This is a genomic window from Streptomyces xiaopingdaonensis, from assembly GCF_000262345.1.
Taxonomy (GTDB): Bacteria; Actinomycetota; Actinomycetes; order Streptomycetales; family Streptomycetaceae; genus Streptomyces; species Streptomyces xiaopingdaonensis.
Genome location: NZ_AJTQ01000356.1, coordinates 1 through 84,126, shown reverse-complemented (window position 1 = coordinate 84,126; position 84,126 = coordinate 1). Strand labels below are relative to the sequence as shown.

At 72.1% G+C, this 84,126-nt stretch carries 81 protein-coding genes and 1 pseudogene; 49 read left to right on the top strand and 33 right to left on the bottom strand.

Translation table 11 applies throughout. The features are described from left to right. Positions 1-168: 168 nt before the first annotated feature. Complete coding sequence (locus tag UWG_RS32445) at positions 169-1,173, bottom strand: DUF2726 domain-containing protein (RefSeq protein ID WP_078495753.1); 1,005 nt, start codon at positions 1,171-1,173, stop codon at positions 169-171. 1,257 nt (positions 1,174-2,430) lie between these two features. Between UWG_RS32445 and UWG_RS33215 the strand changes: the two genes are divergently transcribed. Beyond that, complete coding sequence (locus UWG_RS33215; RefSeq protein ID WP_016910335.1) at positions 2,431-2,622, top strand: hypothetical protein; 192 nt, start codon at positions 2,431-2,433, stop codon at positions 2,620-2,622. Between the two features lie 181 nt (positions 2,623-2,803). On the opposite strand, the gene UWG_RS0127095 is transcribed toward UWG_RS33215, so the two are convergent. The 3 genes from UWG_RS0127095 to UWG_RS0127085 form a co-directional block, all read right to left on the bottom strand. Then, positions 2,804-3,388, bottom strand: coding sequence for a hypothetical protein (locus UWG_RS0127095; RefSeq protein ID WP_016910334.1), 585 nt, complete (start codon positions 3,386-3,388; stop codon positions 2,804-2,806). 421 nt (positions 3,389-3,809) lie between these two features. Further along, positions 3,810-4,325 carry a hypothetical protein gene (locus UWG_RS0127090; protein WP_016910333.1) on the bottom strand — a complete coding sequence of 172 codons (516 nt, stop codon included), beginning with the start codon at positions 4,323-4,325 and terminating at the stop codon, positions 3,810-3,812. Between the two features lie 121 nt (positions 4,326-4,446). Continuing rightward, positions 4,447-5,433, bottom strand: a complete 987-nt coding sequence (locus UWG_RS0127085) for an alcohol dehydrogenase catalytic domain-containing protein (RefSeq protein ID WP_016910332.1) — start codon at positions 5,431-5,433, stop codon at positions 4,447-4,449. A 110-nt stretch (positions 5,434-5,543) separates the two neighbouring features. On the opposite strand from UWG_RS0127085, the gene UWG_RS0127080 reads away from it, so the two are divergent. Continuing rightward, positions 5,544-6,215: a pentapeptide repeat-containing protein gene (locus tag UWG_RS0127080; protein WP_237720305.1), complete on the top strand. Its 672-nt coding sequence runs from the start codon at positions 5,544-5,546 to the stop codon at positions 6,213-6,215. A gap of 282 nt (positions 6,216-6,497) precedes the next feature. Here UWG_RS0127080 and UWG_RS0127075 read toward each other — a convergent pair whose 3' ends face one another. From UWG_RS0127075 to UWG_RS0127065, 3 genes are all read right to left on the bottom strand, one after another. Next, positions 6,498-6,788 (bottom strand): DUF2630 family protein, encoded by a 291-nt coding sequence (locus tag UWG_RS0127075; protein ID WP_016910330.1) that lies wholly within the window; start codon positions 6,786-6,788, stop codon positions 6,498-6,500. Positions 6,789-6,858: 70 nt separating this feature from the next. After that, positions 6,859-7,350 carry a hypothetical protein gene (locus UWG_RS0127070; protein ID WP_016910329.1) on the bottom strand — a complete coding sequence of 164 codons (492 nt, stop codon included), beginning with the start codon at positions 7,348-7,350 and terminating at the stop codon, positions 6,859-6,861. Between the two features lie 95 nt (positions 7,351-7,445). Beyond that, complete coding sequence (locus UWG_RS0127065; protein WP_016910328.1) at positions 7,446-8,021, bottom strand: TerD family protein; 576 nt, start codon at positions 8,019-8,021, stop codon at positions 7,446-7,448. A 215-nt stretch (positions 8,022-8,236) separates the two neighbouring features. Between UWG_RS0127065 and arfB the strand changes: the two genes are divergently transcribed. Further along, positions 8,237-8,671 carry an alternative ribosome rescue aminoacyl-tRNA hydrolase ArfB gene (gene arfB, locus UWG_RS0127060; RefSeq protein ID WP_029391810.1) on the top strand — a complete coding sequence of 145 codons (435 nt, stop codon included), beginning with the start codon at positions 8,237-8,239 and terminating at the stop codon, positions 8,669-8,671. A 13-nt stretch (positions 8,672-8,684) separates the two neighbouring features. Here arfB and UWG_RS0127055 read toward each other — a convergent pair whose 3' ends face one another. After that, entirely contained in the window at positions 8,685-9,269 is a 585-nt protein-coding gene (locus tag UWG_RS0127055) for a flavin reductase family protein (RefSeq protein WP_033196400.1), read from the bottom strand. A 338-nt stretch (positions 9,270-9,607) separates the two neighbouring features. On the opposite strand from UWG_RS0127055, the gene cdgB reads away from it, so the two are divergent. The 5 genes from cdgB to UWG_RS0127030 all read left to right on the top strand — a co-directional run bounded on the left by cdgB (position 9,608) and on the right by UWG_RS0127030 (position 14,721). Further along, on the top strand, positions 9,608-11,290 hold the full coding sequence (cdgB, locus tag UWG_RS0127050) for a diguanylate cyclase CdgB (protein WP_016910325.1): 1,683 nt from the start codon (positions 9,608-9,610) through the stop codon (positions 11,288-11,290). A 294-nt stretch (positions 11,291-11,584) separates the two neighbouring features. Continuing rightward, positions 11,585-12,505, top strand: coding sequence for a hypothetical protein (locus UWG_RS0127045; RefSeq protein ID WP_016910324.1), 921 nt, complete (start codon positions 11,585-11,587; stop codon positions 12,503-12,505). 54 nt (positions 12,506-12,559) lie between these two features. Then, positions 12,560-13,411: an adenosylcobinamide amidohydrolase gene (locus tag UWG_RS34165; protein WP_016910323.1), complete on the top strand. Its 852-nt coding sequence runs from the start codon at positions 12,560-12,562 to the stop codon at positions 13,409-13,411. A gap of 245 nt (positions 13,412-13,656) precedes the next feature. Then, entirely contained in the window at positions 13,657-14,109 is a 453-nt protein-coding gene (locus tag UWG_RS0127035; RefSeq protein WP_016910322.1) for an Asp23/Gls24 family envelope stress response protein, read from the top strand. 138 nt (positions 14,110-14,247) lie between these two features. Beyond that, positions 14,248-14,721, top strand: coding sequence for a cyclic nucleotide-binding domain-containing protein (locus UWG_RS0127030; protein WP_016910321.1), 474 nt, complete (start codon positions 14,248-14,250; stop codon positions 14,719-14,721). Between the two features lie 46 nt (positions 14,722-14,767). Here UWG_RS0127030 and UWG_RS0127025 read toward each other — a convergent pair whose 3' ends face one another. Together UWG_RS0127025 and UWG_RS0127020 are read right to left on the bottom strand one after the other, a co-directional pair. Then, positions 14,768-15,799, bottom strand: a complete 1,032-nt coding sequence (locus UWG_RS0127025) for a rod shape-determining protein (RefSeq protein ID WP_016910320.1) — start codon at positions 15,797-15,799, stop codon at positions 14,768-14,770. Between the two features lie 175 nt (positions 15,800-15,974). Then, on the bottom strand, positions 15,975-17,885 hold the full coding sequence (locus UWG_RS0127020; RefSeq protein WP_016910319.1) for an ABC transporter ATP-binding protein: 1,911 nt from the start codon (positions 17,883-17,885) through the stop codon (positions 15,975-15,977). A 444-nt stretch (positions 17,886-18,329) separates the two neighbouring features. Between UWG_RS0127020 and UWG_RS0127015 the strand changes: the two genes are divergently transcribed. Further along, complete coding sequence (locus UWG_RS0127015; protein ID WP_016910318.1) at positions 18,330-18,569, top strand: DUF397 domain-containing protein; 240 nt, start codon at positions 18,330-18,332, stop codon at positions 18,567-18,569. Positions 18,570-18,790: 221 nt separating this feature from the next. Here UWG_RS0127015 and UWG_RS0127010 read toward each other — a convergent pair whose 3' ends face one another. Further along, positions 18,791-19,387 carry an ATP-binding protein gene (locus UWG_RS0127010; protein ID WP_016910317.1) on the bottom strand — a complete coding sequence of 199 codons (597 nt, stop codon included), beginning with the start codon at positions 19,385-19,387 and terminating at the stop codon, positions 18,791-18,793. A gap of 341 nt (positions 19,388-19,728) precedes the next feature. On the opposite strand from UWG_RS0127010, the gene UWG_RS0127005 reads away from it, so the two are divergent. From UWG_RS0127005 to UWG_RS0126975, 7 genes are all read left to right on the top strand, one after another. Then, a complete protein-coding gene (locus tag UWG_RS0127005) occupies positions 19,729-20,568 on the top strand; it encodes a helix-turn-helix domain-containing protein (protein WP_016910316.1) in 840 nt (279 codons plus the stop codon). 202 nt (positions 20,569-20,770) lie between these two features. Next, positions 20,771-22,228, top strand: a complete 1,458-nt coding sequence (locus UWG_RS0127000; protein ID WP_016910315.1) for an aldehyde dehydrogenase family protein — start codon at positions 20,771-20,773, stop codon at positions 22,226-22,228. Between the two features lie 197 nt (positions 22,229-22,425). Further along, entirely contained in the window at positions 22,426-23,073 is a 648-nt protein-coding gene (locus tag UWG_RS0126995; RefSeq protein ID WP_016910314.1) for a PadR family transcriptional regulator, read from the top strand. A gap of 85 nt (positions 23,074-23,158) precedes the next feature. Next, the gene (locus UWG_RS31855) at positions 23,159-23,602 is read left to right on the top strand and encodes a hypothetical protein (RefSeq protein WP_016910313.1); all 444 of its coding nucleotides are present in this window, start codon (positions 23,159-23,161) and stop codon (positions 23,600-23,602) included. Between the two features lie 86 nt (positions 23,603-23,688). Further along, entirely contained in the window at positions 23,689-24,459 is a 771-nt protein-coding gene (locus tag UWG_RS0126985; RefSeq protein ID WP_016910312.1) for a MerR family transcriptional regulator, read from the top strand. A gap of 192 nt (positions 24,460-24,651) precedes the next feature. Next, positions 24,652-25,086: a hypothetical protein gene (locus tag UWG_RS0126980; RefSeq protein ID WP_016910311.1), complete on the top strand. Its 435-nt coding sequence runs from the start codon at positions 24,652-24,654 to the stop codon at positions 25,084-25,086. A 545-nt stretch (positions 25,087-25,631) separates the two neighbouring features. Beyond that, positions 25,632-27,275 carry a threonine/serine exporter family protein gene (locus tag UWG_RS0126975; RefSeq protein ID WP_016910310.1) on the top strand — a complete coding sequence of 548 codons (1,644 nt, stop codon included), beginning with the start codon at positions 25,632-25,634 and terminating at the stop codon, positions 27,273-27,275. A 91-nt stretch (positions 27,276-27,366) separates the two neighbouring features. Here the strand turns inward: UWG_RS0126975 and UWG_RS0126970 are convergent, their stop codons facing one another. Beyond that, a complete protein-coding gene (locus UWG_RS0126970; RefSeq protein WP_016910309.1) occupies positions 27,367-27,858 on the bottom strand; it encodes an inorganic diphosphatase in 492 nt (163 codons plus the stop codon). Between the two features lie 121 nt (positions 27,859-27,979). Between UWG_RS0126970 and dacB the strand changes: the two genes are divergently transcribed. The 6 genes from dacB (at position 27,980) to folE (ending at position 35,688) form a co-directional block, all read left to right on the top strand. Further along, a complete protein-coding gene (gene dacB, locus UWG_RS0126965) occupies positions 27,980-29,566 on the top strand; it encodes a D-alanyl-D-alanine carboxypeptidase/D-alanyl-D-alanine endopeptidase (RefSeq protein WP_237720304.1) in 1,587 nt (528 codons plus the stop codon). Between the two features lie 81 nt (positions 29,567-29,647). Continuing rightward, a complete protein-coding gene (locus tag UWG_RS0126960; RefSeq protein ID WP_016910307.1) occupies positions 29,648-30,778 on the top strand; it encodes a zinc-dependent metalloprotease in 1,131 nt (376 codons plus the stop codon). A gap of 198 nt (positions 30,779-30,976) precedes the next feature. Beyond that, complete coding sequence (tilS, locus tag UWG_RS0126955; protein ID WP_016910306.1) at positions 30,977-32,122, top strand: tRNA lysidine(34) synthetase TilS; 1,146 nt, start codon at positions 30,977-30,979, stop codon at positions 32,120-32,122. Between the two features lie 57 nt (positions 32,123-32,179). Beyond that, a complete protein-coding gene (gene hpt, locus UWG_RS0126950) occupies positions 32,180-32,719 on the top strand; it encodes a hypoxanthine phosphoribosyltransferase (RefSeq protein ID WP_033196403.1) in 540 nt (179 codons plus the stop codon). A 208-nt stretch (positions 32,720-32,927) separates the two neighbouring features. Beyond that, complete coding sequence (gene ftsH, locus UWG_RS0126945) at positions 32,928-34,952, top strand: ATP-dependent zinc metalloprotease FtsH (RefSeq protein WP_016910304.1); 2,025 nt, start codon at positions 32,928-32,930, stop codon at positions 34,950-34,952. Between the two features lie 130 nt (positions 34,953-35,082). Further along, positions 35,083-35,688 (top strand): GTP cyclohydrolase I FolE, encoded by a 606-nt coding sequence (folE, locus tag UWG_RS0126940; RefSeq protein ID WP_016910303.1) that lies wholly within the window; start codon positions 35,083-35,085, stop codon positions 35,686-35,688. A gap of 43 nt (positions 35,689-35,731) precedes the next feature. On the opposite strand, the gene UWG_RS0126935 is transcribed toward folE, so the two are convergent. The 7 genes from UWG_RS0126935 to UWG_RS0126905 all read right to left on the bottom strand — a co-directional run bounded on the left by UWG_RS0126935 (position 35,732) and on the right by UWG_RS0126905 (position 41,026). Continuing rightward, the gene (locus UWG_RS0126935; RefSeq protein ID WP_016910302.1) at positions 35,732-36,220 is read right to left on the bottom strand and encodes a DUF3180 domain-containing protein; all 489 of its coding nucleotides are present in this window, start codon (positions 36,218-36,220) and stop codon (positions 35,732-35,734) included. Positions 36,221-36,376: 156 nt separating this feature from the next. Continuing rightward, positions 36,377-36,973 carry a 2-amino-4-hydroxy-6-hydroxymethyldihydropteridine diphosphokinase gene (gene folK, locus UWG_RS0126930; protein ID WP_016910301.1) on the bottom strand — a complete coding sequence of 199 codons (597 nt, stop codon included), beginning with the start codon at positions 36,971-36,973 and terminating at the stop codon, positions 36,377-36,379. After that, on the bottom strand, positions 36,970-37,329 hold the full coding sequence (gene folB, locus UWG_RS0126925) for a dihydroneopterin aldolase (RefSeq protein WP_016910300.1): 360 nt from the start codon (positions 37,327-37,329) through the stop codon (positions 36,970-36,972). Before folB ends, folK begins: the two co-directional genes overlap by 4 nt. Positions 37,330-37,645: 316 nt before the next feature. Beyond that, positions 37,646-38,146 carry a nuclear transport factor 2 family protein gene (locus UWG_RS31190; protein ID WP_016910299.1) on the bottom strand — a complete coding sequence of 167 codons (501 nt, stop codon included), beginning with the start codon at positions 38,144-38,146 and terminating at the stop codon, positions 37,646-37,648. 30 nt (positions 38,147-38,176) lie between these two features. After that, the gene (folP, locus tag UWG_RS0126915; RefSeq protein WP_029391808.1) at positions 38,177-39,076 is read right to left on the bottom strand and encodes a dihydropteroate synthase; all 900 of its coding nucleotides are present in this window, start codon (positions 39,074-39,076) and stop codon (positions 38,177-38,179) included. A 46-nt stretch (positions 39,077-39,122) separates the two neighbouring features. Continuing rightward, a complete protein-coding gene (locus tag UWG_RS0126910; RefSeq protein ID WP_016910297.1) occupies positions 39,123-40,514 on the bottom strand; it encodes a PH domain-containing protein in 1,392 nt (463 codons plus the stop codon). Further along, positions 40,511-41,026 (bottom strand): PH domain-containing protein, encoded by a 516-nt coding sequence (locus tag UWG_RS0126905; protein WP_016910296.1) that lies wholly within the window; start codon positions 41,024-41,026, stop codon positions 40,511-40,513. Before UWG_RS0126905 ends, UWG_RS0126910 begins: the two co-directional genes overlap by 4 nt. 81 nt (positions 41,027-41,107) lie before the next feature. On the opposite strand from UWG_RS0126905, the gene UWG_RS0126900 reads away from it, so the two are divergent. Further along, entirely contained in the window at positions 41,108-42,262 is a 1,155-nt protein-coding gene (locus UWG_RS0126900) for an NADH-quinone oxidoreductase subunit D (protein WP_016910295.1), read from the top strand. A gap of 24 nt (positions 42,263-42,286) precedes the next feature. Here the strand turns inward: UWG_RS0126900 and UWG_RS31850 are convergent, their stop codons facing one another. The 4 genes from UWG_RS31850 to UWG_RS0126880 form a co-directional block, all read right to left on the bottom strand. Further along, the gene (locus tag UWG_RS31850) at positions 42,287-43,234 is read right to left on the bottom strand and encodes a hypothetical protein (protein WP_016910294.1); all 948 of its coding nucleotides are present in this window, start codon (positions 43,232-43,234) and stop codon (positions 42,287-42,289) included. A 94-nt stretch (positions 43,235-43,328) separates the two neighbouring features. Continuing rightward, positions 43,329-44,288 carry an ABC transporter substrate-binding protein gene (locus tag UWG_RS0126890; protein ID WP_016910293.1) on the bottom strand — a complete coding sequence of 320 codons (960 nt, stop codon included), beginning with the start codon at positions 44,286-44,288 and terminating at the stop codon, positions 43,329-43,331. A gap of 46 nt (positions 44,289-44,334) precedes the next feature. Next, positions 44,335-45,045: an ABC transporter permease gene (locus UWG_RS0126885; protein WP_016910292.1), complete on the bottom strand. Its 711-nt coding sequence runs from the start codon at positions 45,043-45,045 to the stop codon at positions 44,335-44,337. A gap of 3 nt (positions 45,046-45,048) precedes the next feature. After that, positions 45,049-45,774, bottom strand: coding sequence for an ABC transporter permease (locus UWG_RS0126880; RefSeq protein WP_016910291.1), 726 nt, complete (start codon positions 45,772-45,774; stop codon positions 45,049-45,051). A gap of 132 nt (positions 45,775-45,906) precedes the next feature. Between UWG_RS0126880 and UWG_RS0126875 the strand changes: the two genes are divergently transcribed. Further along, entirely contained in the window at positions 45,907-47,088 is a 1,182-nt protein-coding gene (locus UWG_RS0126875) for an ABC transporter ATP-binding protein (RefSeq protein WP_016910290.1), read from the top strand. Position 47,089: 1 nt separating this feature from the next. On the opposite strand, the gene UWG_RS0126870 is transcribed toward UWG_RS0126875, so the two are convergent. Next, positions 47,090-48,085: an SAM-dependent methyltransferase gene (locus tag UWG_RS0126870; protein WP_016910289.1), complete on the bottom strand. Its 996-nt coding sequence runs from the start codon at positions 48,083-48,085 to the stop codon at positions 47,090-47,092. A 103-nt stretch (positions 48,086-48,188) separates the two neighbouring features. Here UWG_RS0126870 and UWG_RS0126865 point away from each other — a divergent pair, with 103 nt between their 5' ends. Next, a complete protein-coding gene (locus UWG_RS0126865; protein ID WP_016910288.1) occupies positions 48,189-49,448 on the top strand; it encodes a sensor histidine kinase in 1,260 nt (419 codons plus the stop codon). Continuing rightward, positions 49,445-50,125: a response regulator gene (locus UWG_RS0126860; protein ID WP_016910287.1), complete on the top strand. Its 681-nt coding sequence runs from the start codon at positions 49,445-49,447 to the stop codon at positions 50,123-50,125. Before UWG_RS0126865 ends, UWG_RS0126860 begins: the two co-directional genes overlap by 4 nt. Positions 50,126-50,133: 8 nt before the next feature. Here the strand turns inward: UWG_RS0126860 and UWG_RS0126855 are convergent, their stop codons facing one another. Continuing rightward, positions 50,134-51,249 carry a DUF5937 family protein gene (locus UWG_RS0126855; RefSeq protein ID WP_016910286.1) on the bottom strand — a complete coding sequence of 372 codons (1,116 nt, stop codon included), beginning with the start codon at positions 51,247-51,249 and terminating at the stop codon, positions 50,134-50,136. Between the two features lie 140 nt (positions 51,250-51,389). On the opposite strand from UWG_RS0126855, the gene UWG_RS33210 reads away from it, so the two are divergent. Then, on the top strand, positions 51,390-51,545 hold the full coding sequence (locus tag UWG_RS33210; protein ID WP_157838604.1) for a hypothetical protein: 156 nt from the start codon (positions 51,390-51,392) through the stop codon (positions 51,543-51,545). Positions 51,546-51,724: 179 nt separating this feature from the next. Here the strand turns inward: UWG_RS33210 and UWG_RS0126850 are convergent, their stop codons facing one another. After that, positions 51,725-52,333: a TetR/AcrR family transcriptional regulator gene (locus tag UWG_RS0126850; RefSeq protein ID WP_016910285.1), complete on the bottom strand. Its 609-nt coding sequence runs from the start codon at positions 52,331-52,333 to the stop codon at positions 51,725-51,727. A gap of 115 nt (positions 52,334-52,448) precedes the next feature. Between UWG_RS0126850 and UWG_RS0126845 the strand changes: the two genes are divergently transcribed. Next, positions 52,449-53,414 carry an alpha/beta hydrolase family protein gene (locus UWG_RS0126845; RefSeq protein ID WP_016910284.1) on the top strand — a complete coding sequence of 322 codons (966 nt, stop codon included), beginning with the start codon at positions 52,449-52,451 and terminating at the stop codon, positions 53,412-53,414. Positions 53,415-53,804: 390 nt separating this feature from the next. On the opposite strand, the pseudogene UWG_RS34350 reads toward UWG_RS0126845, so the two are convergent. Further along, positions 53,805-54,131, bottom strand: a pseudogene (locus UWG_RS34350) (hypothetical protein); the annotation flags it as partial. A 381-nt stretch (positions 54,132-54,512) separates the two neighbouring features. Between UWG_RS34350 and UWG_RS0126840 the strand changes: the two are divergent. From UWG_RS0126840 to UWG_RS0126790, 11 genes are all read left to right on the top strand, one after another. Further along, positions 54,513-55,520, top strand: coding sequence for a Rossmann-like and DUF2520 domain-containing protein (locus UWG_RS0126840; protein WP_016910283.1), 1,008 nt, complete (start codon positions 54,513-54,515; stop codon positions 55,518-55,520). Beyond that, positions 55,517-56,398: a pantoate--beta-alanine ligase gene (gene panC / locus UWG_RS0126835; protein WP_029391805.1), complete on the top strand. Its 882-nt coding sequence runs from the start codon at positions 55,517-55,519 to the stop codon at positions 56,396-56,398. Before UWG_RS0126840 ends, panC begins: the two co-directional genes overlap by 4 nt. After that, positions 56,395-58,167, top strand: a complete 1,773-nt coding sequence (locus tag UWG_RS0126830; RefSeq protein WP_016910281.1) for an L-aspartate oxidase — start codon at positions 56,395-56,397, stop codon at positions 58,165-58,167. Before panC ends, UWG_RS0126830 begins: the two co-directional genes overlap by 4 nt. Further along, positions 58,164-59,225: a carboxylating nicotinate-nucleotide diphosphorylase gene (gene nadC / locus UWG_RS0126825; protein WP_016910280.1), complete on the top strand. Its 1,062-nt coding sequence runs from the start codon at positions 58,164-58,166 to the stop codon at positions 59,223-59,225. The genes UWG_RS0126830 and nadC overlap by 4 nt, the downstream gene beginning before the upstream one ends. 18 nt (positions 59,226-59,243) lie before the next feature. After that, positions 59,244-60,041: a type III pantothenate kinase gene (locus UWG_RS0126820; protein ID WP_016910279.1), complete on the top strand. Its 798-nt coding sequence runs from the start codon at positions 59,244-59,246 to the stop codon at positions 60,039-60,041. A gap of 132 nt (positions 60,042-60,173) precedes the next feature. Then, positions 60,174-61,010: a hypothetical protein gene (locus UWG_RS0126815; protein ID WP_016910278.1), complete on the top strand. Its 837-nt coding sequence runs from the start codon at positions 60,174-60,176 to the stop codon at positions 61,008-61,010. Between the two features lie 91 nt (positions 61,011-61,101). Next, complete coding sequence (locus UWG_RS0126810) at positions 61,102-61,290, top strand: hypothetical protein (RefSeq protein WP_016910277.1); 189 nt, start codon at positions 61,102-61,104, stop codon at positions 61,288-61,290. 128 nt (positions 61,291-61,418) lie between these two features. After that, the gene (locus UWG_RS0126805) at positions 61,419-61,928 is read left to right on the top strand and encodes a BlaI/MecI/CopY family transcriptional regulator (protein ID WP_016910276.1); all 510 of its coding nucleotides are present in this window, start codon (positions 61,419-61,421) and stop codon (positions 61,926-61,928) included. Between the two features lie 10 nt (positions 61,929-61,938). After that, a complete protein-coding gene (locus tag UWG_RS0126800) occupies positions 61,939-62,463 on the top strand; it encodes an amino-acid N-acetyltransferase (protein WP_033196399.1) in 525 nt (174 codons plus the stop codon). Positions 62,464-62,740: 277 nt separating this feature from the next. Continuing rightward, positions 62,741-63,070, top strand: a complete 330-nt coding sequence (locus UWG_RS0126795; RefSeq protein ID WP_016910274.1) for a histone-like nucleoid-structuring protein Lsr2 — start codon at positions 62,741-62,743, stop codon at positions 63,068-63,070. Positions 63,071-63,947: 877 nt separating this feature from the next. Further along, positions 63,948-66,473, top strand: coding sequence for an ATP-dependent Clp protease ATP-binding subunit (locus tag UWG_RS0126790; RefSeq protein ID WP_016910273.1), 2,526 nt, complete (start codon positions 63,948-63,950; stop codon positions 66,471-66,473). 103 nt (positions 66,474-66,576) lie between these two features. On the opposite strand, the gene UWG_RS0126785 is transcribed toward UWG_RS0126790, so the two are convergent. Both UWG_RS0126785 and UWG_RS0126780 read right to left on the bottom strand, forming a co-directional pair. Next, entirely contained in the window at positions 66,577-67,509 is a 933-nt protein-coding gene (locus tag UWG_RS0126785; protein WP_016910272.1) for a hypothetical protein, read from the bottom strand. Between the two features lie 182 nt (positions 67,510-67,691). Next, positions 67,692-68,144 carry an SdpI family protein gene (locus UWG_RS0126780; RefSeq protein WP_237720303.1) on the bottom strand — a complete coding sequence of 151 codons (453 nt, stop codon included), beginning with the start codon at positions 68,142-68,144 and terminating at the stop codon, positions 67,692-67,694. A gap of 447 nt (positions 68,145-68,591) precedes the next feature. Between UWG_RS0126780 and UWG_RS0126775 the strand changes: the two genes are divergently transcribed. The 3 genes from UWG_RS0126775 (at position 68,592) to UWG_RS0126765 (ending at position 70,527) form a co-directional block, all read left to right on the top strand. Further along, positions 68,592-69,299 carry a M23 family metallopeptidase gene (locus tag UWG_RS0126775; RefSeq protein WP_016910270.1) on the top strand — a complete coding sequence of 236 codons (708 nt, stop codon included), beginning with the start codon at positions 68,592-68,594 and terminating at the stop codon, positions 69,297-69,299. A 190-nt stretch (positions 69,300-69,489) separates the two neighbouring features. Then, complete coding sequence (locus tag UWG_RS0126770) at positions 69,490-69,990, top strand: helix-turn-helix transcriptional regulator (RefSeq protein ID WP_016910269.1); 501 nt, start codon at positions 69,490-69,492, stop codon at positions 69,988-69,990. Between the two features lie 108 nt (positions 69,991-70,098). Continuing rightward, a complete protein-coding gene (locus UWG_RS0126765) occupies positions 70,099-70,527 on the top strand; it encodes a VOC family protein (RefSeq protein WP_016910268.1) in 429 nt (142 codons plus the stop codon). A 47-nt stretch (positions 70,528-70,574) separates the two neighbouring features. On the opposite strand, the gene UWG_RS0126760 is transcribed toward UWG_RS0126765, so the two are convergent. Continuing rightward, entirely contained in the window at positions 70,575-71,534 is a 960-nt protein-coding gene (locus tag UWG_RS0126760) for an HhH-GPD family protein (protein WP_019549300.1), read from the bottom strand. Between the two features lie 388 nt (positions 71,535-71,922). On the opposite strand from UWG_RS0126760, the gene UWG_RS0126755 reads away from it, so the two are divergent. Next, positions 71,923-72,768, top strand: a complete 846-nt coding sequence (locus UWG_RS0126755; protein ID WP_050988657.1) for a hypothetical protein — start codon at positions 71,923-71,925, stop codon at positions 72,766-72,768. A gap of 483 nt (positions 72,769-73,251) precedes the next feature. On the opposite strand, the gene disA is transcribed toward UWG_RS0126755, so the two are convergent. Further along, the gene (gene disA / locus UWG_RS0126750) at positions 73,252-74,382 is read right to left on the bottom strand and encodes a DNA integrity scanning diadenylate cyclase DisA (protein ID WP_016910265.1); all 1,131 of its coding nucleotides are present in this window, start codon (positions 74,380-74,382) and stop codon (positions 73,252-73,254) included. A 260-nt stretch (positions 74,383-74,642) separates the two neighbouring features. After that, positions 74,643-76,043: a DNA repair protein RadA gene (radA, locus tag UWG_RS0126745; protein ID WP_029391802.1), complete on the bottom strand. Its 1,401-nt coding sequence runs from the start codon at positions 76,041-76,043 to the stop codon at positions 74,643-74,645. A 218-nt stretch (positions 76,044-76,261) separates the two neighbouring features. Here radA and UWG_RS0126740 point away from each other — a divergent pair, with 218 nt between their 5' ends. Next, complete coding sequence (locus UWG_RS0126740; RefSeq protein WP_033196398.1) at positions 76,262-77,872, top strand: hypothetical protein; 1,611 nt, start codon at positions 76,262-76,264, stop codon at positions 77,870-77,872. A gap of 30 nt (positions 77,873-77,902) precedes the next feature. On the opposite strand, the gene UWG_RS0126735 is transcribed toward UWG_RS0126740, so the two are convergent. Beyond that, positions 77,903-78,772, bottom strand: a complete 870-nt coding sequence (locus tag UWG_RS0126735; RefSeq protein WP_237720302.1) for a DUF3109 family protein — start codon at positions 78,770-78,772, stop codon at positions 77,903-77,905. Positions 78,773-78,889: 117 nt separating this feature from the next. On the opposite strand from UWG_RS0126735, the gene UWG_RS0126730 reads away from it, so the two are divergent. From UWG_RS0126730 to UWG_RS0126710, 5 genes are all read left to right on the top strand, one after another. Next, positions 78,890-79,819: a Ppx/GppA family phosphatase gene (locus UWG_RS0126730; RefSeq protein ID WP_029391801.1), complete on the top strand. Its 930-nt coding sequence runs from the start codon at positions 78,890-78,892 to the stop codon at positions 79,817-79,819. 117 nt (positions 79,820-79,936) lie between these two features. Next, entirely contained in the window at positions 79,937-80,737 is an 801-nt protein-coding gene (locus UWG_RS0126725; protein WP_016910260.1) for a sugar phosphate isomerase/epimerase family protein, read from the top strand. Beyond that, entirely contained in the window at positions 80,734-81,342 is a 609-nt protein-coding gene (locus tag UWG_RS0126720; protein WP_016910259.1) for a TetR/AcrR family transcriptional regulator, read from the top strand. Before UWG_RS0126725 ends, UWG_RS0126720 begins: the two co-directional genes overlap by 4 nt. A gap of 256 nt (positions 81,343-81,598) precedes the next feature. Then, on the top strand, positions 81,599-83,452 hold the full coding sequence (ilvD, locus tag UWG_RS0126715) for a dihydroxy-acid dehydratase (protein ID WP_016910258.1): 1,854 nt from the start codon (positions 81,599-81,601) through the stop codon (positions 83,450-83,452). Positions 83,453-83,573: 121 nt separating this feature from the next. Continuing rightward, the gene (locus UWG_RS0126710) at positions 83,574-84,074 is read left to right on the top strand and encodes a hypothetical protein (protein WP_016910257.1); all 501 of its coding nucleotides are present in this window, start codon (positions 83,574-83,576) and stop codon (positions 84,072-84,074) included. The last annotated feature ends 52 nt before the right edge of the window (positions 84,075-84,126 follow it).

The following is an 84,126-nucleotide window of genomic DNA, read 5'->3' as shown; positions in this document are numbered from 1 at the left end:
ACTACGCGGGCAGGCAGAGGCTGCCCGATCCGCTGGCGAGCGTAAGGTCCCCTGATCTCTCACGCCAAAGCAGCTCCAGCCCAAAGCCGCTCCACCGACCATCTGAGCCCTCTAAACGCGCTGGTGGCCTCACGAAATCCGGCGATCAAGAAACTCTTTCACCCAAGGCTAGGCAACTCTCGGGAGATTCTTAGCTGCCCATTTCTCCACCTCTCGCAGCGCCCTATACCACGCAATCATTGGACCGGCAGCCCAGAGAGACCCACCATATGGCGGCCCGCACACTCCAAATTCACGGGTTTCCGGGTCTGTTTCACACAGCGTGCGCTGATTCGAAAATAGAGGGTATGCCACACGTGCCAAATACTCGCCGGTCGCCTCGAATGCAGGTTCACTGAGCCAATCTTGACCGGCGCGCCGCAATTGTACGTCACAATAGGATCGACTGTGAAGACCGTAACTATTCAGATCGGGAAGTGGGCCGCCAGTGGAGATATCCCAGATTGCTTCGGTGGCGAGGCATTGGACGCTATCCTCCCGGTTATCGGAACCGAGCTCCAGTGACATCCCCTCCCGAATCCCGTAGTCCCTCAAGAGTCGCAAAGATACCTTCGGCAACGGGGGGTACGGATTAGTCAAATCGAACAAGAAGTTCACATCCAACTCTGGGGGAGTGATGAAAATGCCGTCCGTTACTTTGAATTCACCCCAATCCTGTTCGGAGTAGTCTGCGGCAGCTCTATCGCGACCCTCGATCATGCGCGGCATAATCTTCTCGTGTATCATCCAGCGGCGAATCAGCCACTCTAGAAGAGATATTCCATCAATCGCTGCAAGCAGATCATCTTCGATTCGGAGGAGAGGAAGGTTCGCCCGAGCGCAGATCCGATTCTTCAGGAGGTCCCGTCGAATTACGTCCGGGTCCGAGGTGTGTCCTGGGCCGTCAAACTCGAAGGCCCAGATCGCTTCGCTTGAGCTTTGCCTGTGAAGAGTGTAGTCAAAGTGTGCATAGCGGAGAAAACTTCGCTCGCGATTGGAATCTCCCTCACTTGGGGCGAATACGTCTTCAAGTCGAGTCTTGGCGTTGACCCAATAAACCGTATCCCGAGTGGCGATCTCTATAATCCTACGTGTTCGTTTCTCGGATTGATTTTCAAACGCTCGAAGCTCCACGAACCCCTCCGGTCAAAAATAAGAGGCCAGCGACAGGCTAACCAATATATGTGAGCCCCCATGAGTGAAACCCCAGCCCAGCAGGGGAGGGTAGTATAGTTTTCAATTATTGCGTATCAAGAAATTAAGGTAGTGGCGCACCCTCGTCCGACGATGTTGTCCGTCAAAAGTCCCTCCTCGGCTCAGCGCGGTCGTAGAGCTACGGTAGCCGTCCACGCTGACAACGACCGGCTCTTGCGTGTGAAACCGACGTCCAGAGTCCTCCTTGCAAGTCTTACGAGAATCAAGCAGCTCGGTAGCGTGGCTATGCCGGTGGCCGGTGCGGTGAGCCACACGCGCGCCTGGTCCTCCGGCGCTACCGCCGTCGTGGCGGGCTGTCTGTGGCCGAGGTCCAGGCGGGCCGTTGCGGTACAGCAGCGAAGTACAGCAACCCCGGCGACCGTTGGCGTCTGGCGCCGCCTCTCCCGCGCCCCGCAGCAGCCGGTATGACCTCCACCGCCCCATCCATCTCCAGCTTGTAAACAGAAGGTCGTCGGTTCGACTTTGACAGGCGGCTCTGCGGGTTGGAGGCCCATACCAGAACTTTGGAATGGGGCCTCTGTGGCGATGTACAGCAACCGGGGTGATCCTTACCGACCGCTACAGCTCGTCGGGCTGCTCACTTCGCTGTCTATGGGGCCGCCTCGTCCGCTTGCGGGCGAGGCGGCCCCTCATATGTGACAGTCGACGGCGCAGCCGGAGAAGGGCTGAGGCGTCACCTCCGCAGAGTGGTGAGCACCACCATTGCCACAGTGGCTGCGAGTGTGAGCGGCGCGACGAGCGCGGGATTGGGCACGGTGACAACCAGCGCGAGACCTGCCGCTGTCGCGGCAGTCATGGCCTCGTGTACGTCCGAGCGTTCGCCCATCCGGTTTTCCTCCTGTGTCGAGTGCGTGAGACGACGCCACGCACGTATTCGTGGGGTGAATCCTGCGGGTCTGTGCAGGGGCCCCGATGGACGTGCTGAGGATGTGACAGTGGAGGGTTAGCCGCGCAACCCCCTCGAAGTGGCAGCTCGGGGCGGGTTGTCGAAACGCTTGAGGGGCGGCAAGGGAGGTGGAGGGGCGGGCTGTTCCTGTGCGGACCCTCGCGCGCGAGGGTCCCGTGCCCGGCCGCGGGGAACGGAGCCACACGCGACGCGGTGCCTACGGCAACCGCCAAGGCCGCTACAGACCTCTATGACTCTCCGGGACTCTGGCCGAAGCCGCTGGAGAGGCCTTGTACGACTCGCGGATCTCCTCGTCACCCGCCTCCGAGTACACGTCGAAGGTCATCGTGAACTTGGAGTGCAGCAAGACCGGTTGCGCCACCTTGCGGTGCACCTTCATGGCGACCAGCAGCGAGCTGGTGGTGTACCGGGTGTTCCGGAGCGGGATCGTGTGCACGGCGAAGGCCCGGGTGAGGTTCTGAGATTTCGGACCACTGGCACCTGTCGGGGGCGGGCGGCGCAGATCTCGGTCGGAGACCCGTCGTTCTGGTACAGCCTCTGCAGTTCGCCACTGACCAGTCGCCCACCGGCCGCGCACAGCTACACGTCAAATACGGGACAACCTTCGGCCGCCCGCGACTCCCAGGCTCGGTTCCCGAAACGCTAGCGGTTGGGCAACAGGGGGTCGTGCAGGTGCCAGACCAGTTCCCGGCTGCCATGTGGGAGTTCGGCGGTGCCCCACTCTGCTCGCATCACTCCTCGTTCCATTGAGCAGGCGTAGGGCAGGAGGACGAGACCCTCGACGTCGGGACGCCTCAGCAGCTCCGGGATGGTCTTGGACTCTTCAGGCTCCTCCAGGCCAAGGTCGAGTTCAGGTTGCATGGGGCTGGGGCCGTACTCCCGGATCAACTCCGCACGGAGTCCGTACGAGTTGCGAAGGCGGGCGGTCGTCACAGGCACATCCCGCTTGTCGTAGCACAGTGGGTAGAGCAAGCGGCCCTTCACCAGCATGACGGTGCGGCCACGGAGGCGCAGCGGTTCGCCGTAGGGGGCGACTCCTTGGGCCAACTCCTCGTACTGCGCGGCGTACAGGCCATTGCCGTATGCCTCAAGGGTCCGGGTGCGAACCGCCTGATGGCCGTCTCGTGCGCGGTCATGGGCGCGTATGAGACAGGCTGGGATGATGTCGGCGAGCTCGCCTGCGAGTTCGCCGAAGGTGTCCTTCGCCCACTGGCTCACTGAGCCCATGCGCTGTCCCCTCCTCAGCGGTGCAGGCCAGTCCTCGACTGCAACCGTGCAATGGGACGAGGCGCCCTGGAAGAGCGCATCGAGGGCGCGGACGGCGCACAACAGGGGGCATGGACCTACAGGCGACAGAGCTGGATTGCTGTGCACGCGGTACGGCAACTCCGGTAACCGCCGATGTCTTTCGACCCGTCCTCCGCACTCGAGAACGGCTTCACGAACGGAAGACTTCGTACCCGGACGGGCGCGGGGCCTCGGCGGTTCTCGACGGCGGTGGATCGATCGCGCCCTTGGCCGCAACAGGCTGCAGCGACTCGAGCGCTCGGCGCACGTGGCGACCCTGGAGGGACGCCCGTCGTCACGTCAGCAGCAGCCCGGTGACACGCAGCCGTCGCCCGTCCGGCGACGACATGAGCACTGCCCCTCACGCATAAGTCCACCGCCAAGCGTTGGAGCTGTACGTGCACTTGATCGTTCTGCCGGCCGCGTTGGTGGTCGTGGCGCCGTGGTCGCTGTTGCGGCAGTACTGGCCTGCCGAGTAGCAGTTGCCCGAGTTCGAGACGAGCGTGCAGGAGCCGGTGTTGTTCTCGGCGGTGGTGTCCTCGTCGGTGTTGTCCGCGGCCGCGCTGTCGTCGTCGGTGCCGGCCGGCTCGGCGGGGGCCTGTTCGGTGACGGTGACCGTGGGGCCCGGTTTCGGCTTGGCCTTGACGGTTCTGGTGACGGTCGGGGCCGGTTCGGGCGTCGCGGTGGTGGTGACGGTTGCTGCGGGCTTGGCCGTGTCGGTGACGGGCTGTTGCCCGGTGTCTTCGGCGGTCCCGATGAGCAGGCCCGTGAGGAACAGGGCGGAGCCGCCGAGCCATACGAGGACGCGTTTGTGGAGCGGGCGGGTGTCGGGCGGTCTCGGTGCCGGCGGTATCGGGCCGGTGTTCGGGTTGGTCATCTCGTCCCCCCAAGACTGTTTCGGGTGGAGTGACCGTAGTGCTGGGTGAGTTGGGATGTGGAGGGTACGTGAGAGAAGTGATGGTTCTGTGACTATCGGTGGTGACCGGGGAACCGGCGTCTCAGGGCACCAGTACCACCTTTCCCACGGTTCCCCGGCTCTCCAGCGCGCGGTGGGCGGCCGCCGCCCCGGCCAGGGGGAAGCTGTGGACGAGCGGGGTGAGGACGCCCTCGGTGGCGAGGCGTAGGGACTTCTCCTCGAACTCGCGCTTGCGCTCCTGCACTTGGGCCGCGGGGAGGCCGCGCACGGTGATGTCGCCGGTGTCGTCCTGCTCGGCGGTGGCGTCGTCGGCGTTCGGGGAGACGAGGGTGGAGGCGCCGCCGTACGCGTGGTGGATCGCGGAGGGGGCGAGCAGGGTGGTGGCGGTGCGGGCGAGTGCGCCGCCCGGGCCGTCGAAGAGGTGGGTGACGGGGCGGGGCGCGCCGAGAGCGGTGCGGATGGTCTCGGGCCAGTCGGGGCGGTTGTAGTCGACGGCGAGATCGGCGCCGAGGCTGCGGGCGCGGGCGGTCTTCTCCGGGCCGCCGGCGGCGGCGACGGTGCGGGCGCCGCGGTGGTGTGCGTACTGGGTGAGGAGCGCGCCCATCCCACCAGCGGCGGCGAGGACGAGGACCGTGTCGGCTGCGGTGAGTTCGACGCCGTCGAGGACGGTCATGACGGTGCGGCCCGTGCCGATCATCGCGACGGCCTGCGCCGCGGAGAGCGGTTCGGGAACGAAGTGGACGGATTCGACGGGTACGACGGCGAGTTCGGCGTAGCCGCCGGGCGCGCGGCCCAGATGCGCGACGACGCGGCGGCCGAGGAGCGAGGTGTCGACGCCGGGACCGACGGCGTCGACGGTGCCCGCGACCTCGCGCCCCGGGACCGTCGGCAGTTCGGGGAGCGGGAAGGGGCCGAGGGCGCGTCCCTGGCGGATGACGGCGTCGAGCAGGTGGACTCCGGCCGCCTCGACGGCGACGCGGAGGTGGTCCGCCGGCGGCGGCGGGTCGGGCACCTGCTCGTGGACGAGGTTCTCCGCGGGGCCGAAAGCGTGCAGGCGGACGGCGTGCATGGCGGTCTCCGGTGGTGTGGTCGGTGTCGGTCACGTCATCCTGCAACTTGAAGTGCGGTACAGGTAAAGCGTCGGAAGCGCTGTCAGTGGTGGGCGGCAGGATGGTGGGCATGGTGCAGAGGCAGCAGCGAGAGATGCCGGTCGTCCGCAGGCCCGAGTTGGCTCTTCCGCCGCTCTCCCCCTTCGGCGAACGGGAGTTGGGGCCCGAGGGCGATCACGACGGCGTGGCCTTCGAGGACCTGGACCTGAGCGGGCAGTCCGGCGTCGGCACGATGTTCCTCGACTGCGGCCTCTACCGCTGCCGGCTCGACGAGGCGGCGCTGGAGCGGGCCCGCTTCCTCGACTCGCGCCTCGACTCCGTCTCCGGGGTGGGCACGGACCTCGCCGGCGCGCAACTCCGCGACGTGGAGCTGCGGGACGCGCGGCTCGGCGGCACCAAGTTCCAGCGGGCCGCGTTCGATCGGGTGCTGATCCGCGGCGGCAAGCTCGAGTTCCTCAACCTGCGCCAGGCCGAGTTGACCGATGTGTCCTTCGAAGGATGCGTCCTCGTCGAACCGGATTTTTCCGGGGCCCGGTTGCGGAGGGTCTCGTTCGACGGCTGCGTGCTGCGACGGTCGGATCTGACCGGCGCGGAGCTGCAGGACGTCGATCTGCGGGGAGCGGTGGAGCTGGACATCGCCTCGGGGAGCGACCGCCTTTCGGGGGCGGTGATCTCGTCGGTTCAGCTCACGGAGTTGGCGCCGGTGCTCGCGGCCCAGCTCGGGTTGCGGGTGCAGGGGTAGGAGCAACCGGCCCCTGCGGGTGGGTGGTTGGGGTGTGAGGAAGAGCGGCGGTTCGTGAATCGCGACTTGTCCGGGCTCTTCCGACAGACCCGAACACTCTTTACCGCGAAAGTGGAGCGGAGACGTGCGCATGCCGACAGCCGAGGCCGCCGAGCGCACGCCGCCTCGCACGGGACACGCGCTCCGCCCATCCGACGCGGCGCCGCACCACGGGAGGCGGCGCGAGGTGAGCCGGTGGCCTGACGCGTCCTCGTCGAAGGTCCCTCTCGGAGGCGGTCGGCCTCAGGAGAGGTACCCCTCGACCTCCGACTGCGGGCGTACGCGTGCACGGGACGGGTCCTCGCCCGCCTCCTGAGCGGCCCGGCGCTGGCGGAGCAGGTCCCAGCACTGGTCCAACTCCCGTTCCACGTCGGCGAGGGCGGCGTTCTCCTCGTCGCTGCTCAGCTCTCCCTCGGAGAGTCGGGCGCGGAGCCGGTGCTCGTCCTCGACGAGCTGCTGGACTCTGCCGAGGATCTCTGTCTGGGCCCGGTGCTCGCGTTCGTCGGCCACCGGGTCGTTCTGCGGCTCGCCCATCGCGTCCACCTTCCTCGAGCTCTGCGTCCAGCGTAGGAACGCGGCGCGGACCTCGCGATTCGGGTGTGGGTCACACCCGTGGCCGGCGGGCGAGGAGGCCGAGGACGGAGGGGTTGTGGTCGAGCCCCTCGTGCATGTCGGTGAGGTCGGCGACGAGGTCGTGGAGGAAGTCGCGGGCCTCCCGGCGGAGCACCGAGTGGGAGACGACGAGCGGCGGCGCCGTCCTCGCGGCCCAGTCGGCAGTGATCTCGACTGTTCCGAAGCGGCGTACGAACCGCATGCGGTCAGCCGACTCGGTGAAGTCGAGCTCCGCTTCGTAGGGGCCGGGGGCACGGCTGCCGCGCCGGTCGCGGTCGAGCTCTTCCACGATGTCGCTGAGGGCCCACGCGAAGTCGAGGACCGGCACCCATCCCCAGGCTGTGGAGAGTTCTGCCTCCGTGCCGGCGAGGTGGACGTCGCCGCAGAAGAGGTCGTGGCGGAGGGTGCGGACGTCGGCTGCGGCGTAGTCCGTCTGCGGCGGGTCCGGGAAGCGGGGCGAGAGCGAGTAGCCGATGTCGAGCACCGGGGGATGGTTTCACGGCGGACGGCCCGAAGGGACATCGGGACCGCGGGCGCCGGCCGACCCGTGGCGCAGTGGGCCGGCCGGCGCGGCGCACGTCAGACGTTGACGCCGAAGTCCTGCGCGATGCCGGTGAGCCCGGAGGCGTAGCCCTGGCCGACGGCGCGGAACTTCCACTCCTCGCCGTGCCGGTACATCTCGCCGAAGACCATCGCCGTCTCCGTCGCCGCGTCCTCCGAGAGGTCGTAGCGGGCGATCTCGGACTGGTCGGCCTGGTTGATGATCCGGATGAAGGCGTTCCGCACCTGGCCGAAATTCTGGCTGCGCGACTCGGCGTCGTAGATCGACACCGGGAAGACGATCTTGTCCACCTCGGCGGGGAGGGAGGCGAGGTTGATGTTGATCTGCTCGTCGTCGCCCTCGCCCTCACCGGTGACGTTGTCGCCGGTGTGCACGATGGTCTGGTCCGGTGTTGCCGTGTTGTTGAAGAAGACGAAGTGCTGGTCCGAGTAGACCTTGCCGGCCTCGTTGACGGCGATGGCGCTCGCGTCGAGGTCGAAGTCGGTACCCGTGGTGGTGCGCACGTCCCAGCCGAGGCCGACCGTGACGGCGCCCAGGCCCGGTGCCTCCTTGGTGAGCGAGACGTTGCCGCCCTTGGACAGGCTTACAGCCATGGGGTGCCCTTCTGTCAGTTCGCTTGCCCGGAGTCTCCGGGATCGAGGGTCGAGGGAGGCGCACCGGCGGAACGCCGCCCTGTCCTCCTCAACGCCCCCCGGGCGGCGACGGGTTCCAGAATCTTTGCGTTCTTTACGCGCCGTTGTCGGCGAGCCGCCCGGGGTCGCGCGCAAATGCGGATGACGGACGCACGCCGGAGCGGGACCATGGACGCATGTCAGGGCCGTATGTCATACGAGGCTCGGTGGTGCTCCCCGAGTCGGAGCTGAACTGGCGCTTCTCGCGCTCCTCGGGGCCGGGCGGCCAGCACGTCAACACCGCCGATACCCGCGTCGAGCTCCGCTTCCCGCTGGCGCGCACCGAGGCCCTGCCTCCGGTATGGAAGGAGCGGGCGCTGGAGCGCCTCGCCGACCGGCTGACGGAGGACGGCGTCCTCGTCGTCCGCGCCGACCAGCACCGCTCGCAGTGGCGCAACCGCGAGACCGCCGCCGTCCGCATGGCCGCGCTCCTCGCCGAGGCGACGGCGCCACCGCCACCACCCCGCCGGAGGAAGCGCACGCCCCGCCGCGTCAACGAGCGCCGCCTGCAGGAGAAGAAGCGCCGGGGCGACCTCAAACGCGGCCGCTCCAGGGGCGGTGGCTGGGACTGAGCGCCGGGCCCCGCTACCCGAGCGCCCGGTAGTTGCTGCGGTAGTACACGAGCGGGGAGCGGTCCTCCTGCCCGAGGCGGGTGGCGAGGACGCGGCCGACGACGAGCGTGTGGTCTCCCGCGTGCACGCGCTGCTCGGTGCGGCACTCCACGGCGGCGAGCGCGCCGTCGACGAGCGGGGCGCCGCTCATCTCCCCGACCGTGTGGGGGAGTTCGCGGAAGAGGAGGCGGTCGCTGAGGCGCCCCTTCATGGCGAAGCGGCCGGCGACCTGGCGCTGCTCGTCGGTGAGGAGCGAGACGGCCCAGTGGTCCTGGCGTTCGAGCAGCTCGTCCATCCGGGAGTCCGTGCGCAGGCTGACGAGGACCAGCGGCGGTTCGAGGGAGACGGAGAGGAACGCCGTCGCGGTCATGCCGACGTCGCTGCCCGAGGTCCCCTCCTCCGGGTCGTGCGCCGTGGCCAGCACGACGCCGGCGGCGAGCCGCGCCATCGCGGCCCGGAACTGCTCATCGCTCACCCCTTCAGGATGGGGTATCGCCGCCGAGCCCCGACCGTCCCCCGCGGGGGACTCGTCGGACTCGGAGTTCGTCTGCTGTTGCACTGCATGGGACACGTGAGCAACGCTAACGACCGCGCTGACCATACGGAATCGGCCTCGGGTACCAGAGGTCCCAGGACCTTCGGCCGGTCCGCGGCGGTGGCGCACCGCCCTTCGGCCGCGTCGACGGCCGGATTCCAAGGCGGAGCGGTTTCCGTCCCCGGCGCTCCACGCTCCGCGGTCAACTGACTCCGCATCGTTGTGACTTGAGTCACAGACAGGGGTTATTGTTGACCCTGAGTACCGAGTGAACAGCTCGCTGTGATTCAGTGGCCGGTGGCAGTCGGAGTGACATCCCACGAGTACCTGGAGTTCGCGAACGTGGCTCAGGGGGGAGGGCGATGGAGACCGAGTCGGAGCCCTATGTCCGCCTCGCCAGTCTGCGGCAGCTTCACCATGCGCTGGCACGGCTCAACACCGCCCGCAGCCTCGCCGACACCCTCCAGTGCGTCGCCGACGGCGTCGTCGACTGCATAGGGTTCCAGCTCGCCGCGGTGAACCTCGTGCGCGGGGACGGCGACCTCGTCGTCGCCGCCGTCGCGGGGAGCGACGCGGCCGAGGCCGTGATGAGCGGCAGGGTCGGCTCCCGCGACGCGTGGGAGCGGCGCCTGGGGATGGGCGAGCGCTGGGGCGAACTCGTCTTCGTCCCCTACGCCGAGGGCTGGGTGCTCGACGGGGACGACGTGCCGGAGTGGCACACGGCGGGGCCCGCGCCGCGCTTCCCCAACGAGTGGCACCCGATGGACCGGCTGATGGCCCCGCTGTGCACCTCGGACGGCGAGCTGATCGGCGTCCTCACGGTCGACCGTCCCGTCAACGGGCGGCGCCCGGGCGCCTGGGGCTGCGAGGCGCTCCAGATGTACACCTCGCAGGCGGCGATAGCCATCAGCAACGCACGGCTGCGCTCCAACATGCAGCGCGCCCTGGTCAGGCTCGAACGCGAGCAGCAGGCGCTCCGTGCGAGCGAGGAGAGTTTCCGCCAGGCGTTCGAGTACGCGCCGAGCGGCATGGCCGTCGCGGAGATGGGAGGCGACCAGCACGGCCGCCTCGTCCGCGCCAACGACGCGCTCTGCCGCCTGCTCGGGCGCCCGGCGGCGGCGATGCGCCGGTACTCCTTCTCCGATCTCGTCCACCCCGAGGACATAACCACGCTGCTGCGGACGTCGGCCGAGGGCGGCCGGGCCGAGCTGCGGCTCTCGCGCAGGGACGGTTCCTACGTGTGGGTCTCGCTGCGGAACTCCGTCGTCGCCGACACCGCGGACGGGCCGCGCCTCCTCCTCACCCACGTCGAGGACATCGAGGAACGCAAGCGGCACGAGCTCCACCTCGCGCACCGCGCCAGCCACGACTCCCTCACCGGCCTTCCCAACAGCGCCGAGTTGCGGTCGCGCCTCTCCAGCAGGCTGTGCAACCGCCCGAGCCCGGCGCTGGCACCTGCGGAGGCGTACGGCTGGGCCGAGGAGGAGGGCGCCGGTTTCGAGCCGCGCTATTCCCTCGACGCGCAGGGGTTCCCCGAGGTCTACCCGTTCGAGCCGCCCGAGGGCGCGCCCGCCGAGGCGCCGTCGCCGCTCTCGCCGACGCCCCACCATGTCCACGCCGAACCTCCGGAGGAAGGACCCGACGGGCGGAAGGGGCTCGCCGTCCTCTTCTGCGACCTCGACGGGTTCAAGTCGATCAACGACCGGCACGGCCACCACTGCGGCGACGCCGTCCTCATCGAGGTCGCCAACCGCCTCACGGCCGGGGTCCGCGAGAACGACACCGTCGCGCGCCTGGGCGGCGACGAGTTCGTGGTCCTCGCCGACGGGCTCGGTCCCGCCGAGGCGCAGGACCTCGCCGTGCGGCTGCGCAACGCGATCATCCCGCCGATCCGGGTCGACGGCGGCAGCGTCCGCGTGGGCGCGAGCTTCGGCATCGGCTGGGCGCAGTGCGGCATGACGGCCGACGAGGTGCTGCACTCCGCGGACCAGCGGATGTACGTCGAGAAGCGGTCCCGTTCCAAGGGGCAGCGTCGGGCCGGCTAGCGGATGCGGGCCGGGGGCGCCGCGTCGCCTAATGTGGCTGCCGCACAGGGGAGTTCGTCCGTGTGGGGGCGACGCGGTGCGGGGGTGTGGGGGTTCTGTGGGGATGTGAGGTTCGCCGCTGTCCCGCGTGGGATGCGGGGGCCCGGGTGAGGCTCTGCCCAACGTCCGTATGGTGCACGTACGTCGCTCGTTGTTGTTCACAGAGCGGCTTTGTCTGATCGTTCCGTGTTGGCCTGATGGCCGCCCCGGAGAGGTAGGCTCAGCCGGATACCAAAGCAGTGGGGAGTGAAGGGGATGACCGCCGAGAACAACGGCTCGGGTTCGGCGCCGGAGGGCGACGACCCGTTCGCCTACCTGTACAGGCAGGAGGGCGCCGCGGGCTCAGCGGGCCAGACGGCTTCCCAACCCGGCGTCCCCAGGCGCTCGTACAACCAGGTCCGCGCCGTCGGTGAACGGCAGTACGGCCAGGCCCAGTCGGGCGCACCCGGCCCGGCCCAGCAGCCCAACGCGCACTACGCGGCCCCCGAGACGATGCCGGGCGGCCGTGCCGCCGCCCGTCAGGAGGGGCAGCCGCAGCGCGGCGGCCGGAACCGCACCGGCCTGTTGATCGGGGCGATCGCCGTGGTCGCGGCCGTCGTCGTCGGTATCGGTGCGGCCGTCCTCTTCAACAACGACGAGAGCGCTCCGCCCGAGCAGCAGGCGGGCAGCGGCCAGACGGACCAGCCCAGCGAGGAGGAGCCCGAGCAGGACACCGCGGGCGGCGACGACAAGAAGCCCCCGCAGGAGCTCCCCAAGGAGGACGCCGCAACGCTCCGGCTCGACGGCGGCGCCGTCCCGGCGAAGGACGTCGCGGACGCACAGGCGCGCGGCGGTACCTACGTGGGCGGCATGGACAAGCCCGGCGCCTCGGTGACCTGGGAGCTCAAGGACATCCCGAAGGACGGCAAGTACACGCTCTTCGTGCGGTACGGCGTCCCGGGCGAGGACGCGGACGCCACGCTCGCGGTCAACGGCAAGCCCAGCTCGCAGAAGCTCAACCTCTCCAACTTCGCCGGTGCCGACAAGGGCGAGTGGGACAAGGGCTGGACGCGCACCTTCTCCTGGATCGACCTGAAGAAGGGCGAGAACGCCGTCACCATCTCCTGCGGCGACGGCAACACCTGCAACTTCAACCTCGACCAGATGTGGCTCAAGGGCGGCTGGGTCAAGCAGTGACCGGCGGGCCGCTGCCCCGCCGCGGCGCGCACCCGCTCGGCTAGAGTCGCTCGCGTGCCCGCCATACCGCGCCTCATCGACTGCGAAGAGATCCGCCACACGTCACAGGGGCTGGCGCTCCCCGCGCTGCTGTGGCGGGCGGGGCCCGGGTGGCGGATGGCGTCGAGCGCCGTGGTGGGCGGGGGGATCGGCGAGCGCGGCTGGTTCCTCAACGCGCAGGTGCAGCACGGGTATCGGCGGCGCGACCCGGAGGCGCACCTCCGGGAGATCGCCGCGGCGCACGTGGCGGGCGAGGGCGTCGCGATGATGACGGCGGCGGAGATCTCACGCGCACGCGGGCACGCGGCCGACGGCGGTGCCGAGGCGCTGGTGACCGCCGGGGTGGGCGTCGCCGGCTGGGCCGCGGTCCCTGCCGGAGCCGCCGTGGCGCCGAGCGGGCCCGGTACCGTCAACATCCTCGCCGCACTGCCGGTGCCGCTCTCCGACGCGGCGCTCGTCAACGCCGTCGCGACGGCCACGGAGGCGAAGGTGCAGGCGCTCGTCGAAGCCGGATACGAGGCGACGGGCACTCCGACCGACGCGGTGTGCGTGGCGGCGCCGACGCTCCCCGCGCGGGCTGACCCGTGGGCGACTCGAAGCGCCGCCACCGGAGTTCGGGCCCGGGTGCCTCGTCATGCCTCGCGGGCGCCGAACCGCAGCCCCGGCGGTGAGCGCCACGCCGTGGCGGACAGGCGCCCCGCCGGATCTCCGGGGACGGCCCGTGCCCAGGCGGCCGAGCCCGGGGCCGTCCAGTTCGCCGGCCCGCGCTCGGAGTGGGGCGCACGGCTCGCGCGGGCGGTCCACGAGGCGACCGCCGAAGCCCTGGTGCGGTACGCGGCCGTCCGGGACGCGCGTACGAGGACGTGACCTGACCATGGCATCCGTCCATGGCCGGGCCCTCCGCCGGGTCCAACCACCGCTGCCGACCGTCCTGTTGACGTCGTAGCGTGACGTTGTCGCCACGCAGGGGCACGGGTGCGTCTTCGAGAAGCGGGATGCCCTGATTTCTCCCACGATGGAGTCGATACGGCTTCTGCCCGTGGATGCCGCGGCCCCGGGCCGTGGAGCGCCGCGGTGGAAGACACTGCCCGCAGTGCTCGGAGGTAGAACCCATGGCTGAGAAGAGCGACAAGAGCCCGCAGGACCGCGGTACGACGACGATCTCCGACACCGTCGTCGCCAAGACCGCCGGGATCGCGGCGCGCGAGGTGTCCGGCGTCCACGCCCTCGGCGGAGCCGCTTCGCAGATGATCGGGGCCGTCCGCAAGCGCGTCGGCGGAGGCACCGACGTGACGCAGGGCGTCTCCGTGGAGGTCGGCCAGACGCAGGCCGCCGTGGAGATGAGCATCGAGGTCGACTACGGCGAGCAGATCCACAAGGTCGCCCAGCATGTGCGGCAGCGGGTCGTCCAGCGCGTCGAGACGATGACGGGGCTGGAAGTGGTGGAGGTCGACATCACGGTGACCGACGTCTACGTCGAGGGCGAGGACTCGCAGCAGAGCCAGCAGAGCCAGCAGAGCCAGCAGGGCCAGCAGTCGCAGGAGCAGGGCCGCTCGCTCCGCTGAGCGCGCCGTGCCGCCGGTGGGGCGGTCCCCTTCGGGGGTCGCTCCGCGGTCGGCTGCGCGGTACAGCCAACGGGCCCGTCGTGTACGGGTGTTCCCTTCCGGGACCGGCGACGTCCCGGCCTCCCCAGGAGGCGGTCGATGCAGAGCATGAAAGGACTGCTCGGCGGACTCGAACCCGAGCAGCGCGAGCGGTTGCGGACGCTCGGCACCGAGGTCGCCTTCGCGCCGGGGGCGGAGATCTTCGAGGAGGGGGCGAGGGCCGACCGCTTCTGGATTCTCCGCAGCGGCTCCGCCGTCCTCGACCTGCACGTGCCGGGCCGCCGCCGGGTCGTCATCGACACCGTGCGGCAGGGCGAACTCCTCGGCTGGTCCTGGCTCTTCCCGCCCTACGTCTGGACGCTCAACGGCGAGGCGGCGACCTCGGTACGCGCCCTGGAGTTCGACGCGGAGGAGGTGCGGCAGCTCTGCCGCGAGGACCCGGCGCTCGGTCAGGCGCTCGTCTGGGCCGTCGCCTCCGTCATCGGCGACCGCCTGCGCCGCTCCCGCAGCCGCCTCCTCGACCTCTTCGGCCCGTACGCGCCGCAGGACCGCACGGAGGAGGACGGCGACTAGCGCGTCAACGCGCCGGCGCACACCGGGTGTTCACGCGGGCCCGCGCTCAACCGCGCACGCCGCCCCCGACGCAGAGCGGGCTCACCCGGCCCTCCAGCATCGCCGCGAGGCCGTTGACGGCGCAGAGCTGGGGCTCCTCCGCGATGTGCACGGTCATCCCCGTCGTCTGGCGGATGCGCTCGTCGAGCCCGGGGAGGACGGCGCTGCCGCCGGCGAGAACCATCCCGCGCTCGGCGAGGTCGGCCACGAGGTCGGGAGGGCAGCCGAGGAGGACGGACCTGATCGAGTCGGAGAGGTTCGCCAGCGGCAGCGCTACCGCGGTGCGGATGTCCTGCGGGTTGACGCTGACGCTCCGGGCGAGCCCGCTCACGACGTCGCGGCCGATCACCTCGGCGATCTGCGCGTCGGACTCCTCCCCTGCGAGGGCGAGTTGGAGCGGCCGCACGGCCTCGCTCGGCAGCAGCAGCTCGTGCTGGTTGCGCAGGTGCTGCACGACGGCGTGGTGGACGGTGTCCCCGCCGAGCCGCACGGTGTCGGAGGCGACGATGGCGCCGAGCGACAACACGGCGACCTGCGTGCTCGCCGCGCCGCACACCAGGATCATCGTCGCCTCCGGCAGCTCGACCGGCAGCCCCGAGCCCACGGCCGCGGCCGTCGGCGAGTCGACGAGTTCCACCCGCCGGGCCCCGACCCCCGTGAGCGTCTCCACGGCGGCCCTGCGCGCGAGCGGGTCGGCGTCGTGCGGGACCACGGCGGCGGCGCGGACGAGCGCACGCCGTCTGCGCAGCCCCCGCAGCTTGGTGCCGACGAGCGCACGCAGCATCCGCTGCGCCATGTCGATGTCGACGACGGTGCCACCGGCGACGGGGCGTACCACCCGGATGTGCGGCGGCGTCCGCCCGTCCATCCGCTCGGCTGCCTCGCCGACCGCGATCAGTGTTCCCGAGAGGGTGTTGACGGCGACCGCGGACGGCGCGTCCACGATGAGCCCGGACCCCTTGACGTAGACGCGGGTGCGCGAGGCGCCCATGTCGACGGCGACCGAGCAGCGCCGCAGGTTCTCCAGCGTGGGGCTCATCCGAATCTCCTTGCGCGAGTACCCCCGCGTGTTCCGTCAGGGCGGAGCCGGGAGGCGTCGGAGGGCGGTGCGGTGGTCGCGCCTGGCGGCCACATCGCCATCCTGGGCAGCCCGTGCTGCGGGCGCGCGGCGGAGTGGTCCGGTCGGGCGAGAACCGGACCCCCGCTGCGGCGCGCTACTCGACGGAGGCCGGGAACGCGGACTCATCCGCGGTTCCCTCCTCGCTGAACTGCGTGCGGTACAGCTCCCGGTAGCGCCCGCCGAGCGCGAGGAGCTCCTCGTGCGTGCCGCGCTCGACGATGCGCCCCTCCTCCAGTACGAGGATCTGGTCCGCGGCGCGGACGGTGGAGAGACGGTGTGCGATCACCACCGAGGTGCGCCCCTGGAGCGCCTCGGTGAGCGCCTCCTGGACGGCGGCCTCGGAGGTGGAGTCGAGGTGCGCCGTCGCCTCGTCGAGGATCACCACCTGGGGCTGCGCGAGCAGCAGCCTCGCGATGGTGAGCCGCTGCCGCTCTCCCCCGGAGAGCCGGTACCCGCGCTCGCCGACGAGGGTGTCGAGCCCGTCGGGGAGCGCGGCGACGAGGCCGTCGAGGCGGGCGCGGCGGAGCGCGGACCACAGCTCCTCGTCCGTGGCGCCGGGGGCGGCGAAGACGAGGTTGGCGCGGATCGTGTCGTGGAAGAGGTGGCCGTCCTGGGTGACGAGGCCGAGGGTGCGGCGCAGCGAGGCGGCGGTGAGGTCGCGCACGTCGCGCCCGCCGAGGCGGACGGCACCGGCGTCGACGTCGTAGAGACGGGGCGGAAGCGAGGCGAGGGTGGACTTCCCCGCTCCGGAGGAGCCGACGAGCGCGACCATCTCGCCGGGGGCCGCGCGGAAGCTGACGTCGTGGAGGACGCGCTCGCCTCCGCGGGTGTCGAGGACGGCCACCTCCTCCAGGGAGGCGAGGGAGACCTTCTCGGCGGTCGGGTAGGCGAAGTCGACGTGGTCGAACTCGACGTCGGCCGGGCCCTCTTCGGCGTCGACGGCGTCGTCGCGCTCCTCGATCAGCGGCCTGAGGTCGAGCACTTCGAAGACCCGCTCGAAGCTGACGAGCGCGCCCATCACCTCGACCCTGGCTCCCGCGAGCGCGGTGAGCGGGGCGTAGAGGCGGGTGAGCAGCAGCGCGAGCGAGACGACGGTGCCCGCCTGGAGGGCGCCGCCGAGCGCGAAGAGCCCGCCGAGCCCGTAGACGAGCGCGAGCGCCAGCGCGGAGACGAGCGTCAGCGCGGTGATGAAGAGGTGCTGCACCATCGCCGTCCGCACGCCCAGGTCGCGTACGCGGCCCGCCCGTTGGGCGAACTCGCGGGACTCCTCGTCCGGGCGGCCGAAGAGTTTCACGAGGGTGGCGCCCGGTGCGGAGAACCGCTCGGTCATCCGCGTGCTCATCGTCGCGTTGTGCTGCGCCCGCTCCCGCTCCAGCCGGGCCAGGCGGCTGCCCATCCGGCGCGCGGGGATGACGAAGAGCGGGAGGAGCACCAGCGTCAGCAGGGTGATCTGCCAGGAGAGGCGGAGCATCACGCCGAGCGTCAGCAGCAGCGTCACGAGGTTGGCGACGACGTCGGAAAGGGTGCTGCTGAAGGCGCGTTGGGCGCCGATGACGTCGTTGTTGAGCCGGCTGACGAGGGCGCCTGTGCGGGTGCGGGTGAAGAACGCGACCGGCATCCGCTGCACGTGGTCGTAGACGGCGGTGCGCAGGTCGAGGATGAGCCCCTCGCCGATCCGGGCGGAGAGCCACCGGGTGACGACGCCGACCCCCGCTTCGGCGACGGCGATCAGCGCGATGAGGCCGGCGAGTCGGAGCACGGTGCGGCCGGGGCTGCCGTCGACGATCGCGTCCATCACCTCGCCCGCGAGGAGCGGTGTGGCGACGGTGAGGGCGGCGAGGAGGCTGCTGAGGACGAGGAAGGCGAGCATGCGGCGGTGGTGGCGTGCGGCGAAGCGGTAGATGCGCCGCAGCGTGGTGCGGGAGAGGCGGCGTCGGCCGGGTCCTTCGTCGTCGGGGGTGCGGGTCTGGGAGAGGGCGTGCCACGCCGTCATCTCCATGCTCATGAGGGCCTCCGGTACGTGGTGCGGTCGGTGCGCCGCTGGTCTGTCGGCTCGCCGAGAGTAGAAGTTGAAGTTCTGTTCAAGTCAACGTGCGTACCGCGACACCCCCAACCGTCCGTGTGAGCAGACGGGTTGGGACCTTCGGCCGAGGCGGTGCGGACAGGTGGACGGGCCTGCGCTGCGTCTTCGGGCGGGGGGAGGTGACCATCTATCGGATGTGCAGGTCAGATCGCGGGGAACGGGGCCGTGCCCTGGTCCGTCAAAGCCGCGGCGTGCCCAGGGGCGCCGCGCGTGCCCGCCCGACCGGGTGTGACGGGCCGACGACGGCGCGTCGTGCACGTGCATTAGCACATGCGTGCGCATGTGAACGCGGTTATGATCCCGAGAAGTTGACGACTTTCACAGCGTCAGCAGAAGCCCCCCACATTTCGAGCCCAGGAGATCCCAGTGCCTCAGGCGTTCAACGGCATGGCAGCCACGGACCTCCAGGCAGTGGAGTGGCGCAAGAGCCGCTTCAGCAACTCGCAGGGAACCTGTGTGGAGTTCGCCAAACTGCCAGGAGGCGATGTCGCGATGCGCAACTCGCGCTTTCCCGACGGTCCCGCACTCGTCTACACCACAGCGGAGATGGAGGCGATGATGCGCGGCGTCAAGGAGGGAGAGTTCGACTACTTGCTGGGCGAGTGAGCCGCCCAGCACGCCACCGGGCCCCGACGGCCCCCTGACCGGCCGCCGCCGGCGGCCCGCCGGGCGCCGGCAGCGGAGGAGTGCGCGGGTACGCGCGGACGGCCAACACCGGTGCCCGACAGGCTGTTTCGGCCGAGACCGACGCCGGGGAGCCGTCCGGTGCGGCCGCGCACACGGGCTCGTGCACCGAGCCCCGGGCCCTCAGCCGGCGCGGCCCGCGTTCACCCGGCGTCGAGCTGGAAGAGCGCCCACACGGCCTTGCCGGAGAGCGCGCCGCCGAGCGGGTGCCAGCCCCAACTGTCGCTGAAGCAGTCGACGAGGCAGAGGCCGCGCCCCGACTCGGCGGTGAAATCGACGTACCCCGCGTGCTCTTCGCCGGCCTCCGCGGTCGCCCCGCGGCCCGAATCGAGGGACTCGGCGCACTCCACGAACTCCCCGTACGCGAGGGGGCCGCACGGCGTCGCCGGAGGTGCCTTCGGCGGCTCCCCGCTCGGGTCGCGTACGGCGCACAGGAGCCGGGCCGGCCAGTGCAGCAGGTGCAGCCGGATCGGCGGTTCCGTCTCCTCCGGGCGCTCTTCCGGCAGCCCGTGCCGCATCGCGTTGGTGACGAGCTCGGAGACGACGAGCGCGACGTCCTCGAACCGGGCGAGGAGGCCCCAGTGTTCGAGCGTCTTGCCCGTGAAGTCCCGTGCGCTCTTGACGGCTTCGTACCGGGGCGGAAGCGCGCAGGAAGCCGAACCGGAGAAGGGGCTTCCGTCGTCGAGGTTCGGGAGACCGTGCCATAAGGGCTCCAGCACGGTCGATCCTTCGGTACCCATGGCGGGCCGCTCCTGGCGTCGCGGGGGGCTGATCCGCTGGGGACCAGGACTGGTGGCGGTGGACGCGTTCGCTCTCGCAGGTTGGCCGGAAGGTGCACCAACTCCGGTGCCGACCGGTCAACTTGTGTGGGTCCCATGGTTCCGAAAGCCGCCTGCGGATGCAAGGGCAGATGCACGTGCACGCGTGACTTTCGCTCGTCTGTAACCACATGGGCACGCAACGGAGCGCGGAGGTGGCACACTTCCCTCCAAGCAGGGGTGGAGGGTTGATCAGAATGCCTACAGAACCGGCAAACAATCACAACGGAGGAGTGAACGGGGCAAGTAGTCCAAGCGGTTCGATGGTTCGCCGTATCCTGCTCGGGTCCCAGTTGCGGAGGCTCCGTGAAGGCCGCGGCGTCTCCCGCGAGGCTGCCGGTTATTCAATTCGCGCGTCGGAATCCAAGATCAGTCGGATGGAGCTGGGCCGTGTGAGTTTCAAAGCACGTGACGTCGCAGATCTGTTGACGCTCTACGGAGTCACCGACGAGTCGGAGCGGGAGCCGCTCCTCGGGCTCGCCCGGGACTCCAGCATCGCCGGGTGGTGGCACAGTTACAGCGACGTGCTGCCCGGCTGGTTCCAGACCTACGTCGGCCTGGAGGGCGCCGCCTCCCGCATCAACACGTACGAAGTCCAGTTCGTGCACGGTCTGTTGCAGACCGAGGAGTACGCACAGGCCGTGGTGACCGCGGGCCACCGGGGGCAGCTACCGGAGGAGGAGGTGGAGCGACGCGTGTCGCTGCGGCTGGAGCGCCAGAAGCTCCTCCACGGCGAGACCGCGCCACACCTGCTCTGCATACTCGACGAGGCAGCGCTGCGCCGCCCGTTCGGCAGCACGGCCATCATGCAGGGGCAGTTGGAACACCTCGCCGAGGTCTCGGAGAGCCCCAGCATCACCCTCCGGGTGGTGCCCTTCGAGTTCGGCGGCCACCCGGCGGAGAGCGGCGCGTTCACGCTGCTGAGCTTCCCCGAGCCCGACCTCAGCGACGTCGTCTACCTGGAGCAGCTCACCAGCTCCCTGTACCTCGACAAGAAGGACGAAGTCGCCCAGTACCACCAGGTGTTGGCCCGTCTCGTGGAGGACGGCCTCTCTCCCGCGCACACCCGGGACCATCTTCGGCGAATCCGCCAACTTGTGTGAACGACAAGTAGGATGAGGTCGTTTCGAGCCGACGCCGCGGGCCGTCGGCGCTCGCCGAGCGCGCAGGACCCGGACCGCCGGAAGGGCGGGCGCCGGCTCGGACGGCCCGCCCGACGGCCCCCCACGTCACCGCCCGTGCGGCCCCGAACGCCCGGAGCCCGCAGCAGAGCCTCAGGAAAACGGCGTCCCGCTAAGGATCGGCATGTCCTACTTCACCGAGCTTGCACTCCAGTACATCGACGGCGAATGGCGTCCTGGCGGCGGCTCCTGGGACATCGTCGACTTCAACCCCTACAACGGGGAGAAGCTCGCCTCGATCACGGTGGCGACGGTCGAGGAGGTCGACGAGGCGTACCGCGCGGCGGCACGGGCGCAGCGGAAGTGGGCCGCGACCAACGCGTACACCCGCAGGCTCGTCTTCGAGCGGGCGCTACGCATCGTCGAGGAGAGCGAGGAGCGGATCACCGAGGCGATCATCGCGGAGCTCGGCGGGACCCGCCTCAAGGCGGCCTTCGAGCTGCAACTCGCCAAGGAACTCCTCCGCGAGTCCGTGCAGTTGGCGCTGCGGCCGGAGGGGAGCATTCTGCCCTCGCCCACCGACGGCAAGGAGAACCGCGTCTACCGCGTGCCCGTCGGTGTCGTCGGCGTGGTCTCGCCCTTCAACTTCCCCTTCTTCCTGACGCTCAAGTCGGTCGCCCCCGCGCTCGCGCTCGGCAACGGCGTCGTTCTCAAGCCGCACCAGAACACACCGGTCTGCGGCGGCGGCCTCGTCGCGCGTGTGCTGGAGCGGGCCGGGCTGCCGCCGGGGCTGCTCAACGTCGTGATGACGGACATCGCCGAGATCGGGGACGCGCTCGTCGAGCACCCGGTGCCGAAGGTGATCTCCTTCACCGGCTCGGACAAGGTCGGCGGGCACGTCGCGTCGGTGGCGGCTTCGCGCTTCAAGCGCACGGTCCTCGAGATGGGCGGCAACAGCGCCCTCATCGTCCTCGACGACGCCGACCTCGAGTACGCCGTCGACGCCGCGGTCTTCAGCCGTTTCGTCCACCACGGCCAGGTCTGCATGGCGGCCAACCGCCTCATCGTCGACCGCTCCGTGGCGGAGGAGTTCACGGAACGCTTCGTGGCCAAGGTGCGCACGCTGCGCGTCGGGGACCCGGAGGACCCGGAGACGCACATCGGCCCGCTGATCAACTCCGGTCAGGCGGAGGCGCTCACGGGCGCCGTGGAGCACGCCGTGCAGCAGGGGGCCACGGCCCTCGTCAGAGGCGAGACCCGCGGCAACCTCGTCCCGCCCGCCGTCCTCACCGACATCCCGCCGGGGTGCCCGCTCCTGCGCGAGGAGGTCTTCGGCCCCGTCGCCCTGATCCTCCCGGTCGACGGCGAGGAGGAGGCGGTCCGCGTCGCCAACGACTCCCCCTACGGCCTCGCGGGCGCCGTGCACACGGCGGACGTCGAGCGGGGCGTGGCGCTCGCCTGGCGCATCGAGACGGGGATGTTCCACGTCAACGACTCCACCGTGCACGACGAGCCGATCGTCCCCTTCGGTGGCGAGAAGCACTCGGGCGTCGGCCGGCTCGGTGGCTCGCAGATGGTGGAGGCGTTCACCACCACCAAGTGGATCTCCGTCCAACACGGGCGCAGCGCCTTCCCGTTCTGACGCGCGTCCTCCCCACCACTCCGCGGCCCGGCCGAACGAGAGGACGAGTCGCTCGGTGTGCGGAGCGCCCGACCCCCTCCGGAGGAGGGCACATGAAGCCGCGCCCCGCAAGCCGGCACCGGAAGTGCCTCGTCCTATTCTTGTCGCCATCCGAGGCGTGACCGCGAACGCGGCGGCGAGGGCGTGAGAGGTGGACGATGTCGGCGATCCGGCTGCTCGTCCTGGGCGCCGTGCGGCTCCGCGGCCGCGCGCACGGCTACCAGGTCCGCAACGACCTGGAGTTCTGGGGCGCCCAGCACTGGTCGAACGCCAAGCCCGGCTCGATCTACCACGCGCTGAAACAGCTCGCGAAGCAGGAGCTGCTCCAAGCCCACGAGTCGGCCCCGTCGGCCGCCGGCGGCCCACCGCGCACCGAGTACGAGCTCACCCCCGCCGGCGACGCCGAGTTCCTCCGCCTCCTCCGGCGCTCCCTCGCCGCGATCGGCGAGAAGCCCGACGTCCTCACCTCGGGCGTCGGCTTCCTCGTCGACCTGAGCCGCGAGGAGGCGCTCTCCCTCCTCGGCCGGCGGCTCGAAGCGCTGGAGGAGTGGCGGGCCGAGGTCGCGGAGGAGTGGACCCCGGACGAGCCGGCGGAGTGGAGCCACATCGGCGAGATCATGCGGCTCTGGATCCACCACGCGGAGAGCGAGGCGCAGTGGACACGCGAGCTCGTCGCACGCCTGGAGGCAGGTGCGTACGTGATGGCCGGCGAGGGCGAGCGGGACCTCTCGGTGCTCGTCGAGCGGAACCCGCGCGCGGCCGAGGTGCTCGCCAGGTCCGACGCCGTACGGCGGAGGCTCGGCTGAGACCGCTGCCCGGTGCCGCGCGAAGTGGGACGATCTGCGTGTACGGAAGCGCCCCCCGGCGCCCGCGAGCGGAGAGGAACCGGACATGTTCGAGTCGGTCGACGTAAGGGAGTTGCGGCTCGGCGTCTACGGCGTCCACGGCGCCACCTCCGAACTGGCCCGTGAGGCCCGCGACCTGCTCTCCCGGAGACTCCCGGGCGGCTGGCTGCTGGAGGAGCGCACCGCGGAGACGCCGTCGGAACCCGGCGACGCCCTCAGCATCGGCGAGCTCTACGCCGAACTCCCCGAGCAGTGGCGGATCGAGCACCCCGGGGCCGACCCGGGGGAGCGCCGCGTCGTCGAACTCCGCGTCGGCGTACGTACCTCCGCCTCCGAGGCACGCGAACTCTCCGAGGCGCTCTGCCGCCTCGCCTGCCCCGACCTCGCCCACGAGGGACCGTGCGCCCTCCCGTGGTCGTCGAGCGTCCTCGACCCCGTCGACGAGGAGACCCGGGACGAGCTCCGCGAGCGGTACGGCCCGCTCGCCTGAGACCGGCTTGCACCTCACGCGGCGTGAGGGCCGAGTGTGGTGCACGTCGGCGGACGGCCGCCGACCGGCGCGGACAAGGAGGCGGGATGGGCCACTCGGTGGGACGGGTCGCTGCCCTCTCCGGCGTCACGGTGCGCACGCTGCACCACTACGACACGCTCGGACTGCTCGTCCCCGGCGAGCGCACCCCGGCCGGCCACCGCAGGTACTCGGACGGTGACCTCGACCGGCTCCAGCAGATCCTCTTCTACCGCGGGCTCGGCTTCCCCCTCGACGAGGTGGCCTCGCTCCTCGACGACCCGGCGGCCGACCCGTACACCCACCTCCGGCGCAAGCACGCGCTGCTGAGGGAGCGGATCGGGGTGCTGACCGAGATGGCCGCCGCCGTGGAGAAGGCGATGGAGGCGAGAAGGATGGGCATCGATCTCACCCCGGAGGAGAAGTTCGAGGTCTTCGGCGACTTCGACCCCGACCGGTACGCGGACGAGGCGGAGCGCCGCTGGGCGGGCCGGTCGGGCGGCGCGTGGGAGGAGTCGCAGCGCCGGGCCGCCGCGTACACCAAGGAGGACTGGAAGCGCCTGCGCGAGGAGATGGACGACGTCCACCGGCGCCTCGCCGACGCGCTGGCGTCCGGCGTCCCGGCCGACGCCCCCGAGGCGGCGGACCTCGCCGAGGAGCACCGCCGCTTCATCGCACGCAGCAGCTACGAGTGCGACCACCGGATGCACGAGCAGCTCGGCGAGATGTACGTCTCCGACGAGCGGTTCACCGCGACCTACGAGGCGATCAGGCCCGGCCTCGCCGCCTACCTGCGCACGGCGATCGTCGCCAACGCGCGTCGGCACGGGGTGAGTTGAGGCCGGTATCCGGACGGCCCACGAGCGGCGTGCCGACCTGCGGACGGGCGGCACGCCGCTCGTCGGTCGGGGCCGCGTTCCGCCGCACGGTTGCATTTGGCTCGCGCTCGTGGCGGGGTGCCGGTAAGGGGCGGCAGGCGCGAAGTATGACTATCGGCGACGGGTGCCGTCGGACCGAGCTGTGAGGACACCATGCGCCGGATCGCCTGCCGCAACCACCGCGCCGCCACCGCAACCGCCGCCGTCGTACTCGGCGCCGCCGCGGTGCCCGCGCTCGCCGCCCCCGCGGCGGCCGACGGCTTCCCCCTGCGACCGCCGACGAGCTGCGCCGGCGGCGCCCACCCGGTCTTCGCGGGCCCCTGCGCCGATCCCGCCGCGCTCGACGCGGAGGACGCCGACAGCGCCGAGCAGCACGGGAGTGCGTCCGGCGAGGCCCGCGCCGACGCCGCCGCGCCCCGCCTCGCGGAGGGAGCGGACGAGGCCGCGGAGCCGCACGGCGAGCTCGCCGGCGCTCCGCCCACCGTGGTGGCCTCCGCGCGTGACCTCCCCGCGCAGTGCGCCGCGTTGATCGGCGTCGGGCTCGTCCTCCTCGGCGTCGTCCGCCGCCTGCGCAGAGGCCGTGCCTGAACCGTGCCAACTCCGCGGCCCAGCGGTGCGGCGGAGCGGCGTCGGGGCCCGGCCGCGTCGGTCGGAGGCGTTCCCGAGCGGCGGGTGCCGCAGCGTCAACTGCCCGCGGGAGGACTGCGGGAGCCGACCCCGGGCCCGTGCGGTGAAGTGTCCTCGCGACGGACTCCGCGATGTGAGGCAAACCGCATCCGCCGGTGGGAACCGGTCGAAGCCGCCCGCGCGTGGAGCAGGTGGCACCCAGACGCGGCCGGCCCGCTCCTCGCGGGCGCGACCGGCCGCGCCGTCGCACACCGTCGCCCGCGCGACGGAACGGACCGCGCGGGCCCCCGCGCGAGCGACCCGGCACCCGCCGCCCCGCAGCAACCCACCCACGACCCCACCGGATGCGCACCCGCGCACGCCGGTGCCACGTGGGGCGCAGGCAGGGCGGAGGGGGCGGATACGGCGGGCACCCGGAGCGGGTTGAGGATGTGCGGAGCGCCCGGCGAACAACCGGGCGCCGGTGCACCAGGCACGGACGAGACCGGATAGGAGCGGAAAGCACAGTGGTTCGGGATTCCAGTGGGAACGGCGACGCGGAGGGCACTGGCCCGGAGGACGCGCAGCCTTCCGACGAGACGCGGAGCGCCTTCACGCCACCGCTCGGGGTTCCGCTGCCGCCGGAACCCGAGGACGACCAACCCACCTCGGAGTTCACGATCCCGAGCGGCCTGAAGGTTGCTCAGTCGTACGACATGGGCAGCGCGTTCACCCCGGCCGAGGGCATCCCCGTCGTCGGGCCGCTCGCCAACAAGGGCGCCCCGTGGCAGGACCGCATGCGCACCATGGTGCGCATGCCGCTCGCCGAGCGCCCGGCGCCCGAGCGCGCACCGCGCGCGGAGGAGAGCGAGAGCGGCCCGGCCGTCCCCCGCGTCATCGACCTCACGCTCCGCATCGGGGAGCTGCTCCTCGCCGGGGGCGAGGGCGCCGAGGACGTCGAGGCCGCGATGTTCGGCGTCGCGCACGCCTACGGGCTCGACCGCTCGGAGCCGAACGTCACCTTCACGCTCATCTCGATGACGCACCAGCCGTCGCTCGTCGACGACCCGATCTCGGTGAGCCGCACGGTCCGCCGCCGCGGCTCCGACTACACGCGCCTCGCCGCGGTCTTCGCCCTCGTCGACGACATCACCAGGGGCGACGTCACGCTGGAGGAGTCCTACCGGAGGCTCGCCGAGATACGGCGGAACCGGCATCCGTGGTCGAAGTGGGCCCTGACGCTGGCGAGCGGGGCGCTCTCGGGCGCCGCCTCCCTCCTCGTGGGCGGCGACGCGCTCGTCTTCGTCCTCGCCGCACTCGGCGCGATGCTCGGCGACCGGCTCGCCTGGATCTGCGCGGGGCGCGGGCTGCCGGAGTTCTACCAGTTCGTGGCGGCCGCGATGGCGCCGGCCGCCATAGGGGTCACGGTGGCGCTCTTCGCGCCGAAGGACGACTCGATCACGATGTCGGCCGCGGTGATCACCGGTGGCCTCTTCGCGCTCATCCCCGGACGTGCCCTCGTCGCCGCCGTGCAGGACGGCCTCACCGGGTACTACATCACCGCGGCCGCACGCCTGCTGGAGGTCGTGTACCTCATCGTGGGCATCGTCTGCGGCGTCGTGCTGATCCTCTACATCGGCTCCGAGCTGGAGGCGAACCTCACGCCCGACGTCGTGGAGCGGCACTCCCGGCCGACGATCCAGCTCTTCGCCGCGATGCTGCTCACCGCCGCCTTCTGCGTCCTGCTCCAGCAGTCCCGCGGCACCTTCGTGCTCGCCACGCTCAACGGGGGCGTCGCCTGGCTCGTCTTCGGTGCGCTCAGCGACACCGTGGGGGCGCCGGCCGTCGCCTCGACGGCCGTGGCCGCCGGACTCGTCGGCCTCTTCGGGCAGTTGATGTCGCGGTACCAGTTCGCCTCGTCGCTGCCGTACATCACGGCGGCGATCGGGCCGCTGCTCCCCGGCAGCGCGACCTACTTCGGACTGCTCAACATCGCACAGGGCTCGCTCGACAAGGGGATGGAGCAGATCGCCAAGGCCGTCGCCCTCGCGCTCGCCATCGCGATCGGCGTCAACCTCGGAGGCGAACTCGCGCGGCTCTTCATGAAGGCGCCCGGACAGGAGACGAAGCTGCCGGGACGCCGAGCCGCGAAGCGGACCCGCGGGTTCTGACCGGCACGGACGTACGGCGCGCGCCGTACGTCAGCAGGCAACCCGCTGGCGCACGGCGCACGCCGCCGCGTCGACTCCCGGGTCCGTGTCCTCAGTGACCGCCCTCGGCGGCGAGGCGCTTCACCGACGCCTCGACCTCGGCCTCGGCCTCCGCACGCCCGACCCAGTCGGCGCCCTCGACGGACTTGCCGGGCTCCAGGTCCTTGTAGACCTCGAAGAAGTGCTGGATCTCCAGTCGGTCGAACTCGCTGACGTGGTGGATGTCGCGCAGGTGCTCCATGCGCGGGTCCGAGGCGGGGACGCAGAGCAGCTTGTCGTCGCCGCCGGCCTCGTCGGTCATCCGGAACATGCCGATGGCGCGGGCCTTGATGATGCACCCGGGGAAGGTGGGCTCCTCCAGCAGCACGAGCGCGTCCAGCGGGTCGCCGTCCTCGCCCAGGGTGCCTTCGACGAAGCCGTAGTCCGCCGGGTACACGGTCGAAGTGAAGAGGTGCCGGTCGAGACGGATGCGACCGGTCTCGTGGTCCACCTCGTACTTGTTCCGCGAACCCTTCGGGATCTCGATGGTGACGTCGAACTCCAAGGGAGGCTCCTCCGTGTAGATCAGCGCTGCCGGGTGCCGGGGCGGTCCCGGGTTGCACACCGCGGTCTGGTGGTTAAGTGTCCCTCACACAGGTGTGTGGTCGCGAAAGGGGCTGGTCGAGGTGCGGGACACCACGTCCGTCGAACGCGCCGTCGAACGATGCGTACGCCGGGTGCGCGGCGCGGCGCGGACGTCCGCCGCCGGTCTCCGCGACGGCCGTGACCGTGCCCGCCGACGGCTGCGTGACGCGACCCCGCAGCAGCGGCAGACCCTCGCCCTGGCGACGGGTTCCGCCACTCTCGGCCTGCTGGTCGCCGTCACGGCGGTCGCCGCGACGGGGCCATGGGACTCGGGCCAGCGTACGGCTGAGCGCGTCCGCGCGGCCGGCCGGGAGGAGACGAGTGGCGCGCACCACACCGGCGCCGAGCAGGGGCGGGGCACCCTGAGGACGCCCGAGGTGCTCGCCGCGGTCGGCCCCCTGGAGAAGGCGGGCGCCGGCGCCCGTACGCCGGGCAGGGCCGACAGCGTCCCGCCGCCCACGGCCTCCGCGCTCGCCGACACCCTGGAACCGCTCCTCGACGACCCCGCGCTCGGCCCCTCGCCGAGCGCCTCCGTCCACGACGCCTCCAGCGGCAAGCAGCTCTTCGGCATCGCGGAGGGCAGGGCGGCCACCCCGGCCTCCACCGTCAAGCTCGCCACCGCCACCGCCGCGCTCAGCGCCCGCGGCGCCGACCACCGGATCACGACGAAGGCCGTCGTCGACGGCGGCCGCGTCGTCCTCGTCGGCGGCGGCGACCCGACGCTCACCCGGGGGCAGCTCGACGCCCTCGCCGAACGCTCGGCCGCGGACCTGCGCGAGCGCGGCCGCAAGAAGGTCGACCTCGGCTACGACACCACCCGCTACTCCGGCACCCGCCAGCACTCCATCGGCCCCAACGACAACCTCGCCCCCGTCACGCCCCTGATGGTCGAGGAGGGCAGGCTCGACGGCTCCCGCAAGGGCCCCGCCCCCCGCTCCGACGACCCGGCGGGAGAGGCCGCGGCCCGCTTCGCCGAGCAACTGGAGGACCACGGCGTACGGGTCGAGGGTCCTGCCTCGCACCACAAGGCGCCGAAGGGCGCCGAGACCCTCGCTGCGCACAGGTCGGCACCGCTCTCCGAACTCGTCGAACGGATGCTCACCAACAGCGACAACGACATCGCGGAGGCCCTCGCCCGCCAGACGGCGCTCGACTCGCGCAAGTCGGCCGACTTCGAGGCCGGCGGCCGAGCCGTCGCGGCGGAGCTGCGGAAGCTCGGGGTGCCGGTCAAGCGCGCGGAGTTCGCGGACGGAAGCGGCCTCGACCGTGCCGACAAGGTCTCCGCCTCGCTCCTCAGCCGCCTCCTCGTCACCGCCGCCGACCCGGACCGCGCCCACCTGCGCAGCGTGCTGACGGGGCTGCCCGTCGCGGGCTTCACCGGAACCCTCGACGACCGCTACGACGACGCGGACGGCAAGGGCGGCGCCGGCCTCGTACGCGCCAAGACGGGCACCCTCACCGGCGTCAACACGCTCGCCGGCACCGTCGTGGACGCGGAAGGACGGCTGCTCGCGTTCTCCTTCCTCACCCACGGCGCGAAGGATCCGCAGGCCGCGCAGCGCGCCCTCGATCGCGTCGCCTCGGCCCTCGCCAACTGCGGTTGCCACGACTCGCCTTCGGCGCGCTGACCCCCTCCCGCGCGTCCCCGGGAGAGGGACGGTCGACGGGCCGGCTCCCACTCGGCGCCCGTGGCACGTACCGTGAAAACCATGACGAGCCTCGGTGGTACGGAGACGGTCGACTGGAACCTCGCGGTGGCGACCGCGACCCGGCTCGCCAGGCCGGGCCCGGACGTCGGCCGCGAGGAGGCGCGGGCGATCGTCGCCGAACTCCGCGGGCACGCGGAGTCCTCGCACGAGCACGTCACCGGCTTCACCGGGCTCTCCCCGGCCGAGCAGCAGGGCGCGGACGCGCCCGTCCTCGTCGTCGACCGTCCCGGTTGGGTGCGGGCGAACGTCGCCGGGTTCAGGGAGCTGCTCTCGCCGCTGCTGACCAAGGTCGAGCAGCGGCGCGGGGCCACCCCCGGCGGTGCGGTACTGGGCGCGGTCGGCGGCAAGGTCACGGGCGTCGAGGTGGGGATGCTGCTCTCCTTCCTCTCGTCGCGCGTCCTCGGCCAGTTCGAGACGTTCGCGCCCGCCGGCTCCGGGCTGCCGGCGGGGGAGGGCGGCGGGCGCCTCCTCCTCGTCGCGCCGAACATCGTCCACGTGGAGCGCGAACTCGACGTCGAGCCGCACGACTTCCGCATGTGGGTCTGCCTCCACGAGGAGACGCACCGCACCCAGTTCTCCGCCGTGCCCTGGCTCAGGGACCACCTCGAAGGCGAGATCCAGACGTTCCTCGGCGAGACCGAGGTCGACCCGTCGACGCTGCTGGAGCGCCTCCGCGAGGCGGTGCAGTCCTTCGCCGGCTCCCGCCAGCAGGGCGGCGAGGCGCCGGAGCCGGCGGCCGGGAGCCTCACCGACCTCGTGCAGACGCCGGCGCAGCGGGAGGTCCTAGCCCGGCTCACCGCGGTGATGTCGCTGCTGGAGGGCCACGCCGACTACGTGATGGACGGCGTCGGGCCGCAGGTGGTGCCCTCGGTCGCCGAGATCCGCGAGAAGTTCCAGCGGCGCCGGGCGAGCGGCGCGAGCCGTCTCGACCAGGTGATGCGCCGCGTCCTCGGCCTCGACGCCAAGCTGCGCCAGTACAAGGAGGGCGAGCGGTTCGTGCGGACCGTCGTGGACGAGGTCGGCATGGAGGGGTTCAACCGCGTGTGGACCTCGCCCAACACCCTGCCGACGAAGGCGGAGATCGACGCTCCGGCCGACTGGATCGCGAGGGTGCACCGCCGCGCGGAATGACCTTCCGTCCGACGGGAAAAGGGAGCGCTGCTGATATCCGACAACGTTGGCGAAGTGGTCGAGAATCCCGGTAATCACCCTTCCGAGGGAGCGTGATGGCCGGGTGCGCGTGCGATGCTCGGGGAACACCGTACGTCTCTGTCACCATCTACACACTCTGAGTGAAGCAGTCTCCCTCGGCGAGGAAGTGAATCGGACATGGGTCCCCACCCCGCGGTCGCCGCAATACGCCTGGCGGTTCGCCGCACCCTCCATGACGTGCTCAACGAGCACGCAGCAGCATGCCGCCCCTCACACGCCACCGTCCCCGCCCCGTCCGCGGACCCGGGTCCGCGCGTCCCCGCGAACGCCGGCGCACCCACCGCCCGCGCCGCCGACCCCCCGGCCGCCGGCGAAGAGCCGGCCGCCCCCCTCGTGCTGGTCGCCTGCTCCGGCGGCGCCGACTCCATGGCGCTCGCCTCGGCCCTCGCCTTCGAAGCGCCCCGCCTCGGTGTCCGCGCCGGCGGGGTCACCGTCGACCACGGTCTCCAGGAGGGCTCGCAAGAGCGCGCCGCCGACGTCGCAGCCCGCCTCGCCGACCTCGGCCTGCGGCCCGTCGAGTCCCTCTCCGTCGAGGTCGGCCGGAACGGCACGGGCCCCGAGGCCGCCGCCCGCGAGGCGAGGTACGCAGCTCTCGACTCCGCGCTCGAGCGCACCGGAGCAGCGGCCGTCCTCCTCGGGCACACCAGGGACGACCAGGCGGAGACGGTACTGCTCGGCCTCGCCCGCGGCTCGGGTACGCGCTCGCTCTCCGGGATGGCCGCCGTCTCCGGGACCGCCGGCCGCTACCGTCGGCCCTTCCTCGCCGTCGACCGACAGACCACTCGCAGGGCCTGCCTCGCCCAGTCCCTCTCCGTCTGGGACGACCCGCACAACGCCGATCCCGTCTTCACCCGGTCCCGGGTCCGCCACGAGGCGTTGCCCGCGCTGGAGAAGGCGCTCGGGAAGGGCGTCATCGAAGCCCTCGCGCGGACGGCCCAACTCTCCAGGGACGATGCCGAGGCGCTCGACGCCTGGGCCGCCGAGGCCGAGCGCACGGTGCGGGTCGGGGGGTCCGCATCGGGCACGTGCCAACTCGACACGGCGCGGCTGCACGCGCTGCCGCCCGCGGTACGGCGCCGGGTGATGCGCCGCGCCGCGATCGAGGTGGGCGCGCCGGCCGGCTCCCTCTTCGCCGTGCACGTCGAGGAGATGGACCGGCTGATCACCTCCTGGCGCGGGCAGCGGGCGCTCAACCTGCCCGGCCGTGTGGAGGTCTCCAGGGCGGGTGGCAGACTGGTTCTTCGGCAGGGCTCGGCCGGCTGACCGATTCGGACGGGCCGCGGAGACCGAATGAGAGCTGCGCCGGTGGATGAGAAGGACATGGGCACCGACCTGGAGTCGGTGCTCATCAGCAAGGAAGAGATCGACGCCAAGCTCGCTGAGCTCGCCGGGCAGATCGACGAGGAGTACGCCGGCAAGGACCTGCTCCTGGTGGGCGTGCTCAAAGGCGCGGTGATGGTCATGGCCGACCTCGCCCGCGCGCTCTCCAACCCCGCCACCATGGACTGGATGGCCGTCTCCTCCTACGGGGCAGGCACGCAGTCCTCGGGTGTGGTCCGCATCCTCAAGGACCTCGACACCGACCTCCAGGACAAGCACGTCCTGATCGTCGAGGACATCATCGACTCCGGGCTCACGCTCTCCTGGCTCATCTCCAACCTCGGCTCCCGCGGGCCGGCTTCGCTCAACGTCTGCACGCTGCTGCGGAAGCCCGACGCGGCGAAGGTCGACATCGACGTGAAGTGGATCGGCTTCGACATCCCCAACGAGTTCGTCGTCGGCTACGGTCTCGACTACGCGGAGAAGTACCGCAACCTCCCCTTCGTCGGGACGCTCGCACCGCACGTCTACGGTGGGTGAGGTCACCGTCCCGAACCGGGAGGCGGGGATCGGAAGGCCCGGGAACACACGGCTTCCGCCCTCCGTTGTCCCTCCGTTGGACGGTGTGGGAAACCGGTGTTGTTGACCGCCCTCGGCGGCGCCGGGTCACAATGCTGGGGTACCGTCCGAAGGTCAGGCTTTTCAACTCACTGTGGCAGGAGGGACGGGGCGTGCACGCCTCGTATGGATGGACGTGAAGCGATACTTCCGTGGGCCGGTCATGTGGATCGTGCTGGCCGTCCTCGCCGTGGTCGTGTTGATGCAGGTCGTCAGCTCGTCTGGCGGCTACAAATCCGTGGACACCGGCCAGATCGTGCAGGCGATCGACCAGGACAAGGTGAAGTCCGCCGAGCTGACGACGGGTGACGAGGAGACCGTCAAGCTCGAGCTGAAGGACGGCGCCAAGGTCGAGGACAGCGACAAGATCCAGGCCAGCTACATCGACGACCAGGGCTTCGATCTCCAGAAGAAGCTCCAGAGCAAGTACGACCAGAAGGAGATCCCGAAGGGGTACACGGTCGCTCCGCAGAAGCAGAACCCGTTCGTCGGGATGCTGCTCTCGCTGCTTCCGTTCGTCCTGATCATCGTCGTCTTCCTGTTCCTGATGAACCAGATGCAGGGCGGCGGCTCCCGGGTGATGAACTTCGGGAAGTCCAAGGCGAAGCTGATCACCAAGGACACTCCGAAGACCACCTTCACCGATGTCGCCGGGTCCGACGAGGCCGTCGAGGAGCTCTACGAGATCAAGGACTTCCTCCAGGAGCCGGCGAAGTTCCAGGCGGTCGGCGCCAAGATCCCGAAGGGTGTGCTGCTCTACGGCCCGCCCGGCACGGGCAAGACGCTCCTCGCGCGGGCCGTGGCCGGCGAGGCGGGCGTCCCCTTCTACTCCATCTCCGGCTCCGACTTCGTCGAGATGTTCGTCGGCGTCGGCGCCTCCCGCGTCCGCGACCTCTTCGAGCAGGCGAAGGCGAACGCACCGGCGATCGTCTTCGTCGACGAGATCGACGCCGTCGGCCGCCACCGCGGCGCCGGCATGGGCGGAGGGCACGACGAGCGCGAGCAGACGCTCAACCAGCTCCTCGTCGAGATGGACGGCTTCGACGTCAAGGGCGGCGTCATCCTCATCGCGGCGACCAACCGCCCCGACATCCTCGACCCGGCGTTGCTGCGGCCCGGCCGCTTCGACCGCCAGATCGCCGTCGACCGCCCGGACATGCAGGGCCGCGAGGAGATCCTCCAGGTCCACCAGAAGGGCAAGCCGATGGCGACCGACGTCGACCTCGGAGCCGTCGCCCGCCGCACCCCCGGCTTCACCGGTGCCGACCTGAGCAACGTCCTCAACGAGGCGGCACTGCTCACCGCGCGCAGCGACCAGAAGCTGATCGACAACAAGTTCCTCGACGAGGCGATCGACCGCGTCGTCGCGGGTCCGCAGAAGCGCACCCGGATCATGAGCGACAAGGAGAAGAAGATCACCGCGTACCACGAGGGCGGGCACGCCCTCGTCGCGGCGGCCTCTCCCAACTCGGACCCGGTGCACAAGATCACGATCCTCAGCAGAGGCCGGGCGCTGGGGTACACGATGGTCCTCCCCGACGAGGACAAGTACTCCACGACGAGAAACGAGATGCTCGACCAGCTCGCCTACATGATGGGCGGACGCGCGGCCGAGGAGCTCGTCTTCCACGACCCGACGACGGGCGCCGCCAACGACATCGAAAAGGCGACGGCCACCGCTCGGGCGATGGTCACCCAGTACGGCATGACGGAGCGGCTCGGGGCGATCAAGTTCGGCTCCGACCAGTCCGAGCCGTTCCTCGGCAAGGAGATGTCGCACCAGCGCGACTACTCCGAGGAGGTCGCGGGGCTCGTCGACGAAGAGGTCAAGAAGCTCATCGAGACGGCGCACAACGAGGCGTGGGAGATCCTCGTCGAGAACCGCGACGTCCTCGACAACCTCGTCCTGGCGCTCCTGGAGAAGGAGACCCTCGGCAAGCAGGAGATCGCCGAGGTCTTCGCGCCCGTCGTGAAGCGCCCGACCCGCCCCGCGTGGACGGGCTCCTCGCGCCGGGCCCCCTCGACGCGGCCCCCGGTGTCGGCCCCCGCCGCTGCCCTCTCCAACGGCAACGGCGCCTCGGTCGACCTCGGCAAGGAGATCGGCCCCCGGGATTCGGACGCGATCGTGGAGCCCGTCGACCCGGAGAACAGCTGAAGGCGTCCCGCCCCTGAAGCGGGGTCGCCCGCGCCACACCGGCGTAGCGGAATGCCCACCGCGCCCCTCGGGTTTCCCACGAGGGGCGCGGTGGGCGTCTGTGCATCTGAGAGGCAGGAGCGAGGAAGAGATGACCGACCCGGTGACGCTGGAGGGCGAGGGCGAGCCGTTCGGCGAGTTCGACGAGAAGCGCGCGGAGAACGCTGTCAGGGAACTGCTGATCGCCGTTGGTGAGGACCCCGACAGGGAGGGGCTGCTCGACACCCCGGCGCGGGTGGCCAGGGCGTACAAGGAGATCTTCGCCGGCCTCCAGCAGCAGCCGGAGGACGTGCTGACCACCACCTTCGACCTGGGCCACGACGAGATGGTCCTGGTGAAGGACATCGAGGTCTACTCGACCTGCGAGCACCACCTCGTCCCCTTCCACGGCGTCGCACACGTCGGCTACATCCCGTCGAGCACCGGGAAGATCACCGGACTCTCCAAGCTGGCCAGGCTCGTCGACGTCTACGCCAGGCGCCCCCAGGTGCAGGAGCGTCTGACCACGCAGATCGCCGACGCGCTCACCCGCATCCTGGAGCCGCGCGGCGTGATCGTCGTCGTGGAGTGCGAGCACATGTGCATGTCGATGCGGGGGATACGGAAGCCCGGCGCGAAGACGGTGACGTCGGCGGTCCGCGGTCAGCTCCGGGACGCGGCGACGCGGTCCGAGGCGATGAGCCTCATCCTGCGCTGACCGGAGCCGCGCCGGCGGACAAAAGGCAGGGCGGGTGGCCGCGTCAGTCGGCCGAGGGCGCCGCCGGGGCGTCGTCCTCGTCCTCCGGGAGGCGGCAGATGCGCTCCAGGTAGACGGCCGCCGCGACGACGGCGGCGCCTGCGACGACGGCGAGGCCCGCGTGGAGCGTCTGCGAGCCCCGGAGTGCGTCGTCCCCGCCCGAGGTGAGCAGGAAGACGCCCGTGCCGCCGTACATGCCGGCGACGAGCGCCGCCACGAGCGCGCTCGCCTGCCCGAAGAGGACGGCACGCGCCGCCACCATCGGCTCGACGCCCTTGGCGTCCGGCTGCCTCTCCCGCTGCGCCTTGAGCCGCGCGCGGAGCGAAAGTGCGGTGGCGAGCAGGACGGCCGCGATGGCGCCGAGGACGATCGGCGCCGCGACGGGGACGCGGGGGAGCGTGCCGTAGGTGTCCCACAGCCCCGCGCCCGACCAGGAGAGCACCCCTGCGATGAGGCAGACGCCGACCAGGGTGCGGATGCGTAGTTCCTTCACCAGTGCCTCACGTCGCCGTCTCTCGGTGTGCGGAGTCGCCGGGTGCGCGCCCCGTGCGGCAGGCTACCGGTCGCGCGCTGCGCGGCGCACCGCCGGGCGCCGGCCTCCGCAGGGCGGCGGGCCGGCACCGGTCGGTGTCCGCGGTGCTGCCAACGTTCAGTCGGGCAGGCTGAGTTCCAGGTCGGGACGGGGCGTGACGCCCTCGCGGCCGAGCGCGTCGAGCAGCGCGGTCACCGTGCCGCGCCCGGGGAGCTCGGCTCCCGGGTCGACGTCGTGCCAGGGCACGAGGACGAAGGCACGCTGGTGCGCCCGCGGGTGCGGCAGCGTCAGCCGCGGGTCGTCGGAGCGGACGTCCTGGTACGAGACGATGTCGACGTCGATGGTGCGCGGCGCCCAGCGCTCGTCGCGTACCCGCTCCAGCGCCTCCTCGACGGCCTGCCCGCGTTCCAGCAGGGAGGCGGGGGGCAGCGTGGTGCGCACGAGGACCACCGCGTTGAAGTAGGCGGGCTGGCTCGCCGGATCGACGCCCCAGGGGATCGTCTCGTACACCGGTGAGACGGACTTCACCTTCAGACCGGGGGTGTCGGCGAGTGCGTCGACCGCGCTTTGCAGTGCCTCGAGGCGGTTGCCCAGGTTGCTGCCGAGGGAGATCACCGCGAGCTTGGGGTTGTGCAGCGTCGTGTCGGCGTCGTCCACCTGCCGCACCACGGAGGCGGGCACCGGCTGTACGGTCGGGTCACTGTTCGGCGTCATGCGCGGCTCCGCTTGATGGTGATGGTCACGTCGTTGAACGGGACGGCGATCGGGGCGTCTGGCTTGTGGACGACGACCTCGGCCTCCTGCACGACCTCGTGCGCGAGGCAGACATCGGCGATGCGCTGGGCGAGCGTCTCGATCAGGTCCACCGGCTCCCCCTCCACGACAGCGACGGCCTGCTCGGCGACGATCCCGTAGTTGACCGTCCGGGAGAGGTCGTCCTCCGTGGCGGCGGGGGCGGTGTCGAGGCCGAGTTCGAGGTCGACGACGAACGTCTGACCCTCCTTGCGTTCCCGTTCGAACACGCCGTGATGCCCACGGGCCGTCAAGCCGCGCAGTGCGACGCGGTCCATGCGTATCACTCCCGTCGGTCGGTGGAGGTGTGCGGTTGCGCGGTGCACGGAAGTACACCTGAAATCGAATCTACCTGCGAGCACGCGTGCCGGGAGCGCCCGGGGTGCCCGGCCGGACCCCGGTTCACGCACCGCGGGGAGCGGCGGACGGCCCGCTGCCCGAGGGTGCCACCGGCTCGGGCCGCCGCCTACCCACAGCACCGGTAGCCACTCGCGCGCCGTCCCTCAGTGGCACGAACGGGTGCCGGGAGCCGCACGCCGCTGACGCCGGGGAGCGCCAACGGGAGGCGTCGCGGGGCGGGTTGGGCGCACGTCGTCAGGCGGGCGGCGGGTCCTCGCCCGGTACGGTGGGCGTGGTCCCCCCGGCGCTCTCCTCGTTCTCGACGAGGACGGGCGAGCCGTGGTGCGACCACAGCCGCCAGCCCCCCTCGTCGCCGGCGGCCGGATCGGGGGCGGCGTGGCGGAAGACGTTGGTCGCCACCACGAGGCCGCCGACGAGCGGGCTCGCGCCGTCCTCGTCCGCTGGGCCCGAGCTGAGGATGTTCTCCGTGCAGCTCACGAGCGCGGTGTCGCCGTGCACCGAGACCTCGACGTCGGTGAGGAAGAACTGGATGTACTCGGTGTTCGCCATGATCAGCGCGTAGGAGCGGAGCACCTCGGCGCGGCCGCTCAGCACCGGCCAGCCCGGATGCACCACGGTGACGCCGTCCTCCAGCCAGAGTGCGGAGAGCGCCTCCAGGTCGCCCTCCTCGACGGCCTGGTACAGCGCGGTGTTGGCGGCCTCGACCGCCTCGATGTCCGTGCGCGCGCTGCTCACGCGGCTCCCTTCAGCCCGGCCGGGACGGGGTCATGCGCTGCGGCCACCCTGCCCGGGACCTGCGTCCTCCACACCTTCGGCGCCCTCGACCGCCCGGACCACACGCACCGCGTCCGCGCTCGCGCGGACCTCGTGGACGCGGACGGCCCAGGCGCCCTCGCGAGCGGAGAGCGCGGAGACGGCAGCCGTCGCGGCGTCCCGCTCGCGGGCGGGCGGGGGAGAGCCGTCGGGGCCGGCGAGCGCGTGGCCGAGGAAGCGCTTGCGGGAGGCGGCGACGAGGAGCGGCCACTCCAACTCGGCCCGGATGCGGCCGAGCCGGGAGACGAGGGCGAGGTCGTGCTCTGCCTGCTTGGCGAAGCCGAGACCGGGGTCGACGATGATCCGGTCGCCGGCTATGCCCCCCTCCACGGCGCGCTCCACGCTCTCCCGAAGCTCGTCGACGACCTCGGTGACCGTGTCGGCGTACTCCGCGCGGTCGTTCATGTCGACCGACTGCCCGCGCCAGTGCATCACCACGAACGGAGCGCCTGCGGCGGCGACGGCCGGGACCATCCGCGGGTCGGCCCGCCCTCCGCTGACGTCGTTGACGAGCGCGGCCCCCGCGGCGAGGGACGCCTCCGCGACGGCGGCCCGCATCGTGTCGACGCTGACGACGACGCCCTCGGCGGCGAGCCCCCGCACCACGGGGAGCACCCGGCGCAGCTCCTCGTCCTCGTCGACGCGCGGGGCGCCCGGACGGGTCGACTCCCCGCCGACGTCGACGAGGTCGGCCCCGTGCGTGACGAGGTCGAGTCCGTGCTTGATCGCCTTCTCGGTGTCGAACCATCGCCCTCCGTCGGAGAAGGAGTCGGGTGTGACGTTCACTACGCCCATGACGGCACAGCGGTCCCACTCCGGAAGGCCGGCGACGGAGCCACGATCGGTAGTCATCTCTCCAGCGTAGGGCGTACGCCGAGGCGGTCGCGCGGAGCCGGCGTCAGGTGAGCCACCGCTCGGCGCGTGCGGTGCGGCGGCCGGTGCGGGAGCGGTCGGCCTGGGCGAGGAGGAGCGCGTGCGCCTCGTCGGCGTCGCGCAGCCTGGCGTGCGCCGTACCCCCGGCCCCGTTGTCGACGGCGACCGAGGCGAGGGAGAGGCTCCGGTGCCACGGCCCCTGGCGCAGCCGTACGCTCTGCACCTTGGCGTGCGGGACGAGCACGGTGCGCCGCTCCAGCAGGCCGCTGCGGGCGACGAAGACGGCGTCCGTCGTGCCGTGCGCGAAGGCCCGCCACAGGAACGGCGCTCCCAGCCGTGCGCGGCGCGGTCCGCGTGCGGCGGCTGCGGCGGCGGCCGACAGGTCGACGCCGGGCAGGACGCGTGCGAGCACCTCGGCCGCCGCGGCGCGGTCGGCGACGGGCAGCAGCGTGCCGCCCTCCTGCTTGCCCATGCCGGCGACCTCCAGCTCCACGCGGACCCAGCCGAGCCGCCGCCACAGCAGCGGTTCGCGCACGCGGACGGCCTGGACGCGTCCCGGCGGGACGGTCGCGTGCTCGCGGCCGAGGAGGCCGTGGTCGATGCGGAGGCCGTCGGGCGAGTCGTCGACGGTCCAGTCGTACTCGGTGACGAGGCGCCCGAAGGTGGTCCGCCCGGCCAGGCTGAGCGCCGGCACCAGCAGCGCGAGCAGCGCGAAGACGCTCCCCGTCACCGCGTACAGGACGCCGGGCGCGACGAGCGAGCCGAGCACCGCGACCCAGAAGGAGCCCCGCAGCGCGGCGGCCGCGAGCTGGGTCCGCGGGCGCACCCGGAGCAGCCGGGCGGCGGGTGCTTCGCCGGCGTGGCGGGCCGTCTGCGGCGCCATCCCCGCAGCGAGCGCGAGGAGTTCGGCGCGCAGGGCGACGGCCTCGTCCTCGCCGAGGTAGGCGAGCTGGTCCTTGCTGTCGGTGCCGACGAGGTCGAGCGTGAGCCCGGCGACGCCGACGGTGCGGCCGAGGAGCGGGCGGTGGACGTCGACGGCCTGGATGCGGTCGAGCCGCAGGTGGGCGGTGCGACGGAAGAGGAGCCCCGTGCGGATGCGCAGTTCGGTCTCGGTGACGAGGTAGCTCGTGCACCACCAGGAGAGGAAGCCGTAGACCGCGGCGGCCGGAACCACCACGAGCAGCCCCGACGCCAGCCAGCCGAGGCTGAGTTCGGTGACCCAGCGGCGCGCCTGCTCGGCGTTGTGGAGCCCGGTGACGGCGAGTGCCGCTATCGGTGCCCATGCTCTGCGCCAGGGCGTCACCGGGTGGAGCGGCGTGCCCTCGGGACGGGTCGGGAGGAGCCGGACGACGGCGCGGCGGACGGGACCGGCGGGGCTGACGGGCTGCGGGGTGCGGGAGTCGCGTACGTCGGTCACAGGCCGGCCGACCTCGTCTCGCCGAGCTCGGTCAGGCGGTCGCGGAGGCGCTGCGCCTCGGGCGGCGTCAGCCCGCGCACGGCGGCGTCCGTGGTGGCGGCCGCGGTGTGGAGCTGGAGCCGGGCGAGGCCGTACCGCCGCTGGAGCGGGCCCGAGGTCACCTCGACGAGCTGCATCCTGCCGTAGGGCACGACGGTCAGCCTCCGCCACAGGACCCCGTGATCGATCAGCAGGTCGTCGGCGCGCTCCGCGTACCGCCAGGAGCGCCAGTTGCGCGCGAGGGCGCTCCAGGCCCAGGCCGCCGCGGCCCACGGCACCAGCGCGAGCAGCGCCCAGAGCCCCGCCGTCGCCCAGAGGACGGCGGCCGCCACGGCTCCCGCGAGGAGCAGCGGACCGCAGACGAGGAGTCTCCGCATGCGCAGCAGCGCCCGGTCGACGCCTCGCCACTCCCCTTCGTGCGGTGCGTGCGCGGTGCCCGCCGTTGTGTCGGTGGTGTGGGGAGCGCTGCTCATGCCTTCCAACGTACGGGCGCGGCTCCGCGCGTGGTATCCACCTGAGGTACAGGACCGGGGCGCTGCTGACAGACTGAGCGCATGGAGACGACGCGGACGGAGACCACGGTCGGGATCGGGGGCGCCGCGGAGAGCACCGACATGGTGCTCAACATCGGCCCGCAGCACCCCTCGACGCACGGGGTGCTGCGGCTCCGCCTCGTCCTCGACGGGGAGCGGATCAGCCGTGCCGAGCCGGTCGTCGGCTACATGCACAGGGGGGCCGAGAAGCTCTTCGAGGCGCGGGACTACCGGCAGATCGTCGTCCTCGCCAACCGGCACGACTGGCTCTCGGCGTTCTCCAACGAACTCGGCGTCGTCCTCGGCGTGGAGCGCATGCTGGGCATGGAGGTGCCGGAGCGCGCCGTCTGGACGCGGACGCTCCTCGCCGAGCTCAACCGCGTACTGAACCACCTGATGTTCCTCGGTTCCTATCCCCTCGAACTCGGCGCGATGACGCCGATCTTCTACTCCTTCACCGAGCGCGACGTGCTCCAGCGGGTGATGGAGGAGGTCTCGGGCGGGCGGATGCACTACATGTTCAACCGCGTCGGCGGCCTCAAGGAGGACCTGCCCGCCGGGTGGCGCGACCGCGCGCGGCAAGCGGTCGCCGCCGTGCGCGCACGCCTGGGCACCTTCGACGACCTCCTCCTCGGCAACGAGATCTTCCGTGGGCGCACCCGCGGCGTCGGCGTCCTCGACCGGGGCACCGCGCACGCGTACGGCGTGAGCGGTCCGATCGCGCGCGCCTCGGGCGTCGACTTCGACCTGCGCAGGGACCAGCCCTACCTCGCCTACGGGGAGTTGCAGGACGTGCTGCGCGTGGTGGTGCGTTCCGAGGGGGACTCGCTCGCCCGCTTCGAGGTCCTCCTGGACCAGGCGCGCAACTCGCTCGACCTCGCCGACGCCTGCCTCGACCGCCTGGAGCGGCTGCCGCAGGGTCCGGTCAACCAGCGGCTGCCGAAGGTGCTCAAGGCGCCCGAGGGCACGTCGTACACGTGGACGGAGAACCCGCTCGGGCTCAACGGCTACTACCTGGTTTCCAAGGGGGAGAAGACGCCGTACCGGCTGAAGCTGCGGTCGGCCTCGTTCAACAACATCCAGGCGTTGGCCGAGCTGCTGCCGGGGACCCTCGTCGCGGACATGGTGGCGATCCTCGGATCGTTCTTCTTCGTCGTCGGCGACATCGACAAGTAAGCGACAAGCAGACGCCGGCGCGCGTCAGTTGGGGACGGCTCCGTGGAGGCCGCCGAAGCCGGGCGCCGGCGTGCTGGCGTGGCCGCTCGGGTCCTGGCGCTCGACCCCGACCTGCTCGTCGGGGGACGGATGCGCCTCTTCCCGCGGCGGTCCCTCGGGCTCGGGGCGCGACGCCGCGTCCCCTGCGCCGAAGAAGTCGAAGCGCTGCGGCTGCTCGGTGCGCGGCTCGGGCAGTGCCGGGGACGGCGGGAAGGGCGCGGCAGGGCCGAGCGCCGGCGGGGCCGCCGCACGCTCCTCGGCCTCCCTGCGCTCCTCGGCGGCCCGGGCGGCGGCGGCCTCCTCGCGGCGCCGCTCCTCGGCCTGCTCGCGCTGGTGCGCCGCATTGCGTGCGAAGTGCCGCAGTGCCTCGGACGCTTGGAGGTAGGTGAGCGGGGTGGGGGCGCCCGAGGCGTGCCGATGGTCCGTCGCCGCGGCGGTGAGCGCCCGCGTCGGCTCCGACGCCTCGATCTCCAGTTGGCGCCTGCCCTCCAGGGCGCTGGCGCGCTCCGACTCGGCGTGCGCGTACCGCCGCAGCAGCGCGGCGTGCTCCGAGCGGAGGCGGGCGAGCTCGGAACGCTTGGCGCGGAGCTTCTCCTCCAACCGCGCGCGCAGCTCCCCGGCCTCCTCGGCCTCGCCCTCCAGCTCGGCCTGCCGCTCCTCGGCCCGCCACTCGAGGCTCGCCTGCTTCATGCGCAGTTCGGCGACGCTGCGCCCGGCGGCCTTGTCCCAGCGCCGCAGCAGCACGCCGCCGACGACGGCGGCAGCGGCAGCGGCGGCGGCGAGCCCGCGCAGCACCACCGTCGCGGTGTCGTCGATCCCCGGCTCGCCGACGAGCCAACTGCCGCCCGCGCACGCCAGCGCCGGGACGGCGACGGCCGTCGGCGTCAGGAGCCGGTGCAGGGGCGGCGAATGGCGGTGGCGTCCACGTGGCATGGCTGGAATGTACCCGGTGTCGCGCGGGCGACGACACCGGACAAAGGGCATCGTTACCGCGTCGCGTCGCGGGGGTCCCTGCGTGCGGTCCTGCTCAGTCGAGTCCCTGCTCCTCGAGGTAGGCGCGGGCGACGTCCTTCGGCTTCTGGCGCTCCTCGTCGACCTTGCGGTTGAGGTCGGTGAGGTCGTCGGTGGTCAGCGCCGCCGTGAGGCGGGCGAGCGCGGCGGCGGTCTTCTTGTCGCCCGCGCTCTCCGCGTTGACGACGGGGAGGACGTTGTCGGCGTGCTGGAGCTTCTTGTCGTCCTTGAGCACCACGAGGTCGAAGCGGTCGAGCGTGGCGTCGGTGGTGGTGGTGAGGACGAGCTGGTCCTCGCCGTCCTTGACGGCCTGCTTCGACTGCGCTGTCCCGACGCCCTTCGGGTCGATCTCGGTGACGTCGATGCCGTACGTCTTCTCCAGGCCGGGGCGGCAGAAGGGCCGCGTCTCGCACTCGTCGCCGGCGGCCACCTTCACCTTCTCGCCGCTCCTGCCGAGGTCGGAGAGCGTCTCGAGGTCGTGCTCCTTCGCGTACTCCTTCGAGACGGCGAAGGCGTTCTGGTCGACGGCCTTGCCGGGCGGGAGCACCTTCAGGCCGCGGGGCTCGGCGAGCTTGCGGAGCGCGGCGACGGTCTCGTCGCGGTCGCTGGAGGCGACCGGCTTCGCCTTGGGGCCGTTCTTCTTGGCGTTGAGGAACTCCGCCATCGTCGCCGCGTACTCGGGGACGACGTCGATCCTGCCCTTCTCCAGTTCGGGCGCGTAGAGCTCGCGGTTGTTGACCTTCTTGACGGTGGTGTCGTACCCGGCCGTGTCCAGCACGCCGGCGTAGAGCTGCGCGAGGATCCGCGACTCGGTGAACCCGGCCGAGCCGACGACGAGTTCGTCGCCGCCTCCCGTGTCCTCCTGCTCCTCCAGGTCCTCGCCGCCGCAGGCGCCGAGGGTGAGGACGAGGACTGCGGCGGCTCCGGCGCCCAGCGCTCTCCTCGCGGTGCGGCCGGTCCGTGCGGTGGTCTCCATCGGGACTTCCTTCGTCTCAGGGCTTCTGGCGGTGCGCGGTACGCGGTCAGACGGACGCGGGCTCGGGGGACGCGGCCGGCTCCGTCCTGCGTGTGTGCCGGCGCAGTGGGTCGAGGAGGCGTTCGGCCGCGGTGAGCGCGGCCTGGACGAGCAGGGCGAGGACGGCGACGAGCAGCGCGCCCGCGACGACCTGCGTGGTGTCGTAGTTGCCGAGCCCCGCGGTGATCAGCCGTCCGAGCCCGCCGCCCCCCGGCAGCGCGGCGAGCGTCGCCGTGGCGACGAGCTGGACGGCGGCCGTCTGCACGCCCGTCGCGATCAGCGGGAAGGCGAGCGGGAGTTCGACCTGCCGGAGGAGCTGCCAGCCCGTCATCCCCATGCCGCGCGCCGCCTCCACCACCTCGCGGTCGGCCTCGCGCACACCGGTGTACGCGTTGGTCAGCAGCGGCGGCAGCGCGAAGAGGACGAGCGCGACGATCGTCGCCGACTCGCCCCACTGCCCCAGCGGGCCCATGCTCAGCAGCACCAGCACGGCGAACGTCGGCACCGCGCGCCCCGCGCCCGCGAGGTTCACGGCGAGCGCGCCCCCGCGGCCGACGTGCCCGAGCCAGAGCGCCGGAGGCAGCGCGAGCGCGCAGGAGATCACGAGGCAGATCCCCGTCAACCAGGCGTGCTCGCCGAGCCGTTGGAGCACCCCGCCGGCGCCCGTCCAGTGCTCGGGTGAGGTGAGCCACTGCCACACCTCGGGGACGACGTCCATCGCTCAGCCCGCCTTTCCGGCCGCCCGCCGACGGCGCGTCCAGGGCGTCAGCGCGCGCTGAAGCCAGAGGAGGAGCAGGTCGGCGGCGACGGCGAGGACGACGCAGAGCGCCGAGGCGGTGAGCACCTGCGACTTGAAGTAGCTCTCCATGCCGTCGTAGATGAGGTTGCCGAGCCCGCCGTACCCGACGGTCGCGCCGACCGTCGCGAGCGAGACGGCGGTGACGGTCGCGATCCGCACCCCGGCGAGGAGCGCGGGCAGCGCCAGCGGAAGCTCGACCTCCCACAGCAGCCGCACGGGTCCGTACCCCATGCCGCGTGCCGCCTCGGTCGCCTCGGCGGGCACGGACTCCAGGCCCGCGAGGACGTTGCGCACCAGCACCGTCAGCGAATAGAGCGCGAGCCCCGTGACGACGACCGCGGCCGAGAGCCCGAAGAAGGGGAGCAGCAGCGCGAACATCGCGAGCGAGGGGATCGTGTAGAGCACGGTGGTGAGCCCGAGCGCCGGCCCTCTGGCGAGGCGCCACCGACGCGCAGCGAGGGCGAGCGGCACGGCGAGGAGCAGCGCGAGGCCGACGGCGGCCGCGGTGATCCAGACGTGCTCGGCCGTGGCGGCTGCGAGTTCGCCGCCACGTGTGCGGACGTACTCGCCGCAGAACCACGCGTTGGTGGCGAGGCAGTCCGTCGTCTCTCCGGCCGAGGTCAGGGCCGGTCCGGTCTCGGTCAGCACGCCGTCACCTCCCGCTCGGCGTCCCAGGGACCCTACCCGCGATCCGGTAATGCGTGCGATTCTTCGGCAGCTTCGGGGAGACTTGTGGCGGCGGCGTACACGCCGCAGCAACCGGCAGCCACAAGGACGCAGATGATCCGCTTCGACAACGTCACCAAGCGCTACCCGGACGGGACGCTCGCCGTCGAGGACCTCTCCTTCGAGGTGGCCCAGGGCGAGTTGGTCACCCTCGTCGGGCCCTCGGGATGCGGGAAGACGACGACCCTGAAGATGGTCAACCGCCTGGAGGAGCCCACGGCGGGGCGCATCCTCGTCGACGGAGAGGACATCGCGGCCGTCGAGCCCGTGCGCCTGCGGCTGCGGATCGGATACGTCATCCAGCAGGCCGGGCTCTTCCCGCACCGGACGGTCCTGGAGAACACCGCGACCGTTCCGCATCTGCTCGGCTGGCCGAAGAAGCGGCAGCGCGAGCGCGCCCGCGAACTCCTCGACCTCGTGGGCCTCGACCCGTCGGAGTACGGCGACCGCTTCCCCGACCAGCTCAGCGGCGGGCAGCGGCAGCGGGTCGGGGTCGCGCGGGCGCTCGCCGCCGACCCGCCCGTACTCCTCATGGACGAGCCCTTCGGCGCCGTCGACCCGGTGGTGCGCGAGCGGCTCCAGGAGGAGTTTCTCCGCCTCCACTCCACGCTCGACAAGACGGTGCTCTTCGTCACACACGACATCGAGGAGGCGGTGCGCCTCGGTGCCCGGATGGCCGTCTTCGGCGACCACCGGATCGAGCAACTCGACACCCCGGCAAAGGTGCTGGGCGCGCCGGCCAACGACCGGGTGGCCGACTTCGTCGGCGCCGACCGCGGGCTGAAGCGGCTCTCCGTCACGCCCGTCGAGCGCAGCGACCTGGAGCGGCCGCCCGTCGTCCACCTCCAGGACCGCCTCGACAAGGCCGACGAGCGGATGCGCACCGCCGCCGCGCGCTGGGCCGTCGTCCTCGACGACGCCGACGAGCTCCACGGCTGGGTCTCGGCGCCCGCCGTGCACGCGGCCTGCGAGGGCGGCGGCGGCGACCTCGGCACGGTGCGCGAGCACGCACGGCGCATGGAGGCGTGGCTCCGCCTCGGCTCCACGCTCAAGCACGCGTTCAGCACCATGCTCCAGTACGACGCGGGGTGGGTCGCCGTCCTCGACGACGCCGACCGCTTCATCGGCGTCCTCACCCCCGCCGGGCTCCACGAGGCGCTGCGCCGCTCCGTCGATGCCGACGAACGGCAGGTCCCGCGGACCGAGGCGGCGGCCTGCGGGGTGCCGGACGCCTGACTCAGGCCAGCGGGTCGTGCGTCTCCACCGGGCAGACGAGCCAGCCGAAGTCGCCGAGTCCGCCCTGCTCCGTGAGTTCGGCCGCCTCGCCCGCCGCGGCCAACTCCCTCACGTAGCGCGCCGGGTCGTCCGCGGCGAGCGAGAGCGGTGGGCGGGTGCCGCGGACGCCGAGCGTGTGCAGCGCCTCGCGCTGGCTGCGCAGCAGTGCGGGCCCGGGTACGGCGGCGGCGCACGCGTCGAGCGCGACGTGCGCCGTCAGGTCGCAGGTGCCGTCGGCGACGGGCCGTACCTCGCGGCCGTCGCGGAAGCCGGTGAGCGTCGCGAACGGCGGCCGGTCGGCGCGCTCGTGGCCGTAGTCGACGGCGACGGCGACGCCGGCGGCGAGCGTCTCGACGGCCGCGGCCCAGGCGGTGTCGCGCGGCTCCCCGATCTCGGCCCGGGCGCCCGGCTCCGGCTCCGGCGGCCACCACCGCGCCAGCCACGCGGCGTCGTCTGCGTCGAGCCGGCCGCCGAGGCGTTCGGCGCCCGAGCGGTCGGTGAGGACGTAGCGGAGGGCGCCCTCGGAGTCGACCTCCGCCACGTCGAGCGGCACGTTGTCGAGCCACTCGTTGGCGAAGAGCAGCCCCCGCACGGTGCGGTGCCCCGGCAGCGCCTCCGCCCACTCGATCCGCGCGTCGAGCCCGGCCGGGCGCTCCGCGCGCTCCACCGCGACGGGACGCAGCCGCTTCGCCAACTCCTCGGGGACGGCGGCGAGCAGACCGGTGAGGAGCTCGCCGCGGCCGGCCCCCATGTCGACGCACTCCAACCCGTCGGGGCGCCCCAGGGCTTCGTCGACGCGGCGCAGCAACTCCGCGACGGCGCGGGCGAAGAGCGGCGACGCATGAACGGAGGTGCGGAAGTGGTCGCCCGGCGCCTGCCCCGTGTAGAAGCCGCCAGGGCCGTAGAGCGCCTCGACGGCGGCGTCGCGCCAGCCTCTGAACTCGGTGTGCACGCGCACACGCTAGCGGGAGGCGGCCTCCACCTTGGGGAGTAGTCACGGGGCCGCGGATCGGCCGTCGGGCTGACCCGGTCGGCGTGGCCGGCTCCATACGCTGGATACCGTGAGCCGCATCTACGACTTCCTCCGCAGACACCCCATGTGGGTGGACGGCTTCTGGGCGCTGCTTCTGCTGGGGATCTCGGCGCTCTACCTCTTCGCGGGGCAGGTGGTCCAGGGGGACACGGACCTGCCCTCGGGGCTCGTCGACGGCCTCACGTTCGTGCCGATCGCCCTCGCGCTCTCCGCCGCCGTGGCGCTCCGCAGGAAGCTGCCCGAGCAGATGCTGCTCCTCGCGACGGGTGCCGGGGTGGCGCAGCTCGTCGCCGATGTGACGGTCTACCCGGGCGACTTCGCGCTGCTGGTGATCATCTTCACCGTCGCCTCGCGGGGAGCGCGGTGGGCCTCCCGGTTCGCGCTCGTGGGCGCCGTCGCCGCGCCTTCGCTCTCCGCGGTGCGATGGCCGACGGAGGGGCAGGACCCCTCGGGCGCGGTCTTCGGCACGATCTTCATGACGGTCACCTTCGTCCTCGCCTGGGTGCTCGGCGACTCCCTGCGCACCAGACGCGCGTACTACGCGGAGCTGGAGGAGCGCGCCACTCGCCTGGAGCGGGAGCGGGAGGCCCGCGCCAAGGTCGCCGTCGCCGCCGAACGCGCCCGGATAGCACGGGAGTTGCACGACGTCGTGGCGCACAACGTCTCCGTGATGGTGGTGCAGGCCGACGGCGCGGCGTACGTCCTCGACAGCGCGCCCGAGCAGACGCGGGGCGCGCTGGAGACGATCTCCGGCACCGGACGCCAGGCGCTCGCCGAGATGCGCCGCCTCCTCGGCGTCCTCCGCACGGGGCAGGACCCGGACGGCGACGCGGCGGCCTACGTGCCGCAGCCCGGCGTCGAGCAGCTCGCCGAACTCGTCGAGCAGGTGCGGAGCGCGGGGCTCACCGTCGACTTCCGCATCGAGGGGTCCCCCAGGGCGCTGCCGAGCGGCGTCGAGCTGACCGCGTACCGCGTCGTCCAGGAGGCGCTCACCAACAGCCGGAAGCACGGCGGGGACCAGGTGGGTGCGAAGGTACTCCTGAAGTACGGGGAGCGGGAGCTGACGCTGCTCGCCGAGGACGACGGCAGCGGCGAGGACCGCCGGCTCCACGAAGGCGGCGCCGACGGGCTCGGCCACGGGCTCATCGGGATGCGCGAGCGCGTCGACATGGTCGGCGGCAGCCTCCAGGCGGGGCCGCGCCCGGGGGGCGGGTTCCGGATAAGCGCCGTACTGCCACTCCCCGAAGCCGCGGAGGCGGCGCCGGCCCAACGACGGAGGAACCGATGACGATCCGAACCATGCTCGTCGACGACCAGATGCTGCTGCGCGCCGGATTCCGGATGGTGCTGGCGGCGCAGCCGGACATGGAGGTGACCGCGGAGGCGGGCGACGGCGGCGAGGCGCTGGAGCTGCTCCGCTCGACGGCGGTCGACGTCATCCTCATGGACGTCCGCATGCCGGGGATCGACGGGGTGGAGGCGACGCGGCGGATCTGCGAGGGCGGCGAAGGCGGCCCCGGCGACCCGAAGGTCCTCATCCTCACCACCTTCGACCTCGACGAGTACGCCTTCTCCGCGCTGAAGTCGGGCGCCGCGGGCTTCATGCTCAAGGACGTCCCGCCGACCGACCTCCTGCAGGCGATCCGCGCCGTCCACAGCGGCGACGCCGTCGTCGCGCCCAGCACCACGCGGCGGCTGATAGACCGCTTCTCCGAAGTGCTTCCCGCCGCCAAGACCGAGCCGGAGACGGGCGTCCTCGCCAGGCTCACGGAGCGCGAGCGCGAGGTGCTCGGGCTCGTCGCACGCGGGATGTCGAACGGGGAGATCGCGACCCGCCTCGTGCTCTCGGAGGCGACGGTGAAGACGCACGTCGGCCGCATCCTCACCAAGCTCGACCTGCGCGACCGCGTCCAGGCGGTGGTCCTCGCGTACGAGCTCGGCGTGGTGCGCGCCTCGGGGTCCTGAGGCGCCCGTCAGCGCAGCACTGTCTCCAGGAAGTCGCCGCCGAGCCGCGCCACCACCGGGATGTCGAGCTGGTACTTGACGTACCGGCCCTGCCGCTCGACGGTCACGAGGCCGGCCTTGCGGAGCACGGCCAGGTGGCGGGAGACCTCGGGTGCGCTGAGCGCGTACACCTCGGCTAGCTCGCCCGTCGTGTGCGGGGAGCGCGAGAGGCTGCGGCACATCCGCATCCGGACGGGGTGCGCCAGCGCCTCCATGCGCAGCGCGAACTGCTCGACGGAGGCGGGGGTCTGCTGCCGGGGCTGCGGCGGTGCCACCGGGTAGTGGACGACGGGGCGCCAGCGGGGGCGGTGGAGCACCATCAGGTGGGGCCAGTTGAAGGTGGTCGGCACGAAGGTGAGACCGGTGCCGCGGGTGTCGGTCTCGGCGTCGGCGAGCTTGTCGATCTCCAGGCGGGTGCCGCTCTCGTCGAGCGAGAGCGCGGGGGAGATGTCGGTGAGGGCCGCGCGCATGCCGTGGTGGAGGAGGAGGTCGCGCTTGCGGCGCGCGTCGGCGCTGAGGCGGGGGCCGACCTGGGTCCAGATGTCGGCGAAGAACGCCTCGTCGCACTCCTCGAAGAGGCGGCGCATCCAGCGCCGCATCCGCGGCGGGTCGTCGATCAGCCGCCTGGTGAAGTCGAGTTGCTCCCGGCCGCGCGCGGCGGCGAGAGCCAGCGCCTGCTCGCGGAGGCCCTCGTCGTGGAGCGGGGAGCGCGGGCTGAGGCTGTCGTACTCGGAGAGGCAGGTGAACTCCAGCGCGACGGTGACGTACTCCTCGTCGTCGAGCTTGTCGAGCAGGTCGAGGTCCTCGGCGAGGGTCTCGCCGGGGCGGCCCTCGGCCTCCGGCCGGGCGGCGAAGCCCAGCAGCAGGTCGGAGAAGGTGGCGCCCCAGAGCAGCTCCGTGCAGCAGAGGCGGTCGGCGAGGTCGGCAGGGGTGCGCGCCGAGATGTCCGCCGCCCAGGAACCGGCGCCCGGGTGGTGCGCCGGTGCCGCCAACGTGTGCAGCACCGTGCCGAGTTCGGCGAGCGGGGAGGGGCGGAAGACGGTCCGCTCCGGGCTCAGGTCGGCGAGGTGCACGGTGATGCTCATCCCGTCATGATGCGCAGGTCGCGGCTGCTGCGGCACGTCGTTTGACCGCGGGCGTCAATCGGTGCCTGCGCCGCGGGCCGATTGACGCCGCCGGGGAATCCGCGGGCCCCGGGGTCGAGTACGGCGGGACCTTCGACGGCATGACAGTCACCCAGCAGTACGCGATCGACCTGTACCGACTCGGCCGTACCGTGCCGCCCGCGCCCGGCACCGTCGAAGCCCGCCGGCTGGGCGCGTGGTGGCGCCGTCGGCGTGCGGCGGCGCGGTCCCGGGCGGGGAGGCGCCCGGCCGGTTAGTGCCCCGGCGGAGCGGGACGAAGTGCCGCAGCAGCGCGGGGGGTTCGGCACCCGCGATCGGTTCGGCGAGCCCTCGCAGGCGGAGCGCGCGACAACCTCACGCCCCCCGGACGCCTCGCCGGTCTCTTCGTCCACGGTGAGGACCGCAGCACCGGAGTCCCGCGGGGCGACGCGCTCCGTCAGTCGGATGTGCTCCGCGTCGCGGTGCTGTTCCCCGTGACCCCTGCCACCAGAAGGGTGGCCAGGCGGGCGGCGTCGTAGCGGGGGTCGTCGTCGCCGCCGATGCAGAGGTTGCCGATGCCGCGCATGAGCATGTATCCGGACACCCGCCCGGAGGCCCCCGGTTCGAGCGCGGCGTCGAGCAGGGCGTCGCACACCGGGACGAGCCGGTCGACGAAGTACTGATGGAGGGTGTTCACGCCCTCCGTGTCGGACCCGAGCGCATCGGCGAGCCCGTGTTTGGTCACGAGGAAGTCGACGAAGCCGGCCGCCCACCGTTGGAGGGCGACTCCGGGGTCGCCGGACTCGCGCAGGAGCGCAGGGCCTGCTTCGGCCAGCGCTTCCACCTGGTGCTGATAGACCGCCGCCACCAGTGCGGGACGCGTGGGGAAGTGGCGGTAGATCGTCCCCATGCCCACCCCGGCGCGTGCGGCGATCAGCCGCACAGGCGCATCCACACCGTCCGTCACGAAGACAGCGGCGGCGGCCTCGAGCAGGGCCTGTTCGTTGCGCCTGGCGTCGACGCGCTTCGCGCGGGGCGTCGGGCCGTCCGGGCCGGGAGTCGTCATGGGGAACCTTCGTCGAGACTTGCTAAGCGGAGCACTGCTCCGTATTGTTTCGGAACGGCGCTCCGCTTCTATTGTGCTCGGCGGGTGCCCCGAACGCAAAGGACGAGTGATCTCCATGAGTGGTACTCCCCCAACGACCGACACCCCGATCGTCCATGCCCTCGACGACATCGTCGGCGCCGGCGGCCCGGTCGTCTCGGTCGCCCCGGCGCGCCTCGACGCGCCAGGCCGAGCGCTCCCGCTCGACGTGCGCGTCTCCGCCCCCGTGACCGGACACGACCTGCCGGTGCTGCTGTTCTCGCACGGCAACGGATGGTCGCTCGACGGATACGCACCCCTGACGGCCTTCTGGGCGTCTCGCGGGTTCGTCGTCGTCCAGCCGACGCACCTGGACTCCCGTCGCGACGGCATCGGGTTCGACCACCCCGGATTCGGCCGGGTCTGGACCGAGCGGCACGCCGACCTCGTGCGGACCATGGACCAGTCGGAGACGATCGAACGCGCCGTGCCGGGCCTTGCGGGGCGGGTCGATCGTGACCGCGTCGTCGCAGCCGGACACTCCTGGGGCGCCCAGACCGTGCAGATGCTGCTCGGCGCCCGCGTTCTCGACAGCACGGGCGAGGCCGGCCAGGGCTACGCGGACCGACGCGTGCGGGCCGGCGTGCTGCTGGCCGCGACCGGGATCGGGGGCGAGGAGCTGCACCCGTTCGCCCAGGAGCACTTCCCGTTCATGAACCCCTCGTTCGCCGAGCTGACCACGCCCGCACTCGTGGTGGCCGGCGACCACGACCAGTCGAAGATGTCGAGCCGCGGCCCGGACTGGTTCACCGACGCCTACGTCCACAGCCCGGGCGCCACCGACCTGCTGACCCTGTTCGACGCCGAGCACTCCCTGGGCGGCATCCCGAATTGGGAAGCCGCCGAGACCACCGACGAGAACCCGGAGCGGGTCGCGGTACTGCAGCGACTGACCACCGCCTACCTGCGCAGCGCGCTGGACCCGGCCGATTCCGGATGGGCGAAGGCCACCGCGGCACTGGCTGAGACCGGTGCGGCACTCGGCCGCATCGACAGCAAGTAGTCCGGAGCAGGTAGCCCCCGGAAGTTCCACCGTGCCCGCCTGGACCATCGCGGCAGCCTCCGCCGCTGCTCGATCAGGTCGCGGTGAGGGCATGGCGGGCCGGGGCGTCCGTGCAAACGTCCGGACCGGGTGCCGGCCTGAAGGCGTACCCCAACCCCGCCATTCGCCGGCCCGTTCGAGGAGGCGGTCGGGGCAGCCCGCGGTCCGGCGGCGGCGTGACGGCGTGCGGCGGGGTGGGGGAGTGCGCGACGCGGGCATCGCGCGGCAGCACAGTGGTGGCGTCGGCGAGGGAGGCGTCGAGCCGCTCAACGCGTCCGCGACTCCGCAGAGGCGTACGCGGTCGGCGTATCCGCTCGCAAGTGCGCGGCCGTCCTCCAGGTCAAGGGCGTGGAGGACGGTCCCTTCCGCCGTCACCAGCAGCGGCTGGGGCGCCGTCTCCGCCGTGTGGCAGCCGCAGAGGTACTCGACGCTGGACGGGCGGAAGACGACGAGCCCGTCGAGCCGCCCCTCCGCCGTCCGGCCCGCAACTCGGCGCGGCGTGCCTCGAACTCGGCGTCGTCGAAGGGCGGTCGCTCGGCGGCGCGCACGGCTGCTGCCCGCTCGGCGGCGAGCCGGGGCGGGCCCTGCGCGTTGCCGAGGTCCGCGAGGACGGGCCGCCGCTGCGGTGTGCTGCCCGTGCGATCCCTCTCCGCGGAGACCCGTGCACGTCCCTTGCACGCTCCTGCACGGTTTCCTTCAGCGCCGGTCGATGCAGCCCCGCTGCAACAGGCTGCGGACGCTGCACGACTTCGCACGCTGCGGCACGGCCACACGGGCAGCCGCCGTCCTGCACTGCCCGCCGCGTCGTGCTCCTGCGGCGCACGGCGACGCGTGCACGCCCCTCGTAAGAGGCTTTTCTCCAGGCCGAGTTGGAGACGGCCGCGGCCTCCGGCCGAACCGACGAACCCGTCCCACCAGCGACGACGCACGTGCCTTCCGGCTGAGCAGGCCGCTGGTCCCGAATCACGGCCCTCTTCCGCGCCGGCGCCAGGCATTAGCATGGCCGAGGAACGTCCGGTACCCGGCCCCAGGGACCGGAACGCAGACGGAAGGCCCCCGGTGAACCCTGCCGAGCACACCCCGCACCCGCCAGAACCCGCGCCCTCGCCCCGCGCGCAGGACAGACCCGCCCGCCTGTCGGTCGGCGTCGTCGGCGCAGGGCGGGTCGGGCCGGTCCTCGCCGCCGCCCTGGCGATGGCCGGGCACCGCACCGTCGCCGCCTCTGGCGTCTCCGAGGCGTCCCGCAGGCGCGCGGCCGAGCACCTCCCGGACGTGCCGCTCGTCGAGCCCGCCGAGGTGCTCGCGCGCTCCGAACTCGTCCTGCTCACCGTCCCCGACGACGCCCTCCCCGGCCTCGTCGCCGGCCTCGCGGAGACCGGCGCCGTCCGTGCGGGACAGCTCCTGGTGCACACCTCCGGCCGGTACGGAACCGCCGTGCTCGACCCGGCCACCCGTGCCGGCGCCCTGCCGCTCGCGCTCCACCCCGCCATGACCTTCACGGGGACCGCCGTCGACGTGCACCGCCTCGCCGGCTGCTCGTTCGGCGTGACGGCGCCCGAGGAGCTCAGGCTCGCGGCCGAGGCGCTGGTGATCGAGATGGGCGGCGAGCCCGAGTGGATCGAGGAGGCGTCGCGGCCGCTGTACCACGCGGCGCTCGCCGTGGGTGCCAACCACCTCGTCACGCTCGTCGCCGAGTCGATGGACCTGCTGCGCTCCGCCGGAGTGCAGGCGCCCGAGCGGATGCTGGGGCCGCTCCTCTCCGCCGCGCTCGACAACTCGCTCCGCTCCGGCGACGCGGCGCTGACCGGACCCGTCGCCAGGGGTGACGCGGGCACCGTCTCGGCGCACGTCGCCGAGCTGCGCAAGCACGCGCCGCAGAGCGTCTCCGGCTACCTCGCCATGGCCCGCGCCACGGCGGACCGCGCGCTCGCACACGGGCTGCTGAAGCCGGAGCTCGCCGAGGACCTCCTCGACGTCCTCTCCGGCCCCGCCGACAGTCGCTCGCGCAGGGCGAAAGGCGACGCCCAACGACCCGAGGACGACGACGAGTCGGGAGACGACCGATGAGCGGAACACCCCTGTTGGTCGGCACCGCGGACGAGCTGCGCGCGGAGCCCGGCGCCCCGCGCACCGAGCGCGCCGTCGTCATGACGATGGGCGCGCTCCACGAGGGCCACGCGGCGTTGATCCGCGCCGCGAGAGAACGCGTCGGCCCGCAGGGGCGCGTGGTCGTGACCGTCTTCGTCAACCCGCTCCAGTTCGGCCCGGGCGAGGACCTCGACCGCTATCCGCGCACCCTCGAAGCCGACCTGCGGCTCGCGGCCGAGCACGGAGCCGACACCGTCTTCGCCCCCTCGGCCGACGAGGTCTACCCGAGCGGGACCCCGGAGGTCGGGCTCTCGGCCGGAGTGATGGGCGAGCGCCTCGAAGGCGCCTCGCGGCCCGGCCACTTCGACGGGATGCTCACCGTCGTCGCGAAGATGCTCCACCTCACCGCCCCCGACCTCGCCTTCTTCGGCGAGAAGGACGCGCAGCAACTCGCCCTCGTGCAGCGCATGGTCGCCGACCTCGACTTCCCCGTGCGGATCGTCGGCGTCCCCACGGTGCGCGAGCCCGACGGCCTCGCGCTCTCCAGCCGCAACCGCTACCTCTCGCCCGCCGAGCGCCGGTCGGCGCTCGCCCTCTCCGCCGCGCTCGACGCGGGCACCGCGGCGGTGGCGAAGGGGCCCGACGCCGTGCGCGCGGCGGCCCGCACGGTCCTCGCAGCCGCCGAGCCCGAGGTCGCGACGGACTACCTCGCGCTCGTCGACCCGGCCGACTTCACCGAAGCGGAAGGCGACCACCGCGGCGAGGCGGTGCTCGCCGTCGCCGCACGCGTGGGCACGACCCGCCTCATCGACAACGTCCGCCTCCCCCTCGGCGACGCGGCGGGCGGCCCCCGGTGACCGCCGGCGCTCCGCCGCTCGCGGCCCCGGCGCCCGGCTGGACGGTGGAGGCCGACGTCGTCGTCGTCGGCTCGGGCGTCGCCGGGCTCACGGCGGCGCTCCACTGCGCCGACACCGGCCTGCGCACCGTCGTCGTCACCAAGGCGAGGCTCGACGACGGCTCGACGCGCTGGGCGCAGGGCGGCATCGCAGCCGCGCTCGGCGAGGGCGACACCCTCGAAGAGCACCTCGAGGACACCCTCGTCGCCGGAGCCGGGCTCTGCGCCGAGGAAGCGGTCCGCGTCCTCGTCACCGAAGGCCCGGACGCCGTACGCCGGTTGATCGCGGCGGGCGCCCGCTTCGACGCCGAGCACGGCGCCCTCGCGCTCACCCGCGAGGGCGGCCACCACAGGCGCCGCATCGCGCACGCCGGAGGCGACGCCACCGGCGCGGAGATCTCCCGCGCCCTCGTCGCCGCCGTCCGCTCGCGCGCCGGGCTGCGCACCGTCGAGGGCGCCCTCGTCCTCGACCTCCTCAAGGACACCGAGGGCCGCGCCGCGGGCGTCACCCTGCACGTCATGGGGGAGGGCGAGCACGACGGCGTCGGCGCGGTGCGGGCACCGGCCGTGGTCCTCGCCACCGGAGGGATGGGCCAGGTCTTCGCGGCGACGACCAACCCGCCCGTCTCGACGGGCGACGGCGTCGCGCTCGCGCTCCGTGCCGGAGCAGAGGTCTCCGACCTGGAGTTCGTCCAGTTCCACCCGACCGTCCTCTACCTCGGCCCCGACGCCGAGGGACAGCAGCCGCTCATCTCCGAGGCGGTGCGCGGCGAGGGCGCGCACCTCGTCGACGCCGGCGGCGCCAGGTTCATGGCGGGGGCGCACCCGCTCGCCGAACTCGCCCCCAGGGACGTCGTCGCGAAGGCGATCACCCGCACCGCGGCCGCCCACGGCACCGACCACATGTTCCTCGACGGCCGCCACTTCGGCGCCGCGATGTGGAAGAACCGCTTCCCCACGATCCTCGCCGCCTGCCGCGCCCACGGCCTCGACCCCGTCACCGAGCCGGTCCCGGTGGCGCCCGCCGCGCACTACGCGAGCGGCGGCGTCCGCACCGACCTCCACGGCCGCACCACCGTCCCCGGTCTCTACGCCTGCGGCGAGACGGCCTGCACGGGCGTGCACGGCGCCAACCGCCTCGCCTCCAACTCCCTGTTGGAGGGCCTCGTCTTCGCCGAGCGCATCGCGGCCGAGGTCGCCGCCGACGCGCACACCCGGACCGCGGCCGAGCAGCTCCCCGCGCCCCGCGCCGTCGAGCACACCCGGCTGCTGCCGCCCGAGTCCCGCGGCGCCGTGCAGCGCCTCATGACGCGCGGCGCCGGCGTCCTGCGCTCGGCGCCCGGGCTCGCGGCAGCGGCGGCGGAGCTCGCCGGGCTCCGCGAGGCTCCCGAGGCGGCGAAGGCCCCGGCCGCGTCGGTCGAGAGCTGGGAGGCGACCAACCTCCACCTGGTGGCGACGGCCCTCGTCGCCGCGGCGGGCGCCCGCGAGGAGACCCGCGGCTGCCACTGGCGCGAGGACCGCCCCGACGCGGACCCGGCCTGGCGCCGCCACCTGGTCGTCTCGTTGGACACCCCGCCCCCCGCCGCACCGCGCGCCGGGCGCAGTAGGGTCGAGGCGCCCGAGAGCCGCCCGGAGTTGAGGACCACCGGGTCGACGGCTTTCCCGGGCACCGTCCAGGAGCCGCCCGCGAGCAGCCGCGGACCGCGCAGAACGACCGAGGAGAGACCGTGACCAGCCCCACCCAGGACTCCTCCCAGGAGCGCCGTCCCGAGCCCGTCGATGTCCCGCTCCTCCAGATCGGCGGCCCGGCGGCGGGCGCCGACGGCTGCGGCGACTCCTGCGGCTGCGGCGGCCACGAGGGCGCGGGCCTCGACCCGATCGACTGCGGCCTCGACCCCGACCTCGCCGCCCTCCTCGCCGAGGCGGGCCTCGACCCCGTCCAGGTCGAGGACGTCGCGCACCTCGCGATCGAGGAGGACCTCGACAACGGCGTCGACGTCACCACCGTCGCCACCGTCCCTGAGGACGCCTTCGCCGTCGCGGACTTCACCGCCCGCGAGGCCGGCACCGTCGCGGGGCTGCGGGTCGCGGAGGCGGTCCTCTCGGTCGTGTGCACCGACGAGTTCGAGGTCGAGCGGCACGTCGAGGACGGCGCCCGCGTCGAGCGGGGACAGCCGCTGCTCACCGTCCGCACCCGCACCCGCGACCTGCTCACGGGCGAGCGGAGCGCCCTCAACCTCCTGTGCCGCCTCTCCGGCATCGCGACCGCGACCCGCGCCTGGTCCGACGCGCTGGAGGGCACGCGCACCAAGGTCCGCGACAGCCGCAAGACGACGCCGGGCCTGCGCGCACTGGAGAAGTACGCGGTGCGCTGCGGCGGCGGCGAGAACCACCGGATGTCGCTCTCGGACGCCGCGCTCGTCAAGGACAACCACGTCGTGGCGGCCGGCGGCGTCGCCGAGGCGTTCGCGCGGGTGCGCACCGAGTTCCCCGGCGTCCCCATCGAGGTGGAGGTCGACGAACTCGCCCAACTCGAGCCGGTGTTGGCGGCCGGCGCCGATCTGGTGCTGCTCGACAACTTCACCCCGGCCGAGACGGCGGAGGCCGTCCGCCTCGTCGCGGGCCGCTGCCGTCTGGAGTCCTCCGGGCGCCTCACCCTCGCGGGCGCCGCCGAGTACGCGGCCGCAGGCGTCGACTACCTCGCCGTGGGCGCCCTCACCCACTCGTCGCCGATCCTCGACATCGGCCTCGACCTGCGCCCCGCGGGCGCGTTCGCCGAAGACGACTGACGGAGCGACGAAGACCGCATGCTGCTCACCATCGACGTAGGCAACACCCACACCGTCCTCGGGCTCTTCGACGGCGAGGAGATCGTCGAGCACTGGCGCATCTCGACCGATCCGCGCCGCACCGCCGACGAGTTGGCCGTGCTGCTCCAGGGGCTCATGGCCATGCATCCGCTGCTCGGCGAGGAGCTCGGCGACAACATCGAGGGCATCGCGATCTGCTCGACGGTCCCCGCCGTCCTCCACGAGCTGCGCGAGGTCACCAGGCGCTACTACGGCGACATCCCCGCGATCCTCGTCGAGCCGGGCGTGAAGACGGGCGTCCCGATCCTCATGGACAACCCGAAGGAGGTCGGCGCCGACCGGATCATCAACGCGCTGGCGGCCGTCGAGCTCTACCGCGGCCCGTGCGTCGTCGTCGACTTCGGCACGGCGACCACCTTCGACGCCGTCTCCGCGCGAGGCGAGTACGTGGGCGGCGTGATCGCCCCCGGCATCGAGATCTCGGTCGACGCGCTCGGCGTACGCGGCGCGCAGCTCCGCAAGATCGAACTCGCCCGCCCCCGGAGCGTGATCGGCAAGAACACCGTCGAGGCGATGCAGTCCGGCATTCTCTACGGCTTCGCGGGCCAGGTCGACGGCGTCGTCAACCGGATGGCGGCGGAGCTCGCCGACGACCCGGACGACGTCACGGTGATCGCTACCGGCGGCCTCAGCCCGATGGTCCTCGGCGAGGCGACCGTGATCGACGAGCACGAGCCCTGGCTGACGCTGATCGGCCTGCGGCTCGTCTACGAGCGGAACGTCTCCCGCGTCTGACCCCGCCGACCCGACCCCGCGGACACGCCCCTCGGCCGTCCGCGGGGAGGTCCGGGCTGCCCGCGTCACCGATCGCCACGCCCGAAAGCAACTTTAAGTCCCTTTTTTCGCTTCTGGACTTATCGTCTGGCCATGCCCACGCCCTACGGTTCCCGCGGCGGCATGGCGTTCAGCGCAGAGGAACTGCGCGTACTGCGGAGCGCCCTCGCCCTCGCCCTGAAGGCCGATCCCGTCGCCGCCGACGCGCACGGCTGCGTGCGGCTCGCCGACGCCGTCGAGGAGGCCGTCAGCGAGTCCCGGCGGCTGCGCTCCTTCCTCCTCGCCGACCTCGCCCGCTACCGTGAGGCGCTCCCCGGGGCCGCCGCCGGCTACCTCGCCGAACTCGAAGAGGCCCTCACGGCCGGCTACCTCCCGCGCCCCGACGATCTCGCGGCGCTGCGTTCCCTCTGCGCCGAGGCGGCGGGGCCGCAGGAGCGCGCCCGCCGCGAGGCGCTCCTGCTCCGCTGCGAGCGCATCGCCGACCTCGCCGTCCGCACCCGTCTCCCCTCGCTGCCCAGGGGGCGCAGCGCGCCGTCGCCCGAGACGCCGCGCATCCCCGCCCCCGCCCGCCCGGCGCACGAGCCCCACGCTCTCCCCGCCGACGCCCCGCAGCCCCGACTCGCCCCCGAGCCCGACTCCACGGAGCCCCTCGCCCCGCCGGACACCGCATCGCCTGCCCCCGCCCCCGAGGGCCCCGAGCTGGACGCGGCGCCCGAGGAGAACGGCGACCAGGAGACACCCCCGGACGAGGGCGCCCCGGCCGAGCCCCCGTCCGAGGAGCCCGAGCCCCAGCACGCTCCCGGCCGCGAGGAGACCGAGCCCCCGTCCGCGCACCCGGTCCAGCCCGTGCCCACCCCGGCCGAGGTCTTCCCTCCGCGCCGCCCCGGCCCGACGACGCAGGCCCACCCGACCCCGGCCGCGACGGCCTGACCCGGCCCCCTTCCGGCGTCCGGGGCGTACGGAAGGGGGCCAGGGGCCCCGCGCTAGGGTGGTGCCCCGACCGTCTAGGAGGCCCGGAGCCATGGACTACATCGCCGCACTCACACCGCCGTTCGTGATGGCGGTCGCCTTCACCGCCCTCATCGTGACGATCGTGAAGAGCCAGGGCGGAGCCAACAAGGCGAAGGAGGACGGCGCGGTCGACGCCGCCCTCGCCAGCGCCGAGGCCGTGCAGCAGTCGCAGTCCGGGAGCCCCGCGCAGCAGCGCTGACCTGCTTCCGCCCGAGCGGAGGTGGGTTACGCGCCCCCCGATGCAGGCCGGAAAACCCTCCGTATCAGGACATCTCCCACTACCATTCACACGTGCCTCGGCCACTGGGAGAGTTGGAAGACGCCGTCATGACGCGGATCTGGCGGTGGAATCGTCCCGTCACGGTCCGGGAAGTCCTCGAGGACCTCGAATCGGAACGCACCATCGCCTACACGACGGTGATGACCGTAATGGACAACCTGCATCAGAAGGGCTGGGTCCGTCGGCACCAGCAAGGCCGCGCCTATAGGTACGAACCCATCTCCACGCGTGCCGCCTACTCGGCCGCGCTGATGAAGGAGGCGTGGTCGGCGAGCGACAACCCGGCGGCCGCTCTCGTCGACTTCTTCGGCATGATGTCGCCGGAACAGGTCGGAGTACTCAGGGACGCACTCCGCGTCGTCCAGTTGAACGGCGTGCGCGTGGACGAGCCGAGAGAGGGCCCGCCTTCCGCCGAACCAGCGGAACGGCCTTCCGACTCCCAACTCCCTTCCGACGGCAACGAGTCGGATCTCCCGGAGACCGGCACTTCTCGGAGTTCGCCAGGACCTCGGAGCGCGGAACCCCCGGCTTCGGGCGCCGGCGGTTCCGAGCGATAGCGTCCGTTGCATGTCCGCAGCCGATCCGCATAGCGAAACCACCGTGCGCAGGGCGCGGACCGCCGATGTCCCCGCGATGCACGACCTCATCGACGCGTACACCCGCGAGCGCATCCTGCTCGGGAAACAGTGGGTCACGCTTTACGAGGACATCCAGGAGTTCTGGGTGGCCGAGCGCGACCACGACGGAAGGATCGTCGGGTGCGGCGCCCTCCACGTCATGTGGGAGGACCTCGCCGAGGTCAGGACGCTCGCGGTCGCCCGCGACCAGCGCGGCACGGGTATCGGGCACCAGGTGCTCGACAAGCTCGTCAGGACCGCGCGCTGGATCGGCGTGCGGCGCATTTTCTGCCTCACCTTCGAAGTCGACTTCTTCGCCCGGCACGGCTTCGCCGAGATCGGCGAGACGCCCGTCGACGGCGATGTCTACAGCGAGCTGCTCCGTTCCTATGACGAGGGAGTGGCGGAGTTCCTGGATCTCGAACGGGTGAAGCCGAACACCCTGGGCAACAGCCGCATGCTGCTGTATCTGTGAACCGTCGGGACTTCTCTCCCGCGCCGAACACGGCGGCGCGAAGGCGGGGTTCGGGGATCGCGTCCGAACAAGACGCGATCCCTTTGACGCGACCTCTCACGGGATGCGCGGCGAACCGTCGCCACGTCGGTGAAGAGGGCGTCGCTATGTCCGAAAGGTCCGTCAATCATGAGCAGGTCGGCGGCAAACTCGGTCCGGGGTTTGTGTTTTACCGGGAAAAGCGGTTTGCTTTCGTCGTCAGTATCAGTATTCAGTTATCGACGAATGGGAGTAACCGGTGGCGCAGAAGGTCCAGGTACTTCTTCTCGACGACCTCGAGGGCGGAGAGGCCGACGAGACAGTGACGTTTGCACTCGACGGCAAGTCCTACGAGATCGACCTCACGTCGGCGAACGCGGAGAAGCTGCGCGGTCTGCTCGAGCCGTACGTCAAGAGCGGGCGCCGCACCGGCGGGCGCTCGGCACGCGGCAAGGGCCGCGCGTCGGGTGGCAGCTCCCCGGACACCGCGAAGATCCGCGCGTGGGCGAAGGAGCAGGGGTACGACGTCAACGACCGCGGTCGGGTGCCGGCCGGCATCCGCGAGGCGTACGAGAAGGCCACGAGCTGAACAGCGGAGCGGCCGGCAGCCCCGGCCGCGACGAGCCGGGCGCGCACGACGCGTCGCCGCCCGGCGGCCGCACCGGGCCGACTCCGCGGCCCGGCCGCAGCGCCGGTGCATAAGGCGGACCAAAGCGGCTCCCTCGGGCCCGCGCCGGGCGGGCGGCTCACCGGGGCCAGCCCCGGGTGCGCCGCCGGCCGGCCCCGCCTCACTCTGCGCGACGGCGCCAGGGCCCGTGCGGCCGGCTTCGGCGCCGAGCACCGGTTCCGGAGCGTGACGCCCGCCAGTGCGCGCCGCTCCGTCCTGCCCTGCCGAGGTCCTTCGCCGGGGCCCGCCAACGCCGTGGTGGTGACGCTCAGTTGGGCGCTCACGTCACACTGTGCTTCCTGCGCCTCTCCTGGGCGCGCAACCCTGTTCGCCGTCAGCGGATGTGCTGCCCCGCGTACGCCCCCGTCGGCATGGACTGTGCGTGTTCGGGGGTAAGAGCCCCGACAGGAGAGGAAGAGCGGCGCGTGACGGCTCGGACACGGCGATCGCAGCGCTCCGCCCCAGGTGGTGGGCGGCTCGTGAGGTCCGTGGAGACGGCACGTGCTCCGGAGGCGGCAGCGGTGGAACGGGGGTGAGGGGCAGCGGTGTCCGTTACTGACGGGCGTGTCGACGGCGCCACGTTCGCCGTCGGCGTAGTGGAACCAGGCGGATACGCCTGGCCTGCGGGAACATCGTCTCGCACCATCGGGTTGGAACTGTTGTCGGCTGCCCGGGGCACGAGACGATGGACCGGTGTCGGCAGTTGGAATGAGCGGTCCCCCGTTGCGGGACTAAGCTGCGGAAGGACAGCGAGGGGAGCGTCCCCTCACTGCCTGACCGCTCTGAGGAGCGATTAACGATGTTCGAGAGGTTCACCGACCGCGCGCGGCGGGTTGTCGTCCTGGCTCAGGAAGAAGCCCGGATGCTCAACCACAACTACATCGGCACCGAGCACATCCTTCTGGGCCTGATCCACGAGGGAGAGGGTGTCGCCGCTAAGGCCCTGGAGAGCCTCGGGATCTCGCTTGAGGCTGTCCGCCAGCAGGTGGAGGAGATCATCGGCCAGGGCCAGCAGGCGCCCTCGGGCCACATCCCCTTCACCCCCCGTGCCAAGAAGGTCCTGGAGCTCTCGCTCCGCGAGGCCCTTCAGCTCGGCCACAACTACATCGGCACCGAGCACATCCTGCTCGGCCTGATCCGCGAGGGCGAGGGCGTCGCCGCCCAGGTCCTCGTGAAGCTCGGCGCCGACCTCAACCGGGTGCGGCAGCAGGTCATCCAGCTGCTCTCCGGTTACAGCGGCGGCAAGGAGGCGGCCACGGCGGGCGGCCCCGCCGAGGGCACCCCTTCGACGTCGCTCGTCCTGGACCAGTTCGGCCGCAACCTCACGCAGGCCGCGCGCGAGTCCAAGCTCGACCCGGTCATCGGGCGCGAGCAGGAGATCGAGCGCGTCATGCAGGTGCTCTCCCGGCGCACCAAGAACAACCCGGTGCTGATCGGTGAGCCCGGCGTCGGCAAGACCGCCGTCGTCGAGGGCCTGGCGCAGGCGATCGTCAAGGGCGAGGTGCCGGAGACGCTGAAGGACAAGCACCTCTACACCCTCGACCTCGGCGCCCTCGTCGCAGGCTCCCGCTACCGCGGTGACTTCGAGGAGCGGCTGAAGAAGGTCCTCAAGGAGATCCGCACTCGCGGCGACATCATCCTCTTCATCGACGAGCTGCACACCCTCGTCGGTGCAGGTGCCGCGGAGGGCGCGATCGACGCGGCGAGCATCCTCAAGCCGATGCTCGCCCGGGGCGAGCTGCAGACGATCGGCGCGACCACCCTCGACGAGTACCGCAAGTACCTCGAGAAGGACGCAGCCCTGGAGCGCCGCTTCCAGCCGATCCAGGTCTCCGAGCCCTCGCTGCCGCACACGATCGAGATCCTCAAGGGCCTCCGCGACCGGTACGAGGCGCACCACCGCGTCTCGATCACCGACGCCGCGCTGGTCGGCGCCGCCACCCTGGCGGACCGCTACATCTCCGACCGCTACCTCCCCGACAAGGCGATCGACCTCATCGACGAGGCCGGCTCCCGGATGCGCATCCGCCGGATGACGGCACCGCCGGACCTCCGCGAGTTCGACGAGAAGGTCGCCAACGTCCGCCGCGACAAGGAGTCCGCGATCGACTCGCAGGACTTCGAGAAGGCGGCCTCGCTCCGGGACACCGAGAAGCAGCTGCTCGCGCAGAAGGCGAAGCGGGAGAAGGAGTGGAAGGCCGGCGACATGGACGTCGTCGCCGAGGTCGACGAGGAGCTGATCGCCGAGGTCCTGGCGGCCTCCACCGGCGTCCCGGTGATGAGGCTGACCGAGGAGGAGTCCTCCAGGCTGCTGCGCATGGAGGAGGAGCTGCACAAGCGCGTCATCGGCCAGGAGGACGCCATCAAGGCGCTCTCCCAGGCGATCCGGCGCACCCGTGCGGGCCTCAAGGACCCGAAGCGGCCCGGTGGTTCGTTCATCTTCGCCGGCCCGTCCGGTGTGGGTAAGACCGAGCTCAGCAAGACCCTCGCCGAGTTCCTCTTCGGCGACGAGGAGGCGCTGATCTCGCTCGACATGTCGGAGTTCAGCGAGAAGCACACCGTCTCGCGGCTCTTCGGCTCCCCGCCCGGTTACGTCGGTTACGAGGAAGGCGGCCAGCTCACGGAGAAGGTCCGCCGCAAGCCGTTCTCCGTCGTCCTCTTCGACGAGGTGGAGAAGGCCCACCCGGACATCTTCAACTCGCTCCTCCAGATCCTGGAGGACGGCCGCCTCACCGACTCCCAGGGTCGCGAGGTCGACTTCAAGAACACGGTCATCATCATGACGACCAACCTCGGCACCCGGGACATCTCCAAGGGCTTCAACCTGGGCTTCGCCGCCCAGGGCGACGTCCGCACGGGGTACGACCGGATGAAGGCCAAGGTCAACGACGAGCTGAAGCAGCACTTCCGCCCCGAGTTCCTCAACCGCGTCGACGACACCGTCGTCTTCCACCAGCTCACCCGCGAGGACATCGTCCGCATCGTGGACCTGATGATCTCCCAGGTGGACGAGCGGCTGAAGGACCGGGACATGGGCATCGAGCTCAGCACGGAGGCCAAGGAGCTGCTCGCCAAGCGGGGCTACGACCCGGTGATGGGTGCCCGTCCGCTGCGCCGGACCATCCAGCGCGAGGTGGAGGACATCCTCTCGGAGAAGATCCTCTTCGGGGAGCTCCGTCCGGGCCACATCGTCGTCGTCGGCACCGAGGGTGAGGGTGAGGACAAGCACTTCACCTTCCGGGGCGAGGAGAAGTCCGCGCTGCCGGACGCTCCCCCGGTGGAGTCGGCCGCCGGAGGCGGGCCGAACCTCTCCAAGGAGGGCTGAGCGGCAGGCGATTCCGTCGGCACGAGGGCCGGCACCCACACTCCGTGGGTGCCGGCCCTCGCCCGTTCTGCGCCGTCCGACGGCGGTACGTGTCCGAGAAAGCTCAGGACGGGTACGCGCCCTCCGGCACCTCGCTGGTCGTGGCGTTGCCGCCGAGCGACTTCTGCAGGGAGAAGGTGAGCACCGAGTACTGCGTGCCGCCCTGGACGGACCGGGTGGTGAACTTCGCCTTGTCGTCGAACTTCTCGAAGGAGCAGCCGCGGCTGAACGCCTTCTCGCCGGAGTTCCAGTCCGTGCCCGTGGTGAAGAAGACCGTGTACGTACCGTTGGCGACGTTGTTCACCCGTGTGGTCTTGCCCTTCCGCAGGTAGATCGTGAAGACGGGCGACCGGCCGCGAGCGAAGGTGACCGCCGCGTCCGACTCGGAGCCGTTGCGCAGGGTGAGCCTGCCGAGGCCGCCGCCCGGGCCGCCTTCGACGAAGGCGCCGTTGGCGAGCCTGCGCTTCTTCGGCTTCTCCGTCCTCACCTTGCGCAGTTTCGCGGAGTACCCGAGGTCGGCGAGGCGCTCGATCGCCTCGTGGGCGTCCTTCCGGGCCCGGGCGTCGTGGAGTTCGCTGCGCGGGGCGACGGCGCAGCGGCTGTCGCCCTTCACCGCGTCGCCGAGTTCCTGGGCATACCTGGTGAGCGCCCCGGCGAGTTCGGACTGCGTCTCGAAGGCGTCGTCGGGTGCCTTGACCGCGGTGAGCCGCTCCACGGCGGACTCGGCTTCTCCCGCTGCCTCGTCCACCGCTTTCTCCAGGTTCTTCGCGCCCGACGCCGAGTCGACGTCCGCCAGCGCCCTGTTGAAGGGCTTCAGCGCCTCGGTCAACTCCGCTTCGTACTCGGCCGGTTCTACGGTCGGGGACGGGCTGGCGCTCTTCCGTTCACCCGCCGGCGCCGCCTCGTCCTCCGCCGACGAGCAGGCTGCCAGCGGCAGCAGGAGCACCACGGCGCCGGCCACCAGCCCGCGCGCACCTCCGCGCCCGACACCCGCCATGGCCCCTCCCCGATCTCCCCGGCGCGGAACGGTCGTCGCCCGCCGCGTTCAGGCTTCTCCTGCGGTGCTCGGGTGTCAACCGTGTGTGTGCATGCTGTGGACATGCTGTTACCTTCAGCGCCGGAGCCACAACCACCGCCGGACACCGCCCAGTTGGGGTCCGGGCACGGCCTGCGGCGACGTCATCCCCGGCCGTGTGCATCCCCGGCGGCGCGCTGTCCCTGCCAGAGGCCGAGCAGCGCGAAGAGGACGCAGATCCCGCCACTCGTGATCGACACGATGCTGCGTACGGTCTCGCCGGGGAGCGCGGCGCCGAGCACGGCGGCGACGAGGAGGACACCGCCGGCGGCGTAGAAGGCGGGAGCGGCGGCCTTGTTGGCCGCTCGCCACGCGACGTCGCCCGAGAGGCTGCGGCGTGTGCGTACGCCGACGAAGCGGTTGCGGGGGAGCCGCTCCGTGGTGCCGAGCCAGGCGGTGACGAGGAGGGCGACCGCTGCCAACAGCAGTACGGCGCCGACGAGTAGGCGGGTTCCGGCCCCGTCCTCGTCGAGCGCGAGTGTGGTCCAGGCCACGTCGTGCGGCCGCACCTCCCTTGCGGTGCCGGCTGCTTGGGCCAGGGCTGCTGCGCACGCCATCGTTGCTCTCCCCGTGTCGGCTGGTGGCCGAGGGCGGACACCCTCGTCCTCGGGGCTACCTAACCCGTTGCACGCGGTTCATGCGGCCTGCTGGCGGCGGGTGTTGAGGCGCCGGGCCACCGCGAGCGGAGTGAACGGGGTCACTTCGCGGGGCGCTCCGGAGGGGGCCGGGTGTGGGCTCACGCACAGGGGATGGCGTGCCTACGAACGGAATTAGGAGACGGCGACGCGGGCCTTCGGGCGGCGGGCTTGCAGTTTCTTCGCCGTACCGGGGGAGATGGCAGAGTTATGAGCGGTTTGCCTGGTTTATTACTCTTTGGAGTCCATGTCATTACTGCCGCTCTTAGTAGGAGCAATCCTTGATGTCCCCCTAGGCGTCCGTTATCACTGGACATGCTTCTTGAGGCAATCAGGAAGCAACCCCCCACATCCGGAGGTAACTCCCTCATGTCCAAGACCACCGCGAAGCGCATGACCCAGGCCCTCGGCAACCGCCGCACCCGGGCGGTCGTCCTGGCGGCAGGGTTCAGCGCCTCGATGGCCCTGGGCGCTGGCAGTGCCATAGCCGCAGACGGCGGCCACTCGGACGCCTTTGCCGCGGGTACCGCGTCGCAGATCGCCGGTTCTGCCCGCGCGCAGGCCGACAACCAGCTGAAGGACGCGGACGCGAAGAAGAAGGCCGCCGACGACCGCAAGGCCGACGAGAAGGCCGAGCGGAACTCCGAGCGGGGCAACGGCTGGACGTCGCCGATCGCCGGCGACTACGAGTTGAGCGCGACGTACGGCAAGGACGGCGGACGCTGGGCCTCCGGCCACTCCGGCCAGGACTTCGCCGTGCCGACAGGTACCGGTGTCGAGTCCGTGAACAGCGGCACCGTCGTCAAGGCCGGCGGCAACGGTGCGGGCGACGGCCCCGCATACGGCAACGCCGTCGTGGTCAAGCACGACAACGGCCAGTTCTCGCAGTACGCCCACCTCAGCTCCGTCGACGTCAAGGTCGGCGACAAGGTGAAGGCCGGCGAGGAGATCGCGAAGTCCGGTAACACCGGTAACTCCTCCGGTCCCCACCTCCACTTCGAGCTCCGTACCTCGGCCGACTACGGGACCGCGATCGAGCCCGTCGACGCCCTGAAGGACCACGGCGTGAAGCTGTGACCCGTCCGCGGCGGTCCCCAGGACCGCCGCCCCCCGTCTACTGAGCCCGGCGCCCGACCTCGCGGTCGGGCGCCGGGCTCGTCGCCGTCGGGTGGACCCACCGTACGAAGGCGAGTGAACACAGTCTGCTGGTGCGGAAGTTGTCCACAAGCAGCGGGGCGGTGTCCCTGCCGCCTGTCACGATCGCTCGATGACGACCACCCCGCGCGCGGCACACCTGCGGGCGTTGCGGCGCGCCAAGGACGCGATGGACCGCGGGCGTTCGGACCCTCGCCTCGACCTCGCCGCCATCGCGGCCCACGCCGGGTACTCCCCGCACTACTTCCTCCGCGCCTTCAAGCGGACCTACGGCGAGACCCCGCTGCGGTACCTGGGACGCCGGCGCATGGAGCACGCCGAGGAACTGCTGCGCGCGGCCGACCTGTCGGTCACGGAGGTCTGCGAGCGCGCGGGCTTCGCCAGCCTCGGCACCTTCTCCACGCGCTTCAAGGCGCGTACGGGTGTCGCTCCGGGCGCGTATCGGGCACGCCATCGCGGCGGCGTTCGGGGACGTGTACCGACGTGCTACGCACGGCTTCTCAGCGGTGCTGGAGGGAGTGGCCGGGCCCGGTGCAGGGCTGCGGCGGCCGGCGTCGGCGGCCACGGAGTCGAGGGTTCCGGTGAAGAGGGCAATCTGGAAGAAGCGCGGTGAGCGGCCGACTGCATACGGTGAAGGGGCAGTTGGGGAGCCCGAGCGCACGGCGTCCACCGCTGCGAGCCGCCCGTCCGTATGGCCCGTAACTGTCCGGGGAGCTCCCGTATGATCACCGAACTCGCCTTCACCACCCTCTGGTCCACCGACCAGGAGCGCACTCTCGCCTTCTGCACGGAGAAGCTCGGCCTTGAGCTGCGGTGCGACGTGAGAGAGGGGAGTGCGCGTTGGATCACGGTCGGGGTGCCGGGCGTGGAGCGTCCCGAGATCGCCGTCATGCCGACCGACGGGCCGGGTCTCGACCCGGAGTCGGCGGAGGCCCTCAGCACGCTGGTCGCCAAGGGCGTGCTCGGAGTCTGCGCCTTCCACACCGACGACTGCCGGGCGGAGCATCGCCGACTCGAGCAGCGCGGCGTCGAGTTCGTCCTGGAGCCACAGGAGCGTCCGTACGGCACCGAGGCGATGTTCCGCGACGACAGCGGCAACTGGTGCGCGCTCACTCAGCCCCGCGCGGCCGAGAAGGAGAAGGAGCAGTGAACGTCACACGGCACGGCCTCCGGCCGGAGGCCGTGCCGCCCGGAGCCTCAGCCCCGGGGGAGGCGGTAGACCCCGCCGGCGAGCGGTTCGACGAGCCCGTCGGCCACCAAGCCGTCGAGGGCGCGAGCCCGCTGCACCGGTTCATGCCACACCCTGTCCAGGACTGCCTGCGGCACGGGGTGATGGGCCTCCCGGAGCACGGCGAGCAGCCGCCCGCGCACCTGGCGGTCGGTGCCGGCATAGGACTGCACGCGTCGTGCCGGACCCTGGTGCGGAGGGGAACCTGCGAGCCGCCAGGCACAGAGCTGTGCGACGGGACAGCGTCCGCACTCGGGGCTCCGTGCAGTGCACACCAGCGCGCCCAGCTCCATCGTCGCGGCGGCCCAACTCGCTGCCGTGGAGTCCTCCTCGGGCAGCATGGCGCGGGCCAGCTTCCGCTCGGCCGCGGTCGTCGCGTTCGGTGGGAACTCGCGCCCGTTGACGGCACGTGCAAAGACCCGTCGCACATTGGTGTCGAGCACAGCGTGCCGCCGTCCGTAGGCGAACGAAGCGACGGCGGCTGCGGTGTACTCACCCACTCCGGGAAGAGCGAGAAGCTGCGCATGGTCTTCCGGCACGTCGCCTCCGTGGCGTTCCGCTATGGCGGCTGCCGCGCCGTGGAGCCGCAGCGCCCGTCGCGGATAACCGAGGCGGCCCCAGGCACGCACGGCTTCGCCCGGCTCTTCGGCTGCAAGATCGGCGGGGCGGGGCCAGCGCGAGAGCCACTCCTCGTAGACAGGCAACACCCTGTTGACCGGGGTCTGCTGCAGCATGAACTCGCTGACCATCACGCCCCAGGCGCCAGCCTCGGGGCGCCGCCAGGGAAGGTCCCGGGCGTGCTCGGCAAACCAGTCGATCACAGGGGCGTGGAACTCGCTGGCCGCGCGCTCGACGGGGGAATCGACAGAGGAAGGGGATGTCCGTGGCGCCGGAGAGTCGGCGGAGGAAGTCTCGGTGGTCGCAGTCATGGCAGAGCCGATCCTGGCATGTAGCTCGCCCGTGGGAAAACGGCCACGCGGCACAGCCGCCCACACCCGACGTCCATACGGCCGTGTGCGGGGTTCCGGCCCGCTTCGCGCGTGTGATGGTGCTCGTCCTGCTTCTCTGGACGACGGCCCCCAGCGGCCCTGCGCGCAGACGAGGAGGTGGGCTCGCGGCGAAACGTCAGGAGGCGAAGGCGCATTCGTCAACTCGCGTCGCGCCGGCCCCGAAGTGGTGGACGCAGCCGGGGTGGTGGGCCCCACCTGCTGCTCAGGTCAGCGAGTTGGCTCCCCGTGTGCACGGAGACGGTCCCAATCGTGCAGTATCTGGCGGGCGCGGGTCGGCCGTGTGGCTGATGTCTCGTAAGGTTTCCGCGTGGGATCTCTGCGCAATCCGATCGGGCCGCTCCCTTCCTCCATCTACTGGCGTCGAAGGGCAGTTGCCGTTGCCGTCCTGGCACTCCTGGCCGTGGTCGTCGTCTGGGCCGTCTTCCGTGACGGGGGCGAGTCCACCAGCGACGACAGCAAGGGCGGCGGCGGTCCTGCAGCCACGATCACTCCGGGGCCCTCGGGCTCAGGCCCCGGGATCAGTGAACGCCCCGGCGGCCGGGACGAGGAGAGCGGTTCCGAGGCCTCGGAAGGCGGCTCCTCCGGCTCGGACGACGGGGACGGGAGCGACGCCGACGACTCGAAGGGCGGCGGTTCCACCGGCGGCTCGGGATGGGGCGATGCGGGCGGCGGCGCCGGCTCCGGTTCCGGCACGGCGGGAGGGTCCGGCGGGGAAGGGGCCGGGAGCGACGAGGGCGGCGTGCCCGCCGGGTCCTCTCTGCCCGAGTGCCGTGAGGGAGATGTCGAGTTCTCCCTGAAGAGCGTCAAGAAGACGTACGGCAGCAGTACGCGACCACGGTTCAAGCTGGCAGTCGAGAACAACCGTGCCACGGCTTGCAAGCTCGACTTCGGCCCCACGGCGACCGTCGTCACGGTGAAGGACTCGGAGGGCGCGACCGTCTGGGCCTCCGATCACTGCCCGCGCACCGAGAAGCCGGCGTACGTACAGCTCCCCGCCAACCGCGAGACCACACGCACCTTCTCCTGGTACCGCAAGGCCAACGCCGCCAACTGCGCCACTCCCCGCAGCAGTTCGGTCTCCACCGGCGACTACCGGATCGAGGTGGATCTGAACGGCCTGCGGAAGGTGAGCGCCAAGTTCACGCTGGACTGACCTTCGGCGGCCCCCGTCGAAGGACGAGGCCGCACCTCGACGAGCTGTGCGCCGGTTCCGGAGGATGCGCGACCGGTTCGCTCACCTCGCTCGCGCCCTCGGGCTGCTGAGAGTGGGCCGACGCCGGGCTGTTGGGCGTCCCCGGGACTCCTCACCCGACGGCCTCACCTCACTGCGGAGAACGCTGAAGCACGGGCGGCGCCCCTGCAACACGGTCGCTGCGGGCGCCCGTTGAAAAGCGACCGAGGGCGGGTCACGTGCAAGCACGGGCGGCCCCCACCAAGTCGCCTCCCGCCCCGGCGGGCCGGCCGTGGGGCAGCCGGCACGAAGGAGCGTCCATGCCAGGCCCCGAGCCCCTCGCGACCCACGGCCGGACACCGCTCGCCGGCGGCCCGCCGCCTGGCCGCCGCTCGTCCGGCAGCCCACGGCCCCCTGGAGCCGCCGACGACGGCGGTGCCCGCCCCGGCTCCCACCGGGCAACTCTCAGACGTACCGCTCCAGGATCGAGGACTCCGCGAGCCGGGAGAGGCCTTCGCGGACGGAGCGAGCCCTGGCCTCGCCGACCCCCTCCACCGCCTGAAGGTCGTCGACGCTCGCCGCGAGCAGCTTCTGGAGTCCTCCGAAGTGCTCCACGAGCCGCTCGATGATGGTGCCCGGCAGCCGCGGCACCTTGGCCAACAGGCGGAACCCGCGCGGCGAGACGGCCGAGTCGAGGGTCTCCGGCGAGCCGCTGTACCCCAACGCCCTCGCCACGGTGGCGAGTTCGAGGAGTTCCGTGTGGGTGAGCCGGTCCAGCTCGGTGAGGGCCTCGGCGACGGTGCGGGCGCGGCGGCCCGAACCGGCGGCCTGCGGTACGTAGTCGCGCGCGACGAGTTCGCGTTCCGGCTCCACACCGGCGATGAGCTCGTCGAGCTGGAGCGAGAGCAGCCGCCCGTCGGTCCCCAGCTCGACGACGTACTCCGCGATCTCCGTGGCGATGCGCCGCACCATTTCCAGGCGCTGCGCGACGGCGGTGACGTCGCGCACCGTCACCAGGTCCTCGATCTCCAGGGCCGAGAGCGTGCCCGCCACTTCGTCGAGGCGGAGCTTGTACCGCTCCAGCGTCGCGAGCGCCTGGTTGGCTCGGGAGAGGATCGCGGCCGAGTCCTCCAGGACGCGGCGCTGTCCGTCGACGTACAGCGCGATGAGCCGCATCGACTGGCTCACCGAGACGACGGGGAAACCCGTCTGGATCGACACCCGCTGCGCCGTCCGGTGCCGGGTGCCGGTTTCCTCCGTCTCGATGGAGGCGTCGGGGACGAGCTGGACCCCGGCACGGACGATCTTCGAGATGTCGCGGTCGAGGATGAGCGCCCCGTCCAGTTTGCACAGCTCACGCAGACGCGTCGCCGAGAAGTCCACGTCGAGGACGAAGCCGCCGGTGCACAGCGCCTCCACCGACCTGTCCATCCCGAGGACGATCAATCCCCCGGTGTTGCCGCGCAGTACGCGCTCCAGGCCGTCGCGGAGCGCTGTGCCCGGAGCGACCGCACTCAGCGAGGCGCGCATCAGACCCTCGGCGCCGGCGCTCTGGCCGGCCCTTCCGGGGGCTGTTGCCCGGTCGTTGGCTGCCACTGCACTCCTTCGGTCGTGCGGGTGCCTGTCGGCATCGGGTCGTTGACGTGCATCCGCCGGCAGGATCGCCGCAACTGGTTTGTCACAAGCGGTTCGTCGTACATGCCTGCCGGCATGTCGCAGGCGACGGGCAAGACCGGGGCAAAGTCTACCGGCGGCGCACTCACGACCGTGCGGGACCGCCGTGGCCGGGCGTTGTGCGAGGCCGAACTCCCCGACCGCGGACGGCCGTCGGCGGGTCCACTCGTCTGCCGACACTCTCAGCCGACGGGCTCCTCGTCCCGGCGCACCGGCCGTTTCGGCAGCACGCGCAGCGCCTCGCCGACATCGGCCACCTCCAACACGCGCATGCCGTCCGGTATCCGGCCCGGGTCCGCGGGGACGAGCGCGTGCGTGAAGCCGAGCCGCGCGGCTTCGGAGAGCCGCCGCTGCACACCGGTCACCCGCCGTACTTCCCCCGCGAGCCCGACCTCCCCGACCGCGACGAGGTTCTTCGGCAGCGGCGTGTCCGAGGCGGCGCTCGCCAGCGCCAGCGCGACGGCGAGGTCGGCGGCCGGCTCGGTGAGCTTCACGCCGCCCACCGTGGCGCTGTAGATGTCCCGCTTGCCGAGCGCGCTGATCCGCCCGCGCTGCTCCAACACGGCGAGCATCATGGAGACTCGGGAGGTCTCCAACCCCGAGGTGGTTCTGCGCGGTGACGGGATCTGGCTGTCGACGGTGAGCGCCTGCACTTCGGCGACGAGCGGCCGCCGACCCTCGAGTGTCACGGTGAGGCAGGTGCCGGGGACGGGCTCGGCACGGTGTGTGAGGAAGAGCCCGGAGGGGTCGGCGAGGCCGGTGATCCCCTCGTCGTGCAGCTCGAAGCACCCGACCTCGTCGGTCGTCCCGTAGCGGTTCTTCACGCCGCGGACGAGGCGCAGTCTCGCGTGCCTGTCGCCTTCGAAGTGCAGCACGACGTCGACGAGATGCTCCAACAGCCGCGGCCCCGCGATCGCTCCGTCCTTGGTGACGTGGCCGACGAGCAGCGTCGACATCCCCCGCTCCTTGGAGGCACGGATCAGAGCGCCCGCCACTTCGCGCACCTGGGCCATGCCGCCGGGCGCCCCTTCGAGTTCGGGCGAGGCGACGGTCTGCACGGAGTCGAGGACGAGCAACGACGGCTTCACCTCGTCGAGATGGCCGAGCACGGCGGAGAGGTCCGTCTCCGCCGCGAGGTAGAGGTCCCCGCTCAGCGCACCGATCCGGTCGGCGCGCAGCCGCACCTGCCCCGCGGACTCCTCACCCGTGACGTACAGGGTGCGGTGGCCCGAGCCCGAAGCGCGGGCCGCGACGTCGAGCAAAAGCGTGGACTTCCCCACGCCTGGCTCGCCCGCCAGAAGCACCACGGCCCCCGGCACCAGCCCACCGCCCAACACCCGGTCGAACTCGGGGACTCCGGTGCTCCGCGCCGTCGCCTGCTCGCCGTCCACTTGCGCGATGGGCAGCGCAGAAGCGGAGACCCTGCCGGGGGCCGTGGTCCGCACACCGGGGCTCCCCGCCTCCTCGACGGTGCCCCACGCCTGGCACTCGGGGCACCGCCCGAGCCATTTCGCGGTCTGCCAGCCGCACTCGGTACAGCGGTAGGCGGGACGGTCCTTGGCGGACGACTTACGGGTTGCCATGGCCCTCACGGTAGTCGCGCCCACCGACAGAGAGCGGCCCGCCTGCCGGGCGGCCGTCCGCGCCGTACACCGCGGAAACCCGAACTCGCCTGCCTGCCGCGGTACTTAGCGGATATCGTTACCCGGGTCGGTCCTCACCGCAGATAGTCATCCGTACGGATTAAAACTGCGCAACCAGGACCGGTAAAACGCCATCATCCGCCTACCGTCACCGGGTGATGACCAGCAGGCGCGAAGACACCGCAGACCCCACCGGCGCACCACCGGCGCACACCCAGGTACACCGGCGTCGCGACGACCGCTATCTCGACGGCCTGTTCACCTACTGTCTCTCGGTCGTGTGCGAGCACGAGCCGGCCGTCTCCGCCCTCGGGGAGGCCCTCGCCGTGGCCCACCGCCGCCGCGAGCGAGGCCGGGCCCCCGCGGAGCCGGCGCTGTACCGGGCATGGCTCTACGCCCTCGCCCGCTGGTCGTGCACCTACCGGCTCGCCGCTGCCAGGGAACCCGAGGGCCCGGAGCTCTCCGGCGAGGCGAGAGCCCACCGCCGTCGCCAACTCGCCGCGCTCGCCTGGCCGGAGGCGTCCGGGCAGACACCCGTCGAGCGGGACGCGCTGGAACTCGCCGTGCGCCACGGTCTCGGAGCCCGCGAGGTCGCGGCGGTGCTGTCCCTCGACACGCAGGAGGCGAGCGCCCTGGTCTCGCACGCCTCGTGCGAAGTGGAGCGCACCAGAGCCGCGCTCGCCGTCGTCGAGTCCGGCGGCTGCCCCGCCGTCACCGGTCTCGCGGGGGAGGAGCAGCTCCTCCTCGGCACCCCGCTGCGACGCGAACTCGTCCTCCACATCGACGACTGCGACCGCTGCCGCAGAGCGGCCGAGCGCGCCATGTCGGGCGTGCGGTGGCCCGGCACCGCGCCGACCAGCGCCCGCCTCGCGGTGCTCGAGGCTCCGCGCGCCGACATCGACGCCGCCGTCGAAGCGGCCCTGCACGCCCGCTCCCGACGGCTGCCGCGCTTCGACCGCGCCGGCTTCCCCGTCGCGGACCGCGAACGGGAGGCCCGCCGCGAGCGTCTGCGCGGCCGGGCCGTGACCGCCACCGTGGTCGCGGCCGTCCTCGCCGCTCCGGTGCTGACCCTGTGGGCGGCCTGGCGCGGCACCTCCGACACGGCCGAGAGCAGCGGCCCGGGCTCCGCCTCCGAGTTCCACGAACGGGAGATCCCCTACGAGAAGGCCGGCCAGGCCGGACCGCAGCGCCCGAAGAAGGCGGACGGCGACCACCGCGTCTCGGTGGCCGTGACCCACCCGGCCGGCGACTCCCGCCTCGCGACGCGAGCCGAACCGCGGGGGGACGGCGTCGTCCTCACCCTCACCGCCCTCGGCGGCGAGCCCGTCCACTGGTCCGTCTCCACCGAGGCCGGCTGGCTGCGCATCGTCCCCCCGCACGGCGTGCTGGAGCCGGGCGACGACGTCACGGTGCGGGTCACCGTCGACGCGTCGCGTGTGCCCTCGGGCCGTTGGTCGACGCGGCTGGTGGTGGCGCCGTCGGGCGCCGTGGTGAGCATCGCGGGGAGCGGCAGCAGCACGGCGCCCGGCGCCACGCCGCACCGCCCGTCTCCCGGCGGCCCCGACGCCGGCTCCTCCGTACCGTCGAGCCCTTCCGGTCCATCCCGGCCGCCGACGGACCCGCAGCCCCCGGACGACTCGGAGGACCCCCAGTCCCCCGGGGAACCGCAGGACCCGGAGAGCCCCGGCGAGCCGGAGGAGCCGAGCGAGCCCCCGACAAGCACACCCCCGCCCTCGTCCACGCAGCCGTCGGCGCTCCCCGCACGCTGAGGCGCGGGGCCGCCTCCGAGCGCGGCCGCGTCAGGCCGGGTCGGCCGGGTGCGGCGCGAAGAGCGGAAGCTCCGACGCCAGGCGCTGCTCGCAGAGTTCGGCGAGCTTGGCGTAGCCGGCCTCGCCCATCAGCTCGGTGAGCTCCGGCTCGTAGGAGACGTAGACGGGCTCGGAGGCGCCGTGCGCGGACGGCGCCCCGGTGCACCACCAGTGCAGGTCGTGCCCGCCGCCGCCCCAACCCCTGCGGTCGTACTCGCCGATGGAGACGTAGAGCACCTCCTCGCCGTCCGGCCGCTCGACCCACTCGTACGACCTGCGGATCGGCACCTGCCAGCAGACTTCCGGCTTGGTCTCCAGCGGCTCGCGGTCCTCCTTGAGGGCGAGCGTGTGGAGCGCGCAGCCCTGACCGCCGGGGAAGCCGGGGGAGTTGTTGAAGATGCAGGCGCCGTTGTACCGACGGGTCTGGCGCTCGCCCTCGTCGTTCACCTCCGTCCAGCCGGTCTCCGTGCCGATGTTGTGGTTCTCCCACAGCTCCGGTGTGAGACGGGCCACGTGCCCGGCGACGCGCTCCTCGTCCTCCTCGTCGGTGAAGTGCGCGCCCAGTGTGCAGCAGCCGACCTCGGCGCGGCCGGGCGTGATTCCGCTGCAGCCGCGGCCGAAGATGCAGTTCCAGCGGCTCGTGAGCCAGGTCAGGTCGCACCGGAAGACCTGTTCCTCGTCGGCGGGGTCGTCGAACTCCACCCACGCACGTGTGAAGTTGAGGCCCACCTCTTCGTCGCGCGCCTCCCGGCCAGGACCCGTGCGCTGTCCCGGAGTTGTCGCCACCGCTTCGTCCACGCCCACGTCGCCTGCTTCCGTACTGCCCTGGTTCATATGCTTCGCCGCTTTCGTCGTACCCACGCGCCCCAGCGTAAGAGAGAGAGCGCGCGCCCCTTGCACGGCGCACCCACGGACCCTTCGCCGTCGGTCCATCGGCTCTTCCAGCGCGCGCGGGCGACGGCGGCTAGCGTGCTGTCCATGAGACTCGGAGTGCTCGACGTGGGTTCGAACACGGTCCATCTGCTGGTGGTCGACGCGCACCCCGGCGCGCGCCCCCTCTCCGCCTACTCCCACAAGGAGGAACTCAAACTCGCCGAACTCCTCGACGCACGCGGCGCGATCAACGCGCAGGGCGTCGAGCGCCTCGCCGAGGCCCTGCGCACCGCGTCACGGACCGCCGAGGACAAGGGCGTCGAGGACCTCCTCGCCTTCGCCACCTCGGCCGTCCGCGAGTCGAGCAACGCTGAGAGCGTCCTCGCGCATCTCGCCGAGGAGACGGGGGTCAAACTCCAGGTCCTCTCGGGCCCCGAGGAGGCGCGGCTCACCTTCCTCGCCGCGCGGCGCTGGTTCGGGTGGTCCGCGGGGCGGCTCCTCGTCCTCGACATCGGCGGCGGCTCCCTGGAGATGGCGTACGGGATCGACGAGCAGCCCGACGCCGCCGTCTCCCTCCCGCTCGGCGCCGGCCGGCTCACCTCGACGCTGCCGGGCGACCCGCCCGAGGCCGGCGCCTTCCGCTCGTTGCGGCGGCACGTGCGCGCCGAAATCGCCCGTACGGTGGGGGACTTCACCCGGCTCGGACGGCCGGACCACGTCGTCGGCACATCGAAGACCTTCAAGCAGCTGGCCCGCCTGACGGGAGCCGCACGCTCCTCCGAAGGACCGTACGTACGGCGGCAGCTCACCCGCGAGGCGCTCGAGAGCTGGGTGCCGAAGCTCGCCGCGATGCCGTCCGACGAGCGGGCCGCGCTCCCCGGCGTCTCCAGGGGGCGAGCACGGCAGCTCCCGGCGGGGGCGCTCGTCGCGGAGGGCGCCATGGACCTCTTCGGCGTCGACGTTCTGGAGACGTGCCCGTGGGCGCTGCGCGAGGGCGTCATCCTGCGCCGCCTCGACCACCTGGACACCGCGTAGCGGAACCCGAGCCGCCCCGCCGGGCCGCCGCACGGGCGCGTGCGCGGTCGCGGGGCCGAGGGCGGCCCGGGCTTCCGCGGTCAGGCGTTCTAGGCTGTGCCCGTGGTCGAGCGAGCGATGCGTATCCCCGGCGCCAAGGTCGCGTTGTCCACCGCCTCGGTCTATCCGGAGTCCACGGCGGCGGCCTTCGAGATCGCGGGACGCCTGGGTTACGACGGCGTCGAGGTGATGGTCTGGACCGACCCGGTGAGCCAGGACATCGAGGCACTCCGCCGCCTCTCCGACTTCCACGGGGTCCCGATCCTCGCCGTCCACGCCCCCTGCCTGCTGATCACCCAGCGCGTCTGGTCGAAGGATCCGTGGGAGAAGTTGAAGCGGGCACGGAGCGCGGCGGAGAGCCTCGGCGCCTCCACCGTCGTCGTCCATCCGCCCTTCCGCTGGCAGCGGTCGTACGCACGGGACTTCGTGCGCGGCGTGTGGCGGATGGCGGACGAGACCGACGTCAGGTTCGCGGTCGAGAACATGTACCCCTGGCGCTACCGCGATCGCGAGATGCTCGCCTACGCCCCCGACTGGGACCCGACCACCGACGACTACCGGCACTTCACGATCGACCTCTCCCACACCGCGACGGCCCGCACCGACACCCTCGCCATGGCGGCTCGCATGGGGGACCGCCTCGGCCACGTGCACATCGCCGACGGCGTCGGCTCCAGCAAGGACGAGCACCTCGTACCCGGTCGCGGCAATCAGCCCTGCGCCGAGCTGCTGCAACAGCTCGCGGAGCACGGGTACGACGGACACGTCGTCGTCGAGGTGAACACCAGGCGGGCCATGTCGGCCGCCGAGCGCGAGGCCGACCTCGCGGAGGCGCTCGCCTTCACGCGCCGCCACCTCGCAGGCGGGGCCGGCGCGTGACCGCGGGACGTCGAGGGCGCGGCAGGCCCCCGCGCGACGAGGGCGCGGGCCCCGGCACGAGGGAGCGCATCCTCGCCTCGGCGCGCGCCGAGTTCGCCGGCCGGGGCTACGACAAGGCGTCGATCCGTGCGATCGCACGCGGCGCCGACGTCGACCCGGCGCTGGTCCACCACTACTTCGGCACGAAGGAGCAGGTCTTCGGCGCGGCCGTCGAGGGCGCGCTGGCGCCGGTGCTGAAGGTGCCGGACGCGCTCGCCGCGAGTACGCCCGACGGCTTGGGCGAGGCGGTGGCCAGGACCTTCCTCGACGTCTGGGAGAACCCCGAGACGTGCGAACCCCTGGTGGCCATCGTCCGCTCGGCCGTCAGCAACGAGCAGGCGGCCGCCGTCTTCCGCGGCCTGATCACCAAGAACCTGATGTCCCGGGTCGCCGGCCTAGTGTCGGTCCCGGACCCCGAGTTCCGCGTCGAGCTGGCTGCGACGCAACTGGTGGGGGCCGCGCTGCTCCGGTACGTCATCAAGATCGAGCCGCTCGCTTCGCGACCGCTCGAGGACGTCGTCGCACGCATCGCGCCGATCGTGCAGCGGCATCTGACCGATCCCTGACCTTGACGCTCACGTCACGGCGCACCGGCGGCTGCGGGCGCCGGCCGCGGTACGCGTACCTCAGGAGCACTCGGACCGGTCTCATCATCCGAACCACGGGTCCGGATCGCGGTCCCCGGGCGTAGGCTCGATGACTCAGGAGTGCACGTTCCGGCCCGCAGCGGCCGACGGTCGAGACCGCAGTCGACCTCCGGCACAGCGGGACGGGCGCGCCCGTCGTACGCACAACACGTGCTCACAAGGGAGTGGAGCAGCCATGCCCGAGCTCAGGTCCCGCACCGTCACCCACGGCCGCAACATGGCAGGGGCGCGCGCCCTCATGCAGGCATCCGGGGTAGCCCGTGAGGACTTCGGGAAGCCGATCGTGGCCGTGGCCAACAGCTTCACCGAGTTCGTCCCGGGGCACACCCACCTCCAGCCCGTCGGCCGCATCGTCAGCGACGCGATCAAGGCGGGCGGCGGCATCCCGCGCGAGTTCAACACCATCGCCGTCGACGACGGCATCGCGATGGGCCACGGCGGCATGCTCTACTCCCTGCCGTCCCGCGACCTCATCGCCGACTCCGTCGAGTACATGACGGAAGCGCACTGCGCGGACGCACTGATCTGCATCTCGAACTGCGACAAGATCACCCCCGGGATGCTGATGGCGGCGATGCGCCTCAACATCCCCACGGTCTTCGTCTCGGGCGGCCCGATGGAGTCGGGCACGGCCACCCTCGTCGACGGCTCCGTCCGCAAGCTCGACCTCATCACCGCCATCTCCGACTCGGCCGACGAGTCCGTCTCCGACGAGGACCTGCGCCGGATCGAGGACAGCGCCTGCCCCACCTGCGGCTCCTGTTCCGGGATGTTCACCGCCAACTCGATGAACTGCCTCACCGAGGCGATGGGCCTCGCCCTCCCGGGCAACGGCTCCGTCCTCGCCACCCACACCGCGCGCCGCGACCTCTACGAGAACGCCGGCCGCACCGTCGTCGAGCTCGCCCGCCGCCACTACGACGAGGGCGACGAGACGGTCCTCCCGCGGAACGTCGGAAGCCGCCCCGCGTTCGAGAACGCCATGGCCCTCGACATCGCCATGGGCGGCTCCACGAACACGATCCTCCACCTCCTCGCTGCCGCCCAGGAGGCCGAGCTCGACTTCACGATGGCCGACATCGACGCTCTCTCGAAGCGCCTGCCGTGCCTGAGCAAGGTCGCCCCCAACGTCGCCGAAGGCCGCACCTACTACATGGAGGACGTCCACCGCGCCGGCGGCATCCCCGCCATCCTCGGCGAGCTCTACCGCGGCGGCATGCTCAACGAGGACGTCCACACCGTCCACGCCCCCTCGCTCGCCGACTGGCTGAAGAGCTGGGACATCCGCGGCGGCTCCCCGTCAGCCGAGGCGCTCCAGCTCTTCCACGCCGCCCCCGGCTGCGTCCGCTCGGCCGAGGCGTTCTCCCAGTCCGAGCGCTGGGACACCCTCGACACCGACGCCGCACACGGCTGCATCCGGGACGTCGAGCACGCCTACTCCTCCGAGGGCGGCCTCGCCGTTCTCCACGGCAACCTCGCGGAGAACGGCTGCGTCGTGAAGACGGCAGGCGTCGACGAGTCGATCCTCACCTTCCGGGGCCCCGCCGTCGTCTGCGAGTCCCAGGAGGAGGCAGTGGAGCGCATCCTCAACAAGACGGTGAAGGAGGGCGACGTCGTCGTCATCCGCTACGAGGGCCCCAAGGGCGGCCCCGGGATGCAGGAGATGCTCTACCCGACCTCCTTCCTCAAGGGCAGGGGCCTCGGCAAGGCGTGCGCCCTCATCACCGACGGCCGCTTCTCCGGCGGCACTTCCGGCCTTTCGATCGGGCACGTCTCCCCCGAGGCGGCGGGCGGCGGCGCCATCGCCCTCGTCGAGGACGGGGACGAGGTCGTCATCGACATCCCGCAGCGCACCCTGAACCTCAACGTCCCCGAGGACGAGCTCGCCTCGCGCCGCGAAGCCCTCGCCGGCGCGTACGCCCCCAAGTCCAGGGAGCGCAAGGTCTCCACGGCCCTCCGCGCCTACGCGGCAATGGCCACGAGCGCCGACAAGGGCGCGGTCCGCGACCTCGGCCTCCTGGAGCGCTGACCCGCTTCCGGAGCGGGGCTCGCTGCTCGCCGGCAGCGGGCCCCGTCCGTTCCCGTAGTCGCCCGCCGACCGGCCGAGGCCGCCCGTACGGCGTGCATCCTCCCTGTGGATAATCGGCACCGTGCCCGACAACGACCGATCCGCCAGCGAGCCCACCCCCGAGCAGATCCGCTTCTACGGCACCACCTGGGTCGACCACTCCGCCGGCTACGCCCTGCGCCGCGTCGGCCTCGGCCTCGGGGCGGTGGTCGCCGCCGTCCTCGGTGCGTTCCTGCTGCGTTTCGCCTACGAAGGCGTCGCCGTCGCGGAGGTGGGCAGTTGGGCGGAGCTGCTGCTCGTCCTCGCCTTCGCCGTGTGCAGCGCGCTCGCCTTCTCCCGCACGCTCGGCTCGTACAGCCGGCGTCCCGACGCCAAGGACGCGTCGGTCGAATCCTCGATGCGGAGCATCCGGCTGGTCGGCTTCGTCGGCGTGCTCCTCGCCTACGCCCTCCGCACTGTCGTCGAGGCACCCGGAGAGAAGCTCGCCCGCGCGGAGTACGAGCAAGCCCTCGCCCGCCACCGCCGCCGCCGCGCCGCCCGCACCGGCAACCCCGCAGCGAAGCGCCGCTCCCGCCGCCGCTGACGCCGCGTGCCTTGGGGCACAGCGCGCTGACTCCCCGCCGCCACGTCCAGCT

Coding starts and splice junctions, on each gene's coding strand:
- UWG_RS0126905 (WP_016910296.1), bottom strand. CDS start 41,026: ATGAGCAGCGCTCCCCACACCACCGACACAACGGCGGGCACCGCGCAC.
- UWG_RS0126885 (WP_016910292.1), bottom strand. CDS start 45,045: ATGGACGTCGTCCCCGAGGTGTGGCAGTGGCTCACCTCACCCGAGCAC.
- UWG_RS0127005 (WP_016910316.1), top strand. CDS start 19,729: ATGGTTCGCCGTATCCTGCTCGGGTCCCAGTTGCGGAGGCTCCGTGAA.
- UWG_RS0126785 (WP_016910272.1), bottom strand. CDS start 67,509: ATGGCGGGTGTCGGGCGCGGAGGTGCGCGCGGGCTGGTGGCCGGCGCC.
- UWG_RS0126800 (WP_033196399.1), top strand. CDS start 61,939: ATGTCCGCAGCCGATCCGCATAGCGAAACCACCGTGCGCAGGGCGCGG.
- UWG_RS0126960 (WP_016910307.1), top strand. CDS start 29,648: ATGACGAGCCTCGGTGGTACGGAGACGGTCGACTGGAACCTCGCGGTG.
- UWG_RS0127045 (WP_016910324.1), top strand. CDS start 11,585: ATGACCGCCGAGAACAACGGCTCGGGTTCGGCGCCGGAGGGCGACGAC.
- UWG_RS0126760 (WP_019549300.1), bottom strand. CDS start 71,534: ATGACTGCGACCACCGAGACTTCCTCCGCCGACTCTCCGGCGCCACGG.
- UWG_RS31850 (WP_016910294.1), bottom strand. CDS start 43,234: ATGCCACGTGGACGCCACCGCCATTCGCCGCCCCTGCACCGGCTCCTG.
- UWG_RS0126780 (WP_237720303.1), bottom strand. CDS start 68,144: ATGGCGTGCGCAGCAGCCCTGGCCCAAGCAGCCGGCACCGCAAGGGAG.
- UWG_RS0126985 (WP_016910312.1), top strand. CDS start 23,689: ATGGGCCACTCGGTGGGACGGGTCGCTGCCCTCTCCGGCGTCACGGTG.
- panC (WP_029391805.1), top strand. CDS start 55,517: ATGAGCGGAACACCCCTGTTGGTCGGCACCGCGGACGAGCTGCGCGCG.
- UWG_RS33210 (WP_157838604.1), top strand. CDS start 51,390: ATGACAGTCACCCAGCAGTACGCGATCGACCTGTACCGACTCGGCCGT.
- UWG_RS0127095 (WP_016910334.1), bottom strand. CDS start 3,388: ATGGGCTCAGTGAGCCAGTGGGCGAAGGACACCTTCGGCGAACTCGCA.
- UWG_RS0127080 (WP_237720305.1), top strand. CDS start 5,544: ATGGTGCAGAGGCAGCAGCGAGAGATGCCGGTCGTCCGCAGGCCCGAG.
- UWG_RS0126890 (WP_016910293.1), bottom strand. CDS start 44,288: ATGGAGACCACCGCACGGACCGGCCGCACCGCGAGGAGAGCGCTGGGC.
- UWG_RS0126770 (WP_016910269.1), top strand. CDS start 69,490: ATGACGACCACCCCGCGCGCGGCACACCTGCGGGCGTTGCGGCGCGCC.
- UWG_RS0126775 (WP_016910270.1), top strand. CDS start 68,592: ATGTCCAAGACCACCGCGAAGCGCATGACCCAGGCCCTCGGCAACCGC.
- UWG_RS0126765 (WP_016910268.1), top strand. CDS start 70,099: ATGATCACCGAACTCGCCTTCACCACCCTCTGGTCCACCGACCAGGAG.
- UWG_RS0127025 (WP_016910320.1), bottom strand. CDS start 15,799: ATGAGCCCCACGCTGGAGAACCTGCGGCGCTGCTCGGTCGCCGTCGAC.
- UWG_RS0126855 (WP_016910286.1), bottom strand. CDS start 51,249: ATGAGCATCACCGTGCACCTCGCCGACCTGAGCCCGGAGCGGACCGTC.
- UWG_RS0126815 (WP_016910278.1), top strand. CDS start 60,174: ATGCCCACGCCCTACGGTTCCCGCGGCGGCATGGCGTTCAGCGCAGAG.
- UWG_RS0127035 (WP_016910322.1), top strand. CDS start 13,657: ATGGCTGAGAAGAGCGACAAGAGCCCGCAGGACCGCGGTACGACGACG.
- folE (WP_016910303.1), top strand. CDS start 35,083: ATGACCGACCCGGTGACGCTGGAGGGCGAGGGCGAGCCGTTCGGCGAG.
- UWG_RS0126740 (WP_033196398.1), top strand. CDS start 76,262: ATGACCAGCAGGCGCGAAGACACCGCAGACCCCACCGGCGCACCACCG.
- hpt (WP_033196403.1), top strand. CDS start 32,180: ATGGGCACCGACCTGGAGTCGGTGCTCATCAGCAAGGAAGAGATCGAC.
- UWG_RS0126805 (WP_016910276.1), top strand. CDS start 61,419: ATGACGCGGATCTGGCGGTGGAATCGTCCCGTCACGGTCCGGGAAGTC.
- UWG_RS0126900 (WP_016910295.1), top strand. CDS start 41,108: ATGGAGACGACGCGGACGGAGACCACGGTCGGGATCGGGGGCGCCGCG.
- UWG_RS0127030 (WP_016910321.1), top strand. CDS start 14,248: ATGCAGAGCATGAAAGGACTGCTCGGCGGACTCGAACCCGAGCAGCGC.
- folB (WP_016910300.1), bottom strand. CDS start 37,329: ATGGACCGCGTCGCACTGCGCGGCTTGACGGCCCGTGGGCATCACGGC.
- UWG_RS0126980 (WP_016910311.1), top strand. CDS start 24,652: ATGCGCCGGATCGCCTGCCGCAACCACCGCGCCGCCACCGCAACCGCC.
- UWG_RS0126850 (WP_016910285.1), bottom strand. CDS start 52,333: ATGACGACTCCCGGCCCGGACGGCCCGACGCCCCGCGCGAAGCGCGTC.
- UWG_RS0127075 (WP_016910330.1), bottom strand. CDS start 6,788: ATGGGCGAGCCGCAGAACGACCCGGTGGCCGACGAACGCGAGCACCGG.
- folK (WP_016910301.1), bottom strand. CDS start 36,973: ATGACGCCGAACAGTGACCCGACCGTACAGCCGGTGCCCGCCTCCGTG.
- UWG_RS0126725 (WP_016910260.1), top strand. CDS start 79,937: ATGCGTATCCCCGGCGCCAAGGTCGCGTTGTCCACCGCCTCGGTCTAT.
- UWG_RS0126810 (WP_016910277.1), top strand. CDS start 61,102: ATGGACTACATCGCCGCACTCACACCGCCGTTCGTGATGGCGGTCGCC.
- tilS (WP_016910306.1), top strand. CDS start 30,977: ATGGGTCCCCACCCCGCGGTCGCCGCAATACGCCTGGCGGTTCGCCGC.
- UWG_RS0126845 (WP_016910284.1), top strand. CDS start 52,449: ATGAGTGGTACTCCCCCAACGACCGACACCCCGATCGTCCATGCCCTC.
- UWG_RS0127085 (WP_016910332.1), bottom strand. CDS start 5,433: ATGCACGCCGTCCGCCTGCACGCTTTCGGCCCCGCGGAGAACCTCGTC.
- UWG_RS0126875 (WP_016910290.1), top strand. CDS start 45,907: ATGATCCGCTTCGACAACGTCACCAAGCGCTACCCGGACGGGACGCTC.
- UWG_RS0127020 (WP_016910319.1), bottom strand. CDS start 17,885: ATGAGCATGGAGATGACGGCGTGGCACGCCCTCTCCCAGACCCGCACC.
- arfB (WP_029391810.1), top strand. CDS start 8,237: ATGTCAGGGCCGTATGTCATACGAGGCTCGGTGGTGCTCCCCGAGTCG.
- UWG_RS0126860 (WP_016910287.1), top strand. CDS start 49,445: ATGACGATCCGAACCATGCTCGTCGACGACCAGATGCTGCTGCGCGCC.
- cdgB (WP_016910325.1), top strand. CDS start 9,608: ATGGAGACCGAGTCGGAGCCCTATGTCCGCCTCGCCAGTCTGCGGCAG.
- UWG_RS0127000 (WP_016910315.1), top strand. CDS start 20,771: ATGTCCTACTTCACCGAGCTTGCACTCCAGTACATCGACGGCGAATGG.
- ftsH (WP_016910304.1), top strand. CDS start 32,928: ATGGACGTGAAGCGATACTTCCGTGGGCCGGTCATGTGGATCGTGCTG.
- UWG_RS0126790 (WP_016910273.1), top strand. CDS start 63,948: ATGTTCGAGAGGTTCACCGACCGCGCGCGGCGGGTTGTCGTCCTGGCT.
- UWG_RS0127090 (WP_016910333.1), bottom strand. CDS start 4,325: ATGACCAACCCGAACACCGGCCCGATACCGCCGGCACCGAGACCGCCC.
- UWG_RS31855 (WP_016910313.1), top strand. CDS start 23,159: ATGTTCGAGTCGGTCGACGTAAGGGAGTTGCGGCTCGGCGTCTACGGC.
- radA (WP_029391802.1), bottom strand. CDS start 76,043: ATGGCAACCCGTAAGTCGTCCGCCAAGGACCGTCCCGCCTACCGCTGT.
- UWG_RS0126730 (WP_029391801.1), top strand. CDS start 78,890: ATGAGACTCGGAGTGCTCGACGTGGGTTCGAACACGGTCCATCTGCTG.
- UWG_RS0126820 (WP_016910279.1), top strand. CDS start 59,244: ATGCTGCTCACCATCGACGTAGGCAACACCCACACCGTCCTCGGGCTC.
- UWG_RS0127065 (WP_016910328.1), bottom strand. CDS start 8,021: ATGGCTGTAAGCCTGTCCAAGGGCGGCAACGTCTCGCTCACCAAGGAG.
- folP (WP_029391808.1), bottom strand. CDS start 39,076: ATGACTACCGATCGTGGCTCCGTCGCCGGCCTTCCGGAGTGGGACCGC.
- ilvD (WP_016910258.1), top strand. CDS start 81,599: ATGCCCGAGCTCAGGTCCCGCACCGTCACCCACGGCCGCAACATGGCA.
- UWG_RS0126995 (WP_016910314.1), top strand. CDS start 22,426: ATGTCGGCGATCCGGCTGCTCGTCCTGGGCGCCGTGCGGCTCCGCGGC.
- UWG_RS0127010 (WP_016910317.1), bottom strand. CDS start 19,387: ATGGGTACCGAAGGATCGACCGTGCTGGAGCCCTTATGGCACGGTCTC.